Annotated in this window: 89 protein-coding genes and 10 pseudogenes (2 of these 99 only partly in view); 71 read left to right on the top strand and 28 right to left on the bottom strand. The window is 40.0% G+C overall.

All coding sequences use genetic code 11. The features are described from left to right. The 31 genes and pseudogenes from ACGEDC_RS15175 to rfbD form a co-directional block, all read left to right on the top strand. Positions 1-2243: pseudogene (locus ACGEDC_RS15175) on the top strand (SLBB domain-containing protein) (it extends 513 nt beyond the left edge of the window). Between the two features lie 145 nt (positions 2244-2388). After that, the gene (locus ACGEDC_RS15180) at positions 2389-3360 is read left to right on the top strand and encodes a Wzz/FepE/Etk N-terminal domain-containing protein (RefSeq protein WP_372037348.1); all 972 of its coding nucleotides are present in this window, start codon (positions 2389-2391) and stop codon (positions 3358-3360) included. A 352-nt stretch (positions 3361-3712) separates the two neighbouring features. After that, positions 3713-3958 carry an acyl carrier protein gene (locus tag ACGEDC_RS15185; protein ID WP_394494180.1) on the top strand — a complete coding sequence of 82 codons (246 nt, stop codon included), beginning with the start codon at positions 3713-3715 and terminating at the stop codon, positions 3956-3958. Beyond that, entirely contained in the window at positions 3939-4697 is a 759-nt protein-coding gene (locus ACGEDC_RS15190) for an AMP-binding protein (RefSeq protein ID WP_394494182.1), read from the top strand. The genes ACGEDC_RS15185 and ACGEDC_RS15190 overlap by 20 nt, the downstream gene beginning before the upstream one ends. A 65-nt stretch (positions 4698-4762) precedes the next feature. Continuing rightward, positions 4763-5296: an AMP-binding enzyme gene (locus ACGEDC_RS15195; protein ID WP_394494184.1), complete on the top strand. Its 534-nt coding sequence runs from the start codon at positions 4763-4765 to the stop codon at positions 5294-5296. After that, positions 5293-6015, top strand: a complete 723-nt coding sequence (locus ACGEDC_RS15200) for an SDR family NAD(P)-dependent oxidoreductase (RefSeq protein WP_394494186.1) — start codon at positions 5293-5295, stop codon at positions 6013-6015. The genes ACGEDC_RS15195 and ACGEDC_RS15200 overlap by 4 nt, the downstream gene beginning before the upstream one ends. A 290-nt stretch (positions 6016-6305) precedes the next feature. Continuing rightward, a complete protein-coding gene (locus ACGEDC_RS15205) occupies positions 6306-7205 on the top strand; it encodes a DapH/DapD/GlmU-related protein (protein ID WP_394494188.1) in 900 nt (299 codons plus the stop codon). 398 nt (positions 7206-7603) lie between these two features. Further along, complete coding sequence (locus tag ACGEDC_RS15210) at positions 7604-8686, top strand: oligosaccharide flippase family protein (RefSeq protein WP_394494190.1); 1083 nt, start codon at positions 7604-7606, stop codon at positions 8684-8686. A gap of 50 nt (positions 8687-8736) precedes the next feature. Beyond that, the gene (locus ACGEDC_RS15215) at positions 8737-9081 is read left to right on the top strand and encodes a hypothetical protein (protein ID WP_394494192.1); all 345 of its coding nucleotides are present in this window, start codon (positions 8737-8739) and stop codon (positions 9079-9081) included. Then, positions 9047-10138 (top strand): glycosyltransferase family 2 protein, encoded by a 1092-nt coding sequence (locus tag ACGEDC_RS15220; RefSeq protein ID WP_394494194.1) that lies wholly within the window; start codon positions 9047-9049, stop codon positions 10136-10138. The genes ACGEDC_RS15215 and ACGEDC_RS15220 overlap by 35 nt, the downstream gene beginning before the upstream one ends. An 8-nt stretch (positions 10139-10146) precedes the next feature. Then, complete coding sequence (locus ACGEDC_RS15225) at positions 10147-11466, top strand: hypothetical protein (RefSeq protein WP_394494196.1); 1320 nt, start codon at positions 10147-10149, stop codon at positions 11464-11466. A 206-nt stretch (positions 11467-11672) separates the two neighbouring features. Then, positions 11673-12806, top strand: a complete 1134-nt coding sequence (locus tag ACGEDC_RS15230; RefSeq protein ID WP_394498368.1) for a DegT/DnrJ/EryC1/StrS family aminotransferase — start codon at positions 11673-11675, stop codon at positions 12804-12806. After that, the gene (locus ACGEDC_RS15235) at positions 12775-13911 is read left to right on the top strand and encodes a DegT/DnrJ/EryC1/StrS family aminotransferase (RefSeq protein ID WP_394494198.1); all 1137 of its coding nucleotides are present in this window, start codon (positions 12775-12777) and stop codon (positions 13909-13911) included. The genes ACGEDC_RS15230 and ACGEDC_RS15235 overlap by 32 nt, the downstream gene beginning before the upstream one ends. Further along, entirely contained in the window at positions 13904-14914 is a 1011-nt protein-coding gene (locus tag ACGEDC_RS15240; protein WP_394494200.1) for a polysaccharide biosynthesis protein, read from the top strand. The genes ACGEDC_RS15235 and ACGEDC_RS15240 overlap by 8 nt, the downstream gene beginning before the upstream one ends. 278 nt (positions 14915-15192) lie before the next feature. Further along, positions 15193-16224 (top strand): hypothetical protein, encoded by a 1032-nt coding sequence (locus ACGEDC_RS15245; protein ID WP_394494202.1) that lies wholly within the window; start codon positions 15193-15195, stop codon positions 16222-16224. Positions 16225-16326: 102 nt separating this feature from the next. Beyond that, positions 16327-17127 (top strand): hypothetical protein, encoded by an 801-nt coding sequence (locus ACGEDC_RS15250; protein ID WP_394494204.1) that lies wholly within the window; start codon positions 16327-16329, stop codon positions 17125-17127. Next, the gene (locus tag ACGEDC_RS15255; RefSeq protein ID WP_394494206.1) at positions 17124-17372 is read left to right on the top strand and encodes a hypothetical protein; all 249 of its coding nucleotides are present in this window, start codon (positions 17124-17126) and stop codon (positions 17370-17372) included. Before ACGEDC_RS15250 ends, ACGEDC_RS15255 begins: the two co-directional genes overlap by 4 nt. Continuing rightward, on the top strand, positions 17366-18829 hold the full coding sequence (locus tag ACGEDC_RS15260) for a mannose-1-phosphate guanylyltransferase/mannose-6-phosphate isomerase (RefSeq protein WP_394494208.1): 1464 nt from the start codon (positions 17366-17368) through the stop codon (positions 18827-18829). Before ACGEDC_RS15255 ends, ACGEDC_RS15260 begins: the two co-directional genes overlap by 7 nt. A gap of 248 nt (positions 18830-19077) precedes the next feature. Continuing rightward, positions 19078-20496 carry a phosphomannomutase gene (locus ACGEDC_RS15265; RefSeq protein WP_394494211.1) on the top strand — a complete coding sequence of 473 codons (1419 nt, stop codon included), beginning with the start codon at positions 19078-19080 and terminating at the stop codon, positions 20494-20496. 89 nt (positions 20497-20585) lie between these two features. Then, positions 20586-21752, top strand: coding sequence for a nucleotide sugar dehydrogenase (locus ACGEDC_RS15270; RefSeq protein WP_394494213.1), 1167 nt, complete (start codon positions 20586-20588; stop codon positions 21750-21752). A 38-nt stretch (positions 21753-21790) separates the two neighbouring features. After that, complete coding sequence (locus ACGEDC_RS15275; protein ID WP_394494215.1) at positions 21791-22546, top strand: glycosyltransferase family 2 protein; 756 nt, start codon at positions 21791-21793, stop codon at positions 22544-22546. Beyond that, a complete protein-coding gene (locus tag ACGEDC_RS15280) occupies positions 22543-23454 on the top strand; it encodes an NAD-dependent epimerase/dehydratase family protein (protein WP_394494218.1) in 912 nt (303 codons plus the stop codon). Before ACGEDC_RS15275 ends, ACGEDC_RS15280 begins: the two co-directional genes overlap by 4 nt. Further along, positions 23451-23999, top strand: coding sequence for a sugar transferase (locus ACGEDC_RS15285; RefSeq protein WP_394494220.1), 549 nt, complete (start codon positions 23451-23453; stop codon positions 23997-23999). The genes ACGEDC_RS15280 and ACGEDC_RS15285 overlap by 4 nt, the downstream gene beginning before the upstream one ends. A gap of 726 nt (positions 24000-24725) precedes the next feature. Beyond that, complete coding sequence (locus ACGEDC_RS15290; RefSeq protein WP_394494223.1) at positions 24726-26657, top strand: nucleoside-diphosphate sugar epimerase/dehydratase; 1932 nt, start codon at positions 24726-24728, stop codon at positions 26655-26657. A gap of 57 nt (positions 26658-26714) precedes the next feature. Then, entirely contained in the window at positions 26715-27593 is an 879-nt protein-coding gene (gene galU / locus ACGEDC_RS15295; protein ID WP_394494225.1) for a UTP--glucose-1-phosphate uridylyltransferase GalU, read from the top strand. Positions 27594-27819: 226 nt separating this feature from the next. Further along, positions 27820-28986, top strand: a complete 1167-nt coding sequence (locus tag ACGEDC_RS15300; RefSeq protein ID WP_394494227.1) for a nucleotide sugar dehydrogenase — start codon at positions 27820-27822, stop codon at positions 28984-28986. Positions 28987-29158: 172 nt separating this feature from the next. After that, positions 29159-30514, top strand: a complete 1356-nt coding sequence (gene glmM / locus ACGEDC_RS15305; protein WP_394494229.1) for a phosphoglucosamine mutase — start codon at positions 29159-29161, stop codon at positions 30512-30514. Positions 30515-30725: 211 nt separating this feature from the next. Beyond that, entirely contained in the window at positions 30726-31793 is a 1068-nt protein-coding gene (rfbB, locus tag ACGEDC_RS15310; protein WP_394494231.1) for a dTDP-glucose 4,6-dehydratase, read from the top strand. Then, positions 31790-32698 (top strand): glucose-1-phosphate thymidylyltransferase RfbA, encoded by a 909-nt coding sequence (gene rfbA / locus ACGEDC_RS15315; protein WP_394494233.1) that lies wholly within the window; start codon positions 31790-31792, stop codon positions 32696-32698. Before rfbB ends, rfbA begins: the two co-directional genes overlap by 4 nt. Continuing rightward, on the top strand, positions 32682-33221 hold the full coding sequence (rfbC, locus tag ACGEDC_RS15320) for a dTDP-4-dehydrorhamnose 3,5-epimerase (protein WP_394494235.1): 540 nt from the start codon (positions 32682-32684) through the stop codon (positions 33219-33221). Before rfbA ends, rfbC begins: the two co-directional genes overlap by 17 nt. Next, positions 33218-34108 (top strand): dTDP-4-dehydrorhamnose reductase, encoded by an 891-nt coding sequence (gene rfbD, locus ACGEDC_RS15325; protein WP_394494237.1) that lies wholly within the window; start codon positions 33218-33220, stop codon positions 34106-34108. Before rfbC ends, rfbD begins: the two co-directional genes overlap by 4 nt. 85 nt (positions 34109-34193) lie before the next feature. Here the strand turns inward: rfbD and ACGEDC_RS15330 are convergent, their stop codons facing one another. The 3 genes from ACGEDC_RS15330 to ACGEDC_RS15340 all read right to left on the bottom strand — a co-directional run bounded on the left by ACGEDC_RS15330 (position 34194) and on the right by ACGEDC_RS15340 (position 38047). Continuing rightward, positions 34194-35558, bottom strand: coding sequence for an RsmB/NOP family class I SAM-dependent RNA methyltransferase (locus ACGEDC_RS15330; protein ID WP_394494239.1), 1365 nt, complete (start codon positions 35556-35558; stop codon positions 34194-34196). 181 nt (positions 35559-35739) lie between these two features. Beyond that, positions 35740-37113 (bottom strand): BamA/TamA family outer membrane protein, encoded by a 1374-nt coding sequence (locus ACGEDC_RS15335; protein ID WP_394494241.1) that lies wholly within the window; start codon positions 37111-37113, stop codon positions 35740-35742. Between the two features lie 262 nt (positions 37114-37375). Then, positions 37376-38047, bottom strand: a complete 672-nt coding sequence (locus tag ACGEDC_RS15340; protein WP_394494243.1) for a DUF2461 domain-containing protein — start codon at positions 38045-38047, stop codon at positions 37376-37378. A 535-nt stretch (positions 38048-38582) separates the two neighbouring features. Between ACGEDC_RS15340 and ACGEDC_RS15345 the strand changes: the two genes are divergently transcribed. From ACGEDC_RS15345 to ACGEDC_RS15365, 5 genes and pseudogenes are all read left to right on the top strand, one after another. Next, entirely contained in the window at positions 38583-39014 is a 432-nt protein-coding gene (locus ACGEDC_RS15345) for an ATP-dependent zinc protease (RefSeq protein WP_065109246.1), read from the top strand. Positions 39015-39018: 4 nt separating this feature from the next. Next, on the top strand, positions 39019-39924 hold the full coding sequence (gene rimK, locus ACGEDC_RS15350) for a 30S ribosomal protein S6--L-glutamate ligase (protein ID WP_065109116.1): 906 nt from the start codon (positions 39019-39021) through the stop codon (positions 39922-39924). Next, a pseudogene (locus ACGEDC_RS15355) lies at positions 39924-40933 on the top strand (succinylglutamate desuccinylase/aspartoacylase family protein). The gene rimK and the pseudogene ACGEDC_RS15355 overlap by 1 nt, the downstream one beginning before the upstream one ends. 204 nt (positions 40934-41137) lie before the next feature. Beyond that, a pseudogene (locus ACGEDC_RS15360) lies at positions 41138-41814 on the top strand (fumarylacetoacetate hydrolase family protein). 161 nt (positions 41815-41975) lie between these two features. Then, complete coding sequence (locus ACGEDC_RS15365) at positions 41976-42965, top strand: diguanylate cyclase (RefSeq protein WP_394494246.1); 990 nt, start codon at positions 41976-41978, stop codon at positions 42963-42965. A 90-nt stretch (positions 42966-43055) separates the two neighbouring features. Here the strand turns inward: ACGEDC_RS15365 and ACGEDC_RS15370 are convergent, their stop codons facing one another. Next, on the bottom strand, positions 43056-43616 hold the full coding sequence (locus ACGEDC_RS15370; RefSeq protein ID WP_394494248.1) for a CBS domain-containing protein: 561 nt from the start codon (positions 43614-43616) through the stop codon (positions 43056-43058). A 248-nt stretch (positions 43617-43864) separates the two neighbouring features. Here ACGEDC_RS15370 and ACGEDC_RS15375 point away from each other — a divergent pair, with 248 nt between their 5' ends. Further along, complete coding sequence (locus ACGEDC_RS15375; RefSeq protein ID WP_394494251.1) at positions 43865-44539, top strand: PilZ domain-containing protein; 675 nt, start codon at positions 43865-43867, stop codon at positions 44537-44539. 37 nt (positions 44540-44576) lie between these two features. Here the strand turns inward: ACGEDC_RS15375 and ACGEDC_RS15380 are convergent, their stop codons facing one another. Beyond that, positions 44577-44966: an MmcQ/YjbR family DNA-binding protein gene (locus tag ACGEDC_RS15380; protein WP_065109122.1), complete on the bottom strand. Its 390-nt coding sequence runs from the start codon at positions 44964-44966 to the stop codon at positions 44577-44579. A gap of 5 nt (positions 44967-44971) precedes the next feature. Then, complete coding sequence (locus ACGEDC_RS15385) at positions 44972-45619, bottom strand: hypothetical protein (RefSeq protein WP_394494254.1); 648 nt, start codon at positions 45617-45619, stop codon at positions 44972-44974. 389 nt (positions 45620-46008) lie between these two features. On the opposite strand from ACGEDC_RS15385, the gene ACGEDC_RS15390 reads away from it, so the two are divergent. From ACGEDC_RS15390 to ACGEDC_RS15400, 3 genes are read left to right on the top strand one after another with little or no spacing between them, the layout of a single operon-like run. Next, positions 46009-46350: a hypothetical protein gene (locus tag ACGEDC_RS15390; protein ID WP_394494256.1), complete on the top strand. Its 342-nt coding sequence runs from the start codon at positions 46009-46011 to the stop codon at positions 46348-46350. Then, the gene (locus ACGEDC_RS15395) at positions 46337-46507 is read left to right on the top strand and encodes a hypothetical protein (RefSeq protein WP_394494258.1); all 171 of its coding nucleotides are present in this window, start codon (positions 46337-46339) and stop codon (positions 46505-46507) included. Before ACGEDC_RS15390 ends, ACGEDC_RS15395 begins: the two co-directional genes overlap by 14 nt. 3 nt (positions 46508-46510) lie before the next feature. Further along, positions 46511-46768, top strand: a complete 258-nt coding sequence (locus ACGEDC_RS15400) for a hypothetical protein (protein ID WP_080915293.1) — start codon at positions 46511-46513, stop codon at positions 46766-46768. Between the two features lie 295 nt (positions 46769-47063). Here ACGEDC_RS15400 and yghU read toward each other — a convergent pair whose 3' ends face one another. From yghU to ACGEDC_RS15450, 10 genes and pseudogenes are all read right to left on the bottom strand, one after another. Continuing rightward, the gene (gene yghU, locus ACGEDC_RS15405) at positions 47064-47921 is read right to left on the bottom strand and encodes a glutathione-dependent disulfide-bond oxidoreductase (RefSeq protein WP_394494260.1); all 858 of its coding nucleotides are present in this window, start codon (positions 47919-47921) and stop codon (positions 47064-47066) included. Between the two features lie 275 nt (positions 47922-48196). Then, positions 48197-49771: a methyl-accepting chemotaxis protein gene (locus ACGEDC_RS15410; RefSeq protein ID WP_192022400.1), complete on the bottom strand. Its 1575-nt coding sequence runs from the start codon at positions 49769-49771 to the stop codon at positions 48197-48199. Between the two features lie 212 nt (positions 49772-49983). Further along, entirely contained in the window at positions 49984-51465 is a 1482-nt protein-coding gene (locus ACGEDC_RS15415) for a CotH kinase family protein (RefSeq protein ID WP_394494264.1), read from the bottom strand. A gap of 299 nt (positions 51466-51764) precedes the next feature. Next, positions 51765-52022 carry a hypothetical protein gene (locus ACGEDC_RS15420; protein ID WP_394494266.1) on the bottom strand — a complete coding sequence of 86 codons (258 nt, stop codon included), beginning with the start codon at positions 52020-52022 and terminating at the stop codon, positions 51765-51767. 48 nt (positions 52023-52070) lie between these two features. Continuing rightward, positions 52071-53699: an eicosapentaenoate synthase subunit PfaD gene (gene pfaD / locus ACGEDC_RS15425; protein ID WP_065109125.1), complete on the bottom strand. Its 1629-nt coding sequence runs from the start codon at positions 53697-53699 to the stop codon at positions 52071-52073. A 10-nt stretch (positions 53700-53709) separates the two neighbouring features. After that, complete coding sequence (locus ACGEDC_RS15430) at positions 53710-58554, bottom strand: beta-ketoacyl synthase N-terminal-like domain-containing protein (protein ID WP_394498370.1); 4845 nt, start codon at positions 58552-58554, stop codon at positions 53710-53712. A 6-nt stretch (positions 58555-58560) separates the two neighbouring features. Next, positions 58561-59681: pseudogene (locus ACGEDC_RS15435) on the bottom strand (polyketide synthase); the annotation flags it as partial. A 79-nt stretch (positions 59682-59760) separates the two neighbouring features. Next, positions 59761-62040, bottom strand: coding sequence for a PfaB family protein (locus ACGEDC_RS15440; protein ID WP_394494270.1), 2280 nt, complete (start codon positions 62038-62040; stop codon positions 59761-59763). Then, positions 62037-70427: a phosphopantetheine-binding protein gene (locus ACGEDC_RS15445; protein ID WP_394494272.1), complete on the bottom strand. Its 8391-nt coding sequence runs from the start codon at positions 70425-70427 to the stop codon at positions 62037-62039. Before ACGEDC_RS15445 ends, ACGEDC_RS15440 begins: the two co-directional genes overlap by 4 nt. Next, on the bottom strand, positions 70424-71296 hold the full coding sequence (locus ACGEDC_RS15450) for a transcriptional regulator (RefSeq protein ID WP_394494274.1): 873 nt from the start codon (positions 71294-71296) through the stop codon (positions 70424-70426). Before ACGEDC_RS15450 ends, ACGEDC_RS15445 begins: the two co-directional genes overlap by 4 nt. 372 nt (positions 71297-71668) lie before the next feature. Between ACGEDC_RS15450 and fusA the strand changes: the two genes are divergently transcribed. From fusA to ACGEDC_RS15470, 4 genes and pseudogenes are all read left to right on the top strand, one after another. Continuing rightward, a complete protein-coding gene (gene fusA / locus ACGEDC_RS15455) occupies positions 71669-73696 on the top strand; it encodes an elongation factor G (protein ID WP_394494276.1) in 2028 nt (675 codons plus the stop codon). A gap of 393 nt (positions 73697-74089) precedes the next feature. Then, a complete protein-coding gene (locus tag ACGEDC_RS15460) occupies positions 74090-74620 on the top strand; it encodes a 4'-phosphopantetheinyl transferase family protein (RefSeq protein ID WP_394494278.1) in 531 nt (176 codons plus the stop codon). Next, positions 74617-74667: pseudogene (locus ACGEDC_RS15465) on the top strand (hypothetical protein); the annotation flags it as partial. The gene ACGEDC_RS15460 and the pseudogene ACGEDC_RS15465, both read left to right, overlap by 4 nt. A gap of 12 nt (positions 74668-74679) precedes the next feature. Further along, complete coding sequence (locus ACGEDC_RS15470; RefSeq protein WP_394494280.1) at positions 74680-74931, top strand: hypothetical protein; 252 nt, start codon at positions 74680-74682, stop codon at positions 74929-74931. 92 nt (positions 74932-75023) lie between these two features. On the opposite strand, the gene ACGEDC_RS15475 is transcribed toward ACGEDC_RS15470, so the two are convergent. Continuing rightward, on the bottom strand, positions 75024-77018 hold the full coding sequence (locus ACGEDC_RS15475; RefSeq protein ID WP_394494282.1) for an alkyl/aryl-sulfatase: 1995 nt from the start codon (positions 77016-77018) through the stop codon (positions 75024-75026). 179 nt (positions 77019-77197) lie between these two features. Between ACGEDC_RS15475 and ACGEDC_RS15480 the strand changes: the two genes are divergently transcribed. Continuing rightward, a complete protein-coding gene (locus ACGEDC_RS15480; protein WP_394494284.1) occupies positions 77198-78181 on the top strand; it encodes a LysR family transcriptional regulator in 984 nt (327 codons plus the stop codon). Here ACGEDC_RS15480 and ACGEDC_RS15485 read toward each other — a convergent pair. After that, on the bottom strand, positions 78178-78885 hold the full coding sequence (locus ACGEDC_RS15485) for a pseudouridine synthase (RefSeq protein ID WP_394494286.1): 708 nt from the start codon (positions 78883-78885) through the stop codon (positions 78178-78180). The genes ACGEDC_RS15480 and ACGEDC_RS15485 overlap by 4 nt on opposite strands. Positions 78886-79301: 416 nt before the next feature. Between ACGEDC_RS15485 and ACGEDC_RS15490 the strand changes: the two genes are divergently transcribed. Then, on the top strand, positions 79302-80012 hold the full coding sequence (locus tag ACGEDC_RS15490; protein WP_394494289.1) for an HAD family hydrolase: 711 nt from the start codon (positions 79302-79304) through the stop codon (positions 80010-80012). 156 nt (positions 80013-80168) lie between these two features. On the opposite strand, the gene queF is transcribed toward ACGEDC_RS15490, so the two are convergent. After that, on the bottom strand, positions 80169-81023 hold the full coding sequence (gene queF, locus ACGEDC_RS15495) for an NADPH-dependent 7-cyano-7-deazaguanine reductase QueF (protein ID WP_394494291.1): 855 nt from the start codon (positions 81021-81023) through the stop codon (positions 80169-80171). 59 nt (positions 81024-81082) lie between these two features. Between queF and syd the strand changes: the two are divergent. After that, positions 81083-81727, top strand: a pseudogene (gene syd, locus ACGEDC_RS15500) (SecY-interacting protein). 137 nt (positions 81728-81864) lie between these two features. Here syd and ACGEDC_RS15505 read toward each other — a convergent pair. Together ACGEDC_RS15505 and ACGEDC_RS15510 are read right to left on the bottom strand one after the other, a co-directional pair. Then, positions 81865-82637 (bottom strand): annotated as a pseudogene (locus tag ACGEDC_RS15505) (Zn-ribbon-containing protein). A gap of 79 nt (positions 82638-82716) precedes the next feature. Beyond that, the gene (locus ACGEDC_RS15510; protein ID WP_192022413.1) at positions 82717-83052 is read right to left on the bottom strand and encodes a hypothetical protein; all 336 of its coding nucleotides are present in this window, start codon (positions 83050-83052) and stop codon (positions 82717-82719) included. A gap of 194 nt (positions 83053-83246) precedes the next feature. On the opposite strand from ACGEDC_RS15510, the gene ACGEDC_RS15515 reads away from it, so the two are divergent. After that, positions 83247-83633: a DUF3192 domain-containing protein gene (locus ACGEDC_RS15515; RefSeq protein WP_119968756.1), complete on the top strand. Its 387-nt coding sequence runs from the start codon at positions 83247-83249 to the stop codon at positions 83631-83633. Between the two features lie 13 nt (positions 83634-83646). Here ACGEDC_RS15515 and ACGEDC_RS15520 read toward each other — a convergent pair whose 3' ends face one another. After that, entirely contained in the window at positions 83647-83877 is a 231-nt protein-coding gene (locus ACGEDC_RS15520) for a DUF2789 domain-containing protein (protein ID WP_394494294.1), read from the bottom strand. Between the two features lie 127 nt (positions 83878-84004). Here ACGEDC_RS15520 and ACGEDC_RS15525 point away from each other — a divergent pair, with 127 nt between their 5' ends. Together ACGEDC_RS15525 and ACGEDC_RS15530 are read left to right on the top strand one after the other, a co-directional pair. Continuing rightward, on the top strand, positions 84005-84634 hold the full coding sequence (locus tag ACGEDC_RS15525; protein WP_065109137.1) for a GNAT family N-acetyltransferase: 630 nt from the start codon (positions 84005-84007) through the stop codon (positions 84632-84634). Between the two features lie 57 nt (positions 84635-84691). After that, positions 84692-85015, top strand: coding sequence for an Mpo1-like protein (locus tag ACGEDC_RS15530; RefSeq protein WP_394494297.1), 324 nt, complete (start codon positions 84692-84694; stop codon positions 85013-85015). Positions 85016-86672: 1657 nt separating this feature from the next. Here the strand turns inward: ACGEDC_RS15530 and ACGEDC_RS15535 are convergent. After that, on the bottom strand, positions 86673-87059 hold the full coding sequence (locus ACGEDC_RS15535) for a DUF3301 domain-containing protein (protein WP_055023098.1): 387 nt from the start codon (positions 87057-87059) through the stop codon (positions 86673-86675). Then, positions 87056-88081 carry a DUF3549 family protein gene (locus ACGEDC_RS15540; RefSeq protein WP_394494299.1) on the bottom strand — a complete coding sequence of 342 codons (1026 nt, stop codon included), beginning with the start codon at positions 88079-88081 and terminating at the stop codon, positions 87056-87058. The genes ACGEDC_RS15535 and ACGEDC_RS15540 overlap by 4 nt, the downstream gene beginning before the upstream one ends. A gap of 120 nt (positions 88082-88201) precedes the next feature. Between ACGEDC_RS15540 and ACGEDC_RS15545 the strand changes: the two genes are divergently transcribed. Together ACGEDC_RS15545 and truC are read left to right on the top strand one after the other, a co-directional pair. Further along, complete coding sequence (locus ACGEDC_RS15545; protein WP_394494301.1) at positions 88202-88519, top strand: YqcC family protein; 318 nt, start codon at positions 88202-88204, stop codon at positions 88517-88519. Positions 88520-88529: 10 nt separating this feature from the next. After that, a complete protein-coding gene (gene truC / locus ACGEDC_RS15550; RefSeq protein WP_394494303.1) occupies positions 88530-89366 on the top strand; it encodes a tRNA pseudouridine(65) synthase TruC in 837 nt (278 codons plus the stop codon). Positions 89367-89584: 218 nt separating this feature from the next. On the opposite strand, the gene ACGEDC_RS15555 is transcribed toward truC, so the two are convergent. After that, a complete protein-coding gene (locus tag ACGEDC_RS15555) occupies positions 89585-89767 on the bottom strand; it encodes a hypothetical protein (RefSeq protein WP_055023094.1) in 183 nt (60 codons plus the stop codon). 157 nt (positions 89768-89924) lie between these two features. Here ACGEDC_RS15555 and ACGEDC_RS15560 point away from each other — a divergent pair, with 157 nt between their 5' ends. From ACGEDC_RS15560 to purU, 3 genes and pseudogenes are all read left to right on the top strand, one after another. After that, entirely contained in the window at positions 89925-90386 is a 462-nt protein-coding gene (locus ACGEDC_RS15560) for a flavodoxin (protein ID WP_282166884.1), read from the top strand. Further along, the gene (locus ACGEDC_RS15565) at positions 90353-91810 is read left to right on the top strand and encodes a PTS transporter subunit EIIC (RefSeq protein ID WP_394494306.1); all 1458 of its coding nucleotides are present in this window, start codon (positions 90353-90355) and stop codon (positions 91808-91810) included. The genes ACGEDC_RS15560 and ACGEDC_RS15565 overlap by 34 nt, the downstream gene beginning before the upstream one ends. A gap of 339 nt (positions 91811-92149) precedes the next feature. Continuing rightward, positions 92150-92937, top strand: a pseudogene (gene purU / locus ACGEDC_RS15570) (formyltetrahydrofolate deformylase). Positions 92938-93042: 105 nt separating this feature from the next. On the opposite strand, the gene dapD reads toward purU, so the two are convergent. From dapD to map, 3 genes are read right to left on the bottom strand one after another with little or no spacing between them, the layout of a single operon-like run. Beyond that, entirely contained in the window at positions 93043-93867 is an 825-nt protein-coding gene (gene dapD / locus ACGEDC_RS15575; protein ID WP_102527878.1) for a 2,3,4,5-tetrahydropyridine-2,6-dicarboxylate N-succinyltransferase, read from the bottom strand. Positions 93868-93887: 20 nt separating this feature from the next. Then, entirely contained in the window at positions 93888-96467 is a 2580-nt protein-coding gene (gene glnD, locus ACGEDC_RS15580; RefSeq protein ID WP_394494309.1) for a bifunctional uridylyltransferase/uridylyl-removing protein GlnD, read from the bottom strand. Positions 96468-96491: 24 nt separating this feature from the next. Further along, positions 96492-97283, bottom strand: coding sequence for a type I methionyl aminopeptidase (gene map, locus ACGEDC_RS15585; protein WP_065109143.1), 792 nt, complete (start codon positions 97281-97283; stop codon positions 96492-96494). Positions 97284-97618: 335 nt separating this feature from the next. On the opposite strand from map, the gene rpsB reads away from it, so the two are divergent. From rpsB to dnaE, 16 genes and pseudogenes are all read left to right on the top strand, one after another. Continuing rightward, a complete protein-coding gene (gene rpsB, locus ACGEDC_RS15590) occupies positions 97619-98347 on the top strand; it encodes a 30S ribosomal protein S2 (RefSeq protein ID WP_055023088.1) in 729 nt (242 codons plus the stop codon). Between the two features lie 117 nt (positions 98348-98464). After that, positions 98465-99316, top strand: coding sequence for a translation elongation factor Ts (gene tsf / locus ACGEDC_RS15595; protein WP_119968749.1), 852 nt, complete (start codon positions 98465-98467; stop codon positions 99314-99316). Positions 99317-99383: 67 nt separating this feature from the next. Further along, positions 99384-100112, top strand: a complete 729-nt coding sequence (pyrH, locus tag ACGEDC_RS15600; protein WP_055023086.1) for a UMP kinase — start codon at positions 99384-99386, stop codon at positions 100110-100112. 127 nt (positions 100113-100239) lie between these two features. Beyond that, a pseudogene (frr, locus tag ACGEDC_RS15605) lies at positions 100240-100798 on the top strand (ribosome recycling factor). Positions 100799-100881: 83 nt separating this feature from the next. Then, complete coding sequence (locus ACGEDC_RS15610; RefSeq protein WP_055023084.1) at positions 100882-101706, top strand: isoprenyl transferase; 825 nt, start codon at positions 100882-100884, stop codon at positions 101704-101706. A gap of 21 nt (positions 101707-101727) precedes the next feature. Then, a complete protein-coding gene (locus ACGEDC_RS15615; protein WP_055023083.1) occupies positions 101728-102585 on the top strand; it encodes a phosphatidate cytidylyltransferase in 858 nt (285 codons plus the stop codon). A 6-nt stretch (positions 102586-102591) separates the two neighbouring features. Continuing rightward, positions 102592-103782: a 1-deoxy-D-xylulose-5-phosphate reductoisomerase gene (gene ispC / locus ACGEDC_RS15620; RefSeq protein ID WP_394494315.1), complete on the top strand. Its 1191-nt coding sequence runs from the start codon at positions 102592-102594 to the stop codon at positions 103780-103782. Positions 103783-103796: 14 nt separating this feature from the next. Next, positions 103797-105158 (top strand): sigma E protease regulator RseP, encoded by a 1362-nt coding sequence (gene rseP, locus ACGEDC_RS15625; RefSeq protein ID WP_394494318.1) that lies wholly within the window; start codon positions 103797-103799, stop codon positions 105156-105158. A 30-nt stretch (positions 105159-105188) separates the two neighbouring features. Beyond that, the gene (bamA, locus tag ACGEDC_RS15630) at positions 105189-107672 is read left to right on the top strand and encodes an outer membrane protein assembly factor BamA (protein WP_055023080.1); all 2484 of its coding nucleotides are present in this window, start codon (positions 105189-105191) and stop codon (positions 107670-107672) included. Positions 107673-107728: 56 nt separating this feature from the next. Next, complete coding sequence (locus ACGEDC_RS15635; RefSeq protein WP_055023079.1) at positions 107729-108226, top strand: OmpH family outer membrane protein; 498 nt, start codon at positions 107729-107731, stop codon at positions 108224-108226. Continuing rightward, positions 108226-109235 (top strand): annotated as a pseudogene (gene lpxD, locus ACGEDC_RS15640) (UDP-3-O-(3-hydroxymyristoyl)glucosamine N-acyltransferase). Before ACGEDC_RS15635 ends, lpxD begins: the two are co-directional and overlap by 1 nt. 45 nt (positions 109236-109280) lie before the next feature. Then, complete coding sequence (gene fabZ, locus ACGEDC_RS15645) at positions 109281-109742, top strand: 3-hydroxyacyl-ACP dehydratase FabZ (protein WP_055023077.1); 462 nt, start codon at positions 109281-109283, stop codon at positions 109740-109742. After that, positions 109739-110509, top strand: a complete 771-nt coding sequence (lpxA, locus tag ACGEDC_RS15650) for an acyl-ACP--UDP-N-acetylglucosamine O-acyltransferase (protein ID WP_055023076.1) — start codon at positions 109739-109741, stop codon at positions 110507-110509. The genes fabZ and lpxA overlap by 4 nt, the downstream gene beginning before the upstream one ends. 8 nt (positions 110510-110517) lie before the next feature. Next, positions 110518-111687 carry a lipid-A-disaccharide synthase gene (gene lpxB / locus ACGEDC_RS15655; RefSeq protein WP_394494323.1) on the top strand — a complete coding sequence of 390 codons (1170 nt, stop codon included), beginning with the start codon at positions 110518-110520 and terminating at the stop codon, positions 111685-111687. Then, a complete protein-coding gene (gene rnhB / locus ACGEDC_RS15660) occupies positions 111684-112313 on the top strand; it encodes a ribonuclease HII (RefSeq protein ID WP_394494326.1) in 630 nt (209 codons plus the stop codon). Before lpxB ends, rnhB begins: the two co-directional genes overlap by 4 nt. A gap of 213 nt (positions 112314-112526) precedes the next feature. Beyond that, positions 112527-115343, top strand: partial view of a DNA polymerase III subunit alpha gene (dnaE, locus tag ACGEDC_RS15665; protein WP_192022423.1) — the 5' portion only. 657 nt of this gene lie beyond the right edge of the window; 2817 of the gene's 3474 nt are visible here — the first part of the coding sequence; its start codon is at positions 112527-112529; the stop codon falls past the right edge of the window.

Consider the following 115343-nt stretch of genomic DNA (forward strand, 5'->3'; position numbering starts at 1 on the left):
TATCAGTCGTCGGATTAACCTTTGTCGAATTACGCGAGTATCTAAGTGAGCGAATTAGCAAGCAGATGATTGGTATTGAGTCTAACATCACCATGGGCGAGCTTCGTTCAATTCGTATCTTTATTGCTGGTGATGCATACAAACCTGGAGCATATACGGTATCAAGTTTGTCTACTATTACTCAGGCTTTGTTCGTTGCTGGCGGTGTCAATGAAATTGGTAGTTTAAGAAATATCCAAGTTAAACGTAAAGGTAAGTTGATTGCCTCATTTGACTTATATGACTTACTGCTAAATGGCGATGCATCAAAAGATATTAACCTTCGTTCTGGTGACGTTGTATTTATTCCTTCTGTTGGAGGTCGCGTAAGCGTTACTGGCGAGATAAGAAGACCTGCGGTATACGAAATTAAGTCAAATGAAACCATTAATGACGTTATCAAAATGGCTGCAGGGGTTAATTCTGGTGCATATCCTAGAAGAAGCAGTATTGAGCGTTATAATCAAAATGGATTAAAAACCATTGTTAATGTTGATTTGACGTCAGAAAAAGCAAAGCAAAAACAAGCTAAACCGGGTGACTTTATAAGAGTTAAAAGTGCATCTACCCAGTATGAAGATGCAATTACTTTAGTTGGTGCTGTTGTAAGGCCAGGAAAGTATCAATGGTTCCAAGGACAAAAGATTAATGATTTAATTCCAACCATTTGGGGAGATTTAGCGATCTCAGCAGATTTGAATTATGGACTTGTGATTCGCGAAGTTGATAAATTTGGCAGAATCGAAGTTCACCAGTTCTCCCTGGTAAAGCAATTGCTCAACAAGATGTAACACAGAATATCGCCTTAAATGCTAGAGATAAAGTGATTGTGTTTAACCATGATGACTCTTCTGTTAATCGATATGAATTAAATAAATTGGTATTGAATCGTGCAAAAAAATCAAACAATTAAGTAGTGATTCCTTAATTGGGTCTGATTTATTTAAAGCTGGCTTCAAATCAATGAATGTTAATAAGCAATCTTCAGTGTTAGGTAAAACTGACATTGGTGGTGTGGTTATGCCGGGAGCTGTTGCTGAATTAGACGAGGAAGAGAAGCTTGTCGGAGACGAAGTCTCAAAAATGTTGTCAAATTTATTTGAAGACAGAGATCTTATTAAACTCAGCTCTTCATTAAGTCGTGAAGAGTTATTATTCCCAATAATTACCAAGTTATCTTTGCAAAGTGGTGTATCAGAAAAAGTTAACGTTATAGCCGTTACTGGTAAAGTGAAGCATTCTGGTATTTATCCTTTAAGTGTTGGCGGCAGAGTCAGTGATTTAATTACTTCTGCAGGGGGTTAGTTGAAGGCGCTTATACGGCACGTGCTGAATTAACCCGTACAGAAACGGATACTAGCATTTCAGATATACAGCATTTACATATTAATGTTGGCAACGCTATTAATGGAGTCGCAGAAGATAACCTAGCACTTGAAGGCAGAGATATGCTGGTTGTGCTAACAACTCCTGAGTGGCAAGAGCGAAAATCTGTTGAAATTCGAGGTGAAGTGAGATTCCCCGGTGTGTACAACATTCGCCGTGGCGAAACATTAGCTGATGTGATGAAACGTGCTGGCGGCTTTACTGATTATGCATTTCCCCAAGCTTCAGTTTTTGTGCGTGAATCAGTAAGAAAACAAGAACAACTAGAAATAAAGAAGTTAGCTGATCAACTACGTCGTGATATTGCAACTCGTGGTGTTTCAAAAGACGGCACTGTAGTTAATTATTCTGAAGCGCAGTTGATGCTAACTGATCTTGAAAATATCCAAGCTCTCGGTCGTTTAGTTGTTGATTTAAATGCTATTCAAGTCGGTATTGAACAAGCTGATTTACAATTAGAAGATAAAGATGTGCTTTATGTACCGACAGTAAAACAGATTGTCTCTGTTATGGGAGAAGTGCAGCATCCGGCAACACATAGATTTAAAGAAGGTATGACATTAAATCAGTACTTAGCTATGTCTGGCGGAGCTCGTGAGCGCGGGGATGACGATAGAACTTATATCATTAAAGCTGATGGTTCCGTTATGTTACCTGAACAGAACTTCTGGTTTAGTAAAACCGCTGCAATTTCTGCTGGCGATACCGTTATTGTTCCACTCGATACAGAATACAAAGATAATCTTACGCTTTGGACTCAAGTCACTCAAATTATTTACAACACTGCTGTAGCTGTGGCCACAATATCTGGTTTATAACGACCGAATACTTTTGGAAATATAATAATATATGCAGCCCAAATAAGGTAACTATTTTACTACTTTATTTGGGTTTTAACTTTTAATAAAAGTAAGTTGAGGGAAAGGTAATATAAGTAGATTCTACTTTTATTATTTAAACAAGATGACAAAACAGATTCCGCAGAATTATTCAGATGCAAATTTCAATGTTAATCAACAAAGTAATAACGACGATGAAATTGATTTAAGAGAGCTTTTTAGCGTTATTTGGCAAGGCAAGTGGCTGATTATTGCTGTTACGACTGTATTTGCTATTGGTTCTGTTGTGTTTGCGTTGAGTCAACCAAATACCTATAAGTCTGAAGCGCTATTATCGCCTGCTGATACAGAGCAAGGAGGTGGTTTATCAGCTCTTGCTGGACAATTTGGTGGCCTTGCTAGTATGGCTGGTATAAATCTTGGTGGCGGTGGCGGAGTTGATAAAACTCAAATGGCTATTGAGGTGGCTAAGTCGCGAAAGTTTACTAGTGAGTTTATTCAAAAGCACAATATTCTTCCTGAACTAATGGCCGTTGACTCTTGGAATATGGTAGATAACTCAATTACATATGATGTTGAACTCTTTGATTCCATTGCTAATAAGTGGGTAAGAGAAGTTAAAGCGCCATTTAAACCAGAACCTTCAATGCAAGAAGCGTATAAAGAATTCAGTCAGCTACTTACAATCAACACAGATAAAGAAACGGGAATGGTAAAAGTTTCTGTTGAGCATTTGTCTCCTACCATTGCCCAGCAATGGGTTAAGTGGTTAGTAGAAGATATTAATTTAGAGATGAAGCAACGAGATGTTGCAGAAGCTCAGCGAAGTACAGCATTTTTAGAAAATCAAATTTCTCAAACTAATGTTGCTGATATTCGTACTATTTTATACCAGTTAATCGAAGAGCAAACTAAAACCATCATGTTTGCTGAAGTTCGTGAAGAATATGTATTTAAAACCATTGACCCGGCACTAGTGCCTGAAGAAAAAACTGGTCCTAAACGCGTATTGATTTGCGTATTGGGTACCATGTTGGGTGCTATGTTAGCGATAATGATTGTATTAATCAGACATTTTGTAAGAAAAGAAGATTAATAAAGATACATAAAAGAAAGAGCCTATTGGTACTGTTTTAAAATAAAAGTAGAAAAACAGTTAAATATAAGGCTTATAAGGGATAGTGCTCACTTACAAATAAGAGTGACTGTCTCAAAATGGGTTAAAAGTGTCTCTGCTTGGTTCTACTGACTGAGATTGGAAAGTGTGAATATTCAATTCACAATGTCTAAATTGAATTTGTTTTTAGACAAATAATACAGTTTCTTAATCATTAAGTAGAATATTAATTAAACCGAAATAAAAAATTATTGATACTCTCTCAGTTTAAATAATTGGTAAAGACACTTATTTCAGTATCATTTTAATAATAAAGTTTCAGGAGAATTAAATGAAAAAAATTATATTAGAAAAGTTCAACGAAGCATTAGAACAGACAGACGTCGATAAGCGATATGAAACTATTGCAGATGAACAGCTTTTACTCGAAAGTGGTCTAGATTCATTGGGGTTTGCTATTTTAGTAGCCTTGCTTGAAGAGGAATTAGACTTTGACCCATTTCAGGAAATGGAAGATGCAGTTTACCCGACAACATTTGGTGAGTTTGTAGCTATTTATGAAAACCGAATCGCATAATAAAATTGTAGATTATCTACGTCAAATACCAAGTGAAAGAGTATTTCTTAATTTTAAAAATACAAGCTATACATTTGGTCATATGTTGGGATTGTGTACCGTTCTAAAGAGCAGATTTCCCGAACTTGTAAGTAAAAGCTGTGCAATTTTATCCGAAGATAGAGAATCTTTAGCGCTGTATTTACCTGCCTTGGATGCTATTTGTAGTCATATATTCTTGCAGCCAGATGATATTGGAGATAAAGAATCTGAATTATATGCATCAGCAGCTATTGATTTTAAAATCAACTTAAGAAATGGCAAAATCAGTTCTGTTGAAAAAATAACTCGTTTAGACTCGCTAGAAAAGCGAGTAAAAGTTTCTAACAGTTATATACTTGCAACATCTGGAACAACAGGTGAACCTAAATTAGCTTCTTATTCCTTGTACTCTCTGACAGCGACAGCTCAAAAAAACATAGCTCGTGGCACAGAGTTTATTTGGGGCCTTTCCTATGATATTAACAGGTTTGCAGGTCTACAAGTATACTTGCAAGCTTTAGTGGCAGGTTCACGGTTAGTTGTTCCATCTAAAAATGAGACGATAGCCACATTAATCCAACTGTATGTAGACAATCATGTAAATTGTCTATCAGCTACCCCTTCGTTTTGGCGCAAAGCGCTCATGGTACCCTCGCATAAAAGAGTACCTCTCAAACGAATCACTCTAGGGGGGAGATTAGCAATCAAAATATTCTAACTGCGCTATCGAATGGTTTTCCTGATACGAATATCATCCACATTTATGCTTCTACAGAGGCAGGTGTGGGGTTTGCTGTTAAAGATAAACAAGAAGGCTTTCCTATTAACTACCTCACTGAAGAAACAGAGCTTAAATGTCAATTGAAAATTGAAGGTAGCTTGTTGTGGATAAAAAGCCAGCATGGGTGTTCTGACTTCCTCAAAGGAGATTTAAATATTGACCAAGATGGCTTTATAAATACAGGCGATTTAGTTGAGATTAAAGGTAATAGGGTACTTTTCCTTGGGCGTGAAAGTGGCTCGATCAACGTTGGCGGCAACAAAGTGATGCCAGAGAAAGTCGAGGCTGTACTAGAAGATAGTCCGCTTGTGTCTATGGCCAAAGTTTTTGCCAAACAGAACCCTGTGTTAGGTGCTTTAGTTTCTGCTGATGTAGTGCTTAGCGGCGGTGAGACTCTGTCTAGTAAAGAGTTGAAAGCTGCATTAATCGCTTTTTGTCGAGACAAGCTGGAACCATTTGAAATCCCTGTTATGTTTAAACTAGTAGATGAGATAACCACTAGCTCTACAGGAAAGAAAATTAGGAACAAAAAATGAAAAATGTAATTGTTACTGGCTCTGCTAAAGGGTTAGGTCTGGAAATATCAAGGCAGTTAGTTATAGCTGGTAATAAAGTCATTGGTATTAGTCGAACAGCTACAAAAGAATATGAAAGCCTTCAAGCCGAATACCCAGAACAAGTGTGTTTCTATCAATTCGATTTTGCTAAAACTGAAGAAATCTCTGCGCTAGTCAAGAAAGTGACCAAAGAGAATGGTCGTATATATGGTTTGGTAAATAATGCAGCACTAGGTCATGACGGTGTGCTAGCAACCATGCATGAATCTGATATTGCGCAAGTAATAAAAGTTAACGTAGAGGCTCCGATTCTGCTTACCAAGTATGTATCGCGATCGATGCTACTTAATAAAACAGGAAGAATAGTAAACGTTGGTTCAATCATAGGTTCAACCGGTTTTAATGGGCTTAGTGTCTATGGTGCAACTAAGTCTGCACTTGGTGGTTTTACTAAATCTTTAGCACGTGAACTTGGAAAAGCGCAAATTACAGTTAATACTCTTGCTCCTGGTTATATGGAGACAAATATGACGGTAGGCCTAGTTGGAGATAAACTTGAAAAAATCACGCGGCGCAGTTGCTTAGGAAGGTTAGCTAATGTGTCGGATGCTGCTAGTATGGCGTTGTTTTTAATGTCTGAGAGCGCATCTGGTGTTACTGGAGCTACATTTACAGTAGATGCTGGAAGTACTGCATAAGTAGGGCTTTTCTATTCGGGAAAGCTTTCGTTCAACAAAAGAATCATGTAAAGACTCCTTAAAAATGAAGCATTTTCTGGATAGTTATTTTTAATAGGCTTATAGATTATTGCTTGAAGGTTTTTTGTTAATAATACATGGAGGGTTTGTAGGTTTATAATGTTCAGGATATTCCAATGGAGCGATTTCAAAGTTTGTTTTTCGGTCAGAGTGACAAAAATCAAAACGTTTAAGTGATTTTTTATTGTGAATTAGATACAATATTTATTTGGTGGTGAAGGTATTTATTTATGACTTATAGAAGTATAGATATGAAAAGTGTCTCCGATATACTTGGGGTTGATTTTATTGGGCCTAATGTCGTAGTTAATGGATTGAACTTAGCTAATAGAGAGCTTAATGGTTTCAATCTGTCTTATATAGGCCATGAAAACTACTTAGAGTTTATTGATCAAGAAGAAATAGTTGCAGTTTTTATTTCTAAACAACATTTTGAGTTTTTGGATTCAAAAGTAAAAGGAAATAAAACGTTTTTTATTGTAGATAACCCTGAAGAGCAGTTTTATAAACTACATGCTTTTTTATATGAAAAAACAGACTTCTACACAGCACCATTAGTTTCTGAATGTGGAGATAATGTGGTGATACACCCGACAGCTGTGGTTGAGGAGGGAGTAATCATTCAAGATAATGTTTTAATTGGTGCGAATGTTGTGATCCATAAAGGAACTGTTATAGGGCACAATGTAGTTATTCATGCAGGAGCTGTGATTGGTACCCAGGGACTTCAAGTTTTGTATAATGGTGAAGTTCCATACTTAGTACAGCATGTTGGTGGAGTTAAAATTGGCGATAACGTTTCCGTAGGTGCAAATGCGTGTATAGCTAATAGTTTATTTGATGGTTATACTGAAATTGGAAAATCAACTAAGATCGATGCATTAGTTTTTATTGCACACAATTGTAGGGTAGGCAAAAACTGTGTTCTTACCACTGGCGTGGTTATGGCTGGTAGTTCATCTCTTGATGACGGAGTTTGGTTAGCACCTAATTCAGTTATACTTAATCGAATTAATGTTGGACAAGAATCATTAGTATGTTCCCATTCATTAGTGATGAGAAACGTGCCAGAGAATACTAAAGTAATAGGTGTCCCAGCGAAAAGGGTTGGGCGAACAATAGCAAAATAAATCTTCTCTGCTAAATGTTTTTGAAATAGATATTGATTTAAATATACCTAACTTAATTAATTGTGAATTTAATAAATTTAGATTTTTCAAAATTAATTGTAAAAATATTTTAGAACGTTAGTTGGACTCCTACATTGATATAAGTAGTCTTTCAGAGAATTAATCAATATTAATGTGGCAGTTTCTAAAAAATGACAATCTTTCAAGGTTGGATTTTTTATAACTATAGAATCAGAAAGTTCAAAGTTCACTTTAATTATAAGTGGAATAAAATATGTATTATAATCACTTGATTTTAATCCTTGTATTATGGTTCGGTAGAACCTGTTATTGGTTTATCTTAGCATTTGATAAAAATTACATCGTTACTCATTTGTCTGATGTACTCTAGGCCATGCATGTTAAATAGAAAAAATTTAAAAAATGTTATAGCAAATTTAGCCGGTAGATTTTGGTCAATAGCTGCAAATCTTATTGTAGTTCCTGTATACCTAAATTTTCTCGGCTTGGAATCATATGGATTAATCGCTTTATATACTTCTATTATTTTAGCTATAAATGTTGCGGATGCTGGATTATCTCCTTCTTTCGCTCGTGATATAGCAAGAGCTGATAAAGCATCAGATATGGGAAATGCTTTAAAGACATTAGAAATAATTTATTTAGCTTTGTTTATAATAATATCAGCTATTGTCCTTAGTTGTTCTAATGAAATATCCAAACTTCTTATATCTTCTTCAAGTTATTCTAGTTCCCAGAATGAAATTATGATCATTATGATGGTAATAGCCGCTAGTGCTCAGTTATGTACAGTGGTTTATCGCGCTGGCTATATGGGACTTGAAAAGTATGTAAGGGTCAATACATATACGGTTGGGTTTAGTATAACGCGATTGTTTGGTCCTGTAGTAATATTTATGTGGTCAACAGACCTTTATTATTATTTTTTTTATCAACTAATAATATCTTTAATGTATCTTTTGTTTATTAGAAATCGATACTGGATGGAAATAGGGAATCCACGTTGTTTCAAATTTGACTTTGTTTATTTAGCAGGTATAAAAAAATTTGCAGGTGGTCTTTTTATTGTTTCAATAATGTCGGTAATTACTACTCAATTAGATAAGTTTATGCTTTCAAATATGTTAGGTGTGAAATCATTATCTATTTATTCTATTGCAAGCGGTGTATCGATGTTGTTATATAGTATTTGTCTACCAATAGTAATAACATTTTACCCAAAGCTTACTAAGCTAGTAAAAAATGAAGCGTTTGATGAATTAAGTGATTTATATTTAAAAGTAAATTATTTCGTGTCAGTAGTATCTATATCTGCTCTTTTGACCCTTTGTTATTATGCATACGATATTATTTTATTATGGACTAATGATGCTTATATTGCGGAGAGTTCATCTATTCTCATCCCAATCTTATGTACTGGTACGTTTTTTTGTGTCTTCAGCTTCTTCCTTATCATTTAGGCTTAGCCAATGCATATAATAAGCCTAATATGATTTTAGGCTTTGTATTTATGGTTATCACTCCGATAGCATTAACCAAACTTATTAATGCTTATGAGATAATGGGGGCCGCTTATAGTTGGTTAATAATAAATGTGATTTATTATTTAGTTCTAACAGTAGTGATAGGAGTTAAATATGAAGGTCTTAAATTGTCTTTGTATAAATTTATGAGCACAATTTTAATTGGATTTGTTATGCTCATTTCATTTGAGTTTGTATCTGTGTTTAATAACGACTTATTTTGGGTTGTTGATTTAATAATGGCTCTTTCTTTTGGTTTCTTTATTTTGGCTCTAATGCAAGTAATAGGTAAAAAGTATGCTTCTTTCAATTGTTATACCCACGAAAAATAGATTTTCGACACTAATACCTGTTGTTAAAAGTATTCTAGAAACTCTCGAAGGGGATTACGAGGTTGTAATACAAGATAATTCAGACGATACAGACCTATTGCCGACGGATATCTTGAATAATGATAAAGTGAGTTATTACCACCATTTAGGTCACTTACCTGTTTCCGACAATACAGAGTTAGCTATAGGTAATGCAACTGGTAAGTATATTTTGTTTATTGGCGATGATGACTTTGTTTCTCCAAGTGTGATGGAAATAATTTCAGAAATGGAATTGAAAGATATAGATAACTTAACTTATGATGCTGGCCACTATTGGTGGAATACGGTAGAGTTTAGTCAAGTTAATTATTATCATGATAAAGAAAGGTTGTGGATACCCCAAAAAGTTAATAAGGAAATTAACGAAAAAACAAGCAGTTTGGAATTAGAGAAATATTACTCGCGAGGCGGGGTTTCTATCGGCAGTTTACCTCGAGTTTACCATGGTATAACGAAAAAAAGTGTATTAGAAAAAATAAAGAAAAAAACAGGTCATTATGTCGTTGGCTCATGTCCTGATATATCATTAGCTATATCGTTGGCATTGGTAATTGAAAAGTTTCATGTAATGAAATGGCCAGTAACATTATATGGAGCAAGCAGGGGCTCTGGCGGTGGTATGACTGCGAGTAAGAGTCACTATGCAAAAATTGATGATATCCCTTTTCTTAGAGACGGCATAAAAGAGCGTTGGGATAAAAACATTCCGGAATTGTGGAGTGAGCGAACTATTTACCCTCAGACAGCAATTGAAGTGCATCAAATGTTTGGTGCGATGCATCATATAGACTTTTATGAGATGTATGCAGCTCTATTTGCATATGAGCCTCACTTAAAACATATTTGGATTGAAGGCTATAAAAAGCTAACTTTAAAGAGTAAATATCGAATTTTAATTGCGAAGTTAGCTAAGAAGTCAATTGGGCAATTATATAGTAAATATAAATATAAATTTAGAAAACTAGGTTATGATGTTAAAACGGTAAGTGTGAAAAATATTTCATCATATTTATAAGGTTTTTCATGAATAAAACACACGTTTACTGTTTTTTATTAACGATTGTGAATTTAATATTCCATGAATCGCCACTAGGTCTAATAATATCAGTTCCTCAAATTATTTTCATGTGTTTCCTTTTGGTAACAAATAAAGAATATGATAAGATTTTGTATTTCCATATCATGTTCGTTTTCACAACGTTGGCAATTCCATATTCTCAGTTAACAAATCCAGGCGAAGGTTCTATGGATATGTATAACTATTCAAGACTCAAATTGCTAGGGCCGTTAGCTTTTAGTCAGCTACTTTTAGTCGGATTAATTGGCTATGGTATATTGAAAAACGGAATTGTTAGAGTAAGCCCTAAAAGTAAACCCTTGTCCTACCTTTTAATTTACTTTTTATTATCAGGGGCTGTTTTAAGTTTTTATGGCTTAGCTTTTAATGAATATTCATTCATAAAAATGCTAACATACTTTGTTTATATATCAGTTCTAGTTTTAACTTTAGTATCAGTACTGATGCTAAAAAATACAGAAAAAATATATCAGCTTTTATATTCTTTATTATTAATGGCACCAATAGCTTCTGTTTCAGTTTATCTACTTGGGTTTTCTAGCTCTTATGGTAGTTCTACTGTTCCAGGTATGACTGAAGTAGCATACTTTTCGCCTATACTGATATATAAAATGATTAGTGAAAGAAAAATATCATACTTAGAAGTTTTTTCTGTATTGTGTTGTATATATCTAGCAAGTACTGGTGCATCTGGTGGTAAAGGTATTATTGTAATTTTAGCCGTAATAGTTCTATCTTTAATTACAAAAGTAACAATTAAAAGAATTACAGTGTTAAGCATGTTGGTTTTAGGTTTTTTACTAATGTTATTATTTGTATCATATGATGAACTATATGAATTTAACAGCTTACTACTGTATAAACTTGAATCTGTTTGGTTACTTTTTAATTTTATATTTTCCTTTAATATGGATATGTTGGGAATTTTGCCAATGTCTCCACGAGTGAGGGTGATTGAACTATATTTGATATTTCAGGAAAATGGAAAAAGCATTGTATACTTTTTGTTTGGCCAAGGATTTGGTGGCTGGTATCAAGATACATTAGGTTATTTTTCAGGAATAGATTTATCAAGCGCGTTTAGCGAAAATGAAATTAGAACTGGTCGCTTCCACTCTGCTCATGATTTTTTTGCTATATTACCATTCTTTCATGGAATATTCGGAGTGTTTTTTATGGGGGGTATTCATTTATTATGTATCAAAAATAAACTACTCATATTTATACCTATGTATTATTCCGTTTTTATTGTCCATTTACTTTAATAATCAATTTGGTGCTTTTGCAGTAATAGTGCTATTGATCATCGCTCGAAGGGGGATGCTTTAACAAGGTGTTAACTTATTTGGGGCGTGGAATAATGTTAGTAACATAATTAGATATAAAATATTTAAGCAGAAATTAATTTAAGCGGACTTGTCTGCTTTTTATAAACATTTGTGAAATTGAGTACGGAGTATTTAGATTGAATATGATTCCTTTAGTAAGCGTTGCACTTCCGCCGAAAGAAATCCTTATGCCAAAATTGGAGGAAGCACTTTATGGTGGAGCTCCTATTAATGAAGGTGAAGCAGTTTACAAATTTGAACATAAATTCATATCAAAATTTGGATTACCTACTACTTCACTTTCAATGAGTAGTGGTACTGCTGCACTTCATACCGCATTAATATTGGCCGGTGTGTCAGCTGATGACGAAGTTATCACCACAAGTTTGACTGCTGAACCTACGAATTTGGCTATTAAGTTTGTCGGGGCTGATCCAGTCTTTGCAGACGTTGACCTACAGAGTGGAAATCTTAGCGCAAAAGCAATTGAGGCCTCTATTACTGATAGAACCAAAGCCGTTATCGTCGTTCATTATGCAGGTTACCCTGCTGATATAGTAAGAATACGACAGATATGTGACAAGTATGACCTGGTCTTAATTGAGGATTGTGCTCATGCTCTAGGAGCTAAGGTTGAAGGCAGGTCAGTAGGTACATTTGGTGATTATGCTATATTCTCATTTCAGGCGATTAAACACTTTACAACTGTTGATGGTGGCTTTTTAGTTTGTAAACATAGTGATAATTTTATACGGGCTAAGAAAGTCAGATGGTTCGGGATGGAAAAGGGAGTTGCCAGAACTAAGCTGGATATCACTGAGGTTGGTTATAAATATAACTATCAAAATGTATTTGCCGCAATAGGGCTCGTTCAGCTTGACTATATTTCAGAAAGATTAGACGCTCATATTTTTAATGGCAAGTATTTTGATCGTCATTTCGAAAAAGTAATTGGATTAAACTTCGCGAAATCACCTAAAAATGCTGAGCCCTCTTATTGGTTATATACTTTGATTTGTGAAGATGCATTAGTAGCAACTGAGCTAGAGGCGTACTTAAACTCTAGTGGTATTTCGGCATCTAAGTTACACAAATTAAATCATAATCATAAGGTTTTTGATTGTGCACTTGAAATGTCTGAGACTAATGATCTTTATAGTAGGATGTTACATATCCCATGTGGTTGGTGGGTTAACGAACAAGAAAGAGTTAGAATTGTAGCTGCTGTCTGTGAAGGAGTTAAGTATGCTAAGTCTTTACAAAGCCCAACTGTCTAGTGATACTCTGCCAATAATCAGTGAGGTTTTTACTTCGGGGGCAATTGCTGCAGGAAAATATGAGCAAGAATTGATAAGTGAAATCACCTCACAACTGAAATGCGCTAATGTTAGTATAATCAATAACTATTCATCTGCAATTTCAATGGGCTTACGAGTTGCAGATATAAATATAGATGACGTTGTCCTATGTAAATCATTCTCCTGTTTAAACACTACTTCACCAGTACTCGCACTAGGTGCTCGTATTGCTTGGGTTGATCTTGAGAGAAACAGCACAGATATTTGTTTAGCCGATTTAGAGAGAAAAATTAGGAAATACAAGCCTAAAGTATTTTTAAATTACCACATATCAGGTTACGTTGATGACCTTGAAGCAATTAACGAGCTATGTAATCGGTACAATGTAAGGGTGATTCAGGACTGTAATGCACTAATTTACTCAAAAGATGAACATGGTTATGTGTGCAATCTTTCCGACATTACTGTCTACTCTCTTTATCCTAACCGGCTAATTAATAGTATTGATGGCGGTGTTTTAGTCTTTAGAAAACACACTGACTTACTTAGAGCTGATAAACTGAAACGATTAGGTATTCCACCTTTAGGATTCAGGGACTCTTTAGGGGAAATTGACCCTGGCTGTGATATTGAAGAGGTTGGCGTCAATTGTACGAATTCTAATGTTGCTAATTTACTTGCTCTATATTCACTAGGATCATCTCAAGCTCTTAGAGAAGCACTTAGTCGAAATGTTAAGTACTTGAAAAATGCTTTTAGCAATTCAGATTACATCCAAGTTGTGCGGCATAAAAATTTCAATAATATGGAGTTGTGTTGGAATTTTCTTATTTTAGTTGATAGCACAATTAAGAGAGAGCTAATAAAGTTAGCGAAGGTTGAAAATATTGAACTATCGACAATGCATATAAATAACCACTTATATAGTGCTTTTCCTGAAGGAATTTCACTTGAAAACACAAATGAATTTTATAGTAATGTATTAGCTGTTCCTTGCGGACCTTGGCTTTCAATAGAACAAGTAGGTTTTATTGCAACTACCCTGATGCAAATTTTAATTAAATTGGATGGAAAGAATGTTTAAGAACAAAGTATTGATGATCACTGGTGGTACGGGCTCTTTTGGAAATGCTGTTTTAGATCGATTTTTAAAAACAGATGTTAAAAGTATAATTATTTTTAGTCGAGACGAGAAAAAACAAGAAGATATGAGAATCGCCTATAATAATTCAAAATTACGATTTGTAATAGGTGATGTTAGAGATTCATTATCAATATTGAATGCAATGAAAGGTGTTGACTATGTTTTTCATGCTGCAGCATTGAAACAAGTACCTTCTTGTGAATTCTATCCTATGGAAGCAGTTAAAACTAACGTCATTGGCACCGAAAATGTTATCAATGCGGCTGTTGCAAACGATGTAAAGAAATTAATTTTACTTAGTACAGATAAAGCAGTGTACCCGATCAATGCGATGGGTATATCTAAATCCATGGCAGAAAAAGTTCTTGTAGCGAAAGCTAGAAGCTTAGGAGAAAATGAAACTGTTTTATGTGCAACACGTTACGGAAACGTAATGGCATCTCGTGGTTCAGTTATTCCTCTATTTATTGATAAGATGCTACAAGGTGAGCCGTTAACGCTTACTGATGGCAGCATGACTCGATTCCTAATGTCATTAGGTGAGTCTGTTGATCTAGTCTTACATGCATTCAGTAATGGTGAGCAAGGTGATATTTTTGTTCAAAAAGCTCCTGCTTGTTCTATTTCTACACTTAGTGAAGCATTAGGGATTGTATTTAAAAAGGAAATAATAACCAAGACAATTGGAACACGCCATGGAGAAAAATTATATGAGACCTTAGTTTCTAGAGAGGAAGTTTGTAAAGCACTAGATGAAGGGCGATTTTATAGGGTGCCTGCTGATAATCGTTCGCTTAACTATGATAAATATATTTTAGATGGGCAGCCAGATTTGAATAATATCGATGATTATACCTCTCACAATACAACTCAATTGAATGTTAATGAAGTCTGTGAGGTATTGCGATCGCTGGACTACATAAAAGAAAAATTAGCCAAATAAGTTTTTTTAATTTGTAATTATCTGTGTGCATTTCATTGGTGGTTATGTATCTTCTTTTCTTTTCATTTGGTGATTAATTTGAGTTTTGAACAATTTGTATATAACAAAGTGAAGAATAATAGACCATTAAAAAATATGCTAAAGTTTTTATATCAAGCATTTTTTTATTTACCTTCTCTTTTTCTAAAAAGTTTTACGTTAGATCTGATTATAATTATAAAATCGTAGAAGGGCGCTTTGGGTTTCACGATAGAGCGTCAGTTAACGAACTTGGATTTGTGATTTCACATGAAAATATTCATGACCTTAAGAGCGGAGTAGCTAGGTCAGCAGACATATTTATTACCGATGTTTTTAAGGATGAGAAGAAGAAAGTTGTAACAACAAATTGTTTCAACAATCAACAAGGATCCTTAGCAACATGGTTTAATAATGATAGCATTATATATAATGACATGCTTGATGATGAACCCAAAACTATTATCAGAAATATTAATGGCGAATTAATAGATTCAATTGATGGTCACTTTTTTTCTTTATCCAGAAATTGCAAGTATATTTCAATGATTTGTTTTAAAACATTCGGTATGGGTTTAGAAGGTTATGGTTATAAGTTTAACTCGACTATCGATGAGCAGCGCTTGGATAAGACGCTAAGGTTATATGATATAGATAATCGTAAAGTTGTTTTAGAAATACCAATTGATTTTCATAATTCCAGAGAAGCTCTGAAACCATTCGGTTTATTAGATCGTGGATTTGAGTATTTTTCTCATACCAATTTTAGTCCAGATTCTAATAAAATGTACTTTCTTCTTAGGAGTTCAAATAAGCTTAGGAATACTTCCCAACTTTATGTTCTGAGTTTATTAGATTGGAGTATAACAAAGGTTGGAACTGGTGGTATGGTTTCACATCTTGATTGGTTAGGCAATGATTGTGTTTTGGCATTCGCAAACACAGTAACATCTGAAAAGTATAAATATCAGCTCTTTAACCTTATCTCCGGAAAAACCGCGAGTATAGATTCTAAGTTTCTATTGAAAGACGGACATCCAACAGTGCTAAATGATAGGAATTTTTATACCGATACCTATCCAGATAAAAGTCGAAATCAAGCGTTATATAAAGTCAGTAGCGATGTTAAAGGCTTTGATGAAGTAGAGTTGATCGCTAAAATTCTTAGTCCAATGCGATTCACTGGTGTAGATCGAGTTGATTTACACCCAAGAGTTTCTCATTGCGGGAAGTATCTCTCGTTTGATAGCTCGCATCTAGGTAGGGCAAGTCAAGTTGTGCTATATAAGTAGCTCTTATTAACTGATGCTTTATGTCTTTTAAAATTATTTTCGGTGATTATTTTGTCAAAATATTTCGTTTGTGATACATATGCTCACAGTAGTGAGCATTCAATGTTTGTTGAATCTTTTCTAGACTACTTTAATAAAGAAGATGCTGTTTTTCTACTGAATGAAATTCATTCAAAGTTTATTTCTAAAGATCATAGATCATTTAATTATCCTTTGAAAGACAGAACTTGTTCATCTTCTATGGCTAGATTATTTAATCGAGAGGTTGTTAAAACTCTATTTTTCATTCTTCTACTTCCTTATATTTTATTTACGGGGAGAACTATAGTGCTTTTAGGGACTAGTAACTTTCAAAGCTTTTTCTTTTCTTTTTTAAGATATATCCCTCTGATTAAAATTAGAATTGTTTTTCATAGCCAGTTAGAATCGCTGGTTAAGGAAAAGAATGAAAGGCGACGATTTGGTAATTTATTTATCAACGCAATTAATAGAATGGAAAATAGCAAAAACATCAAAGTACTGGTTTTAGGTAAGCACATCAAAAGTAAACTCCAATTGCTTGGCTATACTAACGTGTGCTCGATACCTCACCCAATCCCTCGCTCCAGTTTTTGTAGTGAAAATAAACTTCCTACTGATATACCTAAGAAAACCCACAATATTGCTATGGTAGGCCTAATTAGAGATGACTCAAAAAATTGTAACAGTGTATACGATCTTGAACATAGTGAATCAACTAAGGTACATGTCATCGGAAGAGCTAAAAATGATTTTAAAATAGATTATTCAACTTCAATTTCATTCCAGTTGTGGGATAGGATTTATACAGAGTTAGAATTCAGTAGGGCAATTGAGAACATACATAGCTTCATTTATTTTTTGGGAAAAAAGATTACCAATTGACAGCCTCAGCAACTGCACTAGATGCAATAATATATGGTAAAGCTGTATTTTCACTTAAAAACGAAGCTGTATCTTCATTGCTTCAAGGTTATGAGTTGTTTTTTGAATTTGATACGATAGAAAAGATGTCCAACGCGATCAATGACTTTGATACCGATACAATTAGTAAAGTTGACTTTAATAAGCAACGAGAGAAGTTTTTAATAACTGAGTTTAAAACGGATATAGAGAAGTGGTTATGTTAAATTCAAAGATTGTTCCAGTGATTATGGCTGGCGGTTCAGGTAGTCGTTTATGGCCGTTATCACGCAAGCTAATGCCAAAACAATTTTTAAAAGTGGCATCAGAACATACTATGATCCAGGAAACGATGTTACGTTTAAATGGCTTAGATATTCAAGCGCCTATGTGTATTTGTAATGAAGAACATCGTTTTATTGTGGCTGAACAGATGCGTGAAATTGATGCTCTAGGCCAAATTATTCTAGAACCCGTTGGTCGTAATACAGCCCCTGCCATTGCCTTAGCTGCTTTATCACTGCTTGAACAAGGCAATGATGGCATTATGCTGGTACTGGCAGCAGATCATATTATTGAAAATGAAGCTGAATTTCAAAATGTAATAAAGAAATCAATTCCTTTAGCTGAGGCTGGTAAATTGGTTACTTTTGGCATAGTTCCTACGCATGCTGAAACTGGATATGGTTATATTCGTGCTGCAAATAATCTCGTCAGTGAAGGTAATAGTGATTCCGCATCTTTACATGCTGGCTTTAGAGTAGATAGTTTTGTCGAAAAGCCGGATATTGCAACAGCGCAGGAGTATTTATCTTCCGGTCAATATTACTGGAATTCAGGTATGTTTATGTTTAAAGCTTCACGTTATATCGAAGAGTTAAAAACTTATCGTCCGGACATACTTGCTGCTTGTAAGCAATCTTTAACTGATGCTTCAGCAGACATGGATTTTGTGCGTGTCGATAAAGAAGCTTTTTCTGCGTGCCCTGATGATTCAATAGATTACGCTGTAATGGAACCGCTATGCGAGGCTGAAAATGCAGATTTGGTTGTAGTAGTGCCACTTGATGCTAATTGGAATGATATAGGTAGCTTTTCGGCTATTTGGGATATAAGTAAAAAAGATAAAAATGGCAATGTGAATCAAGGTGATGTGATTAGCCATAATTCAACGAATAACTTGATTGTTTCAGAGCAGAAATTAATTGCAACCGTTGGCTTAGAAAATTGCATTGTGATTGAAACTAAAGATGCAGTTTTAGTTGCTAATAAAAATTGTGTACAAGATGTTAAAAAGATAGTCGAGAAAATAAAAGCGCTTGGCCGAACTGAAGCTGACATCCATAGGCAAGTCTATCGTCCTTGGGGTCATTATGATTCAATTGATTTTGGTAAGCGCGACCAGGTAAAGCGCATAACAGTTAAGCCTGGTGAAAAATTGTCTATTCAGATGCATCATCACCGCGCCGAACATTGGATAGTTGTTGCGGGTACCGCAAAAGTGACTAATGGTGAAAAGACTTTTTTACTGACTGAAAACCAATCTACCTACATTCCAGCTGGAGTTATTCATGCATTAGAAAATCCTGGTGTACTTCCACTTGAGTTAATTGAAGTTCAATCGGGAAGTTACCTTGGTGAGGATGATATTGTTCGTTTTGAAGATAGATATGGACGAGTTTAATTTTGCTAAGGTGACTCATTATTCTGTCTCGCTAGTTTAACGAAGCTCAGTAAAGAGTAGGTTCAGAGAAAGATATTTAGCCCATAATAGTTTCATTATTTATTGGTTTTTTGCACTTTAAATCTACAGTTGTTTCTTTTGTATTGAAGTAACTCTGCTCTTTTCTAAATCTTAGATCAATAGCTTATTGATCCCACAGTGGTATTTGGTAATAAAGCCAGAAGTAAAATTAATTAAAGTGACCCAGTATGTTAATTAGCTCAAAAATAATTAAAGACTCCGGTATTCAATTCGGTACCAGCGGTGCGCGTGGCCTAGTAGAACAGTTTACAGCGAATGTTTGCGCAGCTTTTACACATGCATTTATGCAGTGCATGCAAGGGCAATTTGAATTTAAAACCGTTGCCCTTGCTATTGATAACCGCCCAAGTAGTCCGGCTATGGCGCAGGCCTGTGTTAGTGCTTTGGAACAATTGGGTATTGAAGCTGTTTATTATGGAGTCATACCGACACCTGCGCTTGCTTATGTGTCGATGCAAGATAAGATTCCTAGCATTATGATAACAGGCAGCCATATCCCATTCGATCGTAATGGTCTTAAATTTTATAGACCAGATGGAGAAATCAGTAAAGCTGATGAGCAAAAAATTTTAAACGCCGATACTGAATTTTCTTCGATTAATGTTTTGCCAACGTTGGAAATAAGCCCTCGAGCATCGGTTGATTATATCACCCGTTACACAGAGCTATTTAGTGCAACATTACTTAGTGGGAAACGTATTGGGGTGTACGAGCACTCTAGTGCCGGGCGTGATCTCTATGGCCCTTTATTTACCAGTTTAGGAGCTAAGGTTTTTTCACTGGAACGTAGTGATGAATTCACCCCTATTGATACAGAAGCTGTATCGGATGTTGATAAATTAAAAGCATTGAAATGGTCTAAAGATTATCAATTGGACGCTATTTTTTCTACTGATGGTGACGGTGATCGTCCGCTGATAGCAGACGAAAATGGTGAGTGGCTGCGTGGTGACATTTTGGGAGCGCTCTGCTCACAAGCTTTACACATCAAATCCCTTGCCGTGCCTGTAAGTTGTAATACAGTGATCGAAGCTCTTAATCAATTTGAACATGTAGTACGCACTAAGATTGGTTCTCCTTATGTAATTGCTGAATTTGCAACACTTGCAAAAGATCATATATCTGTTGCCGGGTTTGAAGCAAATGGCGGTTACTTGCTAGGTAGCGATGTATTAGTAAATGGTAAAATTTTAAAAGCCTTACCTACCCGTGATGCCTTGCTACCTGCACTTATGCTTCTTGCTGAAGCTGGTAATCATGGTATTTCAACTTTAGTTTCAGCTTTACCTAAGCGGGTAACTTATAGTGACCGTGCTCAAAACTTTGCAACAGAAAAAAGTTTGGCTATTTTAAATGAAGGTAAACTTGCTCCTAAGGAACTATTAGCAAAGCTTGGCTTTGTTGATGCGGCGATTAAAGATGTAGACCTCACTGATGGACTACGATTAACTCTTAAAAATGATGATGTTATACATCTCCGCCCATCAGGTAATGCACCTGAACTGCGTTGTTATGCGGAATCTTCAGATTTAATACATGCAAAGTTTTATGTTGATACTGCACTGGCTAATGTTTGTTCAATATGATTATCGTTAAGTAACTTACCAATATAAAGCACAGGTAAATATTTATTGCCTATGATTTTGTAATAAAATAAGGTTTTTAAAGGATAAATATGAAAATTGCTATTGCAGGGACAGGTTATGTTGGCCTTTCTAATGCTATGTTGTTGGCACAGAATCATCAAGTGGTAGCGGTTGATATCATCGAAGAAAAAGTGAAGCTATTAAATGATAATAAATCACCGATCGTTGATGCAGAAATCACTGATTTTTTAGAGAATAAAAATATAGATTTTACAGCGACATTAGACAAAGAGCTTGCTTATACTGATGCTCATTATGTAGTAATTGCTACTCCAACAAACTATGACCCTGTTACTAATTACTTTAATACGACTTCAGTTGAAGCGGTAATTAAAGATGTTATGGCCATTAACCCGAATGCTGTCATGGTGATAAAATCAACTGTACCAGTTGGTTATACAACCCGTATTAAACAAGAGTTAAATTGCGGAAATTTGATCTTTTCTCCTGAGTTTTTGCGCGAAGGCCTTGCATTACATGATAACCTTTATCCATCTCGTATTATTGTGGGCGAACAAAGTGAACGTGCGAAATTGTTCGCAAACCTATTAGTGGAAGGGGCAGAGAAAGACAACATTGAAGTGCTCTTTACGGATTCTACTGAAGCAGAGGCAATAAAGTTGTTCTCCAACACTTTTTTAGCTTTGCGTGTTGCATATTTTAATGAACTTGATACGTACGCTGAATCTCATGGCCTAAACTCACGTCAAGTCATTGAAGGTGTATGCCTAGACCCTCGTATCGGTAGCCATTATAACAACCCTTCATTCGGTTACGGTGGTTATTGCTTGCCAAAAGATACCAAGCAGCTACGTGCTAACTACGCGGATGTACCAAACAACATTATCAGTGCCATCGTGGATGCTAATAGTACTCGTAAAGACTTTATTGCCGAATCGATTTTAAAGCGCGATCCCAAGGTTGTTGGTATTTACCGTTTGATAATGAAAGCGGGTTCTGACAATTTTAGAGCATCGAGTGTGCAAGGCATTATGAAGAGATTAAAAGCCAAAGGTATTGAAGTTGTAGTTTATGAGCCAGTATTGGAAGAGGATGAGTTCTTTCACTCAAAAGTCATCAAGTCTCTGGACGAGTTTAAAGCAAGCTGTGACGTTATTGTCTCGAACCGTATGGTAAATGAAATCAAAGATGTAACTAATAAAGTCTATACACGTGATTTGTTCGGCTCGGATTAAATTATCATCATATTTGTCAAAAAAATTAAGAGCTATGAATGAAAGTATCAATTATTATGCCTACATATAATGTAGGCGATATTGTTTTAGAAACTATAGATAGTGTTTTAAAACAAACGCATAAGGACTGGGAGTTGATTGTTGTTGATGATGCTTCTAACGATAATACACCAGATATTTTAGATAGCGTTGCAAAAAAAGAACGAAGGATTAAATTAGTCTTATCTAAAGTGAATGGAGGTGCTGGTGTTAGTCGTAATCTCGGTTTAGATAGAGTTTCAGGTAGGTTTGTCGCATTTTTAGACTCCGATGATCTTTGGGAGCACAACAAATTGGAGAAACAAATCAATCATATGCTTACGAAGGGAGCGCCAATATCACATACTTCTTTTACTTTTATTAGTGTAAATGGCCAAGCCCGTGCAGGAAAAGTAGAAGCATCTAAATTGGTTGATCTAGAGCACAATCTAAAACATACGGAAATTGGAACATCAACCGCGATGATTGACTTGGAAATGGTGCATGGTGCTATTAGGTTCAGTACTATTCGTGCAAGGCAAGATCTAAAGCTATGGATTGACCTGTTAAGCCAGGGCTATGTTTCACATGGTCTTAATATCCCACTTGTTAAGTACAGAGTCAGAAACGGAAGCGTTAGTAGCAACAAGCTTAAAATGCTATGGCTTACATTGAAAGTTTACATTGGAGTAAAAAGTTTACCTTTGACGAAAAGATTAACTTGCTACGTAGCTTATGTACTCAACGCTATCAGAAAGAGAAATAAACAAGTATGAAGACACTATTAACGGGGGCTACGGGATTTGTTGGTCGAGCTGTCATAGAATCAGGTATAGATTTGAAGATCGTTATTCGTAAACACGAAACATCTGATTTCAGTCCTTTTTTTAACATAGAGCAACTCGATAAAAATACAGAATGGGATAATGCTTTTATCGATATTGATAGTGTGATTCATTTAGCTGGGTTAGCTCATTCAAATCAATTTACTAAGCTGGATTATGAAACTGTTAATGTTGAAGGGACTCTGAATTTAGCTAAGCAAGCTGCAAAATCAGGAGTTAGGCGATTCGTCTTCGTAAGCTCTATTGGGGTCAATGGTACCTCAACATCGAATACAGCATTCAGAGTTGATAGTACTCCTTGTCCACAAAATGACTATGCCAAATCAAAGCTCAGTGCAGAAAAGGCATTAACAGAAATAGCTAACGAAACCGACATGGAACTGGTTATAGTTCGGCCAACATTAGTCTATGGGCCAAACGCTCCAGGTAATTTTGGAGCTTTAATGAGGTTGATAGATAAAGTTCCTGTTTTGCCTTTTGGTTTAACTGGAAATAAGCGAGACTTTATATCCGTTCAAAATTTGGCTCACCTTTTGGTCACTTGTACGACACATCAAAATGCAGCAGGTCGTATTTTTCTCGCTTCAGAGGGTGAAACAGTTTCAATTAAACAGTTTACAAATGCAATAGCAAAAGGGCTGGGTAGAAGTTTATATCAGATCCCTGTCCCTGTAGGCCTTATGCGATTTGTTGGCAAGTTAATTGGAAAGCATGCAATGGTGGAGCAATTAGTTGGTAATTTACAAGTTGACTCATCTAATGCTCAAGAAATGTTAGGATGGATTCCTCCTTACACAATGGAGCAAGCAATGGCTTCACTTTCTGAGAATAAAAAATGATACGTTTATTAGATTTTTTAGCTGCCTTTTTGGGTTTGTTACTGCTTTGGCCTATTCTACTTAGCGTTACTATTATCGGATTACTTGATACAGGGTCGCCGATTTTTGTTCAAACCCGTTTAGGCCGAAATAAAAAGCCATTTAAATTGATTAAGTTCCGCACTATGTCTGTAGAAACGAAGTCAGTGGCTAGTCACTTAGCTAGTAATACTTCTATAACTAAGTTGGGTAGTTTTCTGCGCAAAACTAAGATCGATGAGTTACCGCAATTAATTAATGTGGTTAAAGGGGAAATGAGCTTGGTTGGTCCTCGTCCAAATTTATTTAACCAAGAAGAATTGATTAAAGAACGTGATGCATTAGGTGTTTATGATGTTTTACCCGGTGTTACAGGTTTAGCTCAGGTTCAAAATATTGATATGTCCACACCCGCTTTATTAGCGAAAACTGACAAGCAGATGATTGATAGACTAACTGTTAAAGATTACTTCAAGTATATCTTGATGACAGTTACAGGCAGCGGTTCTGGTGATGCAGTAAAATAATTCGTATTTTTCGATTATGTCGAGAATTTAGGGCTATTTGCAAACCTATATATTAATAATTTAAGAAGTTATATTAAAGCCACCTTCTTCAGAAGGTGGATTTTTAACTTAAAGTCACAAAGATAATTTATTAACCTGTAAGTTCTAATATTCACATTTTAATCAATAGTTTAAGCTAAAGACTGTGCTAAGGTATTAATGGGTAAGGCGAAAATATATTAGCAACATTAAGTTTAATCTTTGGTTAGAAATGTCTTTTTATTTGCTTAAGAACAAGCATTTTTTTGTAAATATACTTAGTTATCGTGGTAAGCAAAACTTTCAGTTGAGTGGTTACCATTAGCTTTAAGGCTTTCTTATTTTAGTCAACACTGTCTCAAGCACAATGATATTGTCCGTTTTTAGTCTCATGTCGACAGAGAATAGCTCGGAAACCCCTTAAATTTAAATTGGAATACTGGCATTTGTTGAGTTCGCTAGAATAGCAATAACTGTTTATTTTAGCATTTTTGTTAAAATTTAACCAATAATTTAAATGCTGTTAAGTTGATTGTGTAAGTTGTTTGTTGTTCTTGTTTTTTTTTCGTTTTTAAATTTGGGGTGATATATAATAATTTAGGTATAGAGAATTTAACTATAATAGATTTTTCTTCTAGTATAGAATATATTCTGTGTTTGTATTTTTAGAAGTAATACATAATGATTTTAAATTTAATGGAGCGAAAAATGGATTTTTTGCAGAGTTTGTTTCGTTTGCCTCGTGAGCAAAAACGTGCAGTAAGTATTGCCATTGATTCCTTGTTTTTGTGCTTTGCTTTTTGGGCTTCTTTACTCGTCAGGCTTGATGATGTTTCAGTTATTCAAAATAGTCAATACTGGTTATTGTTTGCAACCATCCTTCCTTTAACCATACTAGCTTTTATCAAGTTAGGTCTTTATCGTGCTGTTTTGCGTTATATGAGCATGCAAGCCTTAACAGCTATTCTATTTGGTGTGATGACATCCACTATCTTGATGGTGTTATTTGCTTATTATTCTGATGCACAACTTCCAAGAACGGTTCCAATTATTTATGCTGCATTTGCATTGGTTTTTGTTGGAGGAACCCGAGCGCTTATTCGTTCAATGGTCGGCTCAGGTGTAAAGCGTAACGGTGAACCTGTTATAATTTATGGTGCAGGAGTCAGTGGAAGGCAACTACTCAATTCATTAGTATTAAGTCATGAGTACCATCCTTATGCTTTTGTTGATGACGATTCATCTCTGCATGGCACTGTTATACAAGGTGTGCATGTACATTCACCATCAATCATCAGAAAACTGATTAAGCAAAAAGCGGCAACAAAAGTGTTGTTGGCTATTCCCAGTGCTACCAGGGCCAAAAGAAAAGATATTTTATCTCGTTTAGAACCACTATCTATACAAGTATTAACGATACCAGCTATGGCTGAACTAGTTAGTGGCACTAAGCTTTATAGTGACATTAAAGAAGTTGAGATCGATGACCTCTTAGGGCGTGACTCAGTTGCCCCACGTCAAGATTTATTGATGGCTAACATTACCGGTAAAGTGGTTATGGTAACCGGAGCTGGTGGTTCTATTGGTTCAGAGCTTTGTCGTCAAATATTAAAAAAATCCCCCAAGAAATTGGTACTTTTTGAACTATCAGAATATTCATTATATGCAATTGAGCGAGAGCTTACGTCAATTGCTCAAGAATTAAACTTGGATGTTCGAATTCTACCTATGATGGGTTCTGTTCAACGAGAGAACAGAGTACAAACCATCATGGAGTCATTTGGGGTTCAGACTGTATATCATGCTGCTGCCTACAAACATGTTCCATTAGTTGAACATAATGTGATTGAAGGAATTAGGAACAACGTTTTTGGAACTCTTTATACTGCTAGAGCTGCTATTGCAGCCAAGGTAGATACGTTTGTATTAATTTCAACAGATAAAGCCGTTCGCCCTACCAATGTGATGGGCACCACGAAACGAATGGCTGAGCTTGTATTACAAGCTTTTGCTAAGGAAGAGCATGAAACTCGGTTTTGTATGGTGAGGTTCGGAAATGTATTAGGTTCATCAGGTTCAGTTGTACCTCTATTTAGAACTCAAATCGCAAATGGCGGTCCTGTTACTGTTACTCACCCTGAAATTACTCGTTTCTTCATGACCATACCTGAGGCATCTCAGTTAGTCATTCAAGCTGGTGCAATGGGGAAAGGCGGTGATGTATTTGTTCTCGATATGGGGAAATCAGTTAAAATTGTTGATTTAGCATCTAAAATGATCCGCTTAAGTGGTTTTGAAGTGCGTGATGATGACAATCTAGAAGGAGATATAGCAATTGAGTTTAGCGGATTGAGACCTGGCGAAAAGCTATATGAAGAACTGTTAATTGGTGATGATGTTACCGGTACTGAACATGAGCGGATCATGACAGCGAACGAGTTAAACTTAAGTTGGAATGAGTATTCTAAAATTTTAGAGTGTCTCGATAAAGCTTGTCACAATGTCGATCATGAAAGTATTCGCGATATTTTGCTTTCAACACCAACAGGTTTCGCACCAACAGATGGCATTTGCGATCTTCTATATCATCAAAAAGCAAAAATATCTGATTCAAGTGAGAATGTTATCAAGTTAGCTTAGGTTGGCAAAAAAATTGCTTTTTATCTTTAATCTAATTACCACTAGACAAGGTTTTTTATGAAGGTTGTTATTCCAGTTGCAGGGCTTGGTACACGAATGTTGCCAGCTACAAAAGCTATCCCTAAAGAGATGCTACCAATTGTAGATAAACCGCTCATTCAGTACATCATTAATGAATGTGTTTCAGCTGGCGTTAAAGAAATTGTTTTAGTCACTCATGCCAGTAAAAATGCCATTGAAAATCACTTCGACACATCTTATGAACTTGAATCTACGCTTGAAAAACGTGTTAAGCGTCAGCTTTTAGAGGAAGTTCAATCAATCTGCCCAAAAGATGTTTCAGTTATCAGTGTTCGCCAAGGTGAAGCTAAAGGGCTGGGGCATGCTGTACTATGTGCTAAGCCCTGTATTGGAAATGAACCATTTGCTGTAGTTTTACCTGACGTCATATTAGACGAATATACTGCTAACCAGAAAACAGATAACCTTGCTGCTATGATAGCTCGTTATCAAACAAGTTTTGCAAGTCAGATTATGGTCGCCCCCGTACCAGATAATGAAGTGAATAAGTATGGTATTGCTGATTGCAATGGTGATGAAATCGAACCAGGTGAGTCTGCCAAAATTACGGCTATGGTAGAGAAGCCTGCTATCGGCAAAGCTCCTTCAAATCTAGCTGTTGTAGGCCGTTATGTTTTGTCTGAAAAAATTTGGTCTTTACTTGCTAAAACTCCAGCAGGGGCTGGCGATGAAATTCAATTAACAGACGCGATTGATATGTTAATTGAGCAAGACAGAGTTGAGGCTTTTAATATGACCGGTAAGTCACACGATTGTGGCGATAAGCTCGGGTATATGAAAGCATTCGTAGAATATGGACTTCGTGATAAAAAGCTAGGCAAAGAATTTGCTGACGTAATAAAACCATTGCTTTAGAATTATTATGTAGGTCAATGAAAAACCAACTCATCTGAGTTGGTTTTTTCATTATCTCAGGAGATGGTATGCGAAAAAATTAACAGCAACACAGTTTTTTGTAAAGGCTTTGAATTGATATTTAGTTATATGTAATTTTAATTCATTTCACCTGACTACAGATAGTTGTATTAGGTGATACTATTAGCTTAGATTGCTACTTATGTTAAATCAACGGAAGGAAGATATGAAAATCGCTGTAGTTGGTACTGGTTATGTAGGGTTATCTAATGCGATACTATTGGCGCAAAATAATGAGGTTATAGCGCTCGATATTGTTGAAGAAAAGATTGCTCAACTGAATGATGGTATTTCACCTATCTCAGATACAGAAATTGAGGATTTTTTAGCAAATAAGAGCCTTAATTTCAAAGCCACTTTAGATAACGAGTTAGCCTATAAAAATGCAGAGTATGTCATTATAGCCACGCCAACAGACTATGACGTAGAAACTAACTATTTCAACACATCATCAGTAGAAAGAGTCATTCAAGATGTAATGTCTATTAACCCTACAGCGACAATGATTATAAAATCTACTGTTCCAGTAGGTTATACCGCAAGCATCAAAAAACAATTAGGCTGCGATAATCTCATATTTTGTCCAGAGTTTTTAAGGGAAGGGAGAGCACTTTATGATAATTTATATCCTTCTCGAATAATAGTTGGTGAACGTTCGGAACGAGCTAAAATATTTGCTAGATTACTTGTTAATGCTGCTTTAAAAAAAGATATAGATGTGTTGTTCACTGATTCTACAGAAGCCGAAGCAGTTAAATTATTTTCAAATACTTACCTTGCGTTACGAGTGGCATACTTTAATGAACTTGACTCTTATGCAGAGTCGCATGGTTTAAACTCACGTCAAATTATAGAAGGTGTAGGGTTAGATCCACGAATAGGCAATCATTACAACAACCCTTCATTTGGCTATGGGGGGTATTGTTTACCAAAAGATACCAAGCAATTAAGAGCTAATTATGCTGATGTACCAAATAATATTATTGAGGCGATTGTAGATGCTAATACGACTAGAAAAGATTTCATTGCACAGTCGATTCTACAACGCAAACCCAAATGTGTTGGTATTTATCGATTAATTATGAAGTCAGGCTCTGATAACTTTAGAGCGTCAAGCGTTCAAGGGATAATGAAACGACTCAAGGCGAAAGGTATTGAAGTTGTTGTTTATGAGCCTGTTTTAAAAGAAGATAATTTCTTCAATTCTAAAGTAATCACATCGCTTGAAGTTTTTAAAGACAGTTGTGACGTCATAGTCTCTAACCGAATGGTTGATGAAATTAAAGATGTTGCCGAAAAAGTTTATACCCGAGACTTATTTGGCTCAGATTAAGTATGTAAAAGTTTAATTTTTTATTATTTAGCTGAAATGTTTTGATGCTTTTTCCTAAAGATAAGAAAAGGTTTTTATCATATAAGTTTTTTATGTTCTTTCGTTTATAATTACTAGTTAATTGTTTAGGCTGTATTATGGTCAACATGGGACGTTGGCCGATGGAGTTATTATGTCTCGTAAGTATTTTGGCACCGATGGGGTGCGTGGCAAGGTTGGTGAGTTTCCAATTAACCCATCATTTGCAATGAAGTTAGGTTGGGCTGCTGGGACGGTTTTAGCGTCAGCAGGCACCAAAGAAGTGATTATTGGTAAAGATACTCGTATCAGTGGCTATATGATTGAAACTGCGATGCAAGCAGGTTTCTCTGCTGCAGGCATAAACTGTGCGTTAGTTGGACCTATGCCGACTCCAGCGATTGCATACTTAACCTCTACATTTAGAGCTGATGCAGGTGTTGTTATCAGTGCATCTCACAATCCTTATTATGATAATGGCATTAAGTTATTTTCAAATTCTGGGACAAAATTGAATGATGCTCAAGAACTAGAAATTGAACACCTACTAGATCAAGCAATTAACCATGGCGCTATGACGTGTGTTGATTCAGCTAAACTCGGTAAAGTTCGCCGAATTGGCGATGCTGCAGGTCGTTATATTGAGTTTTGTAAAGGTACATTCGATAAAAATAAGTCATTAACCGGTTTAAAAATCGTTGTAGATTCAGCCAACGGCGCAGCATATCACATTGCTAAAGAAGTCTATGCTGAGCTAGGTGCTGAAGTGATTAGTATCAACGATAGCCCCGATGGTCTTAATATAAATGAGCGTTGTGGTGCGACACATTTAGATAGCTTGCAAACTGCTGTAATGGTACATGAAGCTGATTTAGGAATTGCGCTTGATGGTGATGCAGACCGAGTGATGTTTGTTGATCACAACGGACATATCATTGATGGTGATGAGATTATTTTTATACTTGCACAAGCCTTTAAAAATTCAGGAGAGCTTGAAGGTGGTGTTGTTGGAACATTGATGTCAAATCTTGGTTTAGAAATCGCGCTAAAAGAAATGGATATTCCATTTGTACGTGCCAAGGTTGGAGATCGTTATGTTGTTGAGCAGTTAAAAGAAACTGGCTGGCAACTTGGTGGCGAAGGTTCAGGGCATATTTTAAGTCTTAAACATACCACCACGGGAGATGGTATTGTAGCTTCTCTTCAGGTTCTTGATGCCATTATTGAGTCAGGAAAAAGTTTAGCTGAAGTTAAGTCTGGTATGACCAAGCTACCTCAAGTATTGATAAATGTTAAATTGAAGGCTGATAATGCTGATGAAATAATTGCATCTGATGCTGTTCAAGCTTCTGTGTCAGCTGCTGAGACATTCATGGGCGAACGTGGCAGAGTGTTATTACGTAAATCCGGCACTGAACCGCTAATTCGTGTGATGGTTGAATCTACTTGTGCAGAAATGACTCAAACTCAAGCTCAAACTATCGCAGATGCTGTGAAGCTAGCGGGTTAAAACTTACTTTTGTGAATGACTTTTACTTCATATTTGGTGATTTAGCGCTTTAGCGATAACATGATTAAACTTTAAAATGCCAGCGTAATTAACGCTGGCATTTTTGTTTTATTTGATACAATCCATTTATAATTAGTGACTACAGCGTAGTTATCACAGACTATTTAATGTGATTCGTTAGTTACTTCATTATTGCTTGAACAGGGTAAATATGATTTTAGTCACAGGTGGTGCCGGATTTATTGGCGTCAATTTAATTCGTTATATTTTAGATTCAACTAATGAGTCTGTGGTTAATGTAGATGCCTTATCTTATTCTGGCAATTCAGCCTCTTTAAAGAGTGTAGAGCTCAATTCTTGTTATCACTTCGTTCACGCTAATATTTGTGATGAGATAGCCCTTAAGCAAATCTTTAATAAATATAAACCTACAGCCGTGATGCATTTGGCGGCTGAGAGTCATGTTGATCGTTCAATAGATGGTCCTTCAGAGTTTATTGAAACAAATATTGTAGGTACGTTTAAATTACTTGAGGCTAGTAAAAGCTATTGGTTGTCGTTAAGTAAGCAAGATAGAGATAAGTTTCGATTTATTCACGTTTCAACTGACGAAGTCTATGGTGATTTGGAACAAGATGCCCAAGCTTTTAATGAAATAACTGCTTACAAGCCTAGCTCTCCTTATTCCGCGTCAAAGGCGGCTTCTGATCACTTAGTAACGGCATGGCATCGGACATATGGTTTACCGATTATTATTACTCATTGTTCAAATAACTATGGTCAGTTTCAATATCCTGAAAAGCTTATTCCTCATATGATTTTAAATGCATTAGCAATGAAGTCATTGCCGGTTTATGGAGATGGTTCCCAAATCAGAGACTGGTTACATGTCGATGACCATGTTTGTGCTCTGTATGAAATACTAAAAAAGGGGCGAGTAGGTGAGGTTTACAATATCGGTGGCCAAAATCAAATGACGAATTTGGATGTCGTTAGTCAAATCTGTGAACTGTTGGATGAACTAAAACCGTGTTCAGCTAATATTGGTTCATATGCAAACTTAATTAATTTTGTTGTTGACAGACCTGGACATGATATTCGATATGCTATTGATATTACGAAAATACAAACTGAACTGGGCTGGTATCCACAAGAGTCATTTAGGGCAGGTTTACGCAAAACGGTGGAGTGGTATCTAACCCATTTGTCTTGGTGTCAAAATATTATGGATAAAGATTACCAACATGCGCCTATTGAAAGAGGTGTAACAATTAAATGAAGCTAATAAAGTCGTCTAATTATAAAGGGCTTATTCTTGCTGGTGGCAGCGGGAGTCGACTTTACCCTATTACTTTTGGTACTTCAAAGCAGCTACTCCCAGTTTATGATAAACCAATGATCTATTACCCTTTATCTGTACTTATGTTGGCAGGTATTCGAGATGTACTTATCATTTCTAGTATTGAGGATATTGATAACTTTAAACGGTTACTTGGTAATGGGCATCAATTTGGCATTAATATTAGTTATGAAACTCAGCCTTCACCTGATGGGCTTGCACAAGCCTTTCTCATCGGTGAGTCTTTTATTGGGGACAGTAATGTTGCTCTCGTGTTAGGTGATAATATTTTTTATGGTCAAAGCTTTAGTGAGCAACTCAATAAAGCCGTTTCTATAGAGAGTGGTGCGACAATTTTTGGTTATCGAGTTAGCGAACCAACGCGGTTTGGCGTAATAGGTTTCGATGCAAAGGGAAAAGTTGATAGTATTGAAGAAAAGCCGAATATCCCCAAATCAAACCATGTGGTAACAGGTTTATATTTCTATGATAATGAAGTCATTTCAATCGCTAAATCTATCTCTCCATCAAGTCGTGGAGAGTTAGAAATTACCGATGTAAACTCAGCATACTTGAGACGTAACCAATTGAATGTTGAAATATTAGGCCGAGGGTTTGCTTGGCTAGATACTGGCACTCATGATTCATTATTAGAGGCTAGCCACTTTGTTCAAACTGTTGAAAAGCGACAAGGGTTGAAAGTTGCTTGCTTAGAAGAAATAGCTTTTATCAATAATTGGATAGATACATCAGTGTTGAAGCAACAAGCACAAAGGCATCAACAGACTGCTTATGGTGATTACCTTTTTCAACTTGCAAAGGAAAGCGATGATGAAGGTTATTAAAACCCGATTGCCTGATGTAAAGGTAATCGAGCCGCGAGTATTCAATGATGAGCGAGGGTTCTTTTATGAAAGCTTTCAATCATCCCGGTATATGCAAATACTCGAAATGACTAAACCCTTTGTTCAATCTAATATCTCACAATCAAAGTATGGGGTATTAAGAGGGCTTCACTTCCAGCACCCGAAACCTCAAGGTAAACTTATTAGTGTGACACGAGGGCATATTTTTGATGTCGCAGTGGACTTACGGCTTGACTCAGAAAACTATGGCCAATGGGTTGGCGTTGAATTGTCAGAAGAAAATAAACGTCAAATATGGATACCTGAGGGCTTTGCCCATGGTTTTCTTACTTTATCTAGCATTGCGGATGTAGAGTATAAATGTACAGATTATTACTCGCCACAGCATGAAGCCTGCGTACAATGGAATGATCCAGAAATCGGAATAACCTGGCCGATAAATGATCCCATTTTATCAATGAAAGATCAGTGCGGGTTTCAGTTAAAGGATTTGGCTTTGTGAAAGTGTGGTTAGTTGGTGCAGAAGGCCAGTTAGGCAAGAGCATTATTGCTCACGTCAATGAGCATTGTGCGGTTTATAAGGCATCACTGCATTTAGTGTACTCCTCAAAAAAAGACGTTGATATTTGTCATTTCCCGTCTATATCAGGTTTTGTCACTGAGCATTCTCCCGACATTATCGTTAATGCTGCAGCTTACACGGATGTAGAATCAGCTGAGAATAATTCAAAACGCTGTCAACAAGTTAACGTTACTGGCGTAGCTAATCTAACTAATGCAGCTAAAGCATTAGCGATTCCAATAATTCATATTTCAACGGATTATGTTTTTGATGGGAATAGTTCAGTGCCTTATATTGAAACTGACTCAGCACACGCGCTTAATGTGTATGGGCAATCGAAATGTGAGAGTGAAGCGCTAGTTCAGCAAATATCCGACAAATATATTATCCTTCGTACAGCTTGGTTAGTAAGCTCTTTTGGGCGTAACTTCGCTAAGACTGTCATGTCTTTATCCAAGCAACATTCACAGTTAAGTATGATTTCAGATCAACTAGGTTGTCCCACTTATGCCGACGATTTAGCAACAACCATTTGTCATATAATACTGGCAATCGAAAAGGGTAAATCTGATTGGGGCATATTTCATTATTGTGGCGATACAGCAATGAGCTGGTATGAGTTAACTGAGAATATCTTAGATGAAGCCGTGTTTCAGCAAAAGATAACATCTAGACCAGACGTATTTGCGATAACCTCTGATGAATATTCAGCCGAAGCAATTAGGCCTAAGTATTCTGTCATGAACTGTCAAAAAATACATGATATCTGGGGCATAGTAGCCCCAGAATGGAAGGACTCTCTTAAACGATTGGTTAAAAATTTATAGAAGATGTATAAACTCATTGTTTGAAGCGCGTTTATATATATTTCATTTAATCTTTTTATAATTTTGCATCTTTAGATCAAAAGCACTACTTCTTAACCATCTTCGCGACATACATTCCATCGCTGTTTGCTTCATATGGCCATACGGTAATATGTTCACTCTGATGCCCTGTAAAAGGGTGAGTGCTTACTACTAAACTGAAGTCTTTATTGTTAGATAAAAATGCGTCTACAACGGCTTCATTTTCTAAAGGTGATAATGAACAAGTAGCGTAAACAAGATGTGAGCCTGTTTTTACGGCTTTAGCACTACGACTCAATATGTCTAATTGCAAGGCAGGTTTATCATCCACACAACTTCTATCATCAATCCAGCGCATGTCTGGATTTCTGCGCCAAGTACCAGTGCAGCTACAAGGTGCATCGACTAATACACCATCAAAGTAGTTCTCTGAGACAGGTAAATTGTCAGACTTCCATTTAGCGATTGTAATGCTATCAAAACCTGCTCGTTTAGCGCGCTTGTTTAACTCTTCTAGTGCTTTTGTACGAATGTCTGATGAGGTAATCGACCCTGTTGAATCATTTTCAACGTCTTGCAGCATAAGTGAACGAAGTTGTAAGGTCTTGCCGCCAGCGCCACTGCACGTGTCCCACCATTGCTCATTTGCTTTGGGCTTACACACATTGCCAATAACTTGAGATGCAAGATCTTGAATTTCAACTTGGCCATTTTTATACAGTATTACGTCATTTAAGTTAATACTTTTACTGCCTAAACTAATGGCATCACCAAAGTATTCGCACAAGCTTGCATCTATGCCATCTTGTTGTAATTGGGATACTGCTTTATCTGTCGCTAATTTTTGCACCCTTGCCCAAATAGGCGGTCGAGAGCTCATTGCCTCAACGAGTTTGAGTTGTTGCTCAGCTGACTCAATCGGGCAAACCTCCCAATACCAGTCTGGTAATAGTTGACTTGGCTTAACGGTTTTCCCTGTAAATATAGTATTGAGTAACAGACTCTTTTCAATAACAGTGTAAGTATTCGCTTCGCCTGTGGCTTCGACATGTCCATATATCACCGCTAGTTGCTCTGGTGATAGATGAGCAAAATGTTGCCAAGCTTCCGCAAAATTACGCCACATGTGTTGCTCTAACAGTGCACAGCTACTGAGCATTGCGAACCAAGTTTGCTCATCGTGTTGTGAGCCTATTTGTTTAAGCCAGCCCCACCAACGAAATAGGCCGAATAAAGTTTCGCGAATGACTCTGCGATCTTTTGAACCATGCTTTTTGTGTTCACGAAAGTAATTAGCCACGATTCGGTCAGCGGGCATTTTAGTATCTAACACTTCATCAAATAACATTTTGATGGTGGTTGAATAGCTCAAAGCACGTTTTTGTGCTGGAGTGGTGGCGATAAGGTTTGATTGTGGTGCTACTGGCATGGCTGACTCAAGGGTGGCAAAGGTGACAAAGCATGTTTGTCACTTAAAAGTAATGGCATATTTTAGCATGTCTTTAAAATCGGTTGAATATCTATCCTACAGAGTATTCAACCGAGCTGTTAATGACAATGATATCGAAGGGTAAGGGTTTTAAAGATAGACGCTATCTCGAGTCACAAGACTAAAATGGATGATCCACCATAACCCAAGCATTGGTACTCTCATCTGATTGCGCGACATCAAGCCTCACTACAATACCCGCTGTGAGGGCTCTTAATGACACTCCATAGTCATATTTGATGTCGGTGAGTAATTCGCTGGCAGTATAAGATTCACCCACTCTGCCAGCTTCAACAAATCCAACGAGTTGAAACCAGTCTAAACGTAAAAATTTAAGCCAATTCACATCTTCTATTGGATTGTACTTTAAGGTGTAACGATACTCCGCTGTCGCATAAATAGAGGCTTTATCGTGAAAGCGATTATTATCAAATCCACGCATGCGATAAAATCCGCCTAATGAGGCGCCTTCACTATAAGGGGCGTTATTATTTACCTTTCTGGCACCGGCTTCATCGTATTCAAGTTCCCAAGAAGGTGAATAGCCTGTCCAAAAATTCATAGCGAGTATTCGTTGTGATGCGTAATCAGATTGGCCAAAAGAAAAGTATTTACTGGCTTCAAACTCAATAAAAGTCCAAGAGTCAACGGACTCTAACCAACCTGAATCGTGAGATATTGCCACATATTGCTTGCTACCATAACTTGGATTGATTGAAAAATCGGTATTGTCATATAGTAGCCCAAGCTCAAGCGCATGAATGGTACCATCGAGCACTTCATCCTCAAATTCGTAGCTCTCATAACGATTAAATTGTCTGAGTACGGCGACAGTTGCACCTGATTCAAATGGGTTCCATTTATCTCCGCCGGAAGGCTTTGACGTCAGTAAGCCATTCGTTAACTCGTAAGTGACTTGGCCTTTACCACGTGTAGCGCCTATTGGTAGGGCGTATTCAAGTTTAATTTCCCACCAGTTTGATGAACCATCTGCTTGTAAAAACTGCTCATTCGACGAGTCATTACTACCAGGTAAAGGTGTATCCGCCGGGATAAAATTACTTGCGCCACCAGCGTAAGCCTTTTGTTGTGGGTAATAGCCTAAAAAGCCGTATACACTTAAAAAGAACCGCTCAGTTTTAGGGATTTTGTAATTCCAGACTCCGCCCCCCGCACCATAACTGACATCCCCGCCGTACACAGTACCGCCAATTGTCATTTGCTCTTGGTGGTAACCACTGACCATAGCACCTAAACCAATGTTTAAGCCCATAGAGTCCGTACTAAATACATAGGGAAGTAATAACTTTTCAGTACCAGTATTAGGCGTTTCTGAGCGATTGACTGCTGACTTTACATTGGCTGAGGCAGCAAAAGTTGACGGGATACATAGTAAGAATAAAGCGGAAGCGAATATGGTTAATACTCTTGTTTGATTCGTTAGGGTTATTAACCCGTCATAGCGGCGTTTTTTCATCATTAGCAGCCCTGCCATTACTTCTTGCTCAAGAGGAGGTGTTGAATAATTGTAGCTATTTTATTGAATAATATAGGTTGTTGCGTGCTAAAGGTACAGTGACTTAATGATTAAATTGTGATTTATCACTATTGAGTATGAGGCGTTAAATAACCCTATTGATCACTACAGTACGAGAGTTCGCACTGTTTGTAGGTTTTACTCCACTATGCGCTTAAAAAGATTAATGATAGGAAGTCATTTTATTCAATGTAAAACGACCTCCTGCAGCTTCATGGATCTAGAAATCTAATGAAAGGGCAAAGCAAAGGTAATGCATTAATTTGAGCGTGTGTTCAAATTCTTGAGTGCAAAAGTTAACAAAGTCATCGCTGCACACTTGTTCAATAGAAACGGGTTTGATGGCGATAAAGTCTTTTCGCTTTAATTCATCAATGAGTGGATGCTCTTTATTAAAACCTCTTGGTGGTCTGACTAAGCTATCCCCTGATAACTCAAAACCTGCTTGTTTTAGTTCTACTAAGGCTTTTTTATACCCATTAGGGTTTTCATCAATGCACTGCCTTATAGCGTTTAAGGCTTTAGATTCGGGATGCCAAATACCTGCAGCGATAAAACAGCCATCATTTGCTAGGTGCAGGTATAGACCAGGTGCATGTACATCCTTCCCTTGAAAGTGCCTAAATTGAATTCCAACATTAAGTTTGTAGGGACTTTTATCTTTACTAAAGCGACTGTCTCGTTGTGGTCGCATCATACTGCCACCCACTTTTTTAGCCACAGCAGTTAATCGTGGTGAAAATTTAAGGATAGGCCCCTGCATGGCTTCAATAAATTGTAATGTAGGTGTGCGGACGGTTTCTTCATAGCGTAACTGATTCGTTTTAAACCATTCTCTATTATTGTTATCGGCAAGCTGAGTTAAAAAGTCAAAGCTGTGTTGAGTAAACATGAGGAATCCTAAAATGTTAGCGCTAAAAAGTATAAAAACTTTGCTAATTTATCAGGTTGAATAGTCATTTTCGATGTTTTTCATACTGGGAGTTAGCGCTGTGTTTTTTGTTTAGCGGTAAATAATAGCTGCAAAAACATCTGGTTGATTTATACTCGATTTAATAAGGCGAATTTTGTTTGATAAATCAACATATCTCAATTAACTTGTGATAAATAGTATTATATTGCTTTGTTTTCTTATTGTTTTGGCTGTTTCATATAATTGAAAAAGTTATCTTATTTGCTGTTACCTATAATTTTTTTATTTTTTAGTGTTTTTTTTAGTAGCAATTATCAACTTTAGGAGTATTATGCGCTTCCAAATTGATACAGGGTCATTTTTATAATGGCTTTTTACCTTGTCGCTAGGCTGTTTTTGTTTAATCTGACTGGTTAAAGTCGTTTAAAACAGCTAATTGAAGCCGTGTTATCGCTCTTTGAGGCTGTAATATGGCATGTGACGAATGATTAAATTCTTTATGCAAGGGTTAAACATGACAAAAAATGCATTAGATATTCTTGGCTGGTGTGAATGGGCGACGTTTCCTGAAATTGGCAATGAACGGGTTAATATGAAAATTGATACCGGTGCCAAGACGTCATGTTTACATGCGTTTAGAATTAAACCATTTATTAAAAATGAACAAGACTGGATTAAGGTGTGGATACACCCAGAACAGGATTCAAATAGAGAAGTCATACATGAGTTCGCGGTATTTGATCGTCGACACGTGAAAGATTCTGGTGGGCATATCACCAATCGATATGTCATTAAAACGCCAATTATTATTGGCGAGCAACAATTTGATATTGAACTCACGTTAACACAGCGTGACAACATGCAATTTAGAATGCTTTTGGGTCGAAGAGCGCTTGCTGGGCGTTACTTAGTTGACTCTTCGGCAACGTATTTACTTGGAGCTTAAGCCCATGCGCATTGCAATTATGTCTCGGAATGAGAATTTATACTCAACTCGCCGTATTAAAGAAGCGGCGGTTGCACGAGGTCACGAAGTACAAATCGTAGACCCATTAGCATGTTACATGAACATCAATATGATGGCGCCTAGCATTCATATGCGCGGTGAAGAATTACCCAAATTTGACGCGGTGGTTCCACGTATCGGTGCTTCAGTTACTTTTTATGGAACGGCAGTATTACGTCAATTTGAAATGATGGGCGTGTCTCCATTGAATGAATCGGTGGCAATTTCACGTTCTCGTGACAAATTACGCTCATTGCAGTTGTTATCTCGCAAAAGCATTGGCTTACCTGTGACAGGTTTTGCGAACAAGCCTGCAGACGTGCCTGATTTACTCGATATGGTTGGCGGCGCACCATGCGTGATTAAACTACTTGAGGGGACTCAAGGGATTGGTGTGGTACTTGCCGAAACCCGTAAAGCGGCAGAGAGTGTTATTGAAGCCTTTATGGGGTTAAAAGCCAATATTATGGTGCAAGAGTATATAGAAGAAGCAGGTGGAGCCGACATTCGTTGTTTTGTGATTGGCGATAAGGTCATTGCGGCAATGAAGCGTCAGGGGGCAGAAGGCGAGTTTCGTTCTAATTTGCATCGTGGCGGCTCAGCCACTGTTGTTAAGTTAAGCCCAGAAGAGCGCTCAACAGCGGTTCGTGCAGCTAAAACGATGGGGCTAAATGTAGCGGGTGTTGATATTTTACGCTCAAAGCATGGGCCCTTAGTGATGGAAGTGAACTCATCGCCTGGTCTTGAAGGAATTGAAACGTCAACGGGTATTGATGTCGCAGATAAAATTATTCAATTTATTGAAAAAAATGCCAAAGCCAAAAGCACCAAAACCAAAGGAATGGGTTGATGGCGCCTAAGCGTGAAGCGTTCACAATTGGTGAGTTTAGTATTGATGCTGGTACCCGTGCCAGTATCAAACTGCCCGCAGCAAAATTGTATAACGACACGCCTTTAGAGCTGCATGTTGAGGTGTTCCATAGTAAGAAACCTGGGCCAGTGTTATTAGTATGCGCTGCTATTCATGGTGATGAACTGAATGGCATCGAAATTTGTCGACGCTTAATCGATAAAATCAGCATCAGAACACTGACAGGAACCTTGATGGTTGTACCCATTGTTAATGTGTTTGGCTTTATTCATCAATCGCGCTACTTACCAGATAGGCGTGATTTAAACCGCTGCTTTCCTGGGAGTGCAAAAGGCGCATTAGCGAGCCGTTTAGCGCATTTGTTTTCAAGCGAGTTGATGTCTAAAGCAACGCATATTGTTGATTTGCATACTGGTGCTATTCATCGTGATAACTTCCCGCAGATCCGTTGTGATACTGATGATGAAGTTATGATGGCAATGGCTACGGCTTTCGGTGCTCCGGTGATTATGGATTCAAAGTCCGTAAAAGGCTCGATGCGTGGCTACGCTAATGAAAAAGGCATCGCATGTATTTTATATGAAGCAGGTGAAGCCCTAAGGTTTAGTGAGCTGTCGATAAAGTCTGGTGTCACTGGTGTACTGAATGTGATGCGCTATTTGGGGATGTTGAATAGTAAACTAAAACCAACAGCATCTATTAATGCGAGCCGCAGTTATTGGTTACGAAGTGAAGCAGATGGATTGGTGAATGTGAAACGCAAAATAGGGGCTCGTGTGAGCAAAGGATGCTTACTTGCCAATGTGGTCAATCCACTGGGGGAGAAGTCACTGAGTTACGTTCTCCAACCGATGGCATTATTATTGGCTTAACCAATATTCCAGTCGCTAACGAAGGCGAAGCGTTATTTCATATTGCTCAGTTTGTTGGTGATGATATTGAAATTGCCAATGAGCATTTAGACGAGTTTATCTCAACATATGCTTAAACCTTAGTTTGACTTTCAAACACTGCAGTATCTTCCTGTATTGCAGTGTTTTATGTCTATGTTAATGCTTTACTCAATTCAGAATCACCGTTATACCTCAGTTTAATAAAACAATTTTTCTGCCTTCTCAATTACTTTACATGTTTGATTCGATTCAACTAAATCAATATGCTGATAGGAATTGATATCTAGAGGCTTAAGCAAATGTTAAACACAATTCAATATGACTCAAATAGTGAAGCGACGTCACCGTCTAAAATTATCTGTATTGGTCGTAATTATGTGGACCATATCCATGAGCTGGGTAATGAGGTGCCTTCAGATATGGTGGTTTTTTAAAACCTAACTCTGCGATTTCTACGCAGCTGATCTCATTTCATCAAGAGCCGATTCATTTTGAAACAGAGCTATGTTTTTCAGTGCGTAATGGGATGTTTCATGGGGTAGGGGTGGGATTAGACCTAACCAAGAGAGAGTTGCAGTCCAAACTTAAATCACAACAGCTACCATGGGAGCGAGCTAAGGCATTTGACGGCTCGGCTCTGTTTAGTGGTTTTGTCAGTTTATCTTCATTGTCGTTAACTGCCGGAGCTACATTTTGCTTTCAATTGACAATCGATGGTGAAGTCAGGCAACTCGGCCATAGCGATTTAATGATGTACAGTGCTGACGATATTCTAGCTTTGGTGAATGAATTTATGACGTTAGTGGATGGCGACATTGTGATGACAGGTACACCTAAAGGCGTTGGCCAGGTTGCTTTAGGCTCGGTGTTTGAGGTTAAGCTTTGGGCTAATGTCGATTATTCATCACATGAGCAGTTAGCAGAGCAAGTATCCCAAATTAACCCGTGTATCGAACATAGGTGGACAGCGGTTTAATGCATTTATTAGCGGCATTGTTTTGAGCTAAATGAGCGGCAAACAGGCAATTACGTAAACAGGGTCTATAATCATAGTAGTTTTGCTGATTCATTTTGCTAAAGGGAAAGTTAGTTGCGTAAGTGACTAATGGTTAGCTTGAACAAAGTGGCTAATCAATTATGACGTTTCCAAATAAGCGAATTGAAAAATATTATACGCTTTATCAAGAGCTATTAAGCTTTTCAGGTGTTTCCTGGTGGCTAATAGATTTAGAAGATAATAGTAATGTTTTTTACTGCAACAGTAACATGCGTGACATGTTCTCTTTAGACTCAAATACCCTTCAACATTCTGTTAGTAAGACTTGTCCTATCGCTGGGGATTACAATAAAAATATTGCGGTAAAAGATGCCCATAAAGCTAAGCGAATTTTTGAAGATTACTGTGACTTGCGCTTAGGGCGTATCGATGAATACCATAATCGTTTTCCTTATTATGACGCTAACCAAGGTGAGATCCTTTACTTTACGAGTAAAGCGAGAGCAATACTTCGAGACGATTGCGGAAATGCACAATTACTTTTTGGGATTATTGAGCGTGAACGTACGAGTGCTAAATTGTTTAAGCTTTCAAAGCTTGATGCATTAACAGGGCTGAACAATCGAAGAGAGTTCGATTCTCAATTGGACTTTATTATCAATCTAGCACGAAGAGAGCGACAATTAGTGTCATTAATCATGTGTGATATTGATTATTTTAAAGCTTATAACGACTTCTTAGGCCACTACCAAGGAGATCAATGTTTAATACAAGTATCGCAAGCAATAGCTGACGTATGTGTGCGTTCAACCGATGTGGTATGCCGTTATGGCGGTGAAGAGTTTGCTATTATTTGTTACGGACAGCAAGAAAGTGTGTCGCAACTCGCTGAAGATATTCGTTTGAAAATTGCCGAACTCGGCATCCCGCACCCAAGATCTAAAAGTAAAATCGTCACCTTGAGCTTAGGCTTTACTTCTTGCATACCTAACAACTTCACCTCGGCGAAAGAGATTATTCAAAAAGCGGATTTGGCCCTATATCAAGCTAAGACTTATGGTAAAAATCAGTGTGTTGCTTTCGATAATCAGCTTGTTGAACAAGAAAGCCAACTAACACAGCAAGGCTAGTTTCTGCGTATATTCAATAAGGTTTATCGTCACTTACCTGAGATTTGTCAGGTAAGTGGCTTCGTGATTTATATCGTTTAGGCAAAATCATTAATGGGCATTAGAGAAAATTTGACTGAAAGAAGGCCGTTGATGTATTTCTATTGGCATATTGAGTTTTCTGGCTAAGTCACTCGCTGCAATCAGCCCTCGGATATGATGCAATTCATGATCGATGACTAGCATGTGGTGCAAATTATTTTGTTGCAAAAGCCTGACTATATCACTGACTTTGGCTGTTGAAATTTGTTGATAGTCAAACGCTTGTAGCTCTTCTCTTGGCACCATCACTTCGGTGACTAAAAGCTCATCTACAGTAAGGTCCAGCTTTTTCGCGGTAACAAATAAATTATGGTCAGACAATTCTTGCAGCGTTATTACCCCTAAAAATTTATTATTCTTATCAACAACTAACCTCATAAATGCATGGGTTTGTTCCATGATTATTGCTGTGCCCACTGCGCTGGTGGATGCATCAACGACAATAGGACGTGCTACATCAAAATCCGTAAATACGTCTAACGCTGGAGAGTCTAAGCTGGGTGAGTCAGTGCAGGTAGACCAAAGTAAGTGATCGATAGATGCTGTGCTGAATAATTCTAGATTTCTCATATGTTAACTCCGTTACCTTATGTCAACGGCTGAGGCGACTGAATCTGACGACCGTCAATATTCAGGTTTGGTGCAATGTCTTTTATGTTTTACATCAAAAACCTTAACCTTGTGATATTCACCATAGACCTCTAGATACAGGAGGTGCAAGCACATGAATAACATTTAATTAAGGTTAACTCACTGTTGTGTATGTTAAATCTTGTGCTAATCTTTGATTGGGAAATAAAAGGTTCAGGGAAGGTAAAATGACCACAAAACAAATCAATACTAAAGAGGGTTTGTCTAAAGAATTTAAATACTTATTGGCTGGTACGCCTGTCAATATTGATATTGTGACTCCTGCAGGTAAAAAAGGGCGTTTTCGTACCATTTTTATCGGTTATCTACCTGAACAATTCATACTAATTCAATTTCCAGATGCAAATAAATTGGGAGGCTACAGCCAGTACATTACTCAGGGCTCACAAGTGACTGTTCGTGGTTTAGTGGAAGGTCATGAGGCATCTGTAATCGCATTTATTTCAACAATCAAACAAACCTTGAGTCAGCCATCTCGTATTATGGTATTGAATTTCCCAGATAATATGGTTATTCACAATTTACGTTCGACCAAACGTGTGTTGACAGATTTAACCGCCAATATCGCTTTAGGTGATAACCAATGGCAAGTTAAAATCACCGATGTTTCACTTTCAGGTTGTCATATTGAAGTTAGTGAAGGTGGAAAAGATGAGTTAACAGAGGGAGAGCAGATTGAAATCGTGACAGAGGCTACAGAACAAGAAAACCTCACCATTAAAGCCAGAGTGTGTAATGTTAAATTATTCGAAAATGGCGTCGAGTTTGGTTGTCAGTTCTTGGGTGAGCAAGAAAATACTATCGAAAAAATAGTGCACACAGCTCTGCTTTCTGAAAAATAGTCTTGCTCAAATCCTATAAAAGGCTTTGATTTGTTCGTTATAAATGCAGTTTGATGGCTGTTTGATGCTTCTTAGGAAGTTTGTCGACGACTAATAGGTATGAATTATCAATAATGCGCAATACCTCGCCATCTGGAATTAATCGAGATTCTTTAGATTTATCACTCCCTGTTGACTGTAAATAGATAGAAATCCAATGTTTCTTGTCCATATGATATCCCGTCGTAATGTTGCTAAATATCTCTCTTAGGGCGAATGAGTCTTCAGGATCGCACTTTACATTAACCATCAAAGCATCATTTCGCCATGACATTAGTGCAAACATCTTCGAGTGAACTTTAAAAACGTGAGTAGATTCTCCGAATGGAAAGTCTTCTGTAGCAAAAGGTTTAGTCAGTAAATAATCTCTTATTGTGTCAAATTCCATGTGAGTTATTTCCGTTTAAGTGAGATATCACCACTGGTGACATTGAGCAGCTTGCCATCAATTGTGACAAGTTTAGCCTCTATATGCATCGACATTGGAAAGTTGATGTCAGGTTGCTTAATTATCACTTGGGCATAAGTACGGTATTGGTTAGATAATACATAAAAATCATTATCAATTTGACAGTCAAAGAAGAAATATTTTTCACTTAAATTAATGTTTTCCAGTAAATTATTGGATTGCATTAAATGCTCTTCTGTTGTGGTTATATGGCAAACATGCTGGCTATTTCTCTGACCGAACTCAAACGAAAGTGCGGCTTTGTTAGCTAAATTTGTACTATGCCCGCCTAAATAGGTCTCCAAATGCAAAGCGGTTTTAAGCGGGGAAATCGTTTGAAGATGCCTTGTACTGTCAAGATGTTCATCCGTTGCATGTACGCTAAAAACAATGCCGTTAAATAAGTAACAAATGATGATGCTTGCTGTTTTGATTTTAGCGTTAGCTGAACTTTTGCTGTTAAAGCATGCAGCGATGAGGCGATTCGCTGTCGCTAATAAGTTTAGTTGGCTGGTATTAAAGTGGGTGCTTTTGCAGAGGTTGAAGGTGTCACAAATCCCCGTCACTGCTCTAAGTATTAGTAGCTTGTTCATATTTACCTCATATGAAGGTGCTGATAGTACTGGTGCAATTTTGCTTTTCTATGTGTCCAGTGTGCGCTTTTAACTCTTTAAGCGTTCTAATTAGCTGGTTTACATAGTTAACTTTGCGCCTAAAATTCAATGAAATCAATAAAAGGTCGTTATGATTAGCGTTAATTGAATATGATCTATATTGCAATAAACAGTAAGGGTACTTGGTACGGTTTACTTTGTGGGGAAACTTAATTAGTATATACACATGTGTACTACGTGCCTTTATTCATTATGCGAAAATTTCTTGTATCAAATATAGTTGATCGTCCACACCGAAAAATATATGCATCGCTTGGTAACAATGCTTTTTTCGATTTAGCACCTGGCCAATATGGCTGGGATGACTTTTGTTAATCTCAAAAGGAGATTGGGTTTATGTCATCAATGCAAATCGTAAAATTTCAGTGGCTTATCAAGTTGAGGCCATATTAGATGAGATAGAAACTGAAGAACATCAGATGCTAGGTAGTCGACTGGTATCTGCTATCGGAGGAAATACTCGAGTGCTATTTGGTAAGCCTGTTAAAAGAGTAGATACTCGAGTGCTATTTGGTAAGCCTGTTAAAAGAGTAGATACAATTTATACCAAGTTTGTTAGTGATAATGCTGTAACAAGTTCGAAGTTGAGGCCTGATGGCCAGATGTACCTGGGGTTTAACTGCGCTGAGGTCGTCGATGAATACCTTTAAAATGGGCAGTATTACCTTTACTCTTATCGCTAATATCAGTTTATCTCAAGCATGGCTTGTTAATCGTAATAGCGAAACTTATGGCTTATATGACTTTGAAGGTAATGAGTACGCTACAAGAAAGCATTGGTTTTCTCTGTTACCAAGAGACATTTAGGGGGTGTATTTTTTCAAGAAAGGAGATCAGGTTTTATATGTCGGCGAGAGTGGTCTACTTGGAAAACGTATTTGGTCACATGGTACGGCTGGCAGGTTAGTTAAAGAGGAGTTAATACGTGATATGGAGCTATGGATTGCGACTAACGTAACTGTACCTAGTCCGCTAAATGGTGAGCCTGTTTGTGTAAGGGGCGCTGTAGAAGCACAGCTAATGGCGATGTATTCACCTCAATATAATCGAAAAGAAGAGCGATGCTGATGTATAAGCAAACACAATCTTATGTCCGTTTAAATGTTGGGGATTTTTGCCCGCATTGTGGTTTTATCATTACTTTACCGCCAGACGTACAGCCGACGTGCTTATGTTGTTGGAAAAAGCTTGAAAGTGGTTAATCGGTAAAGGGGTTGTTGGTTAGCAATAATGCGATAAGCACTTGATGGTGTGCTTACCGCTTTATCAAACTTCATTCCCAATAGGGGTGAATCACATCAAAGGTATAGGCTCACATTATCAAAATTGAGTGATCTACCAATGGATTGTGAAATTGTGAGTGTTATGGCTGACGTTTAAGCACATTATCAATATCTTCGGCGCTATGACGATTCGCTAGTTGTTCCCACTCTTCTCCCCAGGTTCGATTAATGATTCTGCCACGCGCGACAGCTGGACGTTGTTCAATGTCTTTTGCCCAGCGCATTAGGTTAGGGTAGCTTTCAACATCTAAAAACTCTGCTGCTTCATATAGGTTTCCAAGCACCAAATTTCCGTACCAAGGCCATGTCGCAATATCGGCAATACTATACTCATCACCACCCAAGAAGCGGTGTTTAGCTAATTGCTTGTCAAGTACATCAAGTTGACGCTTGGCCTCCATAGAGAACCTGTCGATAGGGTATTTAAACTTTTCAGGGGCGTAAGCATAAAAGTGACCAAAACCGCCACCTAAATAAGGAGCCGAGCCCTGCAGCCAAAACAACCAATTCATGACTTGGGTTTTAGCAGCTAAATCTGTTGGTAAGAAGCAGCCAAATTTTTCAGCGAGGTAAAGTAAAATAGCGCCTGACTCAAATACATTAATAGGCGTTGAGGTACTGTTATCTAATAATGCCGGTATTTTTGAATTTGGATTAACGATAACAAAACCTGATGAGAATTGATCGCTATCACCAATACTAATCAAGTGAGCATCATATTCTGCGTCAGTGATCCCTGCGGCTAACAGCTCTTCCAACATAATCGTGACTTTTTGGCCGTTAGGGGTGCCCATAGAGTAAAGCTGTAGTGCATGCTTCCCAACCGGTAAATCTTTATCATAGCGCGCACCAGAGTCAGGACGGTTTATACTGGCAAACTTGCCGCCATTTTCTTCTTCCATTACCCATTTTTTAGGTGGAGTAAATTCGTTTGTCATTGTGTATCCTCACTTTGAATCGCTTTAAACGGCTTTATAAGCATGGCTTAACGTTAACTGTATATATGATATTAGGGCATTTTTAAAATTAAAAAGTCTTATCAAAAAATAAACTGTCACAACAGGAAAAAATGACAACCAGAAAGAGGGCGCAATAGTCAATCAGCCGCTAAATCTCTCGTCATCTACATACATTGGGAAGTTAATCAGTGTTGAGCAAGATTGCGTCATAATCAACATGTGGGTTATGACGCTTTGGGTAATATTGGAGGTATTTATTTGGTGCGTTCGATTGTTTGCGTCCAAAATTGTCTCGATAAATGACGAGTTTTATTGGCTAGTCGGCTCATTTGTTCACATTTGTTTTGGGTGTCATCGGTTTGAATTAAGGTCAGGTTTGAAATCTCATCTATCTGTAAAATAGATTGGCTAATTTCTTCTGCGACCGCTGTTTGTTGGTTCATGGCTGAAGAGTTAAGCTCAGCCATTTCGTGTATGCGATTAATTGAGTTAAGGAGCTGAGCAAAAGTGTCATCCGCTTCTTCTGCTAAGGATACTGATAAATCGGCCTGCAATTGACCTGACTCCATTGCTTGAGTCGCTTCCTTTGTGGTTTTTTGAAAGTTCGTGACTATGTGTTCAATTTCTGATGTGGAATCACTGGTGCGAATTGATAATTGCCTAACTTCGTCCGCCACAACGGCAAACCCACGGCCAGACTCACCTGCTCGAGCCGCTTCAATGGCAGCATTTAACGCTAATAAATTCGTTTGTTCTGCGATGCCTTTAATCTCTCCTAGGACCGATGCGATTGATTGGCTGTCTTTTTCAATTGTATTGACCACCGTTGAGAAATGAACCACTTCTTTTCTAAGCTCGCCAATTGCATTGACTACTTTGTCCATACTATCGTGACCTTTACTAGCAGCCTCTTGGCTGGTGGTGATTTCTTGTGCTGTATTACGGGTATTTTGATTAACTTCAGTGAAGCTTGCCGTCATTTGCTCCATTGCTGTTGCGGCCTGACGGGTTTGGTGTGTTTGTTCTTTAACCCGTTCACGAGTGGTCGATATAGTTTGATTAAGCTGCTGGCTTTCTTCGCTAATGGAGGTGGCTGAATCTGCCATCCTGCCGACAACACCACCCATTTCAGTGACTAAGTAGTTTAAGGCTAATTCAATTTTGCCCAACTCATGCTGACTTGATGAAAAAATCCCGCAAGCAATTGGGTCGTCGATAATTTTTGTGGCCTTATTTTCAAGTTCTTTTAACGGCCTCGTTAAGTAATACATGACAAATCCAGCCATTAATGGAATGAAAAAAGCGGCGACCAAAGTTGGCATGAAGAGCGAAGATACTACCCCTATCAAAGAAATAACGGTTGCCCAAAGACAAAGTGACCCCGTAAAGCTAAGCAGTGGTGCTGTGGTTTCTCTGGGGGCTTTACCTTGATTTAACTGTTTGTAAATTTTTTCAGCAGAATTGATGTGTTCACGACAAGGTTTACGTCGAACAGACTGTAGTTCATGCATTTTGCCGTTTTCAAAGACTGGCGATATATAGGCATTAACCCAATAATACTTACCTGTTTTGCTTTTATTTTTAACGATACCAAACCAAGGTTTTCCATCTTTGACCCGTTGCCATAAGGATTCAAAAGCTGCTTTAGGCATATCAGGGTGACGAACAATATTGTGTGGTTTTCCGTGCAGTTCATCTGTCGTGAACTCAGAGATATCTGCAAAGGCTTGATTGGCGTATTTGATATTACCATTCAAATCAGTGGTAGAAAGTAAAATGCACTCGTCCGTCAGCGGTTGCTCTATATTGTTTGCCTTGATATCACTCATTGGAAATAACCAAACTAAAAAATAAAGAGGCATAGTGCCTCAGCTTTGTCACAATATGTTTGATTTAGGTCAATGACTTGTTAAGGTGTTATTTTTTAATAAAAAAGTGTGCGCTAGTAAACGGTTTTGCATTGATAGGTACAAAAACGAAAGTAGCCAGTGCTGCTTTCGTTTTCATTGCGTCGGTAAAAATGACAGAAAAAATCTACAACCTATTGCGTGTTTAAGTAATCGATTACGGCGTCTGTTCGACTTTCAGCATGTTCAGATAAATCATCAACTGCTTGATAAAAGTCATTTGCAGACTCTAAAAATGAGTAACCTGTTAACTCTGTTGTGGCATAAGGCTCTATTAATGCTGAGTAACTGTCATAAATTGCCTGCATCTTATTGGTTTCATAGCTATTGCTAATAACGTCAGATAAATACTGGTTATAGCGTTGTCGATAAGTGTCATCAGCATAGATTTTGGCTATTAATGGCCAAGAATTTGAGTCTAAATCAGAGAAATCAAGTTCTAGTGCGCCGCCCATTTTACCCGTCTGTAATGCCTCATTATTATCCCATGGGATCCAAGTTAGTTTGTTTGTGTCTGGATCGTTGTAAAGATAATAATTATGGGGCATTAATCCGTAAGTATCCCAGTTTTGAATTACGCCATTCACTGCGAGATATTTCAAGAACACATCAACATCAAATATAGCTTCAAGGTTTTCACGCCAAGTAACAGGATCGGAAGTTGCAGTATCATCATGTAATGCGTCGAATAAAGCTAAAATATCTGACCAATCTTCATCATCTTCATTGGTTTTCTTTTCAAAACTGTCTTCACTGAAAGATCCTTCAATAAAGGTCGCGCCATCATCCTCAGGCTTGTATAAGTTACCATCATCACTATTAAATTGAGTATCAATTACCGTGTCATCGACTTCTTCCACAAGGGTATATAAGCCAAAGTATTCAGGGCCATCACCATGGTCGATATATAAAGTATAAAAAGCGGTGTGAGAGACGGCTAAACCTGCATCTTTAAATACATCGGCGGCGACCTTTTCACGTAACTGTGATTCATCATCGTAATTATTTTTAAGACTTAACTTTTTAAAGCCATAAAATCGTTGATTGTCAATTTGCGGGTAGTAGTCTTCAAACTCATCAAAATCTAACTTAAAAGACAACTTGAGTACGCCTTGTTGCCAACTGGTTTGTAGTGATGAGTTACCCTTAAAACGGATACCAACTCGATACCACTGTTTGCCTTCGTAATAAATATCAGCTGGTACCATAATGGGGTTGTCATCTGTATCTACAAGATTGTTTGAATTCGTCGTTGTACCAAAAGTGCCATAAGTATCAGTCATATCGTTAAGCATGATGGTCCAGCGATCTTCAGTGACCACCACATCAAGGCGTTTTACTTCATTGTCAGCAAACACTTCATCAAAGTTGGCATCTGCACTTTTGCTATGGGTATCATCGGTCCAATCGCTTGCTTCAAAATCAGTGTCGCTATACTCCTCAACCGGTGTTTCAATTTCAGTGTCAGGTACTGTTATTACAGTCTCTTCGCTACTGGTTTCATCAGAACTATCACAAGCAGTTAATAGGCATAAGCTAGTAAGCGGTATAATTAATAGTTGCCGAAATGGTTTACATCCCGTTTTAAAAAGTGAATAGAGAAGGGGACTGAACATAAGTAAACTCCTAAGTTAACCCGTAGTTGATAATGGCTAATATGAGTTTTTAATGTTATGTGATTAAAATGCAGAAACCGTGCAGGAACCGTGAAGCAATGAAGTATATTTTAATTACCTAATTTGAACCGTATCAGTAACAGCATTCCCTAAACTCTCAATTCTAAATAACTTATTTGGTGAGTGATTAGGTAAGTCGCCACTTGATAAAGTGGTCAATTAATTGCCATAAAAAAGGCATCTTTCGATGCCTTTTTTAAATGGTAATGATGAAATAATCTATGGGTTATTTCATCGTATTACTTTAAAAGTGCCACTGCTTCCATATCCAGTTCAATATCTGTGCAGCCTTTTGCGCAGTATATCCCAGGTGCTTTTTCGGCAGGTTTGGCATTTTTAGTATTGGGCGGTAATTGCAGCGTTAGTGGCTTGTTACATTCAGCACATGTTGCGCTATTGCCTTTTAGCATGCGTTTAATCAGATTTTTTTGTTGGTTGAACGACTCAAGTGTTGTGTCATTAACCACTGAAAAATCAAGTTTTTGTGTTTCGCTCATTACCGCTACCTATATCCAAATGACTTAGCTTGATGACGTTTGGCAGGCTTACTTAACCTGATCAAGCGGGCTCCAACGCTGTAATTCAACAGGCAGTGCCACACCTTGAGCGGTAAGTAAGTTTACACGCGCTTGATAAGCTGCGCCGTGCATCAAGTGTTTTGCTAAGTCTACCGCATTTCGCTGGGTATAATCATCTAAATAGCTGCCTTTTGCCCATTCGTTGAAGGCCCCAAGTGCTGGACCGGCCCAAATTTGATAATCCATCTCACGGCCAGCTTCACCAGAATTAGACCAACGGCTTGATAAACCTAAGTACCAACGGAAGATAAGCGCCATTTTACGCTTAGGGTTACCTTCTGCGCGCTCGATTTGTTTTGGATCGCGTTCATTAAAATGCGCCACTGTGCCTGCCCAAATGTCATCAAGGGTCGAGCGGAAGACTTGCTTTTCAAGTTTTTCACGTTCTTCGGCAGGGATGGCTTCAATCGACTCATAACGGGTATAAATCTCATAAAGTTTATTAGCACGCATTGGGAATAAGGTGCCACGTTTTACCACTTGTAGCTTAACGCCCATCTCGAACATATCAGCAGCAGGCGCCATGGTGACATCGGCCATTTCAGTCGTAGCAAGTAGTTTACGCGTGTGTTCACTGGCACCCGCTTCAACACAAGCTTGGTTAATTGAGCCTGTCACAATATACGCAGCGCCCATATTAAAGGTTGCAAGTGCTGCATCAGGGGTGCCGACACCGCCGCCACAACCGACACGAATAGGGGTTTTGTATTGGTACTCGGCTTGGATTTTATCTTTAAGCGCTAAAATAGTTGGCAATAAGGTCACTAATGGACGGTTATCAGTATGGCCGCCAGAATCGGCTTCTGCTGTCACGTCATCAGCCATTGGCACTAATTGGGCGAGCGCCATTTGCTCTGGGGTGATTAAGCCTTCATCAACCAGTTTTTGCAGCATTTTAGCGGGAGCTGGTTGCATAAACTTACTCGCCACTTCTGTGCGACTTACTTTAGCAATAACCTTGTTGGCGATAACGATTTCACCTTGGCTATCACGACTTAAACCTGCTGCGCGGTAATAGACAATTTGCGGGGTTAAACCCAAAAATGCTGATGCTTCAACCGTGCGCACTTTATGTTTTAAAAACAGCTCAACACTGCCACGCTCTAGCGCTGGTTCACTTGGGCTGTGAATTAAATTAAACATGTATGGGCCATTTGGCAATGCTGCTTGAATGCGATTAATGGCTTGTTCAACACGAGATGGAATGAGTCCGGCTGCGCCGAACGAGCATAAAATGCCCGCTTGACCCAGTGCGATAACGAGCTCTTCTGATGAAATACCGTTAGCCATGGCACCAGCATAATAAGCGTATTTAACACCATGAACACGGCGGAAGTTACTGTCACCTAAACTTTGGGTACCTAATGCTGGGGCAAATGCACTAACAGGCAGATCTTGGCTACTGCTAATACTTTCTGTAACCACTTGGGCATTTTGAGAAATACCTAAGCCTTTTTCTGGGTGACTCACTAAATAACAAGCTTGAGTGAGTTCTTTTAATTTATTACCGATAGTGGCAGTGTCAAAGCTGGCATCACTTGGCGCAACTTGCCAAGGCCATGGAGAAAGCTTTTCGTTTTGAGTGCTAATAGTCATTATTATTCCTTTATGCCTCTTCGATACAGATAGCGATATCTTTTACTTCGTATATGCGTAACCCGTCTTTGCTCAGGTTGGCATCGCCTACGATGATGCGTTTGCCGTTTTCATCTTTGACTGCACTGATGTGCACATCTAACGACATTTGCTTATTTAATGGGTTAATTTGGCCACGGTACTTCCATTTGATGTCAGATAAAATCTGGCCAAATTTCGGGTTAGTGAAACCTTTACCTAAGTCTTTGCTGATGGCATAAGTTTGCATTAACTCGATAATGGCTTCAACGCCTAATGAACCTGGCATGACAGGATCTTGATGGAAGTGGAATTGGAAGAACCAATCACTTGGGTCAATGGTGCGTGAGGCAGACAAGTAACCTAAACCATTTTTACCACCTTTATCAACGATTTCAGCTTTGTCGATAAAGTTAAGTTGACCGCCCGCTAAACGATAATGTGGCTGGTTTGTCGGTGCATGGAATACGCGAGACTGCTTATCAAGCAAATCGACGGTGATATCAGCCGCTACGTTATTTTCAACATGCCAAGGCTGAGTAATACGGCCATTATCAATACCTAACTGGTTTTTAAGTGCATCACCTTTAAAGTAGCCAAATACAGCGCTACCAGTATAGAAAGGCTCGCCATCAACACTTAAGTCAAAGCTAAAGCTTTGGATGATGTTACTTCCGGCAATAACGGTAGATAACAGCTTAGAATCATTGACAATGGTTTTACCGCGTAAATCAACGTCACGCAATAATTCACCGCTACCATCAAGGTTACGGAAGAATAGCTCTTGCCCTGGGAAGCCAAGGGTTGTGCCCATGTAGCCTGAAATAAAGCCGTTTGGTTGCAGTGAAATTTCCATCAACACTGAATAAGGCATCACTGATGCATGGCTATTTTTAGCAAAATACCACGCATCGGTTGGCACTTCATATTCAGCGATACACGATGACGGCTTTTTCAATTCGCCACGTTTACCTTGAATATCAACAATACGAGTCGTTAGCTGTAAGTCGCCACATGGTGTGCGCGGTGGAATGAAACCACGGTAAATACTAAAGTCTGGCCCAAAGCAGTTTTCAATATTGCCAGTGGCAAATTCGAACATGTGATACGCCGTGAATGGCAGGGTATCAGGAGTACGATTTGGATAATCTGGAATTATCGGTGCTTCAACATGTTGCAGTGGGATAACGCCTTTATTCGTTGGGGCATTCAAATCAGGCAGTTGAGCCATGAGTGGCGCATTGGTTGAAGCCGCTGGGTATAGAATATTATTGGTTGCTGACTTAACTCGTTCAGCTGAGGCATCGACAGCGGGTGTATCATTAAGGTAGCGCGTACATTCGCTTTCTTCTTTGATCATGACACCTAAGTTTTGGAAGTCGACAACCGCTTTACCGTTAAGCAAAATATCAATATTCGCTTTGGCATATGGGCGAGGGTGAATGCCAATTTCAGTGATTTCCATCCGGTAAGTCAGTTCACCGTGCTGCGGCAGAACTTGACCACGACAACGCACTTTTTGTGAAGCATTTTCAAGTGGTTGGAAACGGCCATTTTCAACGAGCGTGTGCATACCAATGTGCAGCATAAAGAATTGCAGTAATTGACCACAACCTTCAGCCATTAATGAACCCGCCATGACTTGGTCACCTTTAAAGTGACATGGGAAATACCAATGGTCAGGTGCCAGTTGCTTATGACCTTCAATAAAGCCTAAGCCCCATGCGCCGCCATGAACATCAAGGTTGCCTACTTGCTCAATCATCAAGAACTTTTCAGAAGCAAAACACAGTGAATCTTGCTTACCTGAAGCTTGCTGATGGTTGTGATGTTCACCCGCAAAACAGCCACCAATATCTGCATTTAACAAATGATGAATTTGACCATAATCAAACTCAGTTTGGGCGCAATGCAATAATGGCTCAAAGCGAGGCTTATTAGGATTGTTTAGCGCAGTTTCACGCAGCTTAATCTCATCGTCGGTGCGAATAACGCCTTTACCGTCATCCAATTCTTGGTCGGTAAAGAAGCCTGCACAACCGCCATCCATTTTCAGAATCATCTTGTCGCCAACAAAACACTCATACGAGAAGAAGAATAGTAAGGTGTCGCCATTCTTAGCGAAGTTATTAATCTTGATGTCGTAGCGCAGTGTGTCACCGCCGCGTGGTAAGTCATCTAAGAAGGTTAAGGTACAGTCAAGTAAGCGATAAACACGTTCACCTTTGTTTTCAAAATCAATCCCTAAGTAGCTGATTAACATTAAATCACATTGCCCTGATTCAACGGCGACCGCCCATGGAATTTGACCATCGACAAGATACGGCGCATCTTCAGGGATGTCGTACTCTGTTGTCATGCTGCACGGCTTATATTGATTCATGGTCGCATCGAGTTTAGTCACGCGAGATACCAGCAAATAATCAGTGGTCGGTAGGCGAACACGGCGCGAGTAGTTATCAATCACAGCGTAATCAGGGCCGAATACTTTGGCAATATCACCTTCGGCATATTCTACTAAATCAGCGTAGTTCCAAATACATGGCTTATCAGCAGGAGTCGGCGCTGTGTAAGGTGGCACACAGGCATGATTTGGACGCTTAACAGGGGCTTGTGATGCCAGTGGCTGCGCTAATACATTTGCAGCTTGCACTGTCGCACTAGCTGCTGGCATAGGTTGGGTGAAACCACTTTGGGGTTGCCCATTGGTTTGAGCAAGCTGTTGTTTTAAGAGTGCATCAGCCACTTTTAAACCTTGTTCACGGCTGTTTAAAAATGCTAATTGCGCTTTATGGGCTAACCATTGATTTTGCTCGAAAGCCGTTAAATGTGCTGGTGGCACTTGGTTTGCTGCTGTGAAGTTTGTGGTCGTCACGTTGGCATTAGCTTTGGCACTATCTTTGGCATTAGGCGCTGCAGCTTTAGGAGCAGGATTAAACTGGGTAGAACGATCTGAAAACGGCATAGAAGTCTCTGTTGTCATAGCGTTATTCTTGTCGAACATTGGTGCTAAAGGAGCTTGTTGTGGTGACACAAACTGACCTCGCTCAAGCATGTTCGTCGTTGTATTGGTTGCGGCAGGGATAAGATTTGCCGTTTTAGCGCGAATATTGTCAATGTCAGCGAGTGGCGTATCGACAATATGTTGATAAATGTCACGTCCACCTAAGCTCACTTGTTTAACAAGGCTCAGTTTCTTAGTGGTTTGCTGCCCAATATCAGTATTAACTCGACTGTTTAAAGCCGAGGTCTGTTCAGCAGTTTGACTCATCAGTAGCTGTGAACACTGGTTCTCACTGAGTGTGGCGACAATGGTATTTAAGGGTTGAACCGTTTGGTCTGAATGCGCATCTTGTTTTTGAATGAGCAGTCCGTGCAGCAAGCTTGCCATTCCTGAAGCGGCAAAAGTATGGCCGATACATGATTTGGCTTGAGTTGTTGCTGACTGACTATAAAGTTGTGATAGCGCTTGTGCTGAATCAATATGGGTTAAGTCTGGAGCTTGGTTTAGCTCTAGCATGCCGATATTACTTGTCGATAAGCCCACTGGGGTGAGTAATTCATCACTGATGGCTTCAAGTTGGCTGATGTGACCAAATGATAAACTGTTGATTGTAGCGTAGCTGTTTAACGGCCCGTGGCTGTTGAGGGAATCACTGCTGCTTAGTTCTGTTGAGCCTGATATTGCCACAGATGGTGTGTCCACAGCACCAAGTGCTTGATGAATTAAATCCAGTGGCTCAGAGTCTGTGGCTGTTTGGTCGGCAAACTGCAGTACTATTGCACCCGCACCTTCACCAATACCGAGGGGAAGTTGTTGACCTGTTTTAGCGAGGCTTGCCGTTTTCAGGACGATATTTTCAATACTGCCAGATAAATCAACTGCTGCGATGATCACGGCATCTAGCGGCTCTTGACGTGACTCCATAGCCAATAGGTTTTGCGCCACATCAATACAACGGTTTACCGACTGCTCGCCTGCTGAAATCGTAAAGGCTGGGCCATTAAAGTCCCATAACGATGAGATCCGCGACGCCATAATATTACCAATAAAGCTAGTGTATTGATTCAGCTTGGCCGCATCTAAAACACTGTCCATCGCAAGGGTTTCGAGGGCTTGGTACTCATCGTCAGATAGGCTGACACCGTGCGCATTTAAGCTGGCTGCGATTTGAGTATGCAAATTAACTCGCCCACGGAATTGATGCAGTTCAAGCTCGGTTTCCATCGCAACCAGAACAGCAACCTTGCTGCCAGATGCAAGTTTGGCATCATGAATCGCTTCGTCTGCAACTTTCATCAACAATAACTGCTGCGAGATCAGGCGGTCGTCTTCATTAGGTGGCACTTTAAAACGCAAGAAGTCAAAATCAAACTGATCAATATAAGCGCCTGTTGGCGGTGTTTGCGCCAAACCAAGCTGTTGCAATAACTCAGGATGTTTATCTAAGCCTTTCCAGCGTTTTGCCGGTAGCGGAGTAAAGGCCGTTTGTTGCTGATTTATTGCATTGGCAAAGCGGTTAATATTATTCAGCGGCCCAAAGTGAGATGCCATGCCAGTAATATGCATAGGCAACTGTGCATTAATGGTATTAGCTGCTGGAGCTGTTGAAGTTTGTCCGTGATATGACTCAATCAATAAATGGGCATTACAACCACCAAAGCCGAATACTGATACACCAGCATGACGAGCACGATTGCCCGCTTTATCAGGCCATGGCAATACATCATTAGGTAATGTAGCAGGGCCAAACATCTGATTTGGTGATGTAATTGGCGAACTAATATTGATACTGGGTGGCAACATGCCTTGGCGCATTGCAAAAATCATTTTCATGATCCCTGGCATACCCGCAGCGGTGAGCAAGTGGCCTAAATTCGACTTAGCTGAGCCAATCAGTGGCGTGTTACTGCCTTTGAGTTTGTCGCTAAAAAGCGCTCCATTGAAGTCAACTCCACTTTATCTCCCAAAGGAGTGCCTGTGGCGTGACATTCAATCACCTCAATGTTATCTGGGCCAAAGTTTTCATCGTGCATGGTAGCATCGGCGTAAGCACGCTCGAACGCTTTAACTTGGCCATCACTGTTTGGGCTTAATACAAATTGGCCTTTGCCGTCATTTGATAACCCGATACCGCTCACTAGGGCATAGATATGATCGCCATCGCGCTCAGCATCTTCAAGGCGTTTTAGCACTAAAACACCAGCGCCTTCACCGGCAAATAGCCCTTTTGAATTGCTATCAAAAGGCGCTGAAATACCATGGTCAGGGTAGGCATGGAAAATGGAAAAACCCATATTAATAAAGAATGGGTCAGCGCCAGAGACTGCACCAGCAAGCATCATGTCAGCTTTGCCTGTATGTAGGTAATCACAGGCAAGTTTTAATGAGTAAACCGAGCTTGCACAAGCAGCATCAAGGCTTAATTGGGCAGCACCTAAGCCTAGAGCGTCGGCCACTAGTTTTGATGCATTGTGAGCAATGGCGCCGTTAGACAAAGAGGCTGGCGTTGTTTGCTCGCTAAATCCTTCACTATCAAATGGCTGCAATGTGAAACTTGGTTGTTGTAGCTTATCTTGTAGCGCTTTTTCAACGGCGCTGTGATAAATCGGCACAAACAATTCGTTAGATTTTGCCGTTGGGAACGACAAGGTACCCATGACAATACCAGTGCGATTTAATATCGCATTATCTTGACTGTTAGTGATATCCACACCAGCATCATTGAGTGCTTTACGCGCTGTGTCTGTTGCCCATAAAAAACTGTCGTCAAGACCATTAAACTGCGCAGCTGGAATACGATAGCCATTGGCATCAAAACTGAAGTTTTGAATGTAGCCGCCTTTATCACAATAAAAACGGTCAGACTCACCTTGCACACCTTGATAGTCAGCTGGGTTTGCATTGAGCTTTTGGCTGCTAATTGTGCTTCGAGAGTCTTTTTGACTAATAAGTTTTGCCAAAATTTAGCGGGCGTATCCGCATCGGGATACTGAGTTGCTAAACCAACAATGGCAATCTTGGGAACATTTGATTGAGAACTCAAGATTGTTCTCCTTCTAATTGTGGAGCTAACTGAGCGGTTTGGCTTTGCTGACGGTTTTCGCGAGCAATGCTAGCGGTCAACAAATGGGATAAATTCTCAGTTAGATATTGTAGAGATAAAGGCACTTTGTGCGAGATAAGCTGAGCGATACATTTAAGCAGTGCTGTTTGATCATCACCTTTGGCATTGATTGCAATGGCTGACAGTGGCGCGTTTAAATGTGAATCGGTATTAGCTGCAGTACGGGCAATTTTATCTATCAAGGTACTGGTTTGCCTATCTGCGCCAATTTCAACAAACAAACGTGCACCTAAATGACGAGCATTATTCACCAGTTTAGTGAAGTTCAGTGGCTGACAAAATGTATCTGCAATGGAATTGGCGATGTCCTGACTGGTCAATGAAATAGGTATTTGACTCGCAGCACTAATGAATTTGATGCTACTTGCTTGTGCATTAAGCACATCTTGGTCGTGCAAAGCTTGCTGATAAAACGCTTGAACATTATCACGAATAAGCATGGCGGGTTGCGTGTGCATGGCTGTGACACGATTTGCTGCAATGCCACGTTTACCGATTTGTTTCAATAAGGCTTTACAGCTTTGCTCACAACCCGCTAATACACAGGTATCACCCTGTATAATCGCTAAATATGCGCGAGGGTAATCGGCAAGCACGGCTTTTATTTCAGTCGGCGCAGCACGCACAACAAAGCTATTCCAAACAATATCTTCACCGTGTTCGAGTTGCCATGCTTGACGGACGCAGTCAAGTCGGCCTGAAATATCAGAGGTGAAAATACTATTAGTTTGAGTGGCTTCAATCATATTGTGAGGCGTTTTCCAGACATTAAGGCTGGCCCACATTGATGCTTCACCCATAGAGTAGCCCATTGCAAAATGAGGCTTAATGGCAAAGTGTTCGGTAAGCACTTTGGTTAAGATATAACTTGCGCCAACCCCAGCAATAGCAAGCTCGCCTAAACTCATGTCTGAGGTTTTGGCATTTTCTGCATAAATACAATCAGCTTGAAGCATGGCTTTTACATCGCCATCACGTTCAAGTTGAGCAAACAGAGCGGGGAAGTACTGTGGCAGTTGTGCAAACATTTGCGGATAAACCGTACCCACACCCGGATACACAAAACACAGGCCGCTGCGACCAAGCGCTTCATGCTGAGTGATGGTTAAACAACTACCCGAAGGTGTTTTGTACTCAAGTTCATTTATCGATCCAGAGGTGTCATCACTTGCTGTACTGATTTTGGCTAACATGGCCTCAATTTCTGCGATTGCAGTGACTACAGAGTTGGCCATGATAACTGCAGACAAGGGTTTGGTTTGATCAAATGTCTTTAAGTAATTGAGCATTAAAGAGATAACATGGCTAGGCTTGTTTAGAAGCCGCTGGCTGTCTAACTGATTGCTCTGTTGCTGATTAAGTCTATTGAGCGCCACTAATAGCTCATGCAAAGATTGGAGCATGCAAGCAGATGTATTGGCTGCTAAGGGGAAGAATAGTCTGTTTTCATCAAGCATCGAGCTGGCCTGTGCCAGTTCAGTACCTTGAACAAAAACGGCAGCATGCTGCTTGCCATTTTCTGTAAAGTTAAAGCTAGCAACACGGTTTTGGTGCATTTGGGTAAACCAATATTTGGCATTGGCTTGATTGCTATTGCCCAGCTTGTCACTAGTGACAGTAGGCAATGTAGTGTCAGGTAAACGACGCGCAGCAATACGGCTTATCAACATGACAAGCTGAGTAAACTTGTCTTTATAACAAGTTAACTCAGTGACATCGACCAAGGTAGGAGTAATGTGCTCACGTTTAGCTTGTGCTAAAGCGTTTTGCATAGCGCATTGCATATCATCAGCTTCTCCCAAACCCGTTAAAAAGGCATGGGGATGACAGCGATGCTTAGCTGCAACAATCGCTGGCATCATCAATACTCGATACGGTATTGCTGGATGGCTCAGTAACACAGTATGTTGCTGCTCAATATGGGCAATCGCTTGGGCAAAATAATCACTAAAGCTAAGCGTTTGTTGGCTTGCTGTAGCAAGGTTATCTATGCCTGCATCTAAGCTTGATACATCAATTTCAAGGTCAATGGCAGACTCGCCAATGACCTGCGCTAATGAACACGGTTTTATGGCTGCAAATATGTCATCAGCATTTTGTGCTGGTGCGAGTGATGTTTGATCATTCGCGACCAGTTTTAAGGCTATACGCATACTATTGATTGCAGCCGTTTTTGCAGTCAGTTGAATGCTCACACAGACTCCTGCAAGTCAGCAATTGCTTTTGCAGGGGCAAGAAATGCCTCATTTAAGCGTTTGCTAATTGTTGTTTTTGCACTGCTCATAGTGCAACTCAAGCGACCATCTTGATGATAAAGTGCAATATCAGCCGTTAATGAGCGGCTGGTACTCTTAAGCACAGATAACACCAAGTAACCTTTATCGCCTGATGCAAATGGTGCATAAGTGGTTAACTTACCAATAGTCGACGGTAAGCTTGCAGAATCATGGTTAATTCGTGCCCACACTAACATGGCTTGCAGTAGCAAATCTTCAGCAAATGCTTGGCTGCCACCTATGGACAGATTAGGCGCAAAGCCTGCGCAATCTGCGGAACTAATTTGTGGTAATTCCACGTTGCAAACCAGTTGCGTGTCATCAGCAATCAAGACTTGCTTGATGCCTTGCAGGCGTGGTCCATGAAATAAGCTACCGTTTGAATAAAGTTCGCTGTCAGTGCTAATCACTTTACCTGCACTTGCCAACTGTTGTGCATCCGCAACGATAGTTGGCTGTGTTGTTAAAGCTTGACCGTTAATGACGGCTTCATTGATCACAAGGTTTGCTTGATACTGAGGTCTTAGCAAGCTATCCACTGGATCGCGATGCATACGACTCGCAATCAGTGCTTTTAAGCCTGATTCAGTTTGCGTCAATGTCAGCGTTAATACTTGCGGCTCTTTAGTCTCGAAAATAATGCCTTTCAGCAATTTATAATCTTGAACAGTCACAGGCAGGCCACACAGTTGCTGCGCAGTTTCACGCATCCATTGTATAGCGCATACTGTTGGCAGTACTGGATTACCCGCAATGCAATGATCTTCAAGGAAGGGCATAGCAACAGGGTCTAGTACTCGTTCAACACTCACCGTGTTACTCACAACACGGTGACTTGCAGCATTATTTAAAGAAAGAATCAGCGAACCCTCGGCATTAAGCGAAGAGTCCGCATTAAGCTTTTTTACAGCTGCGCCTGTTTTATCTGCTGAGCTTGAACCCTGCATACTTGAGCCAATTAATAGCTGTACGCCCGACTCAGACAATAGACTGTGAGCAAACAAGTTTGCGCCTTTATCTAGTGGAATCACGTATACGCCGCGCTCAACAAACATTTTCTTCAATGCTGAACTGACCATTCCGCCATCCCAAGGGCCCCAGTTAAAGCTCATGACTTTTGCTTGCGGGTGGTTTGCTGCAAGTTGAAGTGCTGTCTTGTTGAGGATCTCATTAGACATTGAGTAGTCACTTTGGCCTGTATTGCCATAGAAGCCTGCTGCTGATGAGAACATAGCAACCAGTTTTAACTTGCTTGCATCAATTGCATTGATGATGCCAGCAAAGCCCGATACTTTAGTGCCATATACACGGCCTAACTCAGCTAAGGTTTTGTCTTGAATGTGTTTATCAGCGAGTACACCTGCACCATGAATGATACCTGTAATCGGTTTAACACCTGCAAGAGATTGTTTGATGGCGGCATCTGAGCTGACATCCATGCTGATGTATTCAGCACTTGCACCGACAGCTTTAAATGCTGCTAATGAACGATCAATTTCTAGACTGCTGGTAATCGGCCATACTAAGGCATCAATTTGCTTAGGTGTTGGCTTTTTACCTTGAGATTGAATAAAACCAATCGCAGCAGCTTTTAACTGACTTGTGTTTACTTCACTAACGTTAGGCGCAGCCGCTATGACACTCTTTGCCCAAGTTGGTAAATCACCCGCTAAGTGCTCACTGCGACCCGCTAAGATAAAGTGTGACTGAGTTTGCTTGGCAAGGGTAAGGGCACATTCAAATGTGACGCCTTTCGCTCCGCCAGTCACCAGCACTGTATCTTCATTGTTTAATGATGTGGTTTGGTAACGGGTTTGAGCAGCAGTGGTAGCTGATAAGGTATGACGACCCTGGTCGCTAATACCCACTTCAGCTGTTGCTGTATCAACATCAAATAACTCTGCAATAACGGCTTGTGCTAACTCGACAGCTTCAAAGCTTGGGGTAATATCCACTGCTCTACAGAACACAGTTGGCCACTCATGACCTAATGTTTTAGTTAAACCTGATAATGCAGCTTGGTTTAGCTCTGCTTTGGCAAGTTCAGCCGTGTTTAAGTAACCAAAGCCACCATCGATGCGGCTGACAGTCATAAAGCTGACACGCTCAGTTTTTGCTAGCTCAGCAAATGGTTTCTGTAGGTGTTTAGCCATCAAGAAAGCTTGTTCTACAGCTACAAAACCAGCATCACTTAAAGGCAAAGCTCCTTGTGCTGTTAGTTGAGGTTGCAGGTGAACAAAACCGGCGACCTTATGCTGCTTGCTAATTTGAGCAATGACATCGCTAATCGCGTCGTCATTGACCGCAGATAAAGTGAAGCTGGCAATATCACTGCTAAGTGGTGATTGCGCAGATGTCACTGACTCAGGGCTACGAATAACGGCGACGGTTAGGCCTGTTGCTACTAATTTTTCAGCTAAAACACCTGCGTTATGGCCGTCATCATTGATAACGATACAGGCGTCTTTTGAAAAACCGTCAACTAACTTATCCGCCGCTGGTAGCTTTTTTAGCGCAACTTCCTGATGAGGAGGTAAGTCAGTTGCTAACTCTGCTGCGGGTGCAGATTGAGTTTCAACGCTCGCTTGCTTTTTGTTCATAGCGCCTTCGGCTGGCAGTTTAGCGCCCATATAAGATACGATTTCGCCTAGGGTGCGACACTCTGCTAAATCTTCAGGATTTAATTCAGGTAAGCCCGGAAGCTCGTCTTGAACCGTCCCTAAAATTTCAACACGCTTGATTGAATCGATGCCTAAATCCGCTTCCATATCCATGCTCAATTCAAGCATTTCAGTTGGGTAACCGGTTTTTTCAGCAACCACAGTCATCATGGTGCTTTGAACTTCTTGCGCACTTAACCCCGTTGCTACTTGAGAAGCGCCTGCTGCGGCCTGTGTATTAGCGCCTTCGGCGGGTAGTTTACTCCCCATATAAGATACGATTTCACCTAGTGTACGACACTCAGCTAAATCTTCTGGGTTAAGTTCTGGTAGCGTCGGAAGTTCATCTTGAACTGTACCTAAGATCTCAACTCGCTTGATTGAATCGATGCCTAAATCCGCTTCCATATCCATGCTTAATTCAAGCATTTCAGTCGGGTAACCGGTCTTCTCAGCAACCACTGTCATCATAGTGCTTTGAACTTCTTGTGCGCTTAAACCAGATGCTTGTGTTACAGGTGCAGCAGCGCCTGCGGCGGCCTGTGTTTGAGTGCCTTTAGCGGCGCTTGTAGGAAGTTTAGAGCCTTCAGCTGGTAGCTTAGAGTTCATATAGCTAACGATTTCACCAAGTGTACGACACTCAGCTAAATCTTCAGGACTTAGCTCTGGTAGTGTTGGTAATTCGTCTTGAACTGTACCTAAAATTTCAACACGCTTGATTGAATCGATGCCTAAATCTGCTTCCATATCCATGCTTAACTCAAGCATTTCAGTTGGGTAGCCGGTTTTTTCAGCAACCACAGTCATCATAGTGTTTTGAACTTGCTCTGCGCTCAGGGCTGTTTGTGCACTTAAACCAGAAGCTTGAGCAACTGGAGCTACAACGGCTGTGCTGTTCATAGCGCCTGCGGCGGGTAGTTTAGAGCCTTCAGCTGGTAACTTAGAGTTCATATAAGATACGATTTCACCAAGAGTACGACACTCAGCTAAATCTTCAGGACTGAGTTCAGGCAGTGTTGGCAGTTCGTCTTGAACAGTACCTAAAATTTCAACACGTTTAATTGAATCGATACCTAAATCCGCTTCCATATCCATGCTTAGTTCAAGCATTTCAGTAGGGTAACCAGTCTTTTCAGCAACGACTTCTAGCATGGTATTCAAAACTGTTTCAGCGCTAAGACCAGATACCGGAGCCGCAGACTGAACTGGTGATGCAACTGGGGCAGAACCAGCAGCGGGTAGCTTAGAGTTCATGTAGTCAACGATTTCACCAAGAGTGCGACACTCGGCTAAATCTTCAGGGCTTAACTCTGGCAGTGTTGGCAGTTCGTCTTGAACAGTACCTAAGATCTCAACACGTTTAATTGAATCGATGCCTAAATCCGCTTCCATATCCATGCTTAGTTCAAGCATTTCAGTTGGGTAACCTGTTTTTTCTGCAACGACTTCTAGCATGGTATTCAGAACTGTTTCAGCGCTAAGGCCTGGTGCTGAAGCCGAAGACTGAACTGGTGACGCAACTGGGGCAGAACCTGCTGCTGTTAGCTGAGAGCCTTCAGCGGCACTTGCAGGAAGTTTAGCGCCTGCGGCCGGTAGTTTACTACCCATATAGTCAACGATTTCGCCCAATGTACGACACTCGGCTAAATCTTCAGGGCTTAACTCTGGCAGTGTTGGCAGCTCGTCTTGAACAGTACCTAAGATTTCAACACGTTTAATTGAATCGATGCCTAAGTCTGCTTCCATATCCATGCTTAATTCAAGCATTTCAGTTGGGTAACCGGTTTTTTCAGCAACCACTTCTAACATAGTATCCAGAACTTTTTGTGAGCTCAGGGGTGTTTGCGGGCTCAGGGCTGTTTGCGCGCTCTGAACTGTTCCTGCGCTTAAGCCAGCAGGAGCAGTTACTGCAGAATCTGTTACTACAGGAGCGGCTACAGGAGCAGGTGCTTTAATTGGTTCTACAGGTGGGGTTGGAGCGGCCATCGCAGCAGGTTGAGCTACAGGTGTGGCCTTTACTACTGGCGTGTTTACGACAGGAGTTTGTACAGGAGGTGCTACTTTCACCGCTTCAACTACTGGTGAATTAACAATTGGTGCGTTAACAACAGGAGCTGTAACAGGTGTTTGACCCGTAAGCATGTTTAATGCATTTTGGCTTGCCTGAGCTTGCTGCTCTAAAAACAGGGTGTGACTTTGCAGCGTTTGCGCTTGATGCTGATGGAATAACTCAATCGAGCGTTGCAAGCTTTCAGGAATGGCTTGGCCTGCAGCAACCATTTTACTTTGCTCTGCCATCAAGTGAGTAAAGGTGTCACCGTATTGTTGTGGAATGGCCAAGAATTGTTGATGCAGTTCAGCGGCTTGTTGCTGTGTATTAAAGAACGCTTCTAAACTGCCTGAAGCAGGAGCAGCCTGAGCTGATGCATGAGGTGCTATTGCTTGAGGCGCAACGTTAGACACTGTTGTTGCGCCAGATGTGGCAACTTCAATATATTCAGTTTTAATGACTTCTTTTTCCACGATCTTCTCTACTACTTTTTCAACAGGTTTTTCGATAACTTTCTCAACAATTGTTTCGACAACTTGAGAGGTTACTTGGCCTGTTGCTAATGATTTTTCCATCTTGGCACGAGTAGGTGCACTGATGTGGTTGGTTGCATTGAGTTTAACGTTCATGCCTTTTGGTACCGCAGGAGCTGCGATTTCAGCTTGATAAGGGTCAATGCTTGAGAGTGGCGCACCTAAAACGCTAAGTTGCATAGCTGCAACACGAAGTTGCACATCACTGTTGCCCTTAGGGTTTGGATTGATACTGATAACGGATACCGCTTCAGCTTTATTACCTAGGGTCGCTTCAACCAGTTTTTGCAGAATGTTCTTAGGGCCGAACTCGACAAATACGCGCGCTCCCGCATCGTACATATTGTTCAGCTGATCAGTAAAGCGCACTGATTGCAGCATATGTTGTTTGAATGCGGCTTTAATTGATTTAGCGTCACTTGAGTGTTTGTCACCAGTGGCATTTGAGAACAGGTCGACTTTGCTCGCCGTGAACTTAGCTTTATCAATGGCTTTAGCAAATGGCTTTTGCGCATGTCCCACAAGTGGTGTATGGAAGGCGCCAGAAACAGGTAGCGCGATAGCTTTAAAGCCTAAAGCAGCAATGGCTTTAGCTGCATCGGCGCAGCTTTGTGTTGGGCCAGCAATAACAAGCTGAGTGGCTGAGTTGTAGTTAGCCACCTTAACGCCTTCAAACTCGCTAATGCAGCTTTCTAATTTAGCGATGTTATCGCTATTTGCTGCATCATTTTCATTAGCTGGCAAGATAATGGCGTACATCGTGCCTTTATCTAATTCATTGCCATCTTTATCAACTGCTGATGCTGCCATTGAAGCACCACGAGCAAATGATAATTGGTAGTAATCATCATTTGAAATTACACCTGCAGCACATAATGCTGACAGTTCACCAAAGCTGTGACCTGCAAACATATCTGCGCTAAAACCTGATTGTGTGAACAGTTGATATTGACTCATGCTCACCACACCAATGGCGCTTTGCGCGTTATCAGTGCGGGTGAGTAAAGCTGCTTGTGCATCTTTATCAGCTTTTTCAAAGGCTGGAATTGGGAACATCACTTGCGATAATGGCGTTTTATCAAAGCTTGCAAATACCTTGTCGGCTTTGACTAATTGCTGGCGCATTTCAGGGAAGTGACAAGCAACATCAATCCCCATGTTGACGTACTGAGAACCTTGACCTGCAAATAATGCTGCTACTTTCGGTGTGTTAGCCGCTTTTTTACCTTTAGTCGTCTTTTGGTTTGCATTAATCGTGATGAGCGCAGATGAGCGATAGCTCGTACCTGATGGTAGTTGCCATGCTTCAGCGTCGTTACTTAGCTGCTTTAACGATAAACCAAGTTGGGTGGTTAATTCATTAAGGCTTGAGACCACAAGACCCAAACGAGCTGCTGAAGTATCTAAAGTGCGAACAGCATATAGTTTAGCAATGCGGGCAAGTTCAGCTTGTTCGATGCTGCTGTTATCTGTGCCTTTAAGCGCGCTGATGTCAGCGTTAAGCTTGTTGATTTCTGCAATGAGCTCAGCTTTATTGTCAGCTCTAATCAATAAGCTTTGTGCTACTTGGCGCTGACGATATTTCTCATCACGGCTGTGCTCTGGGCTGTATTCTTCTAATACTAAGTGGAAGTTTGTGCCACCAAAACCGAACGAACTTATACCCGCTCGGCGTGGTGTGCCATCAGGGCGAGGCATCCAAGGGCGAGTTTCAGTGTTAATGAAAAACGGTGAATCCTCAACATTAAGCTTAGGGTTAGGCTTAGAGACGTTGATGGTTGGCGGCAGCACTTTATGATGCAGTGCTAACGCCGCTTTAATCACACCCGCGGTTCCCGCAGTTGATTTAGTATGGCCCACTTGTGACTTAACTGAACCTAAAGCAATGTGTTGCTTGGTTGAGTCATTCTCACCAAATACAGATTTAAGACCATTAAATTCTGCCACATCACCCGCTGCAGTGCCTGTTCCGTGAGCTTCAATTAAGCCAACGGTTTCAGGTGCAAAGCCGGCGTCATCATAAGCACGCTTCAGCGCTTTAGCTTGGCCTTCAGGTCGAGGTGCATAAATTGATTTGAACTTACCATCAGATGAAGCGCCGACCCCTTTAATGACTGAGTAAATACGGTCACCGTCACGCTCAGCATCTTCAAGACGTTTTAATGCCACCATGCCAATGCCTTCACCAATCATCATGCCTTTTGAGTCGATATCAAATGGCTGAATCGTTTCATTGGTGGTAAACGCTGGGGTTTTTGAAAAACTCATGTACATCGATGGCGAGTTATCGGTACATACGCCACCAGTGATCATCATTTCGCTGCGGCCTTCAACCAGTTCGGTTAACGCCATACGCATTGCTGCAAGTGAACCTGCACAGGCCGCATCAACCACACAGTTCATGCCGCCTAAGTCAAAGCGGTTAGCAATACGACCAGCAATAACATTACCTAGTGAGCCTGGGAATGAGTTTTCTTCCCAGTGAATGTATTGATCTTGGAACTTTTTGATCAACATATCGCTGTCAGCATCACTTAGACCACTGCTCTTAAATACTTTCTTTAATACAGGATATTGCAGGCGCGCTGTTAAGCTTGCATTGATCTTTTGACCACCACCCACACCCAGCGTAATACCAATCTTATCGGTATCGTACTCAGAGGTGACGCCCGCATCAGCAAGCACTTCTTTGGCAATCACTAACGATAGTAATTGCGAAGTATCAGTCAGTTCTAGGATATTTGGCGGCAGGCCAAATTCCATTGGGTTAAAGTCCACTTCAGGGATAAAACCACCGCGTTTACAGTAGCTCTTGTCTGGCGTGCTCTTGTCAGCATCAAAGTAATCTTCAGCGCGCCAGTGGGTATCAGGTACTTCGGTAATAGCATCAATTTTTTCGCTGATTAAGTCCCAAAACTTATTCAGGTAACGAGAGTTGGCAAAGATACTGGCCATGCCGACAATGGCAATAGGCATGTCTTTAAGACGTTTATTCAGTCTTGTATCTTGCGACTCGTTATTATCTTGAGATGAGGTCTCAGGATTTGTAGGGGCTTGGCTCATTTTGAGTCTCCAGTGTTCAGCTGATCCTTAGCTGATTTATTTTTTTGGTTTGCCGCTTCCGTAGATTGTAAAACTGTTGCGCCAGGAAAGCGGGCTAAAAAGGTGTGGTAATTTTTGACTAATAACTTACGTAAATGAAACGGGCCGTGCTTTAACACATAAGCGATATAACGATTTGTCGCTTGTGTGTGATTGTCTTGATATATGTCGAGATACACCCAGTCGGTTGCAAAGTCGACACCGAGCAAAATGGAATAACTGTCAGCTTGAGTGAGTTGAGGTGGAATCGTTAACGATACAACCTGTACAACGTTATCTGGTGTCGCTTCAGGTAATGCAAGGGTTTTAGCGAGCGTTTCAGGGTTCAGCGTATAAGTCGCTACATCTGTACCCTGAACAATAGGCAGCTGATTAAAATAACGCTCAGGCACATGAGGGCTTTCAAATTCATCTAGTTTTGATATGCCGTAGCGCTTTAAACATCGGGCTAAACCAGAGCGAGAGACGTTAGGGTTGATAAATTGTTGTGTGACGTGAAGCAATCTATCCAGTGACATTTTTAATTGATAACGAAGTCCCACAACCACGTATTCTTCCATTGATGAAAGAGTGGTTTTCAAATGATGTGGAGTATTGGGCGTATCACTGATTGAGTCGCGCTTGCGCCACTTTCTGACAGTGGCTTCCGAGATATTAAGAATCTTAGCCAATTGACTAACACTGAAATCAGAAGTCTGAATAAATTGACGCATTTCAGGAGTCGTTGTTGCATTGCGATGGCGAACAGGGGCCATCGCAACATCGGTTTCTGATGTGGCTTTCTTAGCGGCTGTTTGAGTTACAGCGTGAGCTTTTCTATTTGCGGTCATTTCAGGACTGCCATAGTTCGATGAATACTCCGTACAATCTGTTGGGACTCGGTATAAAAACGTGAAGATTAACGTTTGTTCATCTTCAAAATTAGCGTTTTAGCACAATCGAGCATGCAGAGTACCTGAGGTTTCGGGCCGATACAATCACCCGAAACTAATTAATCACTGATACGACCAGAATTAGCTAACACTTGTAAGCCGAATGGGTGATTTTGTTATAAAAAACGTTACGGCTGTAAAGAGTGATCTGAGTCAATTATTCAACAATGTTACCGATCTATACTGAATTTATGGGTGTTTTATCGTCAAATGTAAACATAGTAAGACAAAGATATGGATAGTTTAATAATGTGAACAAAGGAGGCCAACATGGCTGAGTTTACCACTGAGCAAATCCGCAATCTGGCAGTGCTCGGACACACAGGCGCAGGAAAGTCCTCGTTACTTGAGGCGTTACTGTTTCGCGCTGATGCTATAAGTTTAAAAGGCAGGGTCGACAAGGGCACAAATCATGCTGATTTCACTGCCCAAGAAAAATCTCATCGACACAGTTTAGAACCTTCATTTTTAAATCTTGATTATCAATCTCACCACATCAATTTCATCGATACTCCCGGATTACCTGACTTTTTTGGACGTGCACTATTACCATTACCAGGTGTTGAATCAGTATTATTGGTGGTGAATGCAAGTGTTGGCATTGAATCCGTCACTAAGCGAGCATTTGAAGCAGCCCGAAGCCAAGGAAAAGTGGTGGTCATTGCGATAAATCACATGGATGGCAATGAACAGAAAGTATCAGATGTGATGATAGATATTCAGCATCAATTTGGTCATCGTTGTTTGCCGGTTAACTTACCCAATGCCACAGCTGATGGTGTCGTTGATTGCTATTTAAATTGCGATGATACGGCGAAGACCTTATTCAGTCATCCTTCTCAAGCTAAAGATGAACTTGTTGATACCGTACTTGAAGAAGATGAATCCTTAATGGAGCTTTATTTAGAACAAGGCGAATCACTCACTCCAGAGCAACTGCATGCGCCCTTAGAAACAGCGTTAAGAATGGGGCATTTAGTGCCAGTTTGTTTTACTAGCGCTGAACAAGATATTGGGATCAGCTCGTTATTAGAGATACTGGTTAAGTTAATGCCCAATCCACTTGAAGCGAATCCGCCGCAATTTATTAAAGGCTACGGCGATGAAGCTAAGCCGATTGATGTCACTCAAAAAGCCTCTGATCATGTTTTAGCGCATGTATTTAGGGTAGCGATAGACCCATTCTTTGGCCGTATGGGAGTTTTCCGCTTGTATCAAGGTACAATTTCTGTGGGAATGAAATTGTTTATTGGTAGCGGACGCAAGCCGTTTAAAGTGTCTCATTTAATGAAACTTCAAGGCGATAAACAAATTAATGTCAATCAAGCTTTGCCCGGTGATATTTGCGCCATTGCTAAGCTTGAAGAGTTATCTGTGGGAGCTGTGCTTCACGATAGCCATGATGAAGATGAATTCCATTTACCCGAGCTTAAATTCCCGCAACCTATTTTTGGATTGGCAGTATCTGCTAAACGCCGTGGTGATGAACAGAAAATATCAGAAGTATTAAATAAGCTGGTGGCCGAAGATCCGAGTTTACAAATCAGTCGCAACGAAGCAGAAGGTCAAACAGTGCTGCAAGGACAAGGTGACTTACACCTTCAAATTGCTTTAGAGAAAGCGCAAAATTTATTTAATGTGGACATGGATACCGATATGCCTGCAGTGGCTTACCGAGAAACCATTATGGCTGAGGCGGAGTATCGTTATCGTCATAAAAAGCAGTCTGGTGGTTCTGGCCAATTTGGTGAAGTTGAATTGAAAGTTGAACCGTTAGCGCGTGGACAAGGTTTTGAGTTTGTCTCCAAAGTGGTGGGTGGTTCTGTGCCAACTCAGTATATTCCGGCTGTTGAAAAAGGTGTGCGCGAAGCCATGTTAGCGGGCGAAATGGGTGGGTACCCATTACAGGATGTGAAGGTCACTTTGCTTGATGGTAAGCATCACAGTGTCGATTCAAAAGAGATTGCTTTTGTCATGGCGGGTAAAAAAGCCTTTATGGAAGCGGTAAAACTGGCTCAACCTGTTATTTTAGAGCCCATTGTTGATATGCAAATTCATGTGGCTCAAAACCATGTGGGTGAAATTACGGGGGATATTAGCTCTTCAAGAGGTATCGTTTGTGGTACCCAAGCAAATAGCAATGGCTTAGTGGAAGTGAGTGTTGAAGCGCCGCTGGCGAATGTGAGTAATTATTCCACTCGCCTTAAATCGATGACTGGTGGCGAAGGCCAATTCTCGATGCACTTTAGTCACTACGATGTGCTTCCTCAAAAGGCGGTAAAAGCACTGGCTGAGTAATTTTTAATGCTTGTTATAAGATAAAAACCATAAAGGGTTGAGCATTGCTCAACCCTTTTTTCATTAAGTCAATTAAGCTTGATTTAGGTTATTTAAAGTTAGCTAAGGGCTATTTATATTATTTTAAAGATAGTTCAGGAGTGTTTTATATTATTTTAAAGATAGTTCAAGACTATTTACATAATTTCAAGATAGTTCAGGACTGCTTTATATAATTTAAAGATAGTTCAAGACTGTTCTATATTATTTAAAATTAGTTCAGTGAGCCCACGCTTTAGCGTCGACACATCAGCGTATTAACGCCACAATCACATTGATAACTTACCTTGCTTGTTGAAATTGCTTCCTAAAACAAGCGACAATGGTGCATTGCCTATTTAGCCTGAGCCTAGTTTGAAGCTGCCAATCGCCATTCAATTATTTTTCTGTCCCCTTAATACTGATTTATTAGATGAGTCGAGTGCTTTTATTGTTCGTTCGTGGCTGCCTGAAGATGAGGTTAAAAAGGTTGATCGTTTTATTCAGCAATTATCTAGAGACCAAGGTTTAATGGTGCGAGGCTATTTACGCAGCGTGTTATCGCGCTTTGCTAGTATTGAACCTGATGAATGGCAATTTGAATATGGTGAGAAGGGTAAGCCGAGGTTAACGGCGGAGCAGTTTGCGGATACCGGTTTGCAGTTTAACCTGAGCCACAGTGGTGACTGGTTGTTAATTGGGGTAGTAAAAACTAACGGTGCAATTCAGCAGCAAGGAGAAATAGAACTTGGTGTAGACATTGAGCGCCGCCGTGAAACAACGAATATCCATTCGATTCTAAATCACTATTTTTCGAAACCAGAAGAGAGTGCATTACTCGCTTTATCTGAAGATAAACACAGAGAACGCTTTTTGATTTATGGGCGCTTAAAGAGTCCTATATAAAAGCGAAAGGCTTAGGCTTAGCTTTATCGCTAAAATCTTTTGCGTTTGATTTATCTGCCATGAGTGTTGGTGAGTTGCAAGTTAACGATGAGACGATTGCGATACAACAAAATATCCCGTTAAGCTTATTAAAGGCGATTGACCCTGATGGTTTATTAGCGGATTTTGTCATTGCCCCGCAGTGGCATTGTTATTTAGGAAAGCTTGATCATTTGTATCGTTTTGCCGTGAGTATAGGAGGTGGATCTACAAATTCAGACGATTTATTTCCTGAGCTGAAAGCAAAAAAATCAGCTGGCTTGACGTTGTGAATCACGCATCCAAACCAGCTGATAGGTAAAACTGTCTAGTTTTAAACTATTTATTCTGAGCCACTAGACTCTCATCATTTAACAGACCCTAATTAATGAGTATGTTTTAATGGAACGATTTCAAAATCAGGATTAAATTGCACTAGAGTCGAAGCGATTTTAGCGAAAGCCTGTTTGTCACCTTCCATTGTCGCCGCACCTGACTGCATCAGTGCTTTCATATCCGTCTTGCCTAACAATATGCCAACCACATCAGCTTTATTTACTGTCAGAGTTGCATCTGCATGTTTTGGTGACTCGACATTAATATTACTTAAATTACCGTTACTCAATTCAACAAATAAAGTGTCTGTTTGATTACCGTTTTGAGTCACTACATTTAAAGTGATATTACCAAGTTCAGCAGCTTTGATACTGTCAACTTTAACCGCAAGGAAATCAAATAAGGTCGACATATCCATTTCGCTAATAATATCTGCAGAGGCTGACTTTGGCGCGCCAGGCTTGATGCCAAGTCGCAACTCTTGAGCTCCAGTGAGGTAAATATTACGCCAACCTGCGCCCTCAGCTTGGTAACCTAGTTGTTCATAAGTGTCTGCGAGTAATTCACGCGCCGCATCGTGTTGTGGATCTGCCATAACGACTTTATTGAGCGCAGTAGCAACAAAGCGATACTCTCCTTGGCTAAAATCATGTTTTGATTTTTGCACCACGTTATCGGCACCGCCCATATACTCAACAAACTTTGTTGCTTCTGCCTTGGTAGTTAATGGATTTAAATTGGCTGGGTTCATGTCAAAGTAACCCAAGTACATGTTGTACACAGCTTTGGCATTGTGGCTATAGGTGCCGTGATAACCATTGGTATACCATTCGTCTTGAACGTTTTGAGGTATGGTTTCCATGATAGCGTCGCCGATATCTTGAATAACCACGCCGTTATTGGCTAAACGCATTGACTGGTTATGAACTAAACCATAGTTATCACGCTGCATGCGAAGATAATGATTAACCTCTTTATTGCCCCAAACTGGCGCTGAATGAGAGGCAAATAATACGTTAACGTCTTCACCAAAGGCGTTAATCATTTCATTAATGTCTTTAGACCACTTTAAAGAATCGCGTACTTTCGCTCCTCTCAAGGTGTACACGTTGTGCATGCCATCATAAGTTAATTCGCCAGACCACAGCGCTTTCATTGACGGAATGTAGGTGATCATTTCACTGGCAGCTTCAGTGCCAGAGGCATCCATAAATACCATTTCAAGACCATCAATGGTTAAGGTTTCCCATTTGCCATTATGGTTTAGTTCATAGTCAGGTTTAACGTAGGTGATTTCGCCTTTTGATAAGCCTTTAGCAAGTGCAGCATCTACAATTCCGTGGTCGTGTTTACCCAATGTTGCACCATATTGATATGCTGCGCGGCGGCTCATCACGTTACCTGCAAGGACATTTTCATCGACAATTTCTGAGGTGATATTGTATGAACCATACACTTTGACATCAGGATACAGTTCTTGCACACCACGGGCTCCACCAAAGTGATCGGCATGGCTATGAGAGTAAATCATCGCGACAACAGGTAAATCCTCACCTTCAGGTAAGTTAGCAAAGGCAAACTTTAACGATTGCTGCACCGCTTCTTTGGTGAGTAATACATCATAAGCAATCCAACCCGTTTTACCTCGGATAAGCGTTAAATTAGATAAGTCGGTACCGCGAACTTGATAGATACCATCAGTGACTTTATATAGCCCGTTTGGCACCATGTTCAGCTGTGCTTGACGATATAAAGAAGGGTTAACGGAGTCAGGTAACTCTTCACTAATAAAGCTAAACTCTGCTCGCAAAACTTTAGCTGTAGCCTCATCAAATGATGCGATTTTGTTTTTACTAAATCGCTCAAAAGCGGCTTTGTCATCAAAGTTTAAAGTTTTTTCCACTGATTTATTATGTTCAGCGGTGAAAGGGGTTGCGGGCTTACCATGGTAATCAACAGTGATATGGTCGTGTTCATGCTGAGCTGCAAAAGCTTGGGTGGTAAACGTTAAGGTTATCGCTAAACCAAGTAATGATTTTCTCATGTAAGCCTCTAGGATTTATTGTTGTTGAATATAAGTTAACAACAAAAATGATAAAGATAACTATAGCTAAGAATGGTTAGTACATTTACTGTATGAATGTATTGGGCGTTAATCAATGGCTTGAATGTGCATTTAAATTGGAAATCTATTTGTATAAATCAGGTATTAAGGTGGTAAAAGTGAAGCAGGGTTTAGGGCAATTACAATTAGAACAGCTGCAACAAGAAAAGAGTCAACAAGAGCTGCATAAGCTGGATCTTAATCTTGTTAGGGTATTTTGTAGTGTATGTGATTATCAATCAATTACACTTGCAGCTGAACACCTTTCATTAACCCAATCTTCTGTTAGCAATGCAATTAACCGCTTTAAAACCCTTGTTGGGGCTGAGTTATTTGTCAGGCAAGGTCGAGGTATTGCTCTTACCGCAATAGGCCAACATTTACACCAAACATTAGGGCCTTCTTTAATCGATATAGAGCAGTGTATTAATAGCGTTAAAGCGTTTGACCCGCAGCAATCAAAACGTGTTTTTCATGTCAGTGCGAATGAATCAATTATTGATTTGATTGAGGCAGATATAGAAAAATCGGTGGCTGATAAAGGCGTTGAAATCATCTTTACTGAAGCGATTATTGATGAAGGTAATTTATATCAAGCGCTTCAAAAACAGCATATTGATTTAGCGTTAGATATTGTGGCGCCGAGCGAAGCATCATTTTCCAGCAAACAAATTGCTACCGAAAAGCTCGTTTGTGTGGCGAGGGCGAACCATCCTCAATTTAAAAACGGTATTGATGAACAGTCGTATTTTGCTGCTAAACATCTGTTTTACCGATTACATCGCCATAATCAACGGGTAGCAGAGATTATTTCTACAGAGCATTTACCTGAGCGCCATATGTATGGCGAAAAATCATCTTTGCTCACAATGTTATCGGGAGTCAGTAAATCCGATGCAATCTGCATTGCGCCATATACCTATGCTAAAAACTATCAATCTATCTTTAATTTGACCTTGATGGATTTGCCGTTCGAAAGCCAATTGATTTCAATTTACAGCATTTGGCCGACCCGTAATCAACAAGATCCGGCAACGAAGTGGTTACGTGAGTTAGTGGAGACTGCAATGGAAAAGGTGTACTTGCTAGAAAGTGATCGTTAATTATCGCTATTAATAACCGCGTCAAAATTGCTCAGAGAAATAACATCACCTGCTTGCATGGCGTCAATATGAATATCGCCAATTCTGACTCTAACTAACCTTAATGTGGCAAAACCTACTGCTGCTGTCATTTTTCTAATTTGACGATTTTTACCTTCGCATAAGGTGATTGATACCCAGCTGGTTGGCCCATGCCTTGGATCGCGAATTTTACGACCACGAGAGGGGAGCTGTGGCTCTTGTGCCAATTTAAAGGCTTTACAAGGCAGGGTGAGATATTTTGTGCCATTGATACCAATTTCAACTCCGTTTTGTAGTTGTGATACCGCCTTGTCATCGATATCGCCATCCACTTGAACATAATATTCTTTTTCGATGCCTTTACTTCTCACTTTATGGCTCATCATGCCGTCTGTTGTGAGTAACAGTAGCCCCTCTGAGTCATGATCTAGTCGACCAATCGCCATGGTTTTATCTGGAAAGTTATAGAGTTCTGCCAGCAGATGTTTTTTCTTACGTGTTTCTGGCACAAACTGACTCAAAAAACCAAAGGGTTTAAATATTTTAAAGTGTTGATGAGCTTGTTGAAGGTCTTGCTGACTTGATTGGACAGATTCTTGGGCTGGCTCTTGGGGATGCGAGGCTGCATTTTGAGTCGCATTTTGTTCTAAACCTGTTAGACAGGCTTGGTTGGTGTTTGGCATTAACGGTGGCTCTTAATCTTAAACCTGAGTGATACCATATTATACGGATACCAAATGATAGATGCACAGCTAATAACTTTAGCGATTTAAATAATCATTTGGTATAGAAGTTATCTGATATAAAAGTCACCTGATATAAAGGTCAAACTGGGATTGCTTAGATTTCAATCTCAATATTAACTTTATTGATTCATGGTGATAACTCTTGTGGTGAGTATTTAACAAGCTCATGGGGCTACAACGATAATAGTTGTTTTTTACACCTACGCCGCTTATTTTATCGAGCACTTACTTATCATATTTTTAGCTATCGACGCGTTAAAATGACAATTTTCAGTCTGCATTGTTTTGGTATTAATTTTTGATATAAATAAGAATCGTTATTTTGTTCAGTTTATTAATCAGTGGGAAATACAATGAAATTAGATGCAATACTTTGGGATTATGACGGAACCTTAGTTAATTCAGTGCCAAAAAATATTGATATTACCAAAGCTATTTTATCTATCGTCGCACCTCATTTAACTGGTGATAATCTACCTCAGTATTTATTAACTGAAGCGCTTTACCATGAAGCGAATCATGGCGCTAAAAATTGGCAGCAACTCTATGTTGATTACTATGGATTAACAGAGAAGGAAATGCTCCAAGCGGGTAGCATGTGGGCAGAGTATCAAGAGAGGAATGAAACTGAGGTGATGTTATTTGATGGTATCAAGGATGTCGTGCAGGAATTTTCTCATTATCATCACGGAATATGTTCACAAAACTCGCAGAAAAATATTCGTCGCGTACTAAATAACAATGACATTGGCGCTCCGTTTAAGGCGATTGTTGGCTATGATGATGTGTCTAGCGGTAATCAAAAGCCACACCCTTTTGGCGGCGTTAAGTGTGTTGAATCAATATTAGGACATACAGACAGTGAGTTACTGATGTATATTGGCGATCACGAAGCCGATGCTAAGTTTGCGCGTAACTTACAGGTAGCGCTTGGAAACAATGCAAAAGTCATTTCTGTAGCTGCAGCTTATAGTCAGTCTGAGCCTAGAAGTTGGAGCGTTAAGCCAGATTATATTGCCAGAAATGTTGAAGATTTAATGTCGATTATCGGCAAATATGCTTAACAATGTATGCTAATTCCTAATCGTTAGTGCTTATTTATTAGTGCCGAAATTAGTGTTCAAAAATGAATAAAGCCTGCGATTGCAGGCTTTATAGTTTCTAGCTCTTATTGTGCTAATAACTGCTGTGTTATATGAGCAGTTTTAATCGTTTTACTGTTATTGCCTAGCCAATCGATGCGTCTCTGGAGGTTGCTCAAAGTCGCTTCTAAATGGATTAATATCCAATCCACCGCGGCGAGTATAACGAGCATAAACAGTGAGTTTAGTACATTGACAGTATCGTTTTAGGTCGGTAAAAATACGCTCTACACATTGCTCATGAAATTCATTATGTTGGCGGAATGAGATTAAATAGCGCAATAGCTTTTCATGATTAATCTTTGGGCCTTGATAACGGATCATCACACTTCCCCAATCTGGCTGTGAAGTGATTAAACAGTTAGATTTTAATAAGTTTGACGTGAGTGTTTCGACAACATTTTTCTCTTCAGTGCTGTCTTGCAAGTACTCAGGGTTAAATTCATAATCATTGACTTCAATATCAAGCTCATCGATACAATTGCCAGGTAGTTCAACAATACGTTGAGTATTGAACTGCTTAGGCTCAATCACTCTCACTGTTACCTTACCATTAGCACATTGGCTTAAGTCAGTGGTTAAGGTTTGCTGAACGTGCTCTACACTGTCAAAACGTGTTTGGTTAAAGCTGTTTAGATACAACTTGAACGATTTTGATTCGATTAAATTATCACTTTCGATAGCAAGGTAAACTTCAATCATTGCGACCATAGGTTTACCTTTGGCGTTCAACCAAGATAACTCGTAGCCAGTCCAAATATCTGCCCCTTGAAACGGCAGATTATCAGTTAATTCAATAGCGTCGCGATTAAGTTTACGAGGAACCCCTTGCAGCAGTGAAGCATCATATTCTGCTTGATATTGCGTCGATTGACCTAAAGTGAGTCCTTTAAGTGCATCTGCATCACTATAGGGGTCGTGATTGTGTGTCATCTAGTCTGTTTCCGTGTCAAAATAGACTTTTATTATAACCCAAAACTGGAGCATCTTAAGTGTCTTGTTCAACTTCATTGGAACATTTTTCTAGCCGTTATATACAAGCTTATCAGGATGTATTAGACGAGTTACCCCGTTATTTCCCATGTGGGCAAGGATCCGCTTGTATTGAAGGCAAGTATGATCTTGAATCTGACGAAGCGGTTTTTGGAAAGCGGTAAAACGAAAAAGTAATTCAGATTTCAGTAATGTAGAACATGCATTAGACATTAAGCTTCATCAAGATATTAATGCCTTTTATGGTGAGTTTTTTCTGCGCCACTTTTTTCGATTCTAAATGGGGAGAAGGGGAGTTACTGCAGGTTTGGAACCAGCAAGATTTTGAATCTTTGCAACAAAATGTGATTGGCCACTTAATGATGAAGAAAAAGCTTAAACAAGCACCAACTTGGTTTGTTGGCGTTTTAGGCGATGGCGAACAGATGATTACTGTCGATAATGAAGATGGCAGTGTGTGGATTGAAATTCCAGGTGATAGGCCCAAAGATAAATTAGCCGATAGTCTTGCGGAATTTATTGATGCGCTAACACCACGAGTAACGCCGCCGGTAGAGCCGATTGTAGAGGAATATGTTGCTCATCCAGGTATTTGGCAGCGAATGAAAATGATGTGGAATGATTTGATTAAAGGCAAGAAATAATTGCTTATTCGGACATAAAATAAAAAAGCCAGGCTATAGATCAGGCTATAGATGCGGTCTGGCTTTTTTATTGAATGAACCGATAATGCGTTATCAGCTAACTCGTTGTATTAGTATCTATTGACGAGAAGATAATTTTACTGATGATCCCATGAGATATTCGATACAATTCGACATGGCTCGCACCTAAAGTGGAACATGTCTAATAATGGCTCATCTAAACGCCACGCTTTTGAGCCGCAACGTGGACAAGCTCGGTTTTTTCACTGGCAAGGTTTTCGCCACCGACACGGTATAAATAATAATAAGTTGGGATTTTAGTTAAATACTCAACTCTGCCCCTGATATCCCAGCCCCGTCTAAATAAATCACTTTGATGACTGGTAATTTCTTCTAATGCTGCAAATTCAGCCTTTGTGGCCGCAGCCATTTGTAATTCATCACAGGCTTGCCACTCTGTCTGCCAGCGAATGACGCGTTTATGATCGCCGTTAAAGGTTGCAGGCAGCTGATACAGTGGAATGGGGAGCAAGTTATCGCCAGATCGGATAGGTGAACACATATGCACATAGCTGGTATATAACACTTGCCAGCTAGGCTGCTCCGTATTGCTTACTTCAGAGTTAATATCTTGGCCTATATATTTCTCGCGCGGTGCTAATAGTTTTGCGTCTGTTAATTGTTGTAAGGCTTGTTTAGTCCAAGGACTATTGTGACGAGTTGCTAAGCTGGTTTTTTCTGGCATCAACAATCGCACTTTAAACTCACCTTCGTTAAAGGCGACTGCAAATTCTCTTCCCAATATTTGACCGTTTGCTCGTAATGATTCGAGATAATGGTTGATGGCTTTTTCTGCCGCGGTGATGGTAGTATCCGCAAAACATTCAAATCTGAGCTCAGTGACAAACATGGGGGTTCCGTTAATGTGTTAAGTGTTTGGGTGTCGTTAAAAAGTCTTGTGGTCAATCCAATTTAAACTAATAACAGTCTTATGATTGATTTTCTAATTGGGCGATACGCTGTTCTAGCAATTCAATTTTTTTGTCAAAGTCAGCTTTCATTTGTTGAATTTGCGTTTGAAATAGTTGCTCAAGTTGTTGTCGCTCAGTATTGGCTGTTTGTTTGGTCGACTCTAGCGCATCGCCCAGGTCTGGCAAGGTTTGCCACTGATCTTTTGGGATAGCTTTAAACTGTTGCAAGCCTTGGATTAACAAAGGCATTGGCACTTTACCACCCAGTTTTCCTTTTACTAATGCCATCGTCGGAGTGTGGCCATTCATTGCAATGGTTTTGGCCGCTGCGAGGACTTGTTCGATTGGACTCATAATTAGTGAAAATCCTCAATGTTGATTGGTGAAAATGATGATTTAATCAAATGTTATTTTAAAAATATAATAAAATCAATAATATAACTTTTGGCATGCTTTTAGCTTAATCATAATGGACAACATTATAACGTATCTCAAAAACAGTTTGAGTAGAAATTACGTGAGAATCATTTTAATAATAAGGAAGTATCATGAAAGCAAAATTGGGTTTAGCATTGTTAATGGCTGTAAGCAGTCTTTCATTGAGTGGTTGTGTGTTGAATGTGGGTGATCACGAAGGTAATCGCAGCAGTTCTTATTGGGAAAAACAACAACAAACTAATCGTACTAATTTATCTAAGTTGACGATTGGTATGGCGCGAGATCAAGTAACGACTCTAATGGGTACTGCTGATTTCAGTGAGGCTTATGTTACTCAAGCTGACGCAGACAGTCCGAAAAAAGAAGTCCATGTATTCTTTTATCGTACTCAGTGGAGCAAAGGTGATGGTAAAACCACTAAGGATGAATGTACTCCTGTGGTGATCAGTGATAATAAATTAGTTGGTTGGGGCGATACGGCTTACCAAAAAATCTAGTCTGTAGTTACTGTTATTGCCTTAATAATACGTCCAGTTGGTCGACGAGTTCTGACCACTGGGCGTCTTGCGTTAAGGCCTCTGTAATAAATGCTTTTTGTGCCTCATTCCAAAAGCTAGCTTGGGTAATTGGTGTTTCGTTAGGAATGTTATGCGTAGTAATAAAGTGCTCAATTCCAGTCGATGATGCATCCAGTCCGAGTTGTTCAAATAGGTGGTTTAACGTTATTGAGGTGGTATCCATGATGACGTCCTTATTAAGAAGTGAATGGACTTATCTGCATTAAGCCTAGGCGAGCGGATTAAAATTGCAATATGTTTCAAACTTGTTAACTTGTAACTATTCACTGAACTTCAATGAGACTGAAATTATGGAACAGACTACTATGGCGGAATATCGTGCAGTGTACCTGACAGCAGAAGATTTACGGGTGGCAGCGTCGATAATATACAACGCCTATCATGATGATCCGTTTTTCATTGAAGCCTTGTCCACAGCTAATAAAGCCAGTTACGAGCAAAAATTACGTGCCGCTATCAGGGAAGAATTAACTGAATTATGGCAGCAAGAGCAGCCTTTAATTGGCTGGTTTAATGGTGAAAGGTTGATTGGTGTTGCGTGCGTGATTACTCATCAAGTGCCATTAGGTGAAAGCCGCTATTGGCATTGGCGTTTGAAAATGGTGCTGGGAACCGGTTGGAGCTCCACGCAAGCTTTAATCAACAAAGAGAATAGTATTTTAGAAAGCCTACCAAGTAATCAATATGGCATTCTGCAGTTTATAGCGTTATCGCCCATTGAACAGGGTAAAGGGAATGGCGCTAAATTGATTCACGCTGTGTTAAGTTGGTGTGATGACCAACCTGAACTCGATGGTATCGGCGTGTTTATTAACAATCCTAAACACGGTGAGTTATTTATCCGTGAGGGTTTTCAGCACCTTTCTCAACTGACGATCGGCACTGTAGATGGCGAAGTATTGATATATTCGAGTAAATAACTCGGTTCGCAGTTTATATAGTGAGCGTATTGATTTTATCGCTAGGTAGGATGGAAAATGAGCACGAAAAAATACCAAGACTTTAATTCTTTTTATCCTTTTTATTTATCTCAACATCAAGATGTAACATGCAGACGACTTCACTATATCGGTAGCGGAATTATTGTGGTCATGTTGATTATAGTGTTGTTATCACAACAATGGTGGCTTTTATGGACATTGCCCGTAATCGGTTATGGCTTTGCTTGGGTTGGTCACTTCTTCTTTGAAAAGAATAAACCCGCCACCTTTGAGTACCCCTTTTATAGTTTACTTGCTGACTGGGTCATGTTTGCACAAATGTTAAAAGATAAACTCGGCCTCAAGAAAAACTTAGGTTAAGTGTTAATCAGGAATGTAAGAGATCTCTCACCTTACTGTAGGTTTTCATATTCTTTAATCGAGTTAATTTCTTTTATTTAATTTTTATGTTCTTTTAAAACAATAGTTTAGATTTTTGGTTTAACGTTGGCTATTGTGAATATTTTGTTTCATCCACTTTTGTACATTTTTCTATTACATGATTTCAATACAATAAAGTCACTAAGCAATTAATTGAATGACCAAACAAATCGTTACAGGAAGTAACTTTTTAAAAGTCAGTGAACAGTAATAGTAGTGCTTAGAAAGTATTTGGCGATTAACACTCAGGATGAGAGTTATTGATACTAATACATGTAATGATTTTCAGGATGAAAGTAGGACACGCTCAAGGAGTGGGCAAAAGCTCAGTTAAGGATTAACTGAAACATGGATGACCCCAAGTCAGGAAGATATGGGTAGCAGGAAGCAAATACTAGGAAGGTAATTTTAGGAGTTAGATTCGGTCAAAAGGATTGACTGTTCAAAGGATTGAGAACTCAAGTATGGCTTAAAAGGCATATACAAGGATATTGAGTAAAAAAGGAATAAGGGAGCAAGGAGCAAGACGATTCGCAAGGATGGAGCAGGGAGCACAACTTAGCAGGATGGCTAACAAAGCGTAAAACTGGCGCAACCTTACATGTTAGGGTTGCGCTTTTTATTATATGAGATATTCATTTGTTAAATATGTGAACAACCTAACGGCTTCAAAAGTGCATTTGTCTACCCGATTTGTAAGAGATATCTCACAAGAGATGTGAGAATAATCGCTTTTAAAATAGACTTACACTAAGCGGTTTTTTTAAGCTGTTGATAAATTTAGCTTTATGCTATTTATTCAAAGTTTGTAGTGTTGTTTTTTTGTTAATTTGCTGTTTTGTGCATATTTATTTATTCGTTCATCTCTTAAAATATACCCAAGCAGTAAATGCAAGAGAAAGATAATTTGTTCATCAGGATGATGATTAAGAATTCACTTTCTCGACGACAGTAAAACAACCGTTATGGATAACGGCAGTGTCAAAGGATGATACTGACATCATTAAGATGAAGGGTTTTATTGTAGAAAAGGATTTTTAGGACATCAATAAAAGGATTTACGCTGTTATGGATAACAGTGATTGCATTGGATGCAAATGATTGAATCATGGATGTCATGGAAGAAAACCAAGGATGAATTAAAGGACACGCTTAAGGATTTGAGCAGGCTCGGTCAAGGGATAATCGAGTAAGAGGGACAGTACTTCAGTGTACAAGGAACATCAAGGATTGAATAAGGATAGCGCACGGAGCAAGTTAGACGCATGGATGGTGCAGGGAGCACAAAAATAGCGGGAAGGCTTAACAAGAGTACAAGAGGCCGCGGCAATTTATTGTCGCGGTCTTTCTTTTGGAATTTGTAAAGTTTGGACTCAAGTTTATTTCGGCAAGGTTAAGCTTTAATTACCGTTATTTTTTACTTTTAAAGGCGTGCATTGGTTCGCGCATTCTGGTGTAAGTGAAAACTCTACTTTACCTCTACTTTTACTATGACTTTTCACGCTTCTTATCGTGTTTTTAAAAGTGTTAGCGACAGATATAAAAAACGCCATCAAAATGATAGCGTTAGTGATAATAAAGCGCATCAATGTCGTTATTATCGGCATTTACCCGAATTGCAGCTCGAAGCACCGCCGCAACCACCAAATTTGCCTTTAGCCATTGGTGCGTCCATCCATTCAGGCTCCGGAAAAATTGGCCAATTAATTTTTTCAATTTTTTTGCCGTGCATGTTGATATGGCCACGGTATTGGTTAATACCGTCGGTGCTGAACTCAAACATGAATTTAGCTCGCCAACATAACCCTGTTGTACCGCCAATACTCGGTTTTGCCGACTCCATTGCGATAGCAAGCAGCTGAACCTTCTGACCGGCGCAAGACTTTTCAGCATAACGGCGGCTGATCTCTGCCATTTGGCGTAATTGCCAAAAAAATGCAGCGACCACTACAACGGCAACGATTAATATAAAATCTGACATCATTGGCTTACGGCCCTAAATAATCCGCCAATGGCGGAAGAAAGTGTGGCGCTGCGGTCGGTACTTCTTAAGTCTAGTAATAGCGATTCTCGCAGGCTTGGTATTGCTACGATATCAGCAAATACTTGATTAAAGAAGTTTTGAGGTTGATTGGCTAAAACTTCTAGATAAAGTTTGCGAGTTGCATCATCTTTTAATGCTATCCAGCTTCTTGCTGCAATAGTGATCAATAAGTTTTCATCTAATTGCTGAAAATTAACCAACTGTTTAATGGCTTTTTGGGTTAATTCAGGCTGAGACGATAGCGCTCGCAGATAGATATGTTTGTGCTCAATGTCTGCTGCCGATAATTTATCAAAAATGGTTTCGGCCAACGAGTTTGAGATGGTGACATGTTCTAAACACTGACACACAGCAGCTTGTACTTCTAAAGGCGCGAATGAAAATGATGCATTGATGTGTTTGTCATGATCAAATTTGTCTAAACGAACACAGACATCAGCAATGCCCTGTAAACCCAATTGTTGCCAATTATCGCTTTGGGCTTGTGTTTCATCTAACTGTGCAAAATATTGAGCCGCATATTCAAATTGTGCAGATGCTTGTTGGCTTAGCTGTTTTTTTACCAATGCGTTAAATAATGCTAACTTTTCTTGGCTTGGTTTAAAGCTAAATGGGTGATTGGCATAGCGTTCTTGTTCTTCATCAGTTAACGCTTTTGTTGGATCACGTCCAAGTGCTTCTAAAATCATTTTAATGAACTGACTACGCTGTGCTGGTGACAGTAATCCTCGCTCATCTAACGGGAGCTTTAAAAACCAGATAAAAGGTGGCTGGTCTTCACGCCAAAATACAATGGCAAATTGAGCGTGACCTTGAATTGGATATGGGTAAGGCGTGTTTAGCGCTTCAATTTGGCTAAATAGCACAGGGTCGATATTGGCTACTCTGCGGCCTAAATCATAAACCTGAAATTGGGTATTAGCAGTGTCGAGGAATTGGCTTAAGGTTTCGAGTTGTGTCATGAGAGCTTATTTTTCGCGATTAACTTGCCGCTATTATAGGGTTAACTGCCGCCTGATGATATGATTAGTCGCACAAACACCTGTGATATTTTCAAACCGTTTAAGCGATAATCTTCTGTTATGCCTTATATTCAAACTGTTCAATTACTAGAGTCGCTGGAACAGCAACTTAAAATCAATCATTTATGGTCAATCCAATCACCATCTGATGCTGAGCTTGCCAGTGTCGCTCCATTTGCCTGCGATACGTTACGTTTCGAGCAATGGCTGCAATTTATTTTTATTCCTAAGATGTCGATGTTGATCCAAACACAATCGCCGTTACCTAGCAAAATTTCACTGGCTCCGATGGCTGAGCATGTGTGGGGCAATCGATCTGAACTCGCTGAGTTAACCAAGCTTTTAGCTGTATTAGATAATCTGTTAACGGGTCAATAAGGTGAAAGTGATGACTGAAGAAAAATACATAAGCCCGTTTGCTGATGATGAATATATTGGTACCGATACTGAGGTTGCTGAAGACGCTGAGAATGATGAAGTCGCGCCAGAATTGGAAATATTATTTCAAGATGAGCATATCGTTGCGATTCATAAGCCTGCAGGTTTATTAGTTCACCGCTCATACTTGGCAAGAAAAGAGCGATTTTTTGCGATGCAACTTACTCGTGATCTCGTCGGTTGTCATGTTTTTCCGGTACATAGGCTCGATAGGCCGACATCTGGTGTGCTGTTGTTTGCCAAAAGTAGTGAAGTAGCACGGGCCTTGTGTGAGCAATTTGAGCAACATCATGTGAAGAAACAATATTTAGCATTAGTGCGTGGCAATATGCATGAAGCAGCGAGACTAGATTATGCCCTTAAGGTTGAGCTGGATGAAGTCGCGGATAAAAAAGCCCGTAAAGATAAACCTGCCCAAGATGCTGTTACAGACTATGAGCCGTTATTAAATGCTGAGATCCCTTTTAGCTCTGGCCGATATCCTACCAGCCGTTTTTGTTTGATTAAATTAATGCCTCAAACTGGTCGAAAGCATCAATTACGCCGCCATATGGCTCATTTACGTCACCCAATTATTGGTGATACGACTCATGGCGATGGTAAACAAAATAAGTTTTTTAGAAGCCACTTTGAAATTAACCGACTTTGGTTAATTGCTAAGTCGCTGCAGTTTACTCACCCGGTGACCAACGAGTTAATGCATATTGAAACAGAGCTTGAGGAGGAATGGTCAACTTTATTTGACCAATTTGGTTGGCAAGAACAATTGGATATTGATACTCCCTAGACATAGCTTAATTGGCTCTAGTCAATATAAAGGCTTGGTGTGGGCTTAATAAGGCTTGGTTTAGGCTTAATTTAGGCTTAGATTAGAAATATCAAAGAGATACTCGATGCAGTATCTCTTTCTAATGCGTTACATTATCTTTCCGCTCACAGCATACGTATCTTTTATGCACTTAATATAACCATTCTCGATACGGGTTTAGCGCTTAAGCGTCTGCGTTAACTGGCTTTAAAAGGTGCTTTGGTATGCTCAAGTAAAACTGATTTAAGCTTTTCAAACTCTTCAATCTTCTCAAGTGGCTTACTGGTATCTTGTTGCTCAGACCGAAAATAGAAGTTACGCCTAATATGAGCGGACTTATGTTGCAGCTTAAACAATCTGTGCCTGTTGGCTTGACGCATAACAGTAACCTTAACGTATATGTAAGTTATTACTTTTGTTTGTATTTCATACTTGCAGCTTAGCGTGAGAATACAGTATGGTGAAGTTATCAACCTCATGTCTTAGCCGCTAGCTAAGTGAATAATAGAAGTTAGTTAACTTGAAGAGAAGTATAACATGGAAAAAGTTAATTTAGTGTTTGGCACCGTATATGGCAGTGCTCAGTTTGTTGCTGAAACACTTGCAAGCAAAATTGCTGAACTTGATTTTGAAACTAACCTTATTCAATCATCTGATTTAACGGGATTTGTGCCTAAGGAAGATGAACTATTAATCATAGTTACTTCAACTACAGGTCAGGGTGATTTACCTGATGATATTGCGCCTTGGTTTGCTGAAATGAAGTCCGCAGCGCCTTATCTTCCTGGTTTACGTTACAGCATTATTGGTTTAGGTGATTCAAGTTACGAGACTTTCTGTGGCGCGGCTAAACAATTCGATGAATTATTTGCTGAACTTGGTGCCAAACCGCTAACAGCGCGTTTAGATATTGATGCATGTGAAACCATGGAGCCAGAAACTGACGCGGTGCAATGGATATCAACATGGCACTCAGCCGCTCAGTCTCTCAATCAATAAGACGATTAAGTCAGCAGTGGTTTAAATTTGCTCAGCGCCTCAGTCAGGCGCTGCTCATTCCTATTGCCATTTTACCTGCTGCTGGTGTGATGTTGGGCTTGTCATATAATCCACTTCCTTTTATTCCTCAAGAACTTGCAACGGTATTTTCAGCTGTTGGTAATTTAATCTTCACCATGATGCCATTGTTATTTGCGGTAGCAATTGCCATTGGCTTTTGTAAAGACCAAGGTATAGCGGCTTTTGTGGCAGTGTTTGGTTTTGGTGTTTTTATCTCGTCAATGGGGGCATTTACTGCAATTTATCAATTGCCTGCTCGACCCTTATGGGGAATTGACACCATAGATACAGGTATTGCTGGCGGTATTTTAGTGGGGGCGATGACATGTTTTGTGGTGAGAATGAGCCAAGATGTCAAATTGCCTGCGATGTTTTCATTTTTTGAAGGTCAGCGAAGTGCCGGTTTGCTTATTATTCCTTTTGCAATGGCATTGGCATTTTTGTTGGCTCACATATGGCCGACGCTCGCTTATCAGATAGATAGCTTATCACTATGGGCCGTTTATCAAGATCCTGCATTAGCTTTTGCCGTTTATGGCACGATAGAACGTTTTTTGATTCCGCTGGGGCTTCATCACATTTGGAATGCACCATTTTATCTAGAAGTGGGTCAGTACTTCCATGAAGGTAAAATGGTTAGAGGTGAGATAGCACGTTATCTTGCTGGCGACCCTTTAGCGGGAAATCTAGCGGGAGGCTACTTGATTAAAATGTGGGGATTACCTGCCGCAGCGCTTGCGATTTGGCGCTGCGCTGATAAACCCGAACAAAATCGGGTTGCGGGAATTATGCTTTCTGCTGCGGCAACTTGCTGGTTGACTGGTATCACTGAGCCTATTGAATTTGCTTTTATGTTTGTCGCGCCGCTGTTATTTATTATTCATGCGCTATTAACTGGTGCGGCTTATGCGATTTGCATCTTGCTTGATATCAACCACAGTGTGGTGTTTTCTCATGGCTTGATTGACTTTAGCGTGTTATTTGCACAATCAAGTAATACCAGTTGGTTTTGGTTTTTAGGCCCATTAACGGCGTTTATCTATTATTTGATATTTAGGGTCAGTATTGTTGCGTTTAACTTGAAAACCCCAGGGCGAATAGCAGCAGAAGAGACCGGAAATAAAGAAAGTTTACGTGCAATGGTCAGTGCATTGGGTGGTCCTGAAAATATCATTGAGCTTAATGCTTGTTTAACCCGCCTAAGAATAGCTGTAGTTGATCCTAAATTAGTTGATAAGCCACGTTTAATGAGATTAGGCGCTAAGGGAGTGATTAAAGTAGGTAAGGGCGTGCAGGTCGTTTTTGGCACAAAAGCAGAAAGTTTACGCAAGTTACTACAAAGGTACTTGGATACAAGGCAGTAATGCTTGCTCAGGCTTATATTTCTTAAGGCAGGGATATCTTCTAAATGAGCTGTATTATTGGTCATCTCTAGAGCGTATAAGATAAACAATTCATAATTATTCCCCCTTTAAATTAAATATTCTGTATATGACTTACCTTATTTATCAAATTACCCATAAATATTGATGTTCTTATCTTGTGCTTGCCCTAGCTGTGTTATTAATGAATTAATTTAGTTTGAAAGGCCTATTGGCTAAAATTGATGTGAGTCGTGTAGTTATGAAAAAAACCAATCTGATACCCCTGCATTAAGTGTAGATCGTAAAATTCTTATTACTGATTGTGAAGATGCACAAGGCTTGATTGCTAAAATTACAGGGGTATGTTTTGCCCACCACCTAAATATTGTTAAAAACACCGAGTTTGTTGACCATCAACAAGGACGCTTTTTTATGCGTACTGTGCTAGAAGGTCATATTGATGACGATGCTTTGCTAGCCGATCTTAGGCAGGTGCTGCCTGAGCAAAATCATATGAAATTGGTAGATGCTGGTCGTAAGCGCATCGTGATCTTAGTGACCAAGGAAGCGCACTGTTTAGGTGATATTTTAATGAAGTCCTATTATGGCGGCCTTGATGTGGAAATTGCTGCAGTTATTGGTAATTACGATAACCTGCAAGCATTAACTGAAAAGTTTGATATCCCGTTTCATCATGTTTGCCATCAAGGGATTGATAGACAACAACACGAAATGGCCATTTTAGAAATCATTAAGCAGTACTCGCCTGATTATATTGTATTAGCAAAATTTATGCGTATTTTGACGCCAGAGTTTGTTGCTCATTATCCAAACACGATTATTAATATTCATCATTCATTTTTGCCAGCCTTTATCGGTGCATCACCATATCGACAAGCATGGGAGAGGGGGTAAAAATTATTGGTGCAACTGCGCACTTTGTGAATAACTGTTTAGATGAAGGGCCGATTATTAAGCAGGATGTGATTAATGTTGATCACAGCTTTAGTGCAGAAGAATTGGCACATAATGGCCGAGATGTTGAAAAAAGCGTTCTAAGTAAAGCCTTACAATTGGTACTAGATGAGCAAGTTGTGGTGTATGGCAATAAGACAGTAGTGTTCTAATTATGCTTGTATTTTGTTACTGCAAATAGTCACAGTAAAATATTAAGTTTATAAAAAAGGCCTCATTTCGAGGCCTTTTTTGAATCATTTATCAGATGATTAATATTAATCAACGATACGTAATAACTCGTTAATACCGACTTTTCCGCGGGTTTTAGCATCGACTTTCTTAACAATGATTGCCGCATATAAGCTGTATGTACCACATTTAGAAGGTAAGTTACCTGATACAACCACTGAACCTGCAGGTACACGGCCGTAATGAACTTCGCCAGTTTCACGGTCAAAAATACGTGTGCTTTGGCCAATGTATACGCCCATTGAGATTACGCTGCCTTCTTCAACAACAACGCCTTCAACAATTTCACTACGTGCGCCAATGAAACAGTTATCTTCAATGATGGTTGGGCCAGCTTGTAATGGCTCAAGTACACCACCAATGCCGACACCACCAGATAAATGCACGTTCTTACCAATTTGAGCACAAGACCCTACTGTTGCCCATGTATCAACCATAGTGCCTTCATCAACGAATGCGCCTAGGTTTACGTAAGATGGCATGAGTACGGTGTTCTTTCCGATGAATGAACCTTTACGTACCGTTGCAGGTGGTACAACACGGATTGCTTCTTCTTTAAATCTTTCAGCTGTGTAATCAGAGAACTTTTGCGGTACTTTATCAAAGTACTTAGTGTCACCACCTTCAACCACTTCGTTGTCAAAGATACGGAAAGAAAGTAGTACTGCTTTCTTTAACCATTGGTGTACGTGCCATTCGCCATCAATCTTCTCTGCAACACGAGCTTGGCCTTTATCAAGCATGCTAATGACAGTTTCGATATCTGCACGAACACTTGGCTCAACTGTGCTAGGTGTGATGTCCTGACGAGCCTCAAATGCAGCTTCTATGCGTTGGCGTAATGCCTCCATTACTATCTCCCAAATTGTGTTTATTGATGTAAAGGTTGAGAAAGCGCTCCTGAAAGCGCTTCGGATAATTGTGTTTGTTGTTCTTTGTTTAACGCTTGTCCATCTGAAGTTTGCAGAATGAAGAAGTCTTCAGCTCGTTCGCCAATAGTGGTGATTTTAGCTGATAATAACGTGGTATCGCAGCGATATAATACATCACCGACTTTGGCCAGTAATCCTGGACTATCCAATGCAATAAGCTCCATCATACTTGTATCATGCTTTGCACCTGGCAAGAAACTCACTTGTGTACGAACGTTAAAAGGTTTCATGATACGGGCCATTTTCCTAAATTTAGGTGGTTTAGGTTTTTGGCTCGCTAATGCTTTTTCAAGCGACTTTTTAATCGATTGAATTCGCGAGAGCTGAGTGATGGGTTCGCCATCTTGCTCTAAGATAACAAAGGTATCTAGGGCGTAATCATCATTTGATGTCATGACATTTGCATCATGAACATTAATATTTTTATTGTCTAATACTGTCATCACAGTGGCGAATAACTTTGGCTTGTCTTTAGCATAAACAAATAGCTCGCTGCCGCCACGAGTCGTATGCTTTGAAATAAGCACTAATGGCTTTTGCTTGTCATGCTTGAGCAAGGCTTCTGTGTGCCACGAGACTTGATTAGGCTGATGGCGTAAAAAGTAATCGTCTTTAAAGCGCAGCCACAGCTCGTTGATGCTTTTTTGTTTAAGGCCACGTCTAAGTAGTTCTTTTTGCGCTTTTTGTTGGATTTCTAATACGCGATCAGCAACATCAATAGGTTTCTCTTTACCGCGCGACAGCACCCTTTGAGTTGAAAAATATAAGTCTCGCAGTAATGAACCTTTCCAGTTATTCCATGCTTTGTGATTAGTCGCGCATATGTCTGCCACAGTTAGACAGTACAAATAACTGAGATGCACAGCATCTTGCACTCTATCAGCAAAAGTGGCGACAACATCAGGATCAGAAATATCACGACGCTGCGCTGTTACCGACATCACCAAGTGATTTTCGACCAACCAAGCCACGAGCCGTCCGTCATGATCGCTTAATCCATGTAACTTACAAAAATCAAGTGCATCAGTCGCGCCGAGTTTACTGTGGTCTCCGCCACGGCCTTTAGCAATATCATGAAAGATTGCGCCTAGCACCAATAACCCTTTCTTTGGTAATTGGTTGATCAAAATCGCCCCGAGTGGAAACTCATCTTTCTGATCTGCTTGGGCAAATCGGTCGATATTCAGCAGCAATCGATGTGTATGTTCATCAACAGTGTATGCATGGAACAAATCAAACTGCATTTGGCCTTCAATTTTGCGCCACGCAGGTAAGTAAGAAGATAAAATCCCATGCTTATGCATTAATGACAAGGCGGCAATTCCACGAGGATGCTTTAATATTGCCATGAAATACTTGCGGCATTCAGGGTTATCTTGCAAAGGACCTGTGAGTTTACGCCTTGCTTGCCTTAAAAGGCGCAACGTCGGGGCATATATTCGTTGAATATTAGAGTTACGTGCCACTTGTAAAAAGAGATTAAGAATTTGTTCTGGCTGGTTTTCAAATACACTTTCATCCAAAACTTCAATATAACGGCCGCGGCGCTGAAATTGATTATTGATAGGGTATATCGTTAATGACGTCGTTTGATTGAGTGTTGCCCGTTTAAACAATTGCAACAGCATTTCATTCAGCTCCATCACACGTCTAACCGTGCGATAGTAACGCTTCATCATTTGCTCAACAGCCAGTTGAGTGGCATCTTCATAACCCATTGCTGTCGCTACTTGGCGCTGTAAATCAAATAGCAGCCTGTTTTCATTTCTACCCGACGTCATATGTAGAGCAAAGCGTAGTTGCCATAAAAAATCACGACATTCGAGCAGCTCAGTTAATTCAACAGGAGTTAGGAAATCATGCTCAACTAAATCTTGTAATGAGGCGGCATCAAAATGACGCATCGCTACCCAAGCAATGGTTTGAATATCTCTTAAACCGCCAGGGCAAGATTTGATATTAGGCTCTAAATCAAAAGCGTTGGCTTTTTCGTGGCGCAGATCTTGTTCTTCTTTTTTGCCTAAAAAGAATGTTTGTGAAGGCCAGAAGTCAGGCTGGCGGATAGCATCGTATAATTCGTCGTATAAAAGGTTATCACCCATTAATAACCTTGCTTCCAACAGATTGGTAGCAATAGTGATGTCTTGAGCACCTTGAGAAAGTGTATCTGCAATAGTGCGAACACTATGGCCAATTTCTAACCCAGAGTCCCACAGGTAAGTGATGAACTGACTAATGGCATCTTTAGCTTGCTGACTGGTTTCATCAGATTGGGATAGCAGTAGTAGGTCGATATCTGAATGCGGATGCAGTTCTCCTCGACCATAACCGCCCACAGCGATTAAGCAAATAGATGCTTGGTCTAAACCAAACTTTTGCCAGCTGTCGAGTAAAAGAGCATCAACAAATTGGCAGCGCTGCTGAACTAAGTCCGTAATTGGCTGTTTAGCAGTAAATTGCTCCAATAAGCGCTGGTTGAATTCGATGAGGGTGTTTTTTGCTACCAGCGCTGTGTTCATTGATGTCCTTATTGAGTGCTTAAGTTATATCGTTCTTGGGAAGTCTTCTTCGCCACGTAAGGTTAATACCTCAACACCAGTTTCTGTAACGAGTAAGGTATGTTCCCATTGAGCTGATTTTTTACCATCTGACGTGGTGACTGTCCAGTTATCTTCTTTATCTAAAACAGTTGTATAACGTCCTGCATTAATCATTGGCTCAATTGTGAAACACATGCCGGCTTTTAATACAGTATTGTCATTGTTTTTGTAGTGAACCACTTGAGGTTCTTCATGGAAGCCTTCACCAATTCCATGACCACAATAATCTTGCACAATTGAGTATTTGTCCAAGCCTGATTTACTTGCTTTGATGAATTTTTCTATTGCAGTACCAATTTCACCTAATTTAACACCAGGTCGTACTTTTTTAATCGCAAGATATAAGCTTTCTTGAGCGATACGAGCAAGACGTCTGTCTTTCGGGCTAACATCGCCAATTAAAAACATTTTTGATGTGTCACCATGGAAACCATCTTTAATGACAGTGATATCGATATTTAGAATGTCGCCATTCTTGAGTTGGTAACCGCTTGGAATGCCATGACAAACGACTTCATTGACTGAAGTACAAATTGATTTGGGGAAACCATGGTAATTTAATGGTGCTGAAATCGCGCCTTGTTCTTCGGTGTATTTAGCGCAGATATCATTGAGTTCATCTGTGGTCACACCAACCTTGACGTGAGGTGCAATCATTTCCAGTACTTCTGCTGCTAATTTACCCGCAGCACGCATTTTTTCGATTTGTTCTGCTGTCTTGATGACTATGCTCATGAATATTCTCTTACCCTTGTATCGGTCAAAAAAGGCGTAAATAAATTTGTCAAAATTTGTGCTTTTTACCCAGTTATGGTATAAAGCGCGCCGTTATGTTTAAGTCTTAATGAACGAGTCATTTGAATTAAGTATAAATACTTTCTTCACTTACTGGTTCACTAAGCGTAAAATATGGCGGCCATTATACATGTTATAGATGGCAATTTAACTAAATACTAAATCACACACGTATCGACACATTCTTCGGGGTGCTCTTAGTGCGCTATTTTAGCAAGCAAGAGTCGAAGGTATGGGATTCGTGGAGGTCTAACCCCCAAATTAAGGTATATAAAATGACTACTGTTTCAATGCGCGACATGCTTCAAGCTGGTGTTCACTTCGGTCACCAAACTCGTTACTGGAATCCTAAGATGAAGCCTTTCATCTTCGGTGCACGTAATGGTGTTCACATCATCAACCTTGAGCACACTGTGCCAATGTTCAACGAAGCATTAGCGTTCATTAGCAACGTTGCTTCTAAAAAAGGTAAAATCCTTTTTGTTGGTACTAAGCGCGCTGCTGGCGAAGCTATCAAAGAAGCTGCAATCTCTTGTGACCAGTACTACGTTGATCACCGCTGGTTAGGCGGTATGTTAACTAACTGGAAAACTGTTCGTCAGTCAATCAAGCGTCTTAAAGAGCTAGAAAGCCAGTCAGTTGACGGTACTTTCGACAAGCTTACTAAGAAAGAAGCGTTAATGCGTACTCGCGAGCTAGAGAAGTTAGAAAAATCTTTAGGCGGTATCAAAAACATGGGCGGTTTACCTGACGTATTATTCGTTATCGGTGCTGACCATGAGCATATTGCTATTAAAGAAGCTAACAACCTAGGTATCCCAGTTGTTGCTGTTGTTGATACTAACTCTGCTCCAGACGGCGTTAACTACATCGTTCCTGGTAACGATGATGCTATGCGTTCTATCCGTTTGTACACTACTTCTGTTGCTGCAGCTGCTAACTCAGGCCGCGGTCAAGATTTAGCTGTTCAAGCTGAGCAAGACGGTTTCGTAGAAACTGTTTAATAAGGTGTGATGGTTACCATCCCCCTTATGTACCAATAGTTAATTGGTGAACAGGGGCCTTATGGGCCCCTGTTTTTAAATGCAATATTAGACGAATTTAAAATAGAGGATTTAACAATGGCAATTACTGCTGCCCAAGTTAAAGAACTTCGTGACCGCACTGGCGCTGGCATGATGGATTGTAAGAAAGCACTAACTGAAACTAACGGTGATATCGAGCTAGCTATCGATAACATGCGTAAAAGTGGTGCTGCTAAGGCTGCTAAAAAAGCAGGTAACATCGCTGCTGAAGGTACTATCCTTATTCAAGCAGGTGAAGGTTACACAGCTTTATTAGAAGTTAACTGTCAAACTGATTTCGTTGCTAAAGATGCAAACTTCTTAGCATTCGCTAACGAAGTATTAGCTGTTGCAGCTGCTTCTAAAGTAACTATTGAAGATCTTAAAGCACAATTCGAAGAAACTCGTGTTGCGCTAGTTGCTAAAATCGGTGAGAACATCAATGTTCGTCGTGTTGAATACATCGATGGTGCTTCTCAATCTTCTTACCGTCACGGCGACCGTATCGGTGTTGTTGTTTCTGGTGAAGCTGACGAAGAAACATTAAAGCACATTGCAATGCATGTTGCTGCTTCTAAGCCTGAATTCGTTAACCCAACTGACGTTCCAGCTGATGTTGTTGCTCGTGAGCAAGCACTTCAAGTTGAGATCGCGATGAACGAAGGTAAGCCTCAAGAAATCGCTGAGAAAATGGTTATCGGTCGCATGAAGAAGTTTACTGGTGAGATCTCTCTTACTGGCCAAGCTTACATCATGGAGCCAAAGAAAACTGTTGGCGAAATTCTTAAAGAGAAAGGCGCTACTGTTTCTAACTTCATCCGTTTAGAAGTTGGTGAAGGCATCGAGAAGAAAGAAGAAGATTTCGCTGCAGAAGTTGCTGCACAAATTGCTGCTACTAAAAAAGCATAAGTAATTATCTCTTCATCCCCTAAAGCCGCAGCAACCGCTGCGGTTTTGTTATAATCAGGAAAAAATTATGAGCACCAATCCAAAACCTGCATTTAGACGCGTTCTTTTAAAACTAAGCGGCGAAGCGTTAATGGGCGAAGAAGGCTTCGGCATTGACCCTAAAGTTTTAGACCGTATGGCTCAAGAAGTGAAAGAGTTGGTTGAGTTAGGTATTCAAGTTGGTGTTGTTATTGGTGGTGGTAATCTATTCCGTGGTGAAGGCTTAGCACAAGCTGGAATGAATCGTGTTGTTGGTGACCATATGGGGATGCTTGCAACTGTGATGAACGGCCTAGCGATGCGTGATGCACTGCACCGTGCCTATGTCAATGCACGTTTAATGTCTGCAATTCCTTTAAAAGGTGTTTGTGATGACTATAACTGGGCAGAGGCAATTAGTTTATTAAAATCTGGCCGAGTTGTTATTTTTGCAGCTGGTACAGGTAATCCATTTTGTACAACTGATTCAGCAGCCTGTTTACGCGGTATCGAAATTGAAGCAGAAGTTGTACTTAAAGGCACAAAAGTTGATGGTGTTTATTCTGCTGATCCAATGAAAGATCCTGACGCAGTTAAATATGATACTTTGACCTATGACGAAGTATTAGAAAATGAATTCAAGGTAATGGACTTAGCGGCATTTACGCTAGCCCGCGACCACGATATGCCTATTTTAGTTTTCAACATGAATAAACCGGGTGCTTTACGCCGTGTTATCATGGGTGAAGATGAAGGTACGCATATTAAAACGAAATAATCTCATAAAGGTTATTTGTTTAAACTAAATGTATACCAATGAGCGAATATCGACATAGCAACGACTATGTGCCATTCTCAGATTATCGCTTAAGTAATAAGTATTTGTGACCAAAAGGATATTTATCGTGATTGATACAATTAAAGAAGATGCTCAAGAGCGCATGACAAAATGTGTTGAAGCTACTAAAAACCAAATGGCTAAAGTACGTACTGGTCGTGCTCACCCAAGCCTACTTGATTCAATTCAAGTGTCATATTACGGTGCAATGACACCACTTAAGCAAGTGGCAAACATTGGTATTGAAGATTCTCGTACATTAAATGTAACTGTTTTTGATGCCACTATGGTTCAAGCTGTTGAGAAAGCGATCATGAGTTCAGACTTAGGTCTAAACCCAATGACTGCTGGTAACGCAATGCGTATTCCACTACCTGCACTGACTGAAGAACGTCGTAAAGACTTCATCAAAGTCGTACGTGGTGAAGCTGAAAATGGTCGTGTTGCAGTACGTAATGTACGTCGTGATGCTATCAGTGAAGTTAAAAAAGCTTGAGAAAGCCAAAGAGTGTACTGAAGATGATGTTCGCCGTAGCGAAGATGAAATCCAAAAGTTCACTGATGCAAGCATCAAGAATATTGATGGAATTTTAGCTGCTAAAGAAAAAGAATTGATGGAAGTCTAATTCTCAACCTAGCAAAGCTAGAGTTAAAGCGCCGTGTAAGGTTATACTACACGGCGTTTGTCTATTTGAAAGGGTTGTAATAGATGTCATCCACTGTTGGATATGAGCCAGAAACAAAGTCGAGTGCTGATATTGCGTCATCAGAACAATTGCCAGGGCAATTATCTGAAGCAGTAAAGCAGTCGCTACCTAAGCATGTCGCTATTATTATGGACGGTAATGGCCGCTGGGCTCAGCAGCAAGGAAAACCAAGGGTGTTTGGTCATAAGGCTGGTGTAAAAGCTGTACGCCGAGCTGTGAGTGTCGCGAGTCAACTAGGCATTGAGTCACTGACCTTATTTGCATTTTCAAGTGAAAACTGGCGCAGGCCAGATAAAGAAGTCAGTTTACTAATGGAGTTGTTTTTCTCAGTATTACAAAGAGAAATTAAACTACTGCATAATAACCATGTAAGATTAAATATCATTGGTGATACCAGTCGTTTTTCTGCACGTTTACAAAAACAGATTGAAAAAGCACAACAACACACTGCAGAAAATACCGGATTAGTGCTTAATGTTGCAGCTAACTACGGTGGCCGTTGGGATATTTTACAAGCAGCTCAAAAGCTTGCAGATAAAGTTGCCCAAGGCGAGATTGAGTCAAGTGAATTGACAGAAGAGTCGTTAAATCAACAACTGTGTATGAGTGAACAGCACGAAGTAGATTTAATGATACGAACTGGCGGTGATTACCGTATCAGTAATTTTATTTTATGGCAGGCTGCATATGCAGAATTGGTCTTTACTGAGACTTTGTGGCCAGACTTCAACGAGCAAGCTTTTAAAGATGCACTTGCCGTTTTTGCCAGTAGGCAGCGTCGATTTGGTTTGACTGGCAGTCAAATTGAAGAAATACGAGCTGTATAAAAAATTTAAGAGGCTTTTGCTTTGTTAAAACAACGAATTATGACTGTACTATGGCTCCTTCCATTAGTGATAGGTGCCATTTTCTTTTTACCAGCAGAATATTTTGCTTGGGCACTCGTGCCTGTTTTTATGATTGGAGCAAAAGAGTGGGGGAGTTTTATTGACCCACAATGTACAGTCACTCAATGGACGTTTACCGTCACGGTTTCGTTAATTCTCATTGCACTTAATATATTTGTCCCAGTTGAGGCATTATGGCTGAAAGGCCAAGTTCATCCTATCTTTTTAGCCGTCATTTCAATTGGCCTTTTTTGGTGGGTAATTAGCACCTTGTTAGTGTTTACTTATCCTAAAAGTGGCAGCATTTGGCAAGCCAGTCCGATGTTAAAATCAATGTTTGGACAGTTAACGTTAATTCCCTGTTTTGTCTCACTTATCACCCTTAAGTCAATCAGTGCTAATGTTGATCCTTACTTTGGTGGTACTTTAGTCTTTTTAGTCATGCTAATTGTTTGGGCAGCTGATACAGGAGCTTATTTTGCTGGACGTTCATTAGGTAAGCATAAATTGATGCCGAAAGTGAGCCCTAATAAGACCTTAGAAGGCCTTGGTGGTGGTTTAGTTGCGACTATGGCGGTTGTGGCAGGTGTTATGTATTACTCACCAGAACAAGAGCTTGGGCTTGTAATTGCGGTTACCTTAATTACGGCAATAGCTTCAGCATTTGGTGACCTGTCTGAAAGTATGTTCAAGCGAGCAGCTAATATAAAAGACTCAGGAAAAATCTTACCGGGCCACGGTGGTGTATTAGATAGAATGGACAGTCTGACTGCAGCATTACCTGTTTTTACTTTCATTTATCTCGCATTCTGGATTTAATCAACCATGCAAAATATGGTCATCCTTGGAGCCACGGGCTCTATCGGAAGCAGTACGCTAAGTGTTATTGAGCATAATCCAGAGCAATACTGCGTTTATGGTTTAGTTGCCAATGCCAGTGTAGAAAAGATGCTTCAATTGTGTCTGAAGCATAAACCTCGTGTCGCGCATATGGTGGATTCAACTGCGGCGCAAGCGCTTAAAGAATCGTTACCAGCAAACCTCAATATTGATGTCACCACAGGCGCCGATGAACTTGAAAGTCTTGTTACAGGCATTGAAGTAGATACCGTGATGGCTGCAATTGTTGGCGCAGCGGGGTTAATGTCAACTTACGCTGCGGTTAAAGCGGGCAAAAGGGTGCTATTAGCTAATAAAGAGTCACTGGTGATGTCTGGTGAACTTTTTATGAAGGCTGCGCGTGAAAATAATGCGACGCTACTGCCAGTCGATAGTGAGCATAACGCAATTTTTCAATGCCTCCCTGCCGATATTCAAGCTAATCTCGGAACCTGTGATTTAACAGCATCTGGTATTTCCCATATCTTATTAACGGGTTCTGGTGGACCATTTCTGACTTCAGATATTGCCGCTTTAAGTGCAATGACACCAACACAAGCATGTAATCATCCTAATTGGTCTATGGGACCTAAGATTTCTGTTGATTCAGCCACCATGATGAATAAAGGGCTTGAATTTATTGAAGCGCGCTGGCTTTTTAATACCAATAAAGAGCAATTGAAAGTGGTGATTCATCCTCAAAGCGTGATTCACTCCATGGTGCAATACAAAGATGGTTCAGTGATTGCACAAATGGGTAACCCTGATATGCGCACACCTATTGCGCATTGTATGTCTTTTCCAGAAAGAATTTACGCTGGAGTTGAACCTTTGGATTTTTTCAAAGTCCGAGAATTAAGCTTTTGTGAACCTGACTATCAACGTTTCCCTTGTTTAGCTCTTGCGATGAAAGCATGTGAACAAGGTCAAGAGGCTACGACTGTACTCAATGCAGCAAACGAAATTGCTGTTGATGCTTTTTTAAATGAAAAGATTAAGTTTACTGATATCGCTCGTGTTAATGAGTCATGTTTAGAACGGGTATCACATTCAGCATTAGGTACGATTGAAGATATTATGGCGTTAGATGGGCAAGCTCGTATAATCGCAAACGAAGCAATCAAATCGATTAACTAGTTCGTAGGAGAACAATGTTAGATTTTTTATGGAACCTGGGGTCATTTATTGTCGCACTGGGTATTTTGATTACTGCACATGAATACGGACATTTTTGGGTTGCACGTCGTTGTGGCATCAAAGTAGAACGTTTTTCTATTGGTTTTGGTAAAGCCATTTGGCGTAAAGTGGGTCAAGATGGCACTGAGTATGTCGTTGCCATGATCCCTTTAGGTGGTTACGTCAAAATGCTCGATGAGCGAGTTGAGGATGTGCCTGAAGAGTTAAAAGATCAGGCATTTAACCGTAAAACCGTTTGGCAACGGATCGCGGTTGTGTCCGCAGGACCGATTGCAAACTTTTTATTTGCTATTGTGGCACTTTATTTAATGTATCTTATTGGGGTCCCTTCACTAAAACCTGTTATTGATACAACAAGAGCAAATACTCCAGCCGCTCAAATTGAGCTAAAAGAACCGATGCAAATTGTGGCAGTTTCTGGCCAGAAAGTTAGAAACTGGGAAGAAGTTAACCTTGCTTTAGTTGGCCATATTGGCGGTAAAGAACTGGACATTAGCTTAGTTCCTTTATCATCGACAACAGCATCAGAAAAAACTTACACACTAGATATCCGTGATTGGCAATTTGATCCAGACAAAGAGTCACCTATTGGGGCTATGGGTCTAGGAATATATCGCCCAGGAATTAAGCCTATAATTGCGCTTGTAACCAACGGTAGTGCGGCCGAAATCGCTGGTTTGCAGTTGGGTGACGAAATACTCAAGGTGAATGGACAACCTTATCAAGATTGGAATGATTTTGTTGATGTGATACAAACGTCTGCAAACAAAGACGTTAACCTGACCATCGCACGTAACAATAAGCAATTAACTATCATTGTCACTCCGCAAGCACAAACAAATGCAAACGGAGAAACCATTGGCATTGTTGGTGTAAGCCCAACTCAAATTGATTGGCCTGAAAGTATGCGCTTCCAGCTTGAGTATGGCATAGTAGATTCCTTTGCTGCAGCTGCAGATAAAACCTGGCAACTGGTTGTTGTCAGCTTTAAGATGATTGGAAAATTATTTACCGGCGATGTGTCGGTGAAAAACCTGAGTGGACCTATATCAATAGCTCAAGGTGCTGGCACCAGCGCAGACTATGGATTAGTGTATTTTCTTGGGTTTATCGCACTCATCAGTGTGAACTTAGGGATTATTAATTTAATGCCTTTGCCAGTACTCGATGGGGGACACTTGCTGTATTACTTTATCGAAGTGATTACGGGTAAGCCTGTACCAGAAAAGGTTCAGGACATAGGATTCAGGTTTGGTGCAGTTATGCTGCTGTTGTTGATGAGCATTGCCATCTTCAATGATTTTTCCAGACTCTGAGCAGGGAACACAAATAATTAGAAGTGCTCTATGAGATTTAATAAACTTTTTGCCTCGATGATTTTAGTCGGTGCGTCATTTTCAGGCAATGGTGTGGCAGATACTTTCCAACCATTTGAAGTGACCGACATCCAGATTGATGGTTTACAGCGAGTTGCACTTGGTGCCGCCTTGCTTAGTCTCCCCGTTAAAGTGGGCGATACTGTAGATCAAATTAAATTACAGCAAGCGATTAAAAGCTTGTACGCCTCAACTAACTTTGAAACGATTAACGTTGCTCATGAAGATGGGGTGTTAATCGTTACAGTCAAAGAGCGTGCGACAATTAGTGCCGTGACCTTTGAAGGTAACAAAGACATTAAAGATGAGCAGCTTCAAGAAAGTTTAGATGGCTCAGGTATTAAAATAGGTGAGTCTCTCGATAGAACCATGTTATCGGGGATTGAAAAAGGCTTACAAGACTTCTACTACGGTGTCGGTAAATATGGCGCAAAAGTAGAAGCTGAAGTCATTAACTTACCGCGTAACCGCGTTGAGCTGAAGTTTAACTTCACCGAAGGTCTTGCGGCTGAAATTCGCCAAATCAACGTGGTTGGTAACAGCGTGTTTTCAGATGCTGAATTGATCGGTTTATTAGAGCTTAAAGACTATGTTGCTTGGTGGGATTTATTCGGCGAACGTCGATACCAAAAGCAAAAACTACAAGCAGATTTAGAAACGGTAAAAACCTACTATCATAACCAAGGTTACATTCGTTTTGAGGTTACTTCCACACAAGTTGCGATGACACCTGACAGAAAAGGATTGTATATCACCATCAATGTTGATGAAGGTGAGAAATATCAGGTTTCTGAAGTTAACTTAACCGGTGAGCTAATGGGCCGTGAAAAGTTAATGAAAGCGATTTTGCCGATTAAAGAAGGTGATACTTACAACGGTGGCGATGTTACTTTCACCGAAGAAATGTACAGCAAATACCTTGGCCGATTTGGTTATGCTTATCCAGAAGTGAAGACCTACCCTGAAATTGATGACGAATCTAAAGAAGTTGCCCTAAACATCAATGTTAACCCTGGTAAACGTGTCTACGTTCGCTCGGTTAATTTCACTGGTAATACAGTGACAAAAGATGAAGTAATGCGTCGTGAATTACGTCAAATGGAAGGTGCATGGTTAAACTCTGCACAAGTAGAACAATCAAAAGCACGTCTTAACCGTCTAGGTTACTTCGAGACCGTTGATACAGAGACTGTTCAGGTACCTGGAAGTGATGATCTTGTCGATGTCGCATTTAACGTTAAAGAGCAACCATCGGGTTCATTTAACGCAGGTGTTGGTTACGGTACTGAATCTGGTCTGAGCCTTCAGTTTGGTGTTCAGCAAAGTAACTTCTTAGGTACAGGTAACCAAGCTGGCGTCAGCTTAAACACCAACAAATACTCTAAGAATGTAAACTTCTCGTACACTGACCCATACTTTACTAAAGATGGTGTGAGTTTAGGTGGTAGCATTTATTGGAATGAGTTTGATGCGAACGAGGCTAACCTTGAGCGCTATAAAAACAAATCTTATGGTATTGCATTAAATTCAGGTTTCCCGATTAACGAATACAACCGTTTGAACGGTGGTATTGGTTACCGTCATAACCAAATTTCTGAAATTTCTGCTTACGAACAAGCATTACGTTTCTATAATGTTTATCGTGAGTCAGATGATCCTAATGCTGATTTAAGTTTTGATAACTTTGAGCTAAATGGTGGTTGGAGCCGCAGTACATTAAACCGTGGTACTTTCCCAACCGATGGTTCATCACAGCGCTTTAGCGCTAAAGCGACCATTCCAGGTTCTGATTTACAGTACTTTAAAACAGATTTAGATACCAACTTCTATTTCCCATTAACTCGTAATCATAGCTTTGTATTACTGACCCGTGCACGTTTGGGTTATGCTAATGGTTATGGCCAGTTTAATGATAATGACCAAATTCTTCCTTTCTGGGAAAACTACTATTCAGGTGGTAGTAGCTCATTACGTGGCTTCCAGTCAAACTCTGTTGGTCCACGTTCATTCTATTTATACCGTGGTAGCGAACCATGTTCTCCAGATCCTTCTGGTGACAGCTGTTCATTACCGGGTGAGCCAAATAGAGTACAAGTGAGCTCAGGAAGATCGATTGGTGGTAACGCAATTGCGACTGCCAGTATGGAAATGATTGTGCCGACTCCATTCTTGGATGAAGCTTATTCAAATTCAGTACGTACCAGCTTCTTCGTTGATGCAGGTAACGTATGGGATACCGAGTTCGATTATGACTCGTATAGATATCTTCCAGCCGATGAGTTTGATAAATTGGAAGATTATAGTGACCCAAGCAGAATACGTGCCTCATGGGGTATGAGTGTTCAGTGGCTATCGCCGATGGGACCTATGGTGTTTAGCTTGGCTTGGCCGATTAAAGAATACGAAGATGATGAAACTGAGATCTTTTCGTTCAATATTGGCAAAACGTTCTAAAACAAATACACTCGGCAAGTTTTGCTGATAATAACAAGGAGTCTATTTTGAAAAAGATGGTAAATCGCGCGTTAGTAACAATGGCATTTTTAAGTGCACCTATGATGGCACATGCTGAGAAAATTGCTGTGGTTGATATGGGCGAAGTGTTTGAGCAACTACCTCAACGTGAACAAATTTCACAATCACTAAAAACTGAATTTGGTGACCGTGTTGCTGAAGTACAAAAAATGCAAGAAGAAATGCGTACTATGGTTGAGAAGCAGCAACGTGATGGCGCGTTGATGAGCGACAGCCAAAAGACAGATCTTGTACGTCAAATGGAGTCGTTAAAATCTGACTTCCAACTAAAAGGCAAAGCACTTGATGAAGATATGCGTCGTCGTCAAGGTGAAGAGCAAAACAAGCTTTTAGTTAAAGTACAAGAAGCAATCAACACCATTGCACAGAAAGAGTCTTATGACATCGTTCTTCAACGTGGTGCGGTAATCTTTGTAAAGCCAGAAGCTGATATCAGCGACAAAGTTGTTCAAGCGTTAAGTAAAGGCAACTAATGAAAACTGTGACTTTAAAAGAGCTTGGTCAGCTGTTGGACGCAACGATTTTGGGTGATGATTCTCTGGAAATAACCGGAGTTGCGACCCTTGAAGATGCTGCTTCAGATCAACTTTCTTTTTAGCCAATAGTAAGTACCGTGCACAGCTTGAATCTTCTCAAGCTGGTGCGGTGTTATTGAGTGAAAAAGATGCCGAAGATTACTCTGGTAATGCTTTGGTTTTAAAAGATCCTTACGTAGGATTTGCACGCGTAGCGCAATTACTTGATACCACCCCGAAAGTGGCAACAGGTATTCACCCCTCAGCAGTTATTCATGCTTCTGCCCAATTAGGTGAAAATATTGCTATTGCGGCGAATGTCGTGATTGATGCCAATGTGATTATTGGCAATGATGTGCAAATCGGTGCTGGAAGCGTTGTCGCAGAGCAATCAATTATTGGTTCTGGCACATGTTTGAAGGCAAATGTCACCTTCTATCATGACGTGATAGTGGGACAAAATTGTATCTTTCATTCTGGTTGTGTCATTGGCTCTGACGGTTTTGGCTATGCCAATGAGCGCGGTAACTGGATTAAAATTCCACAAACAGGTGGCGTGAGAATTGGTGATAATGTCGAAATCGGAGCTGGTACTACAGTTGACCGTGGCGCATTGTCACACACTGAAATTCACGATGGCGTAATCATCGATAACCAAGTCCAAATCGCCCACAATTGTGTAGTAGGCCAAAATACAGCAATTGCAGGGACGTCTTTCTTAGCCGGTAGCTCAACTTTGGGCAAATATTGTATTGTTGGCGGCGGAAGTGGAATTGCAGGTCACCTTAAAGTGGCGGATGGCACACATATTTCTGGCAGTACCAATGTAACAAGCGAAATTCGTAAGCCTGGTCTGTATTCATCTGCTACAATTGCAATGGATAATAAGAGCTGGCGACGTAATACGGTTCGTTTCCGCCATTTAGATGAATTGTTCAATCGTGTGAAAGAGATTGAGAAAAAATAAAAGATTAGCAGTAAATGGCGTTAACGCCATTTCGAGGAATTACGTGTGGCAAACCAATTGAATACAATGGATATTGAAGAAATTCTTCAATATCTTCCTCATCGTTACCCATTTTTACTTGTCGATCGTGTTTTAGATTACACCGTTGGTGAATCATTACATGCGATCAAAAACGTGACGTTTAACGAACCTTTCTTCCAAGGCCATTTTCCTGTTAAACCTGTCATGCCCGGCGTGTTAATTATTGAAGCAATGGCACAGGCTACTGGCTTACTTGCATTTAAAACCATGAGCCCAGATCCTTCTCCAGATGTGCTATACCTACTTGCTGGTGTTGATAAAGCCCGTTTTAAACGTGTTGTTTCACCAGGGGACCAATTACATTTTCACGTTAAAATGATTAAAGAGCGCCGAGGGATTGGTGTATTTGAAGGACAGGCATTTGTTGATGGTGAACTAGCTTGTTCAGCCGAAATAATGTGTGCACGCAGAGAGATTAACAAGTGATTGATAAGTTAGCATTCGTACATCCCGATGCAAAAATTGGTAACAACGTTACCATTGGTCCTTGGAGTTATATCGGCGCTGATGTTGAAATCGGCGATGATACTTGGATTAGTTCCCATGTGGTTATTAAAGGCCCAAGCGTCATAGGTAAGGGCAATCGCTTCTTTCAATTTTCATCTATTGGTGAAGAATGTCAGGACAAAAAATACGCTGGTGAGCCAACAACATTAATCATGGGCGACAACAATATTGTTCGTGAAAATGTCACCATTCATCGTGGCACGATTCAAGACAACAGTGAAACGCGTATTGGTTCGAACAATTTATTGATGGCTTACGTGCACATTGCTCATGATTGCGTATTAGGCGATAACATTATTATGGCTAACAATGCGTCAATTGCTGGTCATGTACACGTCGGTGACTGGGCAATTTTAGGCGGCATGACAGGCGTACATCAATTTGTTCATATTGGTGCTCATGCGTTTACTGCAGGTTCTTCTACTATCTTCCAAGATGTACCGCCATTTGTAATGGCAGCAGGTAGTCCAGCAATCCCTCGTGGCTTGAATGTTGAAGGTCTTAAGCGCCGTGGTTTCACTAAAGAAACTCAACATGCTATTCGCCGTACGTATAAATCGTTGTACCGTAAAAACCTGACAATTGAAGAAGCATTAGCTGAAATCACAGCCGATGCTGAATCAGATGAACATGTAAAAGGGATGGTTGAGTTTATTAATGGCTCATCTCGCGGGATCATTCGATAGAAGATAACATGACAAATAATACCCCTCGTATATTTGCAATGGTCGCCGGAGAACTCTCCGGCGATATTTTAGGTGCAGGATTAATAAAGTCACTGCAAAAACAATACCCTGATGCACGATTTATCGGTATTGGTGGGCCGCAAATGGAAGCGCTCGGTTTTGAGAGTTACTTTTCATTTGAAGAGCTTGCTGTCATGGGAATTGTTGAAGTCCTCGCGCGATTACCACGATTGCTTAAAGTGCGCGCGACGTTAATTAAAAATATTTGTGCTGAAAAACCTGACTGTTTTATTGGCATAGATGCACCCGATTTTAATATTGGTCTTGAGCTTAAACTCAAAGCACAAGGGATTAAAACCGTTCACTATGTCAGTCCATCTGTATGGGCTTGGCGTCCAAAACGTATTTTTAAAATCGCAAAAGCAACCAACATGGTGCTGTCATTACTGCCGTTTGAAAAAGCATTTTATGACAAGCATCAGGTACCTTGTACTTTTGTTGGTCACACTTTAGCTGATGATATTCCCATGGAAAGCGACAAGCTTGCAGCACGTGAGCAGCTTGGTTTAGATCCGCAAGCGGAATATTTAGCGATTTTGCCTGGTTCACGAGGTGGCGAACTTAAGCAACTTGCCGAACCATTTATCAAAGCTGCAGTCATTATTAAGCAAACCTATCCAGATATTAAATTTGTGACGCCTTTGGTTAATCAAGCTCGCCGTGAACAGTTTATAACTGCACTTAAACAGTTTGCGCCAGATCTTGAAATCGAATTGGTTGAAGGACAATCTCGTGCTGTGATGGCGGCATCAGATGCCATATTGTTAGCATCCGGTACAGCGGCGTTAGAAGCCATGCTTGTTAAGCGTCCGATGGTGATGTCATATCGTGTTAATGCGATGACATACGCCTTGGCAAAGCGACTGATGTTGGTCGAGCACTATTCTTTACCAAATTTATTAGCGGGTCGTGCGTTAATCCCTGAAATTGTTCAAGATGAATGTAACGAGAACAATATTTCTGCAGCTGTGATTGAACAGCTAAATCGTGACTTTACGCCATTGAAAGCTGAGTTTGAGCAAATCCATGAAACCCTTCGCTGCAACGCCAGCGATCGTGCTGCAGACGCTGTTATCGAATTAATAAGCCACTCTCCATTGCAAGAATTGAAATCATGAGCAGAATACCGACAGTCATTAAAGGGATTACACCAGAGCAAGTTGCGTATATCACTCGTGGTGTTGTTGCAGGTGTGGATGAAGTCGGCCGCGGTCCTTTAGTAGGGGATGTGGTGACTGCCGCTGTTATTCTTGATCCTAATCAGCCGATAGCGGGGTTAAATGATTCTAAAAAGCTATCAGAAAAGCGTCGAGAGTTATTGTTTAACGAGATCACAGATAAAGCCTTAGCCGTCAGTGTTGGTAGAGCAACGCCAACCGAAATTGATGATATCAATATTCTGCACGCCACTATGTTAGCAATGCAGCGAGCTGTTGCTGGATTATCCATTCAACCAGAAAAGGTTTTAGTCGATGGTAATCGTACCCCTGATTTTGGTATTCAAAGCCATGCGATTATAAAAGGTGACGGATTAGTTGCAGCGATTAGCGCAGCGTCAATTATCGCTAAAGTCACTCGCGATCGTGAAATGGATGCATTAGATGCCAGATATCCTCAATATGGATTTGCTAATCACAAAGGTTATCCAACAAAAGCTCACTTCGAAGCATTAGAAGCACACGGCGTATTACCTGAGCATCGCAAAAGTTTTAAGCCAGTGATGGCTATTCTTAATCAGTCATGATGAGCGATGACTTTTAGTTCATTATTTTTACCTCATTATTTTTAGATTATTATTTGTTAAGAAGCCCTGTAATTTCAACTTACGAGGTCAGGGCTGAACCGTTGACTTTCCGCTTAGATTGATATTAATTTCGCTATTATAAATTGGCGTAGTTTGCTAATCTGGTCAGCGGTTTTTCCTTTTAATCATGCATTTCAAAGATACTCATATTCTATGTCCGATCCTCGTTTCGTCCATCTCCGTGTTCACAGTGATTTTTCCATGTCTGATGGCGTGGCAAAAGTTAAACCTATTCTGGCGAAAGCCTCAGAACTTGGTATGGGAGCATTAGCAATTACTGACCAGAATAACTTTTGTGGTCTAGTAAAATTCTATGGCGGTTGTCATGGCGCGGGAATAAAACCGATTATCGGCGCTGACTTTTGGATGAAAGTGCCAGGTTTTGCAGATGAATACTGTGCTATTACCATTATCGCCTTAGACAATGACGGTTATCAAAGCTTAACTCAATTAATCAGTGAAGCGTATTTACGTGGCCAACTTAACGGCAGAGTGGTCATCGATCAGGAATGGTTAGTTAAATTTAATCAGGGCATCTTGCTGATTTCAGGTGCTAAAGATGGCGATATTGGTAAAGCGCTATTGAAAGGTAACATGGCGCAAGTTGAAGAGCTGGTGTCATTCTATAAAACCCACTTCCATGACCGTTACTTTTTAGAGTTGATCAGAACGGGCAGACCGGATGAAGAACGTTATCTTCATATGGCTGTTAAACTGGCTTCAGAAAATGAATTACCTGTTGTTGCAACTAATCAAGTGGTGTTTTTAAAAGCCGACGACTTTGAGTCTCACGAAATTCGGGTTGCGATTCATGACGGCTTTACGTTAGCCGATCCTCGTAGACCTAAAAAATACAGTGAACAACAATATCTCCGAACCGAAGATGAAATGTGTGATTTGTTTGCTGATATTCCATCTGCATTATCAAACAGTGTTGAAATTGCCAAACGCTGTAATGTCACGATTCGTTTAAATGAATATTTCTTACCTAATTTCCCAACAGGCGATTTGACCATTGAAGACTTTTTGGTTGAAGTGTCTGAAAAAGGTCTGGAAGAGCGTTTAGAGTTTTTATTCCCTGACGAGCAAGAGCGTAAAGAGAAACGTCCTGAGTATGATGAACGTCTCGATGTTGAACTAAAAGTGATTAACCAAATGGGGTTCCCTGGTTACTTCTTGATCGTAATGGAGTTCATTCAATGGGGTAAAGATAATGGCATACCTGTTGGGCCAGGGCGTGGCTCTGGTGCCGGTTCTTTAGTGGCTTATGCGCTTAAAATTACTGACTTAGATCCATTAGAATACGATTTGTTATTTGAACGTTTCTTGAACCCTGAACGTGTATCCATGCCCGATTTCGACGTTGACTTCTGTATGGATCGCCGTGATGAGGTAATTGACCACGTTGCCGATTTATATGGCCGTGATGCAGTTTCTCAAATTATTACCTTCGGTACTATGGCGGCAAAAGCGGTAGTACGAGATGTTGGGCGGGTGTTAGGTCATCCTTATGGTTTTGTTGAACGGCTTACCAAAATGATTCCAGCCGAGCCTGGCATGACACTGGCTAAAGCGTTCGAAGTCGAGCCTTCACTGCCAGAAGCTTATAATAGCGATGAAGATGTCAAAGAGCTTATTGACATGTGTCGCCGCCTTGAAGGTGTGACCCGAAACGCGGGTAAACATGCTGGTGGTGTTGTAATTTCACCGACAGTCATCACTGACTTCTCACCACTATATTGTGATGCAGAAGGCTTAAACCCAGTGACTCAGTTTGATAAAAATGACGTTGAAACGGCTGGCTTAGTTAAATTCGATTTCTTGGGATTAAGAACCCTAACTATTATCGACTGGGCTTTGCAGATGATTAACCCTCGCTTAGAAAAAGCAGGGGAAGAACCCGTCAGAATTGAATCCATTAGCTTGACTGACCCTAAATCATTTAGATTATTGCAGCGCTATGAAACCACGGCGGTATTCCAGTTGGAGTCTCGTGGTATGAAAGACTTGATTAAACGTCTGCAACCCGATTGTTTTGAAGACATGATTGCATTAGTGGCGTTATTCCGCCCAGGACCTTTGCAGTCCGGCATGGTAGACAACTTTATTGAGCGTAAGCATGGCCGTGAAGAAGTCTCTTATCCTGATGCAGAGTATCAACATGAGTCGTTAAAAGACTTACTAGAGCCGACATACGGTATTATTTTATACCAAGAACAGGTTATGCAAATTGCGCAGGTATTGGCTGGATATACCTTAGGTGGCGCGGACATGCTTCGTCGTGCTATGGGTAAGAAAAAACCTGAAGAAATGGCTAAGCAACGGGGTACTTTCGAAGCTGGCGCAATTAAGAATGGCGTTGATGGGCCATTGTCGATGAAAATTTTCGACTTGGTAGAAAAGTTCGCGGGTTACGGTTTCAACAAATCTCACTCGGCTGCTTATGCGCTAGTTTCATATCAAACCTTGTGGCTAAAAACCCATTATCCTGCAGAGTTTATGGCAGCAGTCATGTCCGCTGATATGGATAACACGGATAAAATTGTGATTTTGGTTGATGAGTGTGAGCGTATGGGCTTGCCAATTATACCACCTGATGTGAATAAAGGATTGTTCAAGTTTACTGTCGATGACGACTTAAACATTGTTTATGGGATTGGTGCGATTAAAGGGGTGGGTGATGGCCCTGTAGAATCGATTTTAAATGCGCGTAAAGATGGCCCATTTACCGATTTGTTTGATTTCTGTGCTCGTATCGATCTTAAAAAGCTAAATAAGCGGGTGATTGAAAAGCTAATTTGCGCAGGAGCACTCGATAATTTAGGCCCACATCGTGCGGCCATGATGGCGACCTTACCTGAAGCGATTTTAGCCGCTGCTCAACATGCGAAAGCTGAAGCCATTGGCCAGAATGATATGTTTGGCTTACTTAATTCTGAGCCAGAAGATAACAAACAAAGCTTTGTCGAA

It is taken from the genome of Shewanella sp. ENK2, from assembly GCF_043568515.1.
GTDB classification, from domain to species: domain Bacteria; phylum Pseudomonadota; class Gammaproteobacteria; order Enterobacterales; family Shewanellaceae; genus Shewanella; species Shewanella japonica.

Excerpts from the sequence above, each read along its gene's own strand:
- ACGEDC_RS15180 (WP_372037348.1), top strand. The coding sequence starts at position 2,389 with ATGACAAAACAGATTCCGCAGAATTATTCAGATGCAAATTTCAATGTT.
- ACGEDC_RS15185 (WP_394494180.1), top strand. The coding sequence starts at position 3,713 with ATGAAAAAAATTATATTAGAAAAGTTCAACGAAGCATTAGAACAGACA.
- ACGEDC_RS15190 (WP_394494182.1), top strand. The coding sequence starts at position 3,939 with ATGAAAACCGAATCGCATAATAAAATTGTAGATTATCTACGTCAAATA.
- ACGEDC_RS15200 (WP_394494186.1), top strand. The coding sequence starts at position 5,293 with ATGAAAAATGTAATTGTTACTGGCTCTGCTAAAGGGTTAGGTCTGGAA.
- ACGEDC_RS15205 (WP_394494188.1), top strand. The coding sequence starts at position 6,306 with ATGACTTATAGAAGTATAGATATGAAAAGTGTCTCCGATATACTTGGG.
- ACGEDC_RS15210 (WP_394494190.1), top strand. The coding sequence starts at position 7,604 with ATGTTAAATAGAAAAAATTTAAAAAATGTTATAGCAAATTTAGCCGGT.
- ACGEDC_RS15215 (WP_394494192.1), top strand. The coding sequence starts at position 8,737 with ATGGTTATCACTCCGATAGCATTAACCAAACTTATTAATGCTTATGAG.
- ACGEDC_RS15220 (WP_394494194.1), top strand. The coding sequence starts at position 9,047 with ATGCTTCTTTCAATTGTTATACCCACGAAAAATAGATTTTCGACACTA.
- ACGEDC_RS15225 (WP_394494196.1), top strand. The coding sequence starts at position 10,147 with ATGAATAAAACACACGTTTACTGTTTTTTATTAACGATTGTGAATTTA.
- ACGEDC_RS15230 (WP_394498368.1), top strand. The coding sequence starts at position 11,673 with ATGATTCCTTTAGTAAGCGTTGCACTTCCGCCGAAAGAAATCCTTATG.
- ACGEDC_RS15235 (WP_394494198.1), top strand. The coding sequence starts at position 12,775 with ATGCTAAGTCTTTACAAAGCCCAACTGTCTAGTGATACTCTGCCAATA.
- ACGEDC_RS15240 (WP_394494200.1), top strand. The coding sequence starts at position 13,904 with ATGTTTAAGAACAAAGTATTGATGATCACTGGTGGTACGGGCTCTTTT.
- ACGEDC_RS15250 (WP_394494204.1), top strand. The coding sequence starts at position 16,327 with ATGTTTGTTGAATCTTTTCTAGACTACTTTAATAAAGAAGATGCTGTT.
- ACGEDC_RS15260 (WP_394494208.1), top strand. The coding sequence starts at position 17,366 with ATGTTAAATTCAAAGATTGTTCCAGTGATTATGGCTGGCGGTTCAGGT.
- ACGEDC_RS15265 (WP_394494211.1), top strand. The coding sequence starts at position 19,078 with ATGTTAATTAGCTCAAAAATAATTAAAGACTCCGGTATTCAATTCGGT.
- ACGEDC_RS15270 (WP_394494213.1), top strand. The coding sequence starts at position 20,586 with ATGAAAATTGCTATTGCAGGGACAGGTTATGTTGGCCTTTCTAATGCT.
- ACGEDC_RS15275 (WP_394494215.1), top strand. The coding sequence starts at position 21,791 with ATGAAAGTATCAATTATTATGCCTACATATAATGTAGGCGATATTGTT.
- ACGEDC_RS15280 (WP_394494218.1), top strand. The coding sequence starts at position 22,543 with ATGAAGACACTATTAACGGGGGCTACGGGATTTGTTGGTCGAGCTGTC.
- ACGEDC_RS15285 (WP_394494220.1), top strand. The coding sequence starts at position 23,451 with ATGATACGTTTATTAGATTTTTTAGCTGCCTTTTTGGGTTTGTTACTG.
- ACGEDC_RS15290 (WP_394494223.1), top strand. The coding sequence starts at position 24,726 with ATGGATTTTTTGCAGAGTTTGTTTCGTTTGCCTCGTGAGCAAAAACGT.
- galU (WP_394494225.1), top strand. The coding sequence starts at position 26,715 with ATGAAGGTTGTTATTCCAGTTGCAGGGCTTGGTACACGAATGTTGCCA.
- ACGEDC_RS15300 (WP_394494227.1), top strand. The coding sequence starts at position 27,820 with ATGAAAATCGCTGTAGTTGGTACTGGTTATGTAGGGTTATCTAATGCG.
- glmM (WP_394494229.1), top strand. The coding sequence starts at position 29,159 with ATGTCTCGTAAGTATTTTGGCACCGATGGGGTGCGTGGCAAGGTTGGT.
- rfbB (WP_394494231.1), top strand. The coding sequence starts at position 30,726 with ATGATTTTAGTCACAGGTGGTGCCGGATTTATTGGCGTCAATTTAATT.
- rfbA (WP_394494233.1), top strand. The coding sequence starts at position 31,790 with ATGAAGCTAATAAAGTCGTCTAATTATAAAGGGCTTATTCTTGCTGGT.
- rfbC (WP_394494235.1), top strand. The coding sequence starts at position 32,682 with ATGATGAAGGTTATTAAAACCCGATTGCCTGATGTAAAGGTAATCGAG.
- ACGEDC_RS15330 (WP_394494239.1), bottom strand. The coding sequence starts at position 35,558 with ATGCCAGTAGCACCACAATCAAACCTTATCGCCACCACTCCAGCACAA.
- ACGEDC_RS15335 (WP_394494241.1), bottom strand. The coding sequence starts at position 37,113 with ATGGCAGGGCTGCTAATGATGAAAAAACGCCGCTATGACGGGTTAATA.
- ACGEDC_RS15340 (WP_394494243.1), bottom strand. The coding sequence starts at position 38,047 with ATGTTTACTCAACACAGCTTTGACTTTTTAACTCAGCTTGCCGATAAC.
- ACGEDC_RS15345 (WP_065109246.1), top strand. The coding sequence starts at position 38,583 with ATGACAAAAAATGCATTAGATATTCTTGGCTGGTGTGAATGGGCGACG.
- rimK (WP_065109116.1), top strand. The coding sequence starts at position 39,019 with ATGCGCATTGCAATTATGTCTCGGAATGAGAATTTATACTCAACTCGC.
- ACGEDC_RS15365 (WP_394494246.1), top strand. The coding sequence starts at position 41,976 with ATGACGTTTCCAAATAAGCGAATTGAAAAATATTATACGCTTTATCAA.
- ACGEDC_RS15370 (WP_394494248.1), bottom strand. The coding sequence starts at position 43,616 with ATGAGAAATCTAGAATTATTCAGCACAGCATCTATCGATCACTTACTT.
- ACGEDC_RS15375 (WP_394494251.1), top strand. The coding sequence starts at position 43,865 with ATGACCACAAAACAAATCAATACTAAAGAGGGTTTGTCTAAAGAATTT.
- ACGEDC_RS15380 (WP_065109122.1), bottom strand. The coding sequence starts at position 44,966 with ATGGAATTTGACACAATAAGAGATTATTTACTGACTAAACCTTTTGCT.
- ACGEDC_RS15385 (WP_394494254.1), bottom strand. The coding sequence starts at position 45,619 with ATGAACAAGCTACTAATACTTAGAGCAGTGACGGGGATTTGTGACACC.
- ACGEDC_RS15395 (WP_394494258.1), top strand. The coding sequence starts at position 46,337 with ATGAATACCTTTAAAATGGGCAGTATTACCTTTACTCTTATCGCTAAT.
- yghU (WP_394494260.1), bottom strand. The coding sequence starts at position 47,921 with ATGACAAACGAATTTACTCCACCTAAAAAATGGGTAATGGAAGAAGAA.
- ACGEDC_RS15410 (WP_192022400.1), bottom strand. The coding sequence starts at position 49,771 with ATGAGTGATATCAAGGCAAACAATATAGAGCAACCGCTGACGGACGAG.
- ACGEDC_RS15415 (WP_394494264.1), bottom strand. The coding sequence starts at position 51,465 with ATGTTCAGTCCCCTTCTCTATTCACTTTTTAAAACGGGATGTAAACCA.
- ACGEDC_RS15420 (WP_394494266.1), bottom strand. The coding sequence starts at position 52,022 with ATGAGCGAAACACAAAAACTTGATTTTTCAGTGGTTAATGACACAACA.
- pfaD (WP_065109125.1), bottom strand. The coding sequence starts at position 53,699 with ATGACTATTAGCACTCAAAACGAAAAGCTTTCTCCATGGCCTTGGCAA.
- ACGEDC_RS15430 (WP_394498370.1), bottom strand. The coding sequence starts at position 58,554 with ATGAAAATGATTTTTGCAATGCGCCAAGGCATGTTGCCACCCAGTATC.
- ACGEDC_RS15445 (WP_394494272.1), bottom strand. The coding sequence starts at position 70,427 with ATGAGCCAAGCCCCTACAAATCCTGAGACCTCATCTCAAGATAATAAC.
- ACGEDC_RS15450 (WP_394494274.1), bottom strand. The coding sequence starts at position 71,296 with ATGACCGCAAATAGAAAAGCTCACGCTGTAACTCAAACAGCCGCTAAG.
- fusA (WP_394494276.1), top strand. The coding sequence starts at position 71,669 with ATGGCTGAGTTTACCACTGAGCAAATCCGCAATCTGGCAGTGCTCGGA.
- ACGEDC_RS15470 (WP_394494280.1), top strand. The coding sequence starts at position 74,680 with ATGAGTGTTGGTGAGTTGCAAGTTAACGATGAGACGATTGCGATACAA.
- ACGEDC_RS15475 (WP_394494282.1), bottom strand. The coding sequence starts at position 77,018 with ATGAGAAAATCATTACTTGGTTTAGCGATAACCTTAACGTTTACCACC.
- ACGEDC_RS15485 (WP_394494286.1), bottom strand. The coding sequence starts at position 78,885 with ATGCCAAACACCAACCAAGCCTGTCTAACAGGTTTAGAACAAAATGCG.
- ACGEDC_RS15490 (WP_394494289.1), top strand. The coding sequence starts at position 79,302 with ATGAAATTAGATGCAATACTTTGGGATTATGACGGAACCTTAGTTAAT.
- queF (WP_394494291.1), bottom strand. The coding sequence starts at position 81,023 with ATGACACACAATCACGACCCCTATAGTGATGCAGATGCACTTAAAGGA.
- ACGEDC_RS15510 (WP_192022413.1), bottom strand. The coding sequence starts at position 83,052 with ATGAGTCCAATCGAACAAGTCCTCGCAGCGGCCAAAACCATTGCAATG.
- ACGEDC_RS15515 (WP_119968756.1), top strand. The coding sequence starts at position 83,247 with ATGAAAGCAAAATTGGGTTTAGCATTGTTAATGGCTGTAAGCAGTCTT.
- ACGEDC_RS15520 (WP_394494294.1), bottom strand. The coding sequence starts at position 83,877 with ATGGATACCACCTCAATAACGTTAAACCACCTATTTGAACAACTCGGA.
- ACGEDC_RS15525 (WP_065109137.1), top strand. The coding sequence starts at position 84,005 with ATGGAACAGACTACTATGGCGGAATATCGTGCAGTGTACCTGACAGCA.
- ACGEDC_RS15530 (WP_394494297.1), top strand. The coding sequence starts at position 84,692 with ATGAGCACGAAAAAATACCAAGACTTTAATTCTTTTTATCCTTTTTAT.
- ACGEDC_RS15535 (WP_055023098.1), bottom strand. The coding sequence starts at position 87,059 with ATGATGTCAGATTTTATATTAATCGTTGCCGTTGTAGTGGTCGCTGCA.
- ACGEDC_RS15540 (WP_394494299.1), bottom strand. The coding sequence starts at position 88,081 with ATGACACAACTCGAAACCTTAAGCCAATTCCTCGACACTGCTAATACC.
- ACGEDC_RS15545 (WP_394494301.1), top strand. The coding sequence starts at position 88,202 with ATGCCTTATATTCAAACTGTTCAATTACTAGAGTCGCTGGAACAGCAA.
- truC (WP_394494303.1), top strand. The coding sequence starts at position 88,530 with ATGACTGAAGAAAAATACATAAGCCCGTTTGCTGATGATGAATATATT.
- ACGEDC_RS15555 (WP_055023094.1), bottom strand. The coding sequence starts at position 89,767 with ATGCGTCAAGCCAACAGGCACAGATTGTTTAAGCTGCAACATAAGTCC.
- ACGEDC_RS15560 (WP_282166884.1), top strand. The coding sequence starts at position 89,925 with ATGGAAAAAGTTAATTTAGTGTTTGGCACCGTATATGGCAGTGCTCAG.
- ACGEDC_RS15565 (WP_394494306.1), top strand. The coding sequence starts at position 90,353 with ATGGCACTCAGCCGCTCAGTCTCTCAATCAATAAGACGATTAAGTCAG.
- dapD (WP_102527878.1), bottom strand. The coding sequence starts at position 93,867 with ATGGAGGCATTACGCCAACGCATAGAAGCTGCATTTGAGGCTCGTCAG.
- glnD (WP_394494309.1), bottom strand. The coding sequence starts at position 96,467 with ATGAACACAGCGCTGGTAGCAAAAAACACCCTCATCGAATTCAACCAG.
- map (WP_065109143.1), bottom strand. The coding sequence starts at position 97,283 with ATGAGCATAGTCATCAAGACAGCAGAACAAATCGAAAAAATGCGTGCT.
- rpsB (WP_055023088.1), top strand. The coding sequence starts at position 97,619 with ATGACTACTGTTTCAATGCGCGACATGCTTCAAGCTGGTGTTCACTTC.
- tsf (WP_119968749.1), top strand. The coding sequence starts at position 98,465 with ATGGCAATTACTGCTGCCCAAGTTAAAGAACTTCGTGACCGCACTGGC.
- pyrH (WP_055023086.1), top strand. The coding sequence starts at position 99,384 with ATGAGCACCAATCCAAAACCTGCATTTAGACGCGTTCTTTTAAAACTA.
- ACGEDC_RS15610 (WP_055023084.1), top strand. The coding sequence starts at position 100,882 with ATGTCATCCACTGTTGGATATGAGCCAGAAACAAAGTCGAGTGCTGAT.
- ispC (WP_394494315.1), top strand. The coding sequence starts at position 102,592 with ATGCAAAATATGGTCATCCTTGGAGCCACGGGCTCTATCGGAAGCAGT.
- rseP (WP_394494318.1), top strand. The coding sequence starts at position 103,797 with ATGTTAGATTTTTTATGGAACCTGGGGTCATTTATTGTCGCACTGGGT.
- bamA (WP_055023080.1), top strand. The coding sequence starts at position 105,189 with ATGAGATTTAATAAACTTTTTGCCTCGATGATTTTAGTCGGTGCGTCA.
- ACGEDC_RS15635 (WP_055023079.1), top strand. The coding sequence starts at position 107,729 with ATGGTAAATCGCGCGTTAGTAACAATGGCATTTTTAAGTGCACCTATG.
- lpxB (WP_394494323.1), top strand. The coding sequence starts at position 110,518 with ATGACAAATAATACCCCTCGTATATTTGCAATGGTCGCCGGAGAACTC.
- rnhB (WP_394494326.1), top strand. The coding sequence starts at position 111,684 with ATGAGCAGAATACCGACAGTCATTAAAGGGATTACACCAGAGCAAGTT.